Origin of the sequence: Leptolyngbya sp. UWPOB_LEPTO1, from assembly GCF_017302695.1 — a bacterium.
GTDB lineage: Bacteria > Cyanobacteriota > Cyanobacteriia > Leptolyngbyales > Leptolyngbyaceae > Leptolyngbya > Leptolyngbya boryana.
The window spans coordinates 173014-288356 of record NZ_JAFLCJ010000003.1 but is presented as its reverse complement, the minus strand read 5'-3'; the positions used below and the strand labels follow the sequence as shown (position 1 = coordinate 288356).

Here is a 115343-nt window from a genome sequence, read left to right as displayed (position 1 = left end):
GGTCTCGATGTTCCAAAAGGCTCTCTCTTCCCTCTGGGATTAATCACCCATATTGACAATACCAAACTCAGAGTGGGCGTAACCTGCGCTCTCTGCCATACGGCTGTTAGCGAGAAAACTGGGCGCATTATGGAGGGCGCAACCAATACAGACATCAATCTTGGGGCACTGTTGGCGATGGCTTCCAACACAGCCGCGCTATTTCGTCAAACCGATGTCAATCCAACAAACATTACCCTTGGTCAACATCCATACATCAATGGCAGTGGAGAACAAGCTTATTTGCCAGATGCAAAAACGCTAGAAGATGAAGTGGATGCCTCTATCCTGGCTTGGCCCCCTGGCAACTTCGTTTCTAACGGCGACCTCAAAAACAATTCGGCAAAAATTCCCTCCTCCTATACCCATGATGCTTATCCTTATGCTTGGAGTGGGGTCGCCTCAATTGGTTGGTTTCACGGCTTGACTACTTTGAACAATGCTGTCTTTGGTCTCAATGCCGACCCGACAACCACAGCAGATGCGGCTGAACGGGTCTTGGGTATTGATAAAGAAACGTACCTGGGAGCCATGTTCCAAAAGGCAGCTAACCCTAAATATCACCTGCCAGCAGGAGTTCGCCCTTCAGAATTTATTGATCAAGTCGATCCCACACCGGGCGCACCCGGAATTAATCAAACCATTCAGATGCCAGAATATCCAAAGGGGTCGCTGTTCATGCAGAACGGCTTGATGGCATCCACACCGGGTTTACCAGTTGCGGCTCAACTGAATGGCATGTCTGCTTGGCAAAATACGCTGGCACCCCCTCCGTACTCATCAGCTGACCCAGAAACGCTAAGACGAGGGGCAGCAATCTTTACGAAAGCTAATTGTGCGACCTGCCACAGCGGTCGCTATTTCACCAACCATAAGGTAATTCCTGTCAAAGAAGTTGGGACACAACCGCTACGAGCGCCTGCTTCCAAAGGATTTGCCGAACTGTTTGTCTCCCCGCCGCAAACCTATCCACCGAATGTTTCAGTACCGCTGCCGCCCCACCCTCCTGTACTATCAATCCCAACAGATATCACTCCCCAAGAAGACATCGATCTTGCCTATGCACAAAGCGATCCGACTGGAGGTTACAAAGTGACCAAGCTAATTGGACTTTATCTGCTCGCTCCCTATCTGCACGACGGCGGTGTGGCAGCAGGAGCTGATGCCCTAAAGCAAGACGCAAATGGACGCTTTAGCATTGCGAATCCAAATCAAATCGGCATGGTTGGCACGTTGATGCGAAACATCAAACCCGATCCCGAAGCAAGCCTACGGATGTTGCTTGACCGAAATCTGCGAGAGCCGATGGTAGCTGCAAACCGAGCAAATTCTGACTTGCAGCGAGCAAATGTGGATGGCAGTGGGCACGCCTACTGGGTGGATGAAAAAGCCGGATTTACGCCACAAGAGCAAACGGATTTGATTCAGTTTTTGCTCTCGATCGATGATGACCCGCAAGTGCTTCCCGCTTCACTAACAGAAAGGAACGAAAAAACCGCAGGGGCAACCGAGCGTGTTTTAGTTATTGCCCATCAATAAAGTTATTTAACTATGAAGTTAGGTCAATGGATTGGTCTTCTCGGTCTGGTTTCTATCCTCTATGTTCTCTGGCAGATTCGTCAGATGCTTTTACTGCTCTTTGCGGCAATTGTATTAGCCAACAGCTTAAATCTGCTAGTACAATGGCTGCAACAGAGAAAAATTAAACGCTCTGTCGCGGTTTCACTCTCAATTGGCTGCTTTTTTACAATAATGGCGGGTTTCTTTTGGCTGATTGTTCCGCCGCTTGAAACTCAAGTCGAGGAATTAATCGTTTTGTTTCCCATCGGAGTTAACCGGGTTGATGGTTGGCTTGAACAAAACATCAACTTAGTTCCTGAACAGTTTCGCTCTTATGCACCTACGCTTGAAAGAATCGGACAGCAACTTCAGCCTTTTCTGAATCAAATCTTGGGGCGTTCTATTCCGGTTTTTTCTGCTTTAGTCGGTATTGCAATCAATACGTTGCTGGTATTCGTTTTAGCTTTGATGCTCATCATCGATCCATCTCCTTATCGGCGACTTGCCATTCGCCTTTTTCCTAGTTTCTATCGTCGTCGAGCAGATGCAACTTTAAATGAGTGTGGAGAGGCGTTAGGTCGATGGATGGAAGCAGCTTTGATTAGCATGAGTGTAATCGCGGTATTAAGCAGTCTCGGTTTATTTGTCTTAGGGATACGCGCTGCTTTAGCCCAAGGTGTTTTGGCAGGGTTACTGAATTTTATTCCAAATATTGGACCCACGATGAGCGTTGTCTTTCCTACCGCGATCGCGCTCTTGGATGCTCCTTGGAAATCTGTTGCGGTTTTGATTTTTTATATTCTTGTTCAATTGTTTGAGAGTAATCTACTCACTCCATATATCATGGCTCAGCACGCTGCCCTTCTTCCTGCTGTCACGCTATTGGCTCAAATCTTCTTTGCTGTGATGTTTGGACCATTGGGATTAGCACTCGCAATTCCGCTAACAGTTGTGGGTCAGATTTGGATTCGGAACATATTATTTGAAGATCTTTTAGACCAATGGAAGCATTCTGAATAGCTCATTTCTGCCTTTACTCGTTTCTGTTGCAGCTTCTGATGACGTAGCTGCAACTAGCAAAATTGAGAGAAGTTAAGCGGTAAAAATTAATTATGCTCAATTCAGCTTACTCACTCGTAAAGGGCTTCTCGATCAAGACCCAAAAATGCCTTTCGCGCTACCGATTCGATGGCGCAAGTTGCTGTTCCAAATGTTGTTCTAGGCAGGTCTGAACCAAGTGAGAATAAGACATAAAAACAAAGGCTTTTGGTTTGCAGGGGTTCTTAGTTTCGCGATCGATCAAGTCACCAAATTTCTAGTTGTTCAGTTTTTCTCGTTGGGTCAAAGTATCCCGCTTCTTCCAGGAGTGTTTCATCTAACCTATGTCACCAACAAAGGTGCTGCATTCAGCTTGTTCTCCAACAGTGGTGGATGGCTGAAATGGATTTCTTTAGGAGTCAGTCTGGGTCTCGTTGTGCTGGCGCTCCGTGCTAACCTCAGCCGTTGGGAGCGTGTCGGTTATGGTTGCATTTTAGGAGGAGCTTTAGGAAACGGGGTCGATCGCTTTGTCAAAGGGGAAGTCGTGGATCTTCTAGACTTCCGCCTCATTCATTTTCCAGTTTTTAATTTGGCGGACGTGGCAATCAACATTGGGATTGGTTGCTTACTCATTGCAGCGTTTCGAGAAGGGCGGCGCAATGGTTGATCGCGAAGGACCAAAACGTTAGAGATTTAGTTGAGCCTTCCTTGAATGCATAAACATCAAAAATTGTCCCGTTCTTTTGTGACTGCGTTAGCTCATTTTGATGCAGCAGTCAGTGCTTTAGTCCAAATGGATCGTCAATCCCAAGCGTTCTGTTTCTACTATCAACGGTTTGCAAAACCTCAAGACCGTGACTGCATTCTGGGTTCAATGATGTGGAACACCAGTGGGATTCTACCGGACGATCGCTTTCCTGGCATCATTCTAAATGCTTTATTCGGCTACACCCAACGGTTATGTGTGGTTCAGGCAGTAAGTTATGTTTTCTGCTTAATTACAGTTGGTGGACTTTATTTTCAAAGTCTATCTGGTCGTGTGTTTTCCTTGTCCAGAAAGCGTAAGTCAGCACGAAGTTCTTGAGGAGTCTCAAAGTCTTTCGCATCATTCTATCCAAAATTTCGCGATCGTTAATAATGAGCAACTTAACCTGCAACGCAAGAGAAGGCAGTAACTTTTGCGAACCCTATTTAAGAAAAGGTATTGAGCATTGATTTAAGTCTTTGGAAGAGGTTGGGTTCTACTGTTGTCAGTTGTTTAATACCTCTTTTCGATACTAGCTCTAAGTGTTAAAGCCTATCCTAGGGCGTGTTTTAAAACCTAGATCCAAAGCAGAATTGCAGCGATTGTAAGCATAGCAAGATAGTTTTGTGCTCGTTTCTCGTAGCGTGTTGCAATCCGTCGAAACTGCTTCAAGCGATTGATCGTTCGCTCAATCCGATTGCGCTCTCGGTAAGCTTGACGGTCAAAGCGCGTTCCTTGTCGAGATTCATTTGAGCGTCGGGGAATCACTGCCCCAATCCCGCGTCGATGCAAGTAGACACGAATCGGTCGTCCGGTGTAAGCTTTATCGCCTGCTACCCGATGCGGACGCACTCGCGGTTGTCCCCGTCCAACCCGTTTGACCGCACCCTGCTCCATCAAGGCTTCAAACATCACCGACTCGTTGCGCTCTCCCACGGTGAGCACGAAGGTGACGGGCTTACCCTTGCCTTCACATCGCAGATGAATCTTCGTACTAAAGCCACCTTTGCTATAGCCGAGTGCTTCTGCCGCTGCATCACTTCCCGCTGCTCCCGCTGCGTGTTGATGCGCTCGAATCACACTGCCATCCACAAAATGCAGCTTTCAGTCAAACTCGCCTGCTGCATCTGTTCTAAAATCTGCTGCCATAGTCCTCGCTTGCGCCAAGCATAGAAGCGACCAGAAACAGTTTCCCAAGCCCCGTAACGATTTGGTAAATCGCGCCAGGGAGCACCTGTGCGAAGAATCCACAAAATGCCATTGATTGTAGTGCGATGATCATTGGCGGGTCGTCCGCCTTTTGGACTCGGTTTAGGTAAGAGTGGCTGCAATCGCTGCCATTGTCGCTGGCTCAAGTCCCTACGTGAAATTGGATTGCCTGAAACCAAAGTTTGTTCGTTGTCTTTGAAATACGTCTACTCCTATTCTAGCTTGGGTTTTAAAACACGCCCTAGCTTCCAGGCAAAGCATTCTGGAAATTTTTTGCTCCCGAATAGCCTGACATTGCCGCTAATTGCTCTAGCGACTGCGTACCCGATTCCGTTTGACCATTAACCACCCAGGTTGGATAACCTTTCACGCCTGCTGCCTGACATTGATCCGGCTGTGGGTTTTTCCCGGATGGATCACATTCCACATACGTGATTCGACTAAACGCTTCTTTGCCAAACAGTTGTTTTTGATCGTGACAATGGGGACACCAGAATGCTCCGTACATCTTACCTCCGACCTTTGTGAGATGATCGGCGAGGGCAAGTTCAGCCGCTCCAGAAGTTGTTGTAATCGGTAAACCAGATTGTCCGGGGGTTGATCGTTCTGCAATTTCGGGATTTTTTACACCTGCGTAAATGCCGAGCGTCCCGACTAACACAATCAAGCTGATCACAAAGCCTGTAAAGAATAGTTGCCCGACATCTTGCCAGTTGCGACCGACGATCGACAAGATAAACAAACTTACAGACAAAATTGCAGAGCCAACGCAGTAAACACAAACCGCCTTGATTTCAAACACAATCAAGTACATTAAGTAGCCGCTAAAGACTGCCATCGCAGTCGCGCCCATAAACAGCAGCAGCCCTGTCTGCTCCTCAAGTTTGGAGCGCAATGATTTATTTTTTTCGGGATTAACCAGCAACGGCGCGATCGCAAATCCGATCATGCTGACATAAGCCAGAAAACCAAACAACGCTAACGGTAAGCCAAACACGGTGGCATAAGGACTTGCCAACACAATGTCACAGCCATTCGTTGGGCAAGCCGTTGAACTTTGAGAGAATTTGACGATCGTTAAGTAGCCAGTCGCGACGGCTCCGATCGTTGCCAATCCTGCCATGATCAGACGCGACCAGCGATAAACCCAGGGAATCGATCGTTGTTTTGGCATAGAAGACCACTCTTTCACTAAATACAGATAGGGACAAAATGTTCGCTCTTAAGTTCAATCTGATCAAAATCGAGAATCGCTCATTCAGCAAACTTTATTTCGTGGCTTTAGGAGAATTGTGAACAGTGCTGATCATTTTCATAAAATCAGACTTTTTGCCGCCCTGTTCAGTCAAAACACAGCTTGCATCATATTCAAAATCTCGCCATTGTTAATGCAATACGTGCCGATAGCCCGGTGAACGACAGAAAAGACGATAACTTCTGCGAACCATATCCAAGAGAAAGTAGGAAACTTGAAGTCTAAATGGTGCAAGGATAGGACGGTACAACCAATAGTAAGCTCGCTTTAGATGAGTCCACTTCAAACAAGTGCCCTGATGCAAAAAATCTGATACGTCCACTACGAATCCTCTGCCCTTCCACATCATCACATTGCGTCCATGCACATCATACGGATTTAGCCCCTGACTTCGAGCATAGTTCAGAGCTTGATCGATATCTTGAATAACCTGCTTTGGAATAGTTAATCCTTTGTGCAAGCAATCATAGAGCGTCGTTCCATGCAGCCGCCTAAGTACCAAAAAGTTCTTCCCAACGTACAAACAGGTAGAAAAGGTAGGGTGAACGCCAAGGCGACGATAAACTTCTACCTCCTCATCAAATCCTGGACGACTAGGAGCATAAATCTTGATAACCTGATCTGGAAACTCAGGGTGACAAAATACGGCAGCATAATTTCCTGCACCAAGCAGTTGCCAAGGAGCAGAAACAGAATGAACTTCAACTGGATTATGGGGAGTTATGCTATTGATTTGAATCGTAGGCAGTAACTCTTGGTCAACCCGCTGAACCAGCAACCGAAGAATTTGGGCTGACTCAATCATATTCTCAACCCTCTGTAATCCTTGCTACCAAAATGACTGCTCTTGCTGACTTGTTTCGGCTTCCATTGTGGAGCCACAGATAGTTGCATAACCTGCCGACACTCCTAGACCAAGCACAACACCAAAACTAATTAACCCCACCTTTAATGATTGCTGCCATCTGCGAGTTTTGCTTTGCTTGACTTGAGCCGCTTGAATTTGTTGTACCGCCTGTTGAATAAACTCTGGCTGAATGTTTGCCTCCGCACCGATTTGGGTTAGCTCTGACAAAGAATAATGCTCTTGCGCCTGTAACCGGGCTGCCAAAGCAAACACTTCTGGAAGCTGTTCGGGGGAGATTTGAGGTTCAGAGTTGTTCATGAGAGGATTCCAATAAGACAGTTTTCCATTACATTATTACCAATTTTTTAACGTTTACTCTCCGATTTTCAGCTATGTGAGCCAATGGTGATGCTCTTCAATTCTGTGCTAATACTCATAAGGATCTTTAGGTTCAGGAATAGATTTAAGGGAATTTGCTTGAATCACGAGTTGCCGCTCATTTGCCACTGTTTCTACAATCATTTGCCCTTCAACCTCCCACCAGGTATCAACTGGGTAGGCTTGCCGACTTTGAGTGAGTTTCACTGGAATTCCAACTGGATAGGCATCTAGTGCACAGTGGGCAATCACAAAACGACTGATGACAAAGTACTGATCCGATAAGTTGGGCGAGTGGAAGGCAAAACCTTGAAGCTTGACTTTTTGTCCTAAGTAGCTATCAGGTTCAGGATAAACGGCTAGTGTTCTTGCCCAATCCACTAGCGATTTATCTTGTGAACGCACAGAAGCCCGGAATGCTTGAGGTTTCATGCGAGTTGAGGTGATAAGAGAGTCCGGCAACCCTTGCTGCATTGCCGCTTGGCTTCCAAGCGTTTGAGGTTGTATCAGCATTCCTAAAAGTGCCGCAACTAAAAGCACTCTGCTCGTCCATTCTGGAGGCAAAGTTGATAGATGTTGAGTCTTTATAGTAGGCGGATTGTATAGAATCCTCCAAGCTTTGAATGCTGCAAGTAGCAGTAAAACAATGGCTGCGACTAGACAAACAACAACATATCTAGGATGAACAAGCAAGCTAAGTTTGCCAGTGAACCACAGCTTTAGCACCAAAATACCCCAAGCCGCAATGCCTGAAGCCTCTATCCAATCAGTAATGTATGAAGACTGAATTGGTCTTTTAACGGATGGTTGTCCCCTATTGCTTATTCGATTAGGGTTCATTGCGATCGCACTCCTGAAATGCAGTAAGTTGCAAGGTTAGCTCATAAATGCCAAATTCTTGATTTAAATAAGTTTGTAGTTGATTCAGCAACTGGTCACGCTCCTCGACAGTCATCAATTTCACCCTTAGATGAGCATTGAGCGCAATTTGATCGGACGTAATTGTCCAAACATTGAGCTTCTCAGCTTGACACACTTCAGGAAAGGAATGCAAAGCAGCTTCGATCGCAGCGACATCAATTGAGCGAGGGGCAAATTCCAGCAAAATTCTGAGACTATCTATCACCAAAGGAACCGCACTGATACACAAAAATGTAGCAACTAGCAAACTTGCCACAGCGTCTGCCCATAGCCAGTTAAAGTAGTAAATGACTAAAGCTGCCAAAATAACACCTATAGAACCAGTAGCATCAGCAAGGATACGGAGAAAAGCACCCTTCAAGTTGAGGTCATTGCTGCTCTCATTATGCAGAAGACGAATAATAATACTGTTAAAAACCAGGCTCACACCTGCTGTAACTAGCATGGGTAGCCCTCGAATAGGATCTGGTTCTTGAAATTGACCGATTGCTTCCCATGTTGTTAGGGCAGCGATCGCAAGAATTCCCAACCCATTGAGCAATGCCACCAAAATTTCAATTCGTCGATACCCAAATGTTGCTATCTTCGTAGCGGGACGCTGTGCTAGCGCCGTTGCACCTAGCGTCAGACTTATGGCAACCATATCGGAAAACATATCGCCGCAGCTAGCTAACAACGATAGGCTATGAGACCACAACCCGATCATCAAGACAAATAGAAATAGGCTACTCCGCAGCCCCAAAACGATCCAAAGGAGCCGCATCTTCAGGTGACTTGATACGACCCTTGAATCGTTTGAAGCGGAATTGGCGAGGTTTACTTCGGCAATTGAGTGATAGCTTTCAGTAGCCTTACTAGAAGAAATCATAATATTCACGTTTAGCAAAGAATAAATTATTAGCCCTATTTGGTGGATGAGAAGTCTATTGAAATAATGTTGGTTGTGTCAGGAGAGGCAATTCTGCCACACCGCTCATTAGCTGGAACCGCTTCCATGATCTTCGTGGGCATCGGTAAGCCTAGATTCGCCATGAACTCAATGAACTGATCGCGATCTCGTTCGGCAAATCGGGAATTCCACCGTTTCTCTTCGCCAATAGTGGATACTGTGTGACCTCGATAGTCATGTGCCGGATAAACGAGCGTGTTGTCTGGTAACGTGAACAGCCGCTGCGTGACTGAATCAAATAACGTTCCCGCATCACCGCTCTGAAAATCGGTTCTTCCACAACCTCGAATGAGTAAAGCATCTCCAGTCAAGATTCGGTCATTATTGACCCGATAAGCCATGTGACTATCGGTATGACCCGGTGTGGCGATCGCTTCAATCGCAATGCCATCTAACTGCAACGTCTCACCATCCTTAATGTGGCGATCGGCACAATTGGCTTGAGCGTGGTCTGGAACAACGCCGAGACAACCCTTCACTTCACGCAACTTGGCAGTCCCTGTGATGTGGTCAGCATGAATATGGGTTTCTAAACAGTAGCGAAGATTTAATCCTAACTCTTCAAGCAGCTTGAGGTCTCGCTCCACCTGGTTCAGAACTGGATCGACCAGGATGGCGGTCTTAGTCGCGGGGTCTGCAATTAAGTACGTATAGGTACTGGATTCTTGATCAAACAGTTGTCGAAAAATCATATTTCGCTTTTCTTGAACGTCAGTTAGACAAGCAACCCCAAACAGAGTTGATCTGGGCGGAATCAGCACCGCATATTAACCGCGTTGCTAATTTCGCCCAGAGACCTGGAATCAGACTACTTATTCGGTTGAGGAGTCATTCGCAGGTAGGGCTTCACCGCTTCGTAGCCCTTAGGGAATTTCTGCTTCAGTTCTTCCGGGTCTTGAATCGAAGGAACAATCACACAGTCTTCACCATCCTTCCAGTTAGCGGGAGTCGCTACACTATGATCGTCTGTTAGCTGCAATGAATCGATTACCCGCAGTAACTCATCAAAATTACGCCCCGTGCTAGCTGGATAGGTCAAGGTCAGACGCAGTTTCTTGCTAGGGTCAATAATAAATACCGAACGAACGGTTAAAGTATTGTTGGCGTTGGGGTGGATCATGTCGTAAAGGTCGGAAACCTTCCTATCTGAATCTGCCAAAATCGGGTAGTTGAGGTTTGTATGCTGGGTTTCTTCAATATCTCCCACCCATGCTTGGTGAGATTCGACATTATCAACGCTAAGCGCTAATGCCTTCACACCGCGCTTGTCAAATTCCGGCTTAAGCTTGGCAACTTCCCCTAACTCTGTGGTACAAACCGGAGTAAAGTCAGCGGGGTGGGAAAACAACACAACCCAGCTATCTCCTGCCCACTCGTAGAAATCAATTTCACCAGCAGTCGAAGCTTGAGTAAAGTTTGGCACGGTATCACCTAATCGAAGAGACATAGAAAAGTTCCTGTGATGTTGAGAACAAATGCAAACTTAGATCAAATTTTCTAGTCATGCTTGCCAATACGTGGAACCCTAGCAGTTTGGCTGCTTTTCAGGTATCCAAGGCTTCAGAGTTGTATTTCATTTCTCACCTTGTAAGTCAATGAAATACATACGAGTCATTATATCATCATATGATGATATTGATAGACTTACAAGGTGTTATTCGTCGAAAATCTTCAAGGAACATGGAGAATTATCATTGAAACGCGGTCTCAACGTGGTGAGACCTAAGACTTGAGAATATAGATCAGCCAGATTGCGACTACTTCTGACGCAATAGGCGGGCTGAGTTTGCAAGAATGCCAATATCTGGAATGGACTGCGCTGCGGCTGCAAAGATCGGTGGCAGGAAACCAAAGGCAGCTAGCGATAGCCCTGCCAAGTTGAACACAGCAGTAAACGCAATGTTCAACTTCACTACATTCATTGTGCGACGGGCAATCTGCAACACCTCTGGTACAAGCTGCCAGTCATCGCGCATCAAAGCAATGTGAGCCGCTTCGAGCGCCACACTGGTTCCCGCTGCTCCCATTGCAATGCCAATGTCTGCTTGTGCCAAAGCCGGAGCATCATTCACACCATCCCCAACCATAACCACCGTGTGTCCCTTCGCCTGGTACTCTCGCACGATCGCAATCTTGTCTTCAGGGAGAAGATTTGCCCGATAGTGAATTCCCAGATTTCCAGCAAGAGCAGCGGCTGTCCGCTCGTTATCTCCTGTCAATAGCTCAATTTGTTTCAGTTGCAGTTTACGGACCTGAGCAATGGCAGTGGGAACCTCGATACGTACTGCATCTGTTGCAGCTAGAACTCCAACCAACTCACTATCACGGGCAACAAACAGCATGGTTTTGCCCTGCTCCTCAAATCGCTTCACAACAGTCAGGGAAGCTCCGCCTGGAATCATACGATGATTGCCAACAGCAATGACATGCCCATCAACCAGTGCTTGCACTCCCATGCCTGGAAATGCTTCAAATTGTTCTGGCTTATGCAGTGATATGTTGCGTTCCTCTGCGATCGTTAGTACAGCTTGAGCCAGTGGATGTTCGGAGTATCGTTCTGCACAAGCTGCCCACGCTAGAACATCAGTCTCAGATACTCCTGATAGCGGCACAATGTCGGTAATTTGAGGACGACCTAGTGTCAGGGTTCCAGTCTTGTCAATCAATAGCACATCAGCGCGAGCGAGAGACTCTAAATATTTCCCACCTTTAATCAGTAGACCTCGTTTTGCTCCTGCCCCAACCGAAGCCAGCATGGCAATCGGGGTTGCTAACGCAAATGAGCAGGAACATGCCACAATCATCACTGCTGCGGTTGCTAACGGATCACGGCGAACGGTAAAAGTGAGTGCTGCTACCCCTAACACGACTGGAAGGTAATAAGCCGAGAATTTGTCTGCGATCCGTTGCACATCGGCTCGACGAGCTTCGGCTTCTTCTACCAGCTTGATCACGCGCCCAAATGTTGTATCGGCTCCAATGGCTGTGGCTCGAATCCGTAAACTGCCCAATGATGCCAAAGTTGCTGCAAAAACGTTTGTTCCAGATCTGGCTTCGATCGGCATTGACTCGCCTGTAATTGTCGCTTGATTGACCGTTGCCTGACCACTGATGACTTCTCCATCTACGGGAATTTGTTCACCGGGACGCACAACCACAATCTCACCGACCGCAACCTGAGAGATTGGCACCTCAACCTCTTGTTCACCACGCTCGACCCGTGCCATGCGAGGGGCAATGGATTCTAGATCGGTGAGTGCACGCCGCGCCCGTTCTGTTGTAAAGCGTTCAACGTACTCCCCTAGATACATGAAGAACACAACTACCGCAGCCGTTGCCCATTGCCCGACGACAAGGGCAGCAATCAGCCCTGCTGTCATCAAGGTGTGCGAAGTAATCTTATTTTTGAGTGCCGCCCGTACCACATTAATCAGTAGCGGATAGCCTCCCGCTAAAACCAGAATCGTTCCAACAAACCAGGGGATATGGGTTGTCAAGGATTCAAACAATCCTAGCCGCTCACCCACCAGCACAATAAAAAGGACAGCCCCGATCACAATGCCAAATAGCGTGAGAACGGGTCGGGTGATATCCTCGATTGACGCTTGATTGCGTGGTTCTTTGGGTTGGTCAGCAACGGAGTAGCCTGCACCTTCAATGGCTTGGTAAATCTCTTGACGAGAAAGTTTTACCGGATTCAGTTTCACGACCACCTTTTTAGAGGTCACAAACGGCTCGACTGATTCCACACCATCAAGCTTTTCAAGTGTCTGTTGCACATGACGAGCGCAATCCGAGCAATCCATTCCATTGACAGAAACCTCAAGGGTCGTGGTTGGCTCGGCGATCGAGTAGCCTGCGGCTTGGACAGCCTGAACGATCTGTTGCCGATTGACTTGCGTTGGGTCTAGCTCTACGACCGCTTTTTGGGATGCCAAAAACACCTCAACCGACTCAACACCATTCATTTTCTCGATCGCCTGTCGAACATGACGAGCGCAATCCGAGCAGTCCATCCCGTGAACCGTCAGTTCCAGCGTTGTGGTTGGCTTGACAATCTTGTAGCCTGCACCTTCTACGGCTTTGTAAACCGTTCGTCGTTCAATTCTCTCTGGGTCGAATTGAACGATCGCTTTTTGAGAAGACAAAAGGACATCCACCGATTGCACACCCTCTAAGTTCTCGATCGCTTGCTGGACATGCCGCACGCAGTCAGAACAATCCATTCCCTGCACCGTCATCTCGATCGTTGTTTGCTGTGGCTTCACGGCTATTCTTCCTCCGATACGTTATAGCGAGTACACTCGTAGATTCCTTTCATCACATCGGCTAGAAACTCATCAGCCAGGTACAGTAGTCGTGTCACTCGCTCATCGCTCAAGCCATAGTAAACATAGGAGCCTTTCTGCTCCCGGTAAACGAGGTTACAATCGCGTAGACAACCAAGATGATTGGAAACGTTTGACTGGCTAAGCCCTGTGGCTTCCACAATCTCAGTCACGGTCAAAGATCCGTTGCTGAGAGCTTCCAAAATAGAGAGACGCGAGGGATCGGAAAACCCTCGAAACAGTTTGGCTTTCAGGTTTAGTCCAGTAGTACGGGCGTTCGGAGTCATTGATTTTGGAAAGAGTTTCTCATATCAGAATATCACTCAATACTGATATGTCAAACTTGCCGACTATTCCTAGAATTCTCTAACTCTCGACAATTCCCCTGACTGATACCTTTTATTTCGCCTAAACAGTAAGAATCGCGTCGATTTTATGAGATCAGTCGATTCTATGAGATCAACTGATTGGTTGGCTGCCTAATTCTTTCACTGATTAAAGAGTATTCACCCGTTCGGGTTCTTGCTAAAGTTACCACCCGGTAGGAAACCATTTTTGTAGTTTGAATTGAACGATTTACCCCACGTCTTTACATCAGAAGCGATTGCGCTGATTGTAAGGCAGCTTAGCCAGCACTCTACCTAACATACAGCTATCAGTAATTCCAGAGAAAATTAGTCCAACTCCCATCAAACTACTCAACAGCAAAAACCAAGGCGAAAAAAGCGCCCCTAAGAGTGTACCGATGACCACACCAGATCCAGCACCAATTTGCACTTGGCGCATCAAACTAATTGGTGCATCGCGATTGACGTATGTCGGGTATCCTGCTTCCTTCCAAGCACTAATTCCACGGACTAAATGAGATATGTCCTTGAACCCTGCATCAAATAGTTTTTGTGCTGCGATGATAGACCGATTCCCCGATCGACAATAAAGCACGATTTTCTTGTTTTGTGTTGATGAAATCTTTGCCGGATCAAAGCTAGATAGAGAAACCAGCGTTGCTCCCGGAATATGTTCTCCTGCGTACTCTACAGCTTCTCGCACGTCAATCAACATCACACTTTCCTGCTCAATTTCTTGCTTCAATCTGTAAGCCTCGATTGCCTTCAGTTCTCTCGGTTGCAACATCGTCATTTTGTCTACTCCGTGAATAAATTCTGCATCCTTCACTAAATTCTGATTAAGTTACCACAGCGTTCATTCGCAGGTACAGCTTCCATCATCTTTTTCGGACTTGGAAGATTGAGATTTTTCATCAGTTCAATGAAATCGTTCCGGTTGCACTTCGTAAACCGAGGATTAGACTGTTTCTCTTCACCAATGGTCGAAACGGTATGTCCGTGATAATCATGTCCTGGGTAAACGAGCGTCTTATCGGGAAGCATGAACAATCGTTGCGTGACTGAATCATATAAAGCTCCAGCATCACCACCTTGGAAATCTGTGCGTCCACTTCCTCGAATCAGCAGAGCATCTCCAGTCAGTAAGTGAGTACAGTTCACTCGATATGCCATATGACTATCCGTGTGACCTGGGGTGCTGATCGCTTCAATACTGACACTGCCAATTTCAAGCACTTCACCATCTCGGATCACGCGATCGGCACAAGTAGCATAAGCGTTTTCGGGCACAACTCCGAGACAGCTTGTCGCTTCACGAAGCTTTGCGGTCCCCGTAACATGATCAGCGTGAATGTGAGTTTCGAGACAGAATTTCAGGGACAATCCTAATTCATTCAGCAGTTTACGATCGCGTTCAACTTGTTCCAGCACTGGATCAACAAGAACCGCCTCCTTCGTAATTAGATCAGCAATGAGATAAGTGTAAGTACTGGATTCTGCATCAAAAAGCTGTCGAAATAGTATCATAGTGAACTCCAAACGGGCAACGCCTAATACCTTTTAATTCATTATACTACGATATGGTAATATAGTAAGAAAATTAATATTTAGTGTGGTACTGGATCATCTGTGAAGCAGTATTTTTAAAGGAGTGTACGACTTCAAAGCTGTGGCGGTTCTGCACGAAAATAAAAGCTGCTACGGCTAACAGAAAGTAGCCAAAGGTTTGCTGTAATCGTTGCGCTGGAATGAACTGTGCCAAATATGCACCTGGAATTGTCCCTGCGCTTGCTGCCAAAATAAATGAACCTGTGAGTTCCCAGTTCAGCGGCACTTGTCCAAGGTAGCCCAAAAATCCTGCAACCGAGTTCAAAGCGATGATCAACAACGAACTGCCGATCGCTTGTTTCATGGGTACACGACCCAGGAGAACTAATGTAGGCACGATCGCAAATCCACCTCCGATGCCGACCAATCCCGTCAGCACTCCGACTCCAATACCTTCGGTTAAGAGCAAGAACCAGCAGTACTTACAGACAGGATTCGGATAAGATTTCAATTCAATTTGTCGAGGACGTTTAGAACTCCGTCGAATCATCAATCCAGCCGCAAGTAGGATCATCACGGCAAACAGAATCATTTGGAAGGCTCCAGAAACGAACGGCAAAGTGGCAATCTTCGCTCCAGCAAACGCACCAATCATCGTTGCGCCTCCAAACAACAAAGCGATTTTGAGGCGGACATTTCCGGCTCGCCAATGAGGAATGACACCCAACAGACTCACGGCTCCGACGATCACCAACGTCATGGCGATCGCAGGCTTAGGTGGAATGCCCATCACATAGACCAGAATGGGAAGCGCTAGCACCGAGCCACCACCACCAATCAAGCCTAAGCTTAATCCAATACAAGCTGCCATCAAATGCCCAATAATCCAAGTCGTCATGATACGTCTCCGTTGCTAATTTTGAGGAAACATCCGACTCAACTTTAGAGACCAATTTCTATTTCTCCAGCAACTGCCCGTTAAAAGCTAGTTTTCAGAAACTTTCGGATAAATTGGCTAAATCTATCAATAGAACTGAGAATACTTCTTTCGGCTGAGGTCTGTCTCAAATATCAATTAATAATATAACAATATAGTAGTATATTGAACAAGACCTCGCAACTGTTGACGTTAGGCGTGACAGACAAGGATGGTGGTTGCTGTAGTAAGCCGAATCATTTCCAATGAGTGCATTGCTCATACGACCTCTACTGCATTCCAAACTATAGAACGCTGAGAAACCTAAATTGAGGATGAAGAATTATGGCACTTGTGTTTGAGCAAATTAATGTTGAGGGATTGGCTCACCTGTCCTACCTGATTGGCGATGACAAAGCAGGCGTAGCGGCAGTAATTGATCCCCGTCGCGATGTCAACATCTACCTTCAACGATCACGCGAATTAGGCGTAAAAATCACACACATTCTTGAAACCCACATTCATGCTGATTTCGTCTCCGGTTCTCATGAATTGAAAGCTCGAACTAGCGCACCAATCTATGGCGGCAAGAGTGAAGCTTATCAATTTGACCTACATCAACTCGCTGAAGGCGATGAACTCCACTTGGGCAATGTCACCTTACGGACGGTGCATACACCCGGACATACTCCAGAACATCTTTCCTTTCTGGTATTCGATGCAAAACAAGGAGCAGAACCCTTCAGCATTTTTACAGGCGATACGTTGTTTAATCTTGATGTGGGGCGACCAGACCTGCTAGGCGGCGGCAGTGAAAAACAACTCGCGGCGCAACTCTATCATTCGTTGTTTGACAAATTGCTACCACTGGGCGATCGCATCGAACTGTATCCGTCACACGGAGCTGGCTCTTCTTGTGGAAAATCGATTGGAGATCGCCGACAAAGCACGATTGGCAACGAGCGCATTTTCAATCCTGCCTTTCAAGAGCGCTCTGAATCGGAATTTGTCGAGTGGATTTTGAGTGGAATGCCCGAACCACCCCGATTCTATGCTCGACTCAAGAAAGTCAATGCCAAAGGCGCACCGATTAAAGGAGATGTTCCCGTACTTCCTCCCCTATCTCCCAAGGAATTTCAGGAACGAATGAAAGATGAGAATACGATCGTAATTGATGCACGATCGATCCTCGCATTTGGCGGTGGACACATTCCGGGAGCGATCAACATTGCATTACGCCCAGAGTTTCCCATCTGGATGGGCTGGATGGTAGAACCCGATCAGCAAATTCTGCTTGTGCTAGAAAGTGAGCGGGGCGTGCAATTAGCGTCTGAGCAGCTATTCCGCCTTGGTTATGACAAGGTGATTGGCTATTTGCACGATGGGATGACTTCCTGGCAAAATGTAGGACTACCGCTGCAACGAGTGCAAGAATGGACGGTTCACGAGTTGAATGAGCATCAACACGACGCTGATTTAATCGTGTTAGATGTTAGAGGCAATGATGAATACAAGAACGGAAGAGTTCCAGGAGCGCAACACATCTACGTTCCGCATTTGGAGGAACAGCTCGATGAGCTAGACAGAACTAAGAGAATTGCAATGTATTGTGGGAGTGGATACCGTGCTTCGATCGCAGCTAGTATGCTGCAAAAAAACGGATTTGAGAACGTGGTGAATGTCCCTGGATCTTGGTTAGCATGGAAAGCTGCCGAACTTCCTGTGGAGCAACCGTAGCTGGAAGAAACCAAGTTCACAATTCCTGTCTAGCAATTTTCCCAATCAAGGGATGAGGGTATATCCTTCAGGACTCATCCCTCATCTCAATTTACGAGTTGCAGGAACGAAACTCGTATCCCTAACTTTGAAGCTTTTTATACTATAATATTACCATACTGTTATACAAAAACATAGACATGGCTAGGCGACAAATTTTGCAAGCTTCTCCGACAGTATTAGCTCCCGTTGCAGATTACTTCAAAGTTTTATCTGAAGTCAGTCGGCTTCAGGTGCTGTGTAGCCTTAAATCGGGAGCCAAGAATGTTACTGAGATCATTGAAGAAACGGGACTCGGACAAGCTAATGTGTCTAAGCATCTAAAGATCCTGGCTCAATCAGGTCTAGTCTCTCGTCAACCTCATGGTGTGAGTGTTTACTATAAGATCACAGACCCCCTGATTTTCGAGCTATGTGAATTAGTATGCGATCGACTGGCAGTTCGATTGAAAGAACAATCGCAACAGATCAAGCAATTAGATACCTTACGTCAGAAGTAAGATGTAGCTAGTTTCGCCTTTGTACTCGATTGATGTGAGTTCAATAAAATCATTTGCTACGTATCATCATACTCGTGATTTTCAGTTGCGGAATCTTAAAGCAAAGGTTTGCCTTTATTACGGCAGCTTTCGCTTGAATTCACTACCCGCCGACTCCACATCCCTCATTTCCTCACCTCCTCATCTTGCCCGTTCTGTGGTTGCCATGATTGAGAATCGCTGTAAATTCATCCACTGGGAATTGGTTTGATACCAAATTTGATACCATTGCCGCATCCGACTAATTTCAGACGTTTGAGTATCAGTCATTGCCTGAGCCAGTTTTTGGATTTCAGGACGCTGACTGTTACTTAGCACCATCTGAGCCATCATCACCCCCATCTGATGATGAGGAATCATTTGTTGAATAAACCCTTGATCGAAGTCAGGTGCATTTTGTAGAGCAGATATATTCGTTCCTCTCCAGCCTCTATGCACACAGCAGCCCATCCTTGATTCCCACTGCTGATCCCAGCCATCCCAGTCTCGGTACACCCCCAATCCACAACCCCAAACAGGCTGCTGATTGTTACCTTGAGTCCGTTGATTCCAGTGCCACCCCCTACCAGGTCCCCAAGCAGGAACATCTGTGTCGTACCACTGCTTGTATAAGTCCGACATTTGCTGAATTTCACGAGTTTGAGTCGTTAGCCAGTTGTTTGACCTCCGAGCGTTCTGATCGACTTGCAGCTAAGTCTGCCATTGCGATCGCCCCTTCATGGTGCAGGGCTAGTTTATTGACAGAAGGAAAAGAGGCAGTCGATGTTATGAGCGACTGCGCGAATGCCTTTGGTCAGGGATGCGAAGCCGTTGAGTCGCAGGAGATTAACCGCGATCGTCCGGAGGATTGCCATGTTTTCAGGCGCATGACCGGAACACATCGGGGCAGTATCTTCTTTGAGGACGACATCTTTGCCCCAGTGCAGTCGATTTTCGATCTGCCAATGGGCGCGAATCCATTCGCCGAGTTGTCGAGCCTCGACCGAGCGGGAGCTAATGTAAAACATGGTTTCGTGCATCGGTTCCGTGCCGCGCATGCCCGTGCGTTCGACGCGAATCAAGCGCTTTACCCCGGTCCAAACTGCCCCCAGGTCTGAAGGTGCAGATAGCACACTGACGGTGCGCTGCGTGATGCGGTCTCGAACCTGTTCGGTTTGGTCATCGACACTATCAGGGGTACGAGCCGCAAACTGAGCTTGCAGATAGTCATACAGCTTCGGTTGGTTGCCCTTGACGGCGATGAGGTAGTCATTCCCGCTCTCGATGATTTGCTCCACTGTTTTTTTGGGTGTGCAAGGCATCCAAACTCAAGCAAACGCCTTTGACATGCAGGACTTCCAGCAATTGCAGCACCGTGGCGATCTCACTCTGCTCAGCATTGTGCATCGGCATCAAACCGACCACCACCCCAGAACGCACCGCAAAGGCAGACACGACATTGACGAAATCTTGCAAATGCGTGTCATATGCCACGACACTCGCTTTAATCCCTTTACCATCCACAGCGAGTTGCTCGCCCGCTTGCAGGTCCACCGTTGTGATTGCCCAAGCATTGAAAGCTTCGGTCAACGACTCAAACGGAACGCGCTCAATCACTTTGCGGAGCGTCGAATACGAGGGCAAGCGGTTGTAAGGTAGCTCTAGTAATTCGAGTAATGCGGCTTGATGTCGTCCCACAAACTCTTCGAGCGCCCGATAGCTCGTACAGCCACTCAACACCCCCATGAGGATGAGCAGCAGAATCACCCATAGCTCATAGCGCGGTTGGGTGCGGAAGTCCCGCACTTGCTTGAGATGCTCAATCAGGCTCATGGTCGGATGGGGAGAGAAACAACACTGCAATTATGCTTTTTCTCCCCTCAATAAACTAGCCCTGCCTTCATGGTGGGGAATCATCATGACAATGAAGTGCTGCTCTGGACAGCTCATCATGCCTAACATAATAGAAGGCGCGTTGCCAGAAGGCGAAGATTGTGAAGAGGTAGGTTGAGGCTGAGCAGATGCTCCTGTTGTGAGAGTTGCCTGGGGAGCAGTTTTGAACAAAGCTAACGTGACAAACGCGGTAGCAACCCTACCCGTGAAGAGACCAGCAAGGCTATAGACCAGTAGTTTTCTGTCCATATTTATTTGCCTCTGCGTTTCCTAATCGTTTCTGATATTGATCATGTCAAGATCTGATGATATGATGATGTTGACAAATAAAAACTTAACATTGAACCCAATGCTTCTTACCCCTCAAACTTAATCAACTAGCCTAAGAGTAAAACTCTTCCGGGGGGTTCCGCTCCTTCACGCCTAGCCATCTTGGAGGTGCTGCGAACAGGTTCGCGGACAGTTGGCAAAATCGTTGAGGCTACGGGATTAACCCAATCGAATGCATCGAATCATCTAGGTTGTTTGGGGGAAGTATGTCAATTATCAGCTTAGTGATCCACGAGTGGTTGAGATGTTAGAACTTGCGGATGACTATTGGCAGATGTCGTAAAAGGTGTTTATGAATGCACCCGCTACAACTGCTCTAAGAAAGATTAACAATTTCTACACTTTAGATAAGTCATCTATCGACAAGGAGGCTCAATGTCAGATTGTGGTTGCGAGTTTGAGGCAAAAAACAAAGCACAGCGTCAAGTTCTAAAGATACTTTTCGCTGCCAATGCAGCCATGTTTATCATTGGCATTACTGCTGGAACTTTAGCCCGTTCGACTGCTCTTGTTGCTGATTCCCTCGATATGCTTGCCGACGCAGCAGTTTTTGGAATTTCGCTTTATGTCATTGGTAAATCACAAGCGAAAAAAATCCGTGCAGCTTTTCTCAGTGGTATCTTTCAAACTACCTTAGCAAGCCTCGTTTTAGTTGATGTCTTTAAACGAGCAATCTTTGGCAGTGAGCCAGAATCCAATCTAATGATAGGAATTGCTCTCTTATCCTTGATGATCAATTCGTATTGTATGTTTCTAATGTCTAAACATCGCCATGAAGAAGTTCATATGCGGTCAAGTTGGATTTTTCTGAGCAACGATGTGATTGCAAATTTTGGTGTCATTGTTGCTGGTTTGCTTGTGTCTCTGTTTAATTCACGATTTCCTGATTTAGTCATTGGCTTCATCATTGCAATCGTCGTAATCCGAGGCGGAACCAATATCATTCGAGAGGCACAACGCGAAAAAGTAAAACAGTAGTACAGATTTCCAGGTTCAATTGCCTTAAAGTTAAACCCTCCAGCAATATGAGAATTCTGCTTGTTGAAGATGATGATTTAATTGCTAAACCGCTTGCTAAAGATATCCGATATCAAAACCATATCATTGAAGTGGTAAGTGATGGTATTACAGGCTGGGAGTACGCGCAATCTAACTCTTACGATTTGATTCTTTTAGATTTGATGCTACCTCGACTTGACGGCATTACTTTATGCAAGCGGTTGCGTGCGGCTGGCTGTACTGCCTTTATCTTGATGTTAACCGCAAGAGATACGACCACTGATAAAGTAATTGGGCTTGATGCAGGTGCGGATGACTACCTAGTTAAACCCTTCGACTTAGAGGAGTTAGCTGCACGAATCCGGGCTTTGTCACGGAGAAGTTTAGAAGTTCAAACGCCAATTCTCAACCGAGGAAATTTGCGCCTCAATCCTAGTTGTCGAACGGTTTTTTACAAGGAGACTCTTTTGTCGCTCACTCCAAAAGAATACATGATTCTAGAGTGTTTGATGAAAAATTCAGCACAAGTGTTTACACGCTCTGTTCTACTAGACAAGCTTTGGGAATTTGATCGATCGTCGGGCGAGGAGACGATTAAAACTCATATTACGAATCTGCGCCGTAAGTTAAAGGACGCAGGATGTTCAGAAACTGTAATTGCGACAGTTCACGGTATTGGATACCGTTTTGCGATCGAAGGGCAGTAGAAAAGTAAGGAGATCGTACTCAACGAAGCGTTCAATATTTCTCTAGAAATTTGATTGCAAATCTTTCCAAAATCTTGACTTCTGCTTCCTATAGTAAAGTCACAAACCCAGATTAAGGAGAGATTACACCATGAAAACGCTAAGTAAGATTGCTCTAGTTGGATTGGTCAGTGTTGCTGGTTTCGTTGGACTCGGAAAGCTGGCATCAGCACAGCAGGCATCTCAAACGGTGACAACTGCTCCTCAAGTCCCAATTCAGCAAGCGGTTCAAACCGCAGAAGCCACTCTAAAAGGCAAAGCCACTCGCGCTGAATTGATCAAGGAGGGGAATGCGTTTGTGTATGAAGTAGAGGTTGATAGGCAGCAAGCGGCGATCGATGCAACCAGCGGTCAAGTGATCGAGACTTACGCATCCTGCATTTTGTAGTCACACTCGAACAGAACAGACAAGAGGTATTCTATGAGAAAGATTTTCATTGATTGTGGAAGCAATGTTGGCAAAGTGTTAGAACGAGCTATCAGGAGACGTTCTGAATTTGAGTTCTTTGCTTTTGAACCCAACGCTGATTTGATTCCTACAATTTCTACCCGGATTGAAAAGCATCCTGATACAAAGGTTGAGGTGTACAACAAAGCGGTTTGGACTCACAACAATGGGCTGAGTTTTTTTGTTGGTCATCCTGAAACCTCTAGTGTCATGCCTGATAAGCGTGTTCCACTTATCTATGGTAGACAGCTTGATTACGCAAATCCTCGGCACGTAGAGAGCATGGATTTCAGTCAATGGATTTTGAACAATTTTGATCTATCCGATCACATTGTTGTCAAAATGGATATTGAAGGTGCTGAATATCCTGTTCTTGAGAAGATGATTGAGGATGGCTCGATTTACTACATCAACAAGCTGTATGTTGAGTGGCACTGGTACAAGATCGGCGGTGTTTCTCAAGCTCGACACAAGGAGTTGATGGCGCGATTAGAGTGGATCACTCGATTGAAGCGCCATTATGCTTGGAATGCATTGAACTATTTTGCTGCATAACGCTTTCTTGATAGCTGATTCTATGTCTAGAAGAGGCGAATAGTGATTAGGTCAGCAAAGTAATCAGTCGTCATTACCTCACACTCAATCTATGCTCTCCAACTTCCAATCTGATGAAAGTTGGAGAGCTTTCTCAAACGATGTTTCAGAAGCCATCAACCTGGTATATTTCACATGCCAATGATGACCCTCAAACATAGAAAGCTTAACCCTCAAAGATCTGTTGTTTCTATCACCTTAAGCTTCACTTAACTCTTAGTTTCTATAACTAAACTCAAATGCACATCGCTTGGCTTGGCAAGAAAACGCCATTTTGCGGCAACGTTACCTACAGTCGAGAAGTTACAAACGCTCTGTTAGATCGCGAACATCAAGTCAGTTTCTTCCATTTTGCACAGGAAGAAGCAATCCCCTATAACTTTCTCGATCTTAGAGAAAATCAGATTCCGTTCTTATATAGATCGCAGATTTATACGATTCCCACCTCAAAATCTGCCAAAATTCTGGAACAAGCGCTTAAAAATCTCGCGTCAAAACCAGATATTGTCCATGCTTCGCTAACATTATCGCCGCTTGATTTCATGCTGCCTGAGATTTGTCAGGCGTTGAATTTGCCTTTGGTGGCGACGTTTCATCCCGCATTCGATCGCAAACTTCGTAACATTACATCAGGGACTCAATACCTGATGTATCGGCTTTATGCACCCTCTTTGGCGAAATACGATCGAGTCATTATCTTCTCCGGAGTTCAACGTGATTTATTAATCAAGCTAGGTGTTCCAGCAGAAAGAATTGCGGTGATTCCAAACGGCGTTGATAACGAGAGATACTCGCCCGGAGCTTCATCGTTCAAAGCTCAATTAGGCGTAAAACGATTGTTTTTGTATCAAGGTCGAATTGCACCTGAAAAGAACGTTGAATCGCTGCTGAAGGCTTGGAAACAGGCAAATATGGGCGATGATTGTAAGCTTGTGATTGTTGGAAATCATGGCAAACTCGCGGATTTGTTGATTCCGTTTTATGGGGAAGAACAGGGGATCAAATGGCTCGGATTTTTAGCGGATGAACGCGATCGCGTTAACGTTCTTCGCAGCACTGATGTCTTTATTTTGCCTTCGTTAGTTGAGGGATTATCGCTTTCGCTCTTAGAAGCAATGGCATGTGGGGTTGCGTGTGTTGCGACAGATGCGGGGGCAGATGGGGAAGTTCTCGAAGATGAGGCGGGAATTGTGTTGGAAACTCAGCGGGTGACTTCACAGCTTAGAGTGTTATTCCCACAGCTTCGGGATCATGAGAGTTGGACGAGACTACTTGGAGAGAACGCTAGACAGCGTGTAGAAGAGCGGTATACCTTGAGCAATAACATTTCTCAGGTCGAAGCACTCTATGAAGATCTGCTAAGAGAACATCGTCATCATCAGCGAGTTCCAGTGTTGAATCGGCTTCCTTCGATTTGGCGATCAACTGCTTTCGATCTGCTGCGTAGACGATATCCGATCTCAATCGAATTGTCGATCGATCGACAATTCTCAATATTCTGAATTCCCGCCTGCTTCGCTGCTTCTCAAACCAAAGCCTATCGTCCAGATTTAACGATCGCCAGTTCACAACCATACCAGCGAGGGCAACTTCATAATGATGATAATGATGTTTCAGAAGCGATGGCAATGTTTAGTGCGCCCACGCTGCTGCTGTAAATCGTACCTATCACTGGCGACATCATTTCGATCAACCGAATGCTTATTTCTATGGTCACTTTACAATCATAGGCAAAATGCTAGGAGCCAGTTTGTCTCTAAAAAATAAGGTTGTGGCGATCACGGGTGCATCTGGGACACTCGGACAGGCATTGGTCACAGAGTTAACGAAACATGGGGCACGAGTGGTAGCGCTGACCACGAACGATACGGCTCAATTTGATTCTAAAGTCGAAGTCTTGCAGTGGCGGATTGGAGCCGAAGAAGAACTGCGATCGCGCCTCCAGAAAGTCGATATTTTCATTCTCAATCATGGCGTAAATGTGCATGGCGATCGCTCACCAGAGGCGATCCAGAAGTCTTATGAAGTGAACACCTTCTCAACTTGGAAGCTGGCGGAGTTGTTCTTAGACACCGTAACCGAATCCTCGCACAAAGCTCTCAAAGAGCTTTGGATTAACACTTCAGAGGCGGAGGTCAACCCGGCATTTAGTCCTTTATACGAACTCTCGAAGCGGACGTTGGGCAATTTGATCACGATGCGACGACTCGATGCGCCCTGTATTATTCGCAAGCTGATTCTGGGTCCGTTTAAGAGTCAATTGAACCCTTATGGAGTGATGTCGGCATCGAATGTCGCTTGGGCGATCGTGGCTCTGGCAAAACGCAATTTTCAGGACATCATCGTGACGATCAATCCGATTACCTATGTGCTGTTCCCGATTAAAGAGACAATGCAATCGTTATATTTTCGGATGTTTACGCGATCGAACCGCTAAGAGAATGTTTGAAACGTATAGGTTGTCTCTTCGCTGCAATGATAGTAAAGCCTACTGAAGTAAATTCAGCGCGAGTTTTAAATTCGGACTTTCGTTGATTAGCCCGATCTGCTATTTCAGGGCTGGATTTTGCCACAAACGACACTGTTCAAACAGCCTTTCAGATCAAGGCAACTATCTGAGCGGCTCTGTTTATTGTGTTTCAGGAACTGCATTGGGTAAGCGTACAGTAAAACAGCTGCCATCTCCAAGCTGACTTGCGACTGCAATAGAGCCATTGTGCTGTTCAGCAATTATTTTAGAGATTGCTAAGCCCAAGCCTGATTTTCCGTCTTTGTGAGAACGCGACTGATCAGCACGCCAAAACCGTTCAAAAATATGTTCAAGATGTTCTGGTGCAATTCCTACACCCGTATCTTGAATGCTCACACAGATTTGAGAAGCAATTCGACTCGCCCTGATTTCCACAGATCCGGACGAAGAGGTGTAGTACAGCGCGTTATCTAGCAAATTCCGAAACAATCGGGTCAACTCGCTGCTGTTACCAACTACGTGTAAAGGGTGAGTAATTTGAGTTCTCAAGTGAATGCTTCGAGCGATCGCTTGAGAGTGGTACTGTTTTGCCAAACTTTCTAAAAGTGCTGCTAAATCGACTGTGTTCCAACTTTGGCAAGGGATAGTATCACGAGCCAATAGTAACAAGTCCTCCGTAAGGCGAGTCATTTGATCAGCCGCTAGTAGAATTGTCTGAAATTCCTCAGCATCATCAGAGCGCATCGCTTCTGGATGGCGCATCGCAACTTGTGCACTCGCTTTAATCGCCATCAGAGGACTACGAAGTTCATGTGACGCATCTGCCGTGAATTGCTTTAAGCGCTGATAGCTCTTTTCAACGGGCTGCATCGCCTGACGAGTCAGAATAAATCCACCTATGCCACTAAGCACTAAAGCGATTACCATTCCACTTGCCAATCCCCAATCCAACTCACCGAGGACGCTATCGCGCTCCTCTAGAGTCTGACTTGCTCTCACATACCCAATCACCTGATTATTACTGCCGTTGATAATCGGTAATGTTACGACTTGAATATAAGTGTCATTATTCTCTTGAATTTGTACAGGCGCATTGTCCAAGAGAGGCGATGCGATTGTAGCTTTGCCTTGTTGAGTGATTAATTCTCTTCGCAAATTGAACCACTGTAAAGCTTGATCTTGCCTCATTAAATTTTGTACAGACTGTAAATTCTCAAGTTTGAGACGATTTCCCTCAAGCCTTGCATTCACAGCAGCACTTCTTCCTAGTAATGTAAGTTTGTCTGTAATTTGCTGCTTCATGTTGTAGATAAAAGCAACTCGAATTGTGATCGCAAATGTTCCCAGAGTGAGGGTAAGAACTCCCACGTAGGAAAAAAGCAATCGGTAGTAAATTCTTTGAAACATATTTAGCAGCTAAGTACAGGACAAAAAACTGAGGGCTTGTGACCATCGCTGTGATGGGATTTCAGGCATCAGCAATAGGCGGCTAATGTAATCTAACTCATACCGGAACAGACTCACTAGTTTGCGACCATAATTCTTGATGAGAATCGGTTTTTGTTGGTCTAACCATTCTCCTGTCCGGAGCGCCTAGCACAATGCCAGCGCTAACAGTGCAATCAACTTGCTGACGATGATCTCGCGCCGATAGCGGATTTCGGTGTCGCCATTGCGGGCATGTACGAGTGAAGGTTTCCCAAGGCTCTGCCGTTACGTCTTGGTCTTCGGGCAGCCAAAACGCCGTGATTCGAGCGAATTGCCACAATGCAAGGCAACTTCAGCGACACGAGCGTCAAAATAAAGTTGGAGTGCTGATTTGCATACAGTCGCTCTCACCGTACAAGCTATCTGCTAGCACCAAGTCAAACTGAAATCCCATTGCTGTCAGTTCGCGCATCATCGCGGCAGCAATTTGCGGTTTTGTCTGGTAGACTTCTCCAGCTTTGAGCCGTTCTCTGGGCTTAAACGCCTCAAAGCACAACGGTAAAATCATGCCCTTGAACAGTCCATAAGCAGTCACCGCAACAATGCCATTTTCTCGCTTGCCCACATTCCCGATGTACTGCCGTTTCACATAATCCGTACTGTTGCCCTTCTTGCAGTCTCCCGTTTCATCAATCAACAGAATCAACGACTGTCCTTGGATCAGTTCTAAAATCAGTTCTAATCGGCGTTGTCGTAGGTGTTTCACTGACCAAGGTGTTTGGGCTGCGTGACACGCTGTTTCTAGTTGAACTAGGAGAACCGGACTTTGGAGCCATAGTCTTTCGCTGTTAGCAGGGTCAGGGCATCTATTCTCAGATTTGATTACGCTCGGAGTCACGCTACTAGCGACTTGGTTCACACAACGCCGCACTGCAAGCCAAACTGCAATCAGTCAAAATAGACGACTTGAAGCTGGGATTGCTTTGCTTAATGGAGTCAGCTTAGCGATCGTTGCGATCCTTCTCAGATCAGAGGCGATCAAACATTTACAAAGCCCCAAACCTCTATTGGGCTTACCATTACTCGGTACAGCAGGACTCAATTTAATCACCAATGGTGTGAGGTTTATTGATTACACAATGACCATCATCACGATCTGAACCTGCGCGATGTGTTTTTGTATGAAGTTGCGGACGCAGCGAGTTCGACCGGGGTAATGGTCGCAGCTTTAGCAGTTTACTTCTTGAATTGGGTTTGGGTGGATGCTGAGATCGGCTTACTCGTTGCCTTACTGATTTGCCCTAGCACGATTTCTCTAGTAGCAGATAGTTTACGAGTTTCGAGGTATTGCTCTTGATGGAAGTCGCCGCTTATGCTGAATACTAAACCCAATCAGTAGTCCCACAACAATCAGACTCGTGAAATAAACTAATCCTGTCAACCGAACTTGAAGCGGAGGTACGACTCCTTCAACGTCGATCGTTTGCTCAACTTGAAAGGGCTGAAACTTCCGAACTGCATTGGAACTCGGAGAAGCCTCCACGTCGATTTTATGCGGCGCACCATCAAAAAATTGCTGCTGCCAGCTCAGTTGTCCAGTGGCATCACTGAGTCCCTCATAAGTAAAAGCAATCCAGTTGTTCTCAAGCTGAGACGTTGTTACTTTTAGCTGGACTTCTGAGACGGGCTGCTTAGTTTGAGCATCAATGACATTCACTTGCAATCGAGCAGGCTGACCGACGATCGCACTTTTATCTCCAGATAGTCGCATTTCAAGTCCTTGAACTTGCTTGACGGCTGGAGCATCTGATTCCGGGGCAGATTCAGTCCTGTGTGACATTGGCATCGACATCTCGGACTGTGCCATTTCTGCACTGACATTGACATAAAGAAGCGCCGCGATCGCAATAATCACCACCCCACTCAGCAACAATCGAACTCGTTGCGGCGCAATTTCTCCAGGCTGAATCGATTGCTGTCCACCGATAATCCAGCCGCCGAGTAAACCAACTGCAAGTAAGACAGCAGCTAAAATCGCGAAATTCCGGTACTTAATCCAGTTCTCAGGAATCGAGAGCGTTAGAGTTTGCTTCAAAGGGGTGAAAGCATTGGCGCTCTGTGGAGTCACATCGACCAATAGTTGGTAAGTTCCACGAATTGGAAAAGTTTGCTGAAGCTGCAATTTGCCTTGAGGCGCGATCGCATCAATGTCTAGTAGCTTTGTGCCTTCCACGATCGGGAAATCTGTAGTGAACCAGAAATTTTTAGGCGGTGTAAGAATCTGTACCCGAATTTTGGCATTGGGCAAAGGTTGCCCCGTTGCATCAACCGCTTCAAGTGTCAGACGTGCAGGCGGGTCATTGACCTCTGCCTCCGCCTCGAATGGAACGAGTTGATTGAGTGGCGGATCAGTCGTGAGGCGAATTGTCGATCGTGGAGTTTGAGAGAATCCCATCAGTCCATAGAACATCAAGCTCATTAGGCAAATCGCGCTAATGAACACAGAAAGCTTTAATTTTGGCATTACGACCTCGCAAGTGTTGTTAGTGACAAGAAACCATCAGCGTGTGATGCCGAAGCGAATGTACCTTGTCATGAGCCGCTGGATAAGTCGTAAAGTAGATCGTCCAGAGAATTAAAGCACAGAGCGAAACGTAAAGCGTTGCTTGCACGGGCGTAGAGAGCGTGAAGCGAATGGCTTGCTGAGAAAAAGACGAATGCGATCGAGTAATCATTCTGTACCTCGCAGATGAATTGGAGCCTTGAGAAATCGGCGGGCATCCTGGCTGGTCAATCTTGAATTCATGATTGATTTACAGTTGCGGGACAGCGTTGGATTTGCACCAAACTTTCCCCTTTACTTCTGACGGCTGCTCCCCATCAGAACCGATCGTGCTTGTCACTCTACCGCGTTTTTGACGATCGCTTCGCTTTGTTAACCATTTTTATAGGGGATGAGTGCGATCGCTCTTATCTCTCTCGAAGGGCAAGTCGTCACCTCCATCATTCAACCCTTTAGAAGCATGAAACTCGATCGCGCTGTCCTTATATTTTCAAGCAGTGCCATTAAAAAATGAAAGAAAAATGAAAGGCTTTGACTTGAGATGGTACTGTTAAAAAATGAAAGAAAAATGAAAGGCTCAATTTATGTCACTTTCTGAACATCGCCCTAGTTTGCCAGAGGTGCATCGCAGCATTCCAATTCCAAACGCTAAAGGTTTTTGGCGTAAACTATTAGCCTTTGCTGGACCGGGGTATCTCGTTTCTGTTGGATACATGGACCCTGGTAACTGGGCGACTGACATTGCAGGCGGTTCAAAATTTGGCTACACGCTGTTGAGCGTTGTTTTACTCTCAAACTTGATGGCGATTTTGCTGCAATCCCTCTGTGTGCGGTTAGGAGTCGCAACGGGAAAGGATTTAGCTCAGGCGTGTCGAGACTACTTTTCTCCTCGAATTAGCTTTATTTTGTGGGTGCTGTGTGAGATTGCGATCGCGGCTTGCGATCTAGCCGAATTGCTTGGAAGTGCGATCGCACTTCAACTTCTATTTGGATTGCCTTTGATCTGGGGCGTATGTATCACGGCATTCGATGTTTTGGCGCTGCTCTTCCTACAAGGCAAAGGCTTTCGATACGTGGAAGGGTTAATTATTCTATTAGTTGCAACCGTTGGGATTTGCTTCGGTGCAGAAATTCTATTTTCTCGTCCTGATGTCGGTGGAATCCTACAAGGCTATGTGCCAAATCGTGAAATCCTGCGAAATCCTCAGATGCTTTATTTGGCGATCGGCATTCTTGGTGCTACAGTGATGCCACACAATTTGTATCTTCATTCCTCGATCGTCCAAACCCGCAATTGGCAACCCACTCCAAAGAAGCGATGGGAAGCGATTAAATTTGGAACCATTGATTCAACCGTTGCCCTTTCGTTTGCATTGTTCATCAATAGCGCGATTCTGATTGTTGCTGCTGCAACCTTTCACAGTTCTGGAAATCAGGATGTTGCTGAGATTCAAGATGCCTATCAACTTCTTTCACCGTTACTAGGAGTCAGTGCTGCGAGTGCTATTTTTGGGATTGCGTTACTCGCTTCTGGACAAAGTTCGACCTTGACTGCAACGCTAGCAGGTCAGATCGTGATGGAAGGCTTTCTACAAATCAAATTACTGCCGTGGATTCGTCGGTTAGCGACTCGATTGATTGCGATCGTACCTGCGTTGATTGCGATCGTCTTTTTTGGCGAACAAAGTACTGGCGGATTATTAGTTTTTAGCCAAGTCATTCTCAGCTTACAGCTATCGTTTGCGGTGATCCCGCTGGTGATGTTTACGAGCGATCGTCGATTGATGGGCGAGTTTGTCAATCCGCGTTGGCTCAAAGTCACAGCTTGGGCAGTTGCAATTTTGATTGCCGGATTAAATGCTTGGTTATTGATTCAAACCGTGGTGAACTGGATGTAGTAATCTTTATCGGGATTGCTATCCCATCGAAATTTCATGTGAATCATCTAAGTTTTAACTAACTGGCATCAATATTTCATCCTGATTTCATCTCCGAGTGAAATCATAGAAGTAAGCTTCTTGATTGAACTGAACGATCTGTATTGTGGTCTTAGTTTATAGGGCATGAGTGCAGGTTACATCGATCTCATTCAAATAGAATTTTACTTCAATGAAATATGAAAATTGCCTGTGTATCTATCTATGATCCCAAGCGAGAGAAAGATTTTGGCGTTTACACCCACCATTGGATTCCAACGCTCGAATCGCGATTTGAATCGGTTGACTACATCTATGATTTCAGGCATCCGCTGACCTATCCGACGATCGTTGCGAGAGCCGCTTACTACAAAAAATTGTTAAAGAAGTACTACAGCCCTCGTACTGATGCGATCTTGGTTCGGGATCAAGGACGACAACTGAGCCGCAAACTCTCGAAACTCAACATTGATGCAGTTCTGAGTTTAGAAAGTCCATCGGCACAGCCGATCGCCTACGTTGACACAGACAAGCCGATCGTCTTTTGGGAATCTGGTACATTTGCAGCATTAGTTGATTTCTACCCGTACTATCGCAGAAGTACCATGTGCGATCGCACCTTCGAGGATGGTCTAGCAAACGAGAGATCTGCCCTCGAACGCTGTCGGTTGGCGGTGTATCATTCCGAATGGGCAGCACAGAGCGCAATTCAAACGTACGGCATTGATTCCCGGAAAATCAGAATCGTTGCACCTGGCGGTAATTTTGAATCGAATTTCTCGATCGACGACGTAGATGCGGTCATTAATGCAAGACCCAGCGATCGCTGTAAGCTCCTCTTCTTAGGTGTAGATTGGGAGCGCAAAGGCGGAGACGTGGCGTTGAAGGTCGCAAAACAATTAAATGAAGCTGGACTGCCAGCAGAACTCTCGATCGTCGGTTGTGATCCGCCTTCTGATGAGCCGCTCCCAGACTTCGTGAAGCCTCTGGGGTTTATCTACAAGTGGAGTCCTGAAGGGCGCGAGAAAATGGCGAAGCTGCTTTCCGAATCGCACTTTCTAATTTTACCGACGATCGCAGATTGTTTCCCGTTAGTCTTTGGCGAAGTTAGCGCATTCGGACTGCCCTCACTCAGCACGAAAGTTGGAGGCGTTCCCGATGCCATCAAAGACGATTGGAACGGGAAAACCTTTGCGTTAGAAGCCAGCACGGATGAGTACTGCGCTTATATCATGAACTTGTTTACGAACTATCAAGCCTACAAGGAGTTAGCACGATCGACCTTTCAGGAACATGAAACCCGTTTGAATTGGCGAGTTGCAACAAAGACAGTGCAGCAACTCATGACAGAGATTCTTTAGCCGATCAATTTCATCGGAATCAGCCAGTTTTGATGCTTGAAAAACAAAATTAAGGCAATACTTAAGACCCAGCCAAGTAGGGTCAGTTGGAGGGGGCGATCGCTGAGTAAAATCTCTTCGGGTCGCTCTGCCTGTTCTTCTGAGTGAGCCTCACTGAGGTATTGATAGCGGAACACGCCATACAGCACAAATGGAACAGTTAAGAGCATCCAAGCAGTCGTTGCCCCACGCACTTGCTGTCCTGAACTCCAGAGTGTGTAAGCCATCACAGTACCAGTAGTCACTAAATTCTCCATGCGTTTGAGTAACGCGATCGAATAAAATTGCAGCACTGATCGCGTCTGTCGGGTTGATTTTCGCAGTTCTGCTTTGCGTTTTTCAATTGCCAGAAATAGCGCCAACATTCCGGTGCAAATCAAGAACCAAGGAGAAAGAACGACGAAAGTACTCGCGGCTCCAGCAAATGCGCGAAGAATGAAGCCACCTGCGATCGCGAAAATATCGAGAATCACGACATGCTTGAGCTTGAGATTGTAAGCAATTTGAAGCAAAGCATAAACTACAATTGCACCTCCCAAACCACGGCTATGCCACCAACCAATGAGCAGCGGAATTGAGAGCAACGCGATCGCGCTCAAAACCGCCAATGGAACCGAAACGAGTCCTGATGCGATTGGGCGATGGCGTTTAATCGGATGCAGTCGATCCGCTTTAATGTCAATCACATCATTGATTAAGTAGAAGCTACTAGAAACACAGCAGAAGAGAATAAAAGCGAGAGTGCTTCCTGCGATCGCATCAATTTGCACTCGAAATGCAAACAGCGGAGCCGCGAATACAATCAGATTCTTTGTCCATTGACGAGGGCGTAAAGCTGTGAGAAAAGCAGTTCCCCAAGCAAGCGAATAGACTTTCATAGGTTAATTTGAAATGTGACGATAAAGGTAGCGGGGATAGTCAAGTGTGTAATGTTTAGGTAGCGTTTTCAGATCTCGAAAGCGAGTTCCAAGATCTGCTTCTAGCTTGTAGTTCTGCTGCAAAAAACTCAGCCGCCCGTCTTGCTCCAAAGGGAGATTATGGAGTAAATAAGCCTTTCCTTTTGGCTGCACGACAGATTGAAGCAACTTTTCTAGAGGTGGATGTTTTGTTGAATCTGGATTTTTTCCACGCACCAGGTCATCCAATGGAACCCAATGTAATGAAGGTGAGAATACTTTCTGATCCTGAAGCTGCCCAATCCACGGTGCATACACTGTTCCGGGTAGCCCCTCAAGATAGCTCACGAAGTCTTGATAGACCATTTGGCTTTGCCCGGACACGATAACAGACATTGGATTGTAAGCAAACAAAGCGAATGAGAGTGCGATCGCAAAAGAGTGCAGTCCGAATTGTTTTAATCGCGGCATCATGCGATCAAATGCTATTACCCCGACCACAATGAACCAAGTCCCCATTGGGATGAACACATTATTGTTAGAACCTGGTGTCATCGTGGCTACAATACCGCTCAGAACTGCAATTGGGAACATGAAGTACCAAATGTTCTGGCGGAGTTTCTGAACTTGTGAAAGAACAACGATCGTACTCACTGCCGCCAGAATTGGGTAAGAGAACAGAATTAGCTTGAAAAAGCGCACGACTTCCCAGTACTGAATTTCAACCCACTGGCGCGGAACTGTCCAAGTAAAGTAATGAAAGTGACTGCCTAAAGCCCAGTCAGGCATTGCAACATAAAGCCCTGCTCCCAATCCGCCTGCGATCAACCCATATGCCCAAGCTTTTTTGAATCCACTACGCCAGGTGAGAAAGACTAAAGCTGCGATCGCAAAAATTGCCCCCTGTTGCTTAAACCAAAAGGCTGCGACAAACATCAACATTGCAAGGCACTCAGTCATCCAATTTCTGGATCGATCAATCAGATAGCAGCCCAGTAAAATCGAGAACAACAGCAAGGATTCTGCATGAGCATTATCGAGATAGGTATCCATCACGCGATACGCTGCCGCAAATAGTCCCACTGCAACAATTCCCCACCAGTTTGATTGAGTTTGCCGACGAACCGCTAAGAAAATAACAATGCCTGCACCTGCCATTCCTAAAATTGCAACGAGCCGCATTGTGAACAGATTTGCACCAAAGACGATCGCAAACGGAACTGTCAACACATAAGAGAGCGGATTGTAAGCTAATGCGACAAAATCGGGTGAAGGTTCTGGATAGAGGGGAAGTCCTTGCATCAATCGCTGGAGATGCTGAACTCGTAGCAGTTCCATTGCTTCAAGATTCAACGGAAAATTGATGTGATTGAACCACAAAAAGATGATGAATAGAGTTTGTGCGATCGCATATCCAGCTAGAACTATCCGAATCGATTTCGCGGAAGTCGTAGCTTTCCGAATGCAAAGATAAATGAGCGATGCGATCGCAACCAGAATCAATAAACTGAAACGGATAGCACCATCTGATATCGATGTGCTACTCGAAAAAAGATTAGTAATCATCGGTTTCTCAACTTGACCAACAAGTAATACAGCAAAATGCTGATCTATGATTGAAACCGAACGTTACTCAGATACAAGAGAATCCAGAGAGCTTTGAGCCGAGCGCATCATTTAAGAGCCGTTTTGCGCCTACACTTCAGCATATGAGATCAAGATGAAATCAAAATGAAATTGTCTTGACTCTACAATCTTTTATCATTCTTCCATTCACTATTGCTTTTGATGAATGCAAGACGAAGAATCATGACGCTCCTAGCGATCTAGCATCTGTGATTGAAGCCAAGAGCTTTAGGGCACATCGGGATGAAACCAGGATGAAATAGATGCCTTATAGGGCAGAACCTACAACTTTTTAGCCGCAAGATGCAGTCTTGATTAGGAGTCTGTAGATTGGCTAGGTTTTTAGAATTTTCCCAGCTACAACATTAAAAGCCTCAGTATTTCTGCTGGGATGACTAATTTATTTCCATCTTGTTATGGCGAATTAGCTTTCAGATTCAAATCAGTAAACTCTCTATGATGACAATGAACAATTCTCCAGGTGTTGTAATTGGTCTCCCTGTTTACAATGGACAAAACTATTTGAAAGAAGCGATCGAGTCTGTGCTAGCTCAGACCTTTACAGACTTTCAACTTGTCATCAGCGACAATGCTTCAACAGACGCAACTGAAGCAATCTGCCGAGAATACGCAAACCAAGACGCTCGCATCATTTATCATCGTCAGCCCGTGAATATTGGCTGCGCTCCAAACTTTAATTTTGTCTTTGAACAGTATGGCAAAAGTGCGCCTTACTTCAAGTGGCACGCTCATGATGATTTGATTGCGCCTGAATTCTTAGAGCGATGTATTGCTCTGCTCGATACACATCCAGAAATTGCGATCGCGAATTGTCGAGCAGTCGCAATCAATGAGCAAGGCGCACAGATTGGCACATTTGATCATGAAATTCGCCTCAGTGGAAGGACACCTTCCGAGCGATTTTGGCGTTGTCTCTGGGCAGGTTACTTTACCGAGCATTTTGGGCTACAGCGTTCTGGCGTATTAGCACAAACTCGCTTGTATGCTAGCTTTACTGGTTCTGATCGAAACTTTGCAGTAGAGCTAGTTTTACAAGGGGAGGTTGGCTATGTCGAAGAGTATCTTTACTTTCGGCGTGATCATCCTGATTGCTACTGTCGGATCAAGGATGAAGCTGAAAAGTTAGCATTCTTCGATCCCAACATTCGACGCGAACTTTGGCGACTGACAGGACTGATCAAAATGCAAGCTTATCTCGATGCGATCATGCGATTTCCTTTACCGCTTAGTGAACGCATTCGCTGTCTCCGAATGCTGGCAGAATGGACTTTGAGACGTGGCATTGAGAGTGCAACAGGTGCAGGTGAGAAGTTCGGCGACCAATTCAGACGTGAGTTTGCAGCGAATCGAGATTGGTCAGACAATGCTCAAAGCTTATAGCCATTCAACTTAGAATGAGCGATAAATCAAAGCAGCAATTTTGCGAAGCGCCCACAGTTTCACTGTATCGAAATTGTGGGCAGTATCGAGGCTACCTACCACTGACTCAACTCACTGCGGGAGTTCTTTAGTGGCAATTGAATCGTAAATCGACTTCCTTTTCCTAATTCGCTTTGGACATGAATTTTGCCGTGATGGGCTTCGACAATGGCTTGAGCGATTGCTAAACCTAATCCCGCGCCGCCTGTATGACGAGAGCGATCCGAACTAACCCGATAAAAGCGATCAAACACTCGCGGTTGATCGGCTGCGGTAATTCCAATTCCTGTGTCTTGCACTTGAATGACTGCATTTTGATCTTCGATCAACAATCGGACGATTACTGTTCCATCTGAAGGGGTGTACTGAATCGCATTCGTAATCAGATTCGTGACTAATCGGTAAAGCTGCTCCTCATCACCAACGACGTTCACAGTATGATTAACGTTGAGTTCTTCCCTCAATGTGATATCAGCAGAAAGCGCAAACGCAGCTAACTCTTCGACTAAATCTTGCACAACATCATTGAGACAGACGCTCTGATGCTTGATTGGAAAAACTTTGAGATCCATGCGCGACAGCATGAGCAAATCTTGCACCAGTTGAGATAGCCTTGCGTTTTGCCGCTCGATCGTCTGCAATGTTCCTTGTGCTTCGGATAAACTCGTTGTTCCTATTGTTGCTTCAACTGTTGCTTGAATGGCTGCCAGTGGCGTTCTCAGTTCGTGAGCCGCGTCAGCCGTAAATTGCTGAATTTGCTGATATGAGTCATACACTGGACGCATTGCAATTCCCGCAAGTGCCCAGCTTGCTGCACCGATGATCAGAATCGCGATCGGCATTCCAAACAGAAAGAAAATCTTGAGCGACTGGAGGTGGTCATCATAGCCTTCGAGCGTCCGCCCGATCTGTAAATATCCCCAAGGTTGCCCCGTTGAAGTCTTTAACTGCAATGAAACCTGATGATAGCGCTGTCCTCGATCGTCAGTGATTGTTCGCCAAAGCTGCGTTTGAATTTGTGGTGTTGCTTGTGGTGGAGTATTCACTGTTCCCAAACGCTGCAATGATAGATTGAGGAACTGAATGTAGTACAAGTCTTGAGTACTGACTCCCAGGACGTGAATATGTGACGATGGAGGTGGCGTTTTACATACGGTCTGACTCCGACAAAGACCAGGTAAGACTTGCTCAACGCGATCGCTTAATTTTCCTGGTTTGTCCAGGACTGGCTCTAAACTGTCATGCAATGTTCCTGCAAGAGTTTCGATTTCACCATCGATCGCTGCCCAATGCACTTGTGCTAAATGAATGTAAACGGCAATCCCGCAACCGCTCAAGATCACTCCCATTACACCTGCGTACCAAGCTGCAAGCTTCAAACGAGTTCGATTAAACAGTTGACTCTGGTGCATAGAATTGAACGAATGCTGGTCAAATGATAGCCTGATTTTCAGAGGAACGGGAGTACAATTTTGATGAAAACGGCGATCGAAATCAAAGGTCACTCTCGAACTTCTACGCTTTGGAAGAAAAGCGTGAATCTCTGGAACAAGAGCCTTCACGCTGATTATGGTACATTGCTAGAACTGCCCAAGCACCTCAAACAGACTAGCTGTTCCTAATCCTGATGCTATCAACGGAAAATGAAACCACGATGAAATGCAGTACATCTAAAAGAAGCCATAAAGACATAATTTATCTTTTACAGCACTCGCTCTTGCTGTAGTAATGAGAATACCACTCGACTGTTTTTATAAGTCCCTGTTCTAGAGAAACGTTTGGCTGCCATCCTAGCTTTGTGTTTGAAGCTTCAAGGTGTGCAACACGAACTTGTTCCATTGGTCGATCGTTCAACGCGCCAAACACAGGCTGAATCCTCGGATCAATTAACTGTGTGAGGTGCTGTACTACGCTAGAAATTGAAGTTAACGTTCCAGAGCCAAGATCAAACATTTCACCTTCGATTCCTGGCATTTGGGCTGCTGCAATCAGTCCATCAACCACATCCTCCACGTAAATCCAATCGACTTGACGCTGACCACTACTCAGCTTTGGTACTTCTCCCCTGAGCAAAGATAGTGTGACATAGGGAATTAGCTTGTCAAAATTCATCTGTGCCGGACCGTAGACCAGAAATAGGCGTGTTCTGACGATCGGCAATTGATATAACTGCTGAAACATTTGAGCATAAGCGCTGCTTGACCATTTTGCTGCCGCATATGGGGAAGACGGAACTAAAGTTTCTCCTGCATCCGGTTCTTCTAACGATCCGGCTAACACAATTCTCCGCCCACCCAACTCCGCCATCAGTGTCAATAAGTTCACCGTGCTGACCAAGTTGCCTTGTAATGTTGAGAGAACTGCATCGATCCCGCGTGCGCCTGTGACATGACCTGCTAGATGAAAAATCACATCTGGCTTCACCTGAGTGACGACTCGCCGCATCTCCTCGAAGTTCGCTACATCTCCCTGCAACCATCGAATGGCAGCACTAGACTCCCGATAAACACGGGAAACACCGTAAACTTCTGCTTGGGACTGCTGAAGTTTCTGACAGAGATGATGACCGATAAAACCACTTGCTCCAGTTACTAAAATCTTTGCACCTGAAAGAGAGATTGATGAAGCAGACATAAAAGTGCTTAAAATTTTGCTATCAGTGAGTAACGAATGAAACGAAATTGCAGTGACTGTTAAAGACTGGAAGCGCGTCAGATCAAGCTCAGTCTGAACTATCCTCCTCATTCCTAGCTTAGAGAGTCAGAATGAAAACAAGATGAAATGTTCAAAAGTAAAATGCCTCAGCGATCGTGCTTTTGCCCCTATGTTTCTTAATACCAACAACTTACAGTCAGAATTACTGTTGTGGCATCAGTCCAAATTAGTAAAAGCTATGAGGGCTTGATTATCAGCACTGATTATCGCTGTTCCCACTCCTCATACAGTCAGATTCAAACGATACCCCAGCCCATATACCGTCTCAATCGCATCAGTAATGCCTTGATCTGCCAACTTACGCCGCAGTAACCGCATTTGGGCAGCGACCACATTGCTAGCAGATTCAGAATTTACCGTCCACAGATAATTCCGAATCTGCTCAGTGCTGACAATCTGATTCGCGTGTTTCATCAGATATTCTAGCAATTGAAATTCTTTAGCCGTCAGAATTACCCTTGCAGCGTTTTCTTGGGGATGGAGAACGAGCGCCGATGAACCATAATCCAGCATGAAAGAACCAACCTGAAAGTTTTGCGGTTGAAACTGGGGCGATCGGCGTTGCAAGGCGCGTAATCGAGCAAGCAGTTCGACCATGCCGAAAGGTTTGACGAGGTAATCATCGGCTCCCGCATCCAGCCCAGTGACGCGATCGTTTAAACTGTCTTTCGCGGTTAGTATTAACACAGGAAGCGAACTGCCTTGAGCGCGAAGCCGTTTACACAGTTCGATACCAGATAGCCCAGGTAGCATCCAGTCGATGACAGCTACCGTATATTGGGTTTGATGCTGTGTAAGATAACTCCAGGCTTCAGCACCATCTTGCGTCCAATCGACGATGTAGCGATTACGAGTGAGTGTTTTCTCGATCGCACTGCCTAAGTCGGGTTCATCTTCTACCAGCAAAATCCGCATAGCCCTGATTATTGATACGTTTGAATTCGCGCTGTCCCAAGCGGAATTTCTTGAGCAGACCCGACCGTTTTAGCATAGATTGGAAATTGCCAGGTGCGTCCAATTAAATCTGAAGTTTTTACGTTGTTGAGGTCAATTTCGAGCGTTTCTCCAACGGCGACCGGAGAAGTAAATGCGATCGTCACTCCTTTTTTGTTCGTCGCGGTACTCGCATTCATCGGTTTTCCAGCCGCATCGGTGACTGCTACTTGCCCAAATCGAATTTGTGCAGGTGCATTCTCAGGAACCTCAATGCGAATCTCAGACAGAGGAAAGCTGCTGACTTGAATTCCAATGTGATAGGTAGCACGAGTAACTTTGACACGATTTGGATATGCAGCGCTGTGAATGATGATCTTTTCCTTTGAGATGGGCATTTGTGCAAGTGCAGAGGAAATGGTCGCTGTAAGCAATACAGCAACGGCTCCGGTAAGCATAAATCGTTGCATCTGTGTTCTCCAAGCAAGCGAAACGCGATGGTTTCTGTTTTCTAGAATGGCACTCGAAAATGAAATGAAGATGAAAAATACTAATTGAAAACAGTCTGAAGTCCACACCTCCAGAAATGACTTCAGGCTGTCTCAGAGATGCGATCGACTACCGCATTCTCCTTTCACAAATTTGCTGCGCTGTCAATGCTCTTTGCGCCATTGCTCCAGCCGTGACGGGCTTTAGTAAACAGGTTCGGCTCGTGGATTCTGCTGATCTCTGTTCAAACAGAACTTGTGGACTCGCAGCAGTTAGCGGTTGCGGTGCAGGTTGTTCTCCATCTCGACTATGTTGTTGAATGACTTCCAAACGCCGCGTTGCTGCCTCGCCTGTTGTTCCATTTGCTGGAACAGGTTCTTTTGCATATACCGCAGAACCAATTGAAGCGATCGCAAATGTGAAGATCGTCCCTAAAATTGCTCTTTGCATCACCAAAAAACTCCTAAATCATAGTGTCTTACAGTCAAGAGATAGCTTTAAGTTCCATACGTTATGGCTAATCATTTTTAGATTCAATCTATCCCTATTTCTAGGTTGACATGGGACTATGAAACTACAATGAAAGTAGAGTAATAGTTACTGGATAGTTGCGTTTGTACTCAATTAAAACTGCTTCCAACTTCGACTGATCGAGCTTTGCATCCTAGCAGATGAAGATGAAATCAGCATGAAATTGCGTGTTTGAAGAACTGCAATGTTATCGAACTGCAAAACGTAAGCATTGCTCAATTTGATCTCATCCGAAATGTAGATTCATTCCTAAAGCAGTATTGAATAGTTTAGGGGCGAAGGGCATCGTCACGCTAGGAGTACTCCACAATGCGGCAGAACCATCAGCATCACCAGCACTCTTCTCAAACTGAATACCACGGGCATGATGAACACCAGCAGCAGCTTGCAGAAGCTCATCAAGATTTGCACGAAGCTCGACACCAACACGCACAGCACGATAAGCACGCAGGGCATCGCCCGGAAATCTTCAGACGGCGATTCTTTATTTGTCTCGTGCTAACTTTGCCTGTTCTGTACTATGCTCCCATGCTTCAGATGTGGTTCGGGTATGAAGCGATCGCATTTCCAGGCTCAGATTGGGTTAGCCCGATCTTGAGTACTATCATTTACTTCTACGGGGGCTGGGTATTCCTTCGCGGTGCGTGGCGGGAGTTTCAAAGCAAAATTGGCATGATGACGCTGATTGCACTTGCGATCACAGTCGCATTTGTTTACAGTATTGCTGTTTCATTGGGACTCAGAGGCGAATCCTTCTACTGGGAGCTTGCAACATTAGTCGATATTATGCTGTTGGGGCACTGGATTGAGATGGCATCGGTTCAAGGTGCAAGTCGAGCATTGGAGAACCTTGCAGAATTAGTGCCAACGGTTGCTCATCGTTTAAGCGGCGGGCGCATTGAAGATGTTCAGGTAGAGAGCTTACAGCAAGATGAACAGATTCTGGTTCGCCCCGGTGAGCAGATTCCGATCGATGGAGAAGTTATCGAAGGGACTTCTAGTGTCAATGAGGCTTTTCTTACTGGAGAATCACGTCCTGTCACCAAGCAAGTCAAAGATGAGGTAGTTGCTGGAGCCGTTAACGGAGATGGGGCGCTAACGATTCGAGTGACTCGAACTGGGGAGCAGACGACTCTCAGCCAGATTATGCGCCTCGTTCAAGAAGCACAGACCTCGAAAAGTCGCTACCAAACTTTGGCGGATCAGCTTGCTTACTGGTTGACGATTACTGCGATCGCAGTTGCAACCCTCACCTTTGTACTTTGGCTGGCGTTTGGTCCTGATCTGACTTTCGCCATTAACCGCGCTGTTACTGTTTTGGTGATTGCCTGCCCACACGCTTTAGGGTTAGCAATTCCGCTCGTGATTGTGAATGCAACTGCAATGTCCGCCAAGCATGGAATCTTAGTTCGCAGTCGAGAAGCATTTGAACGAGCGAGAAATATCCAAACGATCGCATTTGATAAGACTGGAACTCTGACAGAAGGGCGATTTGGGGTTCAACGAGCTTACACCGACGGAATTGATGAACTCAAAGCGCTAGGAATTGCGGCAACGCTGGAATCGCGCTCTGAACATCCGCTTGCCCAAGCGATCGTACAAGAAGCAGAACGTCGTCAGATCCGATTGTTGAACAGCGAAGAGTTTCGAGCAATTCCAGGCAGCGGGGTCGAAGGCAGAGTCAACCATCAACACTATCGAGTCGGTAGACCAGAATGGGTCAGTGAATTAAAGCTGACATTTCCAACCGCCTTACAAGCAGGATTAGAGCAAAGTGAATCACGCGGAGAAAGTGCGATTGTCTTGATGGATGACCAGCAAGTTCTTGCAGTGTTTGGATTAGCGGATCAAGTTCGAGAATCTGCACGAGAAGCGATTGCTCGGTTGCAGGAGATGAATGTTCAGGTTGTCATGATTACAGGCGATGCAGAAGCTGTTGCGAAAGCCGTTGCTGAGGATCTGAACATTGATCGCTATTATGCTCGTGTGCTGCCTCAAGACAAGGCTGCGCTGATTCGACGATTGAAAGCTGAAAAACCTACTGCATTTGTGGGCGATGGAATTAATGATGCACCTGCTTTATCTGAGGCAGATTTAGGAATTGCGATCGGAGCCGGAACTAATGTCGCGATCGAGTCGGCGGATTTGGTATTAGTTAAAAGCGATCCTCTGGATGCGACTTACGCACTGAAGTTGGCGAAAGCGACCTACAGCAAGATGATTCAGAATCTGTTTTGGGCAACCGGGTACAACGTCATTGGCATTCCTTTGGCGGCAGGAATCGCGGCTCCGTTCGGAATTTTACTTTCACCTGCAATCGGTGCAATTTTCATGAGTGTTTCAACCGTTGTTGTCTCAATTAATGCAATTCTGTTACGCCGCCTCCGGCTCAACCGCTAAATTAGGATGAATTTCAACATAGTTCAGGGTGCTGCATCATCAAAGTTCTGACTTTGTTCTGGGTTCGCCAATAGACATCCTCCATCAGCGCATGAGAAAACTCACCATTCCGCCCGATTGAATACAATCCAGCAATTCCGGTTGAACGTTCTAGCTGTAGGCGTACCGTTTCATAAGCATTGAGATACACCGGATAAGCGATCGGCGTTCGTAGCACTCGACAACCCAAATAGCGACGACGAACATCAGGAATAATTTCGCTCATTTCTTGAATGCAGCGATCGCCCAATTCATCATCATCCATGTTCCAAATCTCATCACTCTTTTCGCAGCCAATATCAGCCGTAATCAGGGTTTTTCCTTCTGGAGCTAACCAGGGCATCGACAGCGGTGTTTCGGTCAAGCGGAAGAAAGTGAAATGCTGCTCTGGTGTCCAGACAACTGTATCTTTTAACAATCCTCGTCCTTCTAATCGTAAGTTGACGAACACCATCGGTCGATAGCGCAACTGAGCGAATGGTTTGACCGCATCGGTTCCTTGCACCATTCTGGCAAGGATGTGACAAGGGGCTGTACTAAGCACGGCGGACACAGCTTGCTCTTTACCGTGCGATCGTACCGCAACGGCTCGATTGTTCTCAACTAAAATCCCGTCCACAGGTGACTCTAACCGAATTGAATCCTCAATCCCTTCTGCTAACTTTTGACAGAGCAAACCAATACCACCCTCTGGATAAACGTGCCAAACATGGGGATTTTCGGGGAAGGTATGACTGTACCCACACCCGACCGCACGACCTGTAAAAGAACTTGCTGCTTTGAGAAAAAGTGTTTTTGCGATCGTGTTTTGTAGTTTATTGCCGACCGAGGCTGCTAAATCCTCGGCTGCGGCACCTGACCACGCTTCTAACAGTGGAATGGCGACTTCATCCGCTAAAGTTCGCCCATAGCTGGCTCGAAACCAAGCCCCAGCAGAATGATTGGCACGTTCTCTGCTTTGTGGCATGATCCGGCTAGCAATGCCGCCAAGTAGATAGCGAGGTTCTCGGAGCAACCCAAATGGATAACCATAGGTTTTGCCTCTGACTAGAACGCTTTCGCCATAATACAAAACGTCTCGGCAACGAGAACCAATTCCAACCGCAGCCGCAAGCCGATTATTAATAAAATGTGCGCCAAAGTCGTAGCTAAAGCCATCTGTATCATGAAAACTGGCAGCAAGTCCCGCCATTTTCGATCCCGCTTCATAGAGGATAAACGGAACCCGGTGACGGCGTAAAAAAGCAGCCGCAGTCAGACCTGCGGGACCTCCGCCAATGATGGCAACAGGCTTTGTTGCTGTAATATTCATCGTTTGATTTCACAATTAGTAAACAGCCCGAACTCAGGCGAATGACTTAGACTACTGCGCCCACTCATTGACTTGAGAGGCAATGTCATTCAGTAGCTTATCGAAAGTCCATAGGACTGAATCAGATGCAGCCTGGAAGTGAGCCATAGAGCCGTAAGTTGCAGAACTTGTGTGAAACCGATTAATTCGATCGTAAACACCAAAAATGAAATCAAGATGAAATTGAGCAATCAAGCACCGATAAGGGCTTCAATTTGTTCAAAATGAATCGTTGGGATTTTTTGGTGATCGATCGCAGTTTCGCCAATGCTTCAGATTATTGCCTAATGTCAAAAAACCATCTGTAAAGTTAGCTCATTCAGTCGGAGCTAACTTTACAGATGGCTAAAACGCAGCGAAATTGCGTTCGTTACAGCTTGAACGTATACCGAGCGTTCACTTTCTCGCTACCAATTTCAGACTGAACAGCGACTTTGTATTCTCCTGCCGCAGTACTGGATAATTTAGCAGTGTAGTGCTTTCCATCTGCATCGTAATTCATTGGGACAGTTTGCTGACTTCCATCAGGTAGTTGCACTTGCGCGGTTACTTTTGCAGTTGGAATGGTTTCGTGATTGTCGCCTTTCTGTACGAACAAGTCTAGATGGGTTTCACCACCTTCTTTTTCGGGTTTGAGTTCCAAATGGTAAGCACCGGACTCAACTACAATTCCGCCTCCCGCTTTGTGATCAGCATCATGGTTAGCTGAAGGAGAAGAACTTGTAGCAGGGCTACTACTTGCAGCAGGACTATTGGCTGGCGCACTTGCTTGATTGCTACCGCTGCTACACGCACCGAGAAACAGTAGGCTTGTACTACCAGCAGCAATTAAAAGGAATTTCAGCGTTTTCATGGTGATCTCCTGAATTTAAGATTCTGCAACATTGAGATGAGAAACACGATCGTTACTCGCCGCGATCACGTCGGTTTGCTTTGGCATCATGAACTTTCCAAAGAGTGAATACAAAGCGGGAAGCACTAGCAGCGTCAACGCAGTAGACGTAAATAGTCCCCCTAGAACAACAACAGCAAGCGGCTGCAAAATTTCTTTGCCTGCACCCGATCCAATCACGAGTGGAACCATGCCTAATGCCGATGCAAGTGCAGTTAATAAAATCGCAACTAACCGCTCCATTGAGCCTTCTACAATCACTTGCTTGAGTGGAATGCCCTGAGCTAACTGCTGGTTATAGTTATCGACTAATAGTAAGCCATTTCGAGTGGCGACTCCAAACAGTGTGATAAATCCGACCATTGATGCAACCGAAATGATCCCACCACTGATTGCGACTGAGATCACCCCTCCAATCAATGCTAACGGCAAGTTGATCATAATCATCAAAGTTGCTGGAATGGATTTTACAGCAAAGTAGAGCAGAACTGAAATTACTGCAAATGCTGCCAGTCCAGAAATGATTAGAGTTTGGGTAGCTTGCTCTTGTGCTTGAAACTGTCCTCCAAACTCAATGTAGTAGCCGCTAGGGAGTTTGACTTGCTTCACGCGATCGCGAACATCCTTGATCACTGATCCTAAATCTCGCCCTGACACATTGGCAGAAACGACAATTAAGCGTGAGACGTTTTCTCGATTGATTGTACTAGGTCCTTCGCCGTAAACGACTTTTGCTACTTGAGAAAGCGGAATCTTTTGATTATTTGGAGTATCAACCAGTAAGTTGCTAATGACATCCAAGTTATTCCGATATTGCTCTTGTAACCAAACCACTAAGTTGAAAGTTTGCTGTTTTTCCAGCACTTGCGAAACAGTACGCCCGTTGAGTCCAGTTTCGATCGTTTCTGCAAGCTCCCCAATACTCAGCCCATATCGAGCGGCAGCATCGCGATCGAACTGAATTTGTACCTGTTTAACAGGCACTTGCGGCTCAAGCTGCAAATCAACTAAGCCTGGAATCCCATTCATCGCAGTCTGAACCTGTTGCCCAGCCGTCCGAAGCTGATCGAGTTCAGCCCCGTAGATTTTAACGGCGATCGCACTCCTCACCCCCGACAAAATCTCGTCCATGCGGTGAGAAATAAAGCCGCCAATGTTGATTACCACACCAGGGATCTTCTCGCCTTCTTTTCGCAATGCTTCAATTACTTTTTCGCGCTCTTTCGCGCCTTCTTCACTGATCTCGACATCTAATTCGCCAAAGTTCACGCCCGCTACGTCGGGATCACCTTGAGCGAAGCCAGACCGGAACTGGATTGATTCGATGCGCTTGTCGTTTTTGAATGCCTCTTGAAAGTCAAGTGCGACTTGATTGGTTGCTTCTAGTGATTCTCCGGGAAACAAAATCACAGCGTTAACTAACTGCCGATCCTGGAATTCCGGCAGAAAAACACTTCCCAATGCGGGCAGAATCATCAGCGAAGCAATGAATCCTGCGATCGCAGTCGTTAAAACAACTTTGGGACGACGAATCGAGAATCTTAAAGCAGGACGATAAACTTGATGTGCTTTGCGCTCTAGCCAAGTTTCAGTGCTCGGTAGACGGCGATTCGCAAGTAATAGCGCACATAAAGCAGGCGTGAGCGTTAATGCGACGATCGTGGATGCCAGGATCGATAAAAGGTAGGCAAGCCCCATCGGTGCGAAAATTCGACCTTCAACGCCGGAGAGAGCAAAAATTGGCGCAAAGATTACCACAATGATGATCGTCGCGAATAAAACGCTGGTTCTGACTTCAATCGAGCCATCAAACACAACCTGCAAAGGTGGCTTCGGATGTTCTGCAACCTGATTTTCTCGCAAGCGGCGGTAGACATTCTCCATATCAACGATCGCATCATCGACCACTGAACCGATCGCGACAACTAAGCCACCAAGCGTCATTGTATTGATGCCTTGTCCTGTCCAATTGAGAATAATCATTCCGACCAGCAACGAGAGCGGTAATGCACTGAGACTGATCACTACCGTGCGCCAGTTCATCAAAAACGCAATCAGCACCACCGAAACAATGATGATGCCATCGCGTAGTGCATCTCTGACGTTCTCGATCGACAAGCCAATAAACAGATTTTGATCAAACGTTTTGAAAAATTTCACATCTGGCGGCAGCCCCCCTTTGAGATCTTCCATTGCTGCGTCTACTGCTTTTACAACAGTGGGTGTGTCTGCATTCGGTTGCTTCGTTACGGTGAGAATTACCGATCGCTTACCGCGAAACAATCCATCGCCCCGTCTAAGTGCGGCTCCAATTTTTACCTCTGCGACTTGTTCGAGCAGAATCGGCGTGCCGTTAACAGATTTGATCACCGATCGCTTGAGAGGTTCGATCGACTCAATTCGCCCAATGCCTCGAACTAAGAGTTCTTGATCGGGTGTAACAACAAACCCACCTGGAACATTCACATTTGCATTCTGAGCCGCTTTCACGACATCGTTGATTGACACATTAAATGCTTTGAGTTTGTTGGGATCGATGAGCACTTGATACTGTCGATCGTCCCCGCCATAGAGAAACACATTACTCACACCTGGAACTGCTAACAATCGATTTTTGATGTCCCATCCGACTAGCCTGGATACCTCCATCAACGGTGTTGAGTCCGAGGTGAAGGCATATTTCACCGTCCAGCCGAGCGGTGAACTCACAGGCAAGATTTCTGGCTGCTCCACACCTTGCGGCAAAATGCTCTGAGTTCGTCCTAATCGCTCAGTCACGAGCTGACGAGCGCGGTAGACATCGGTATCCCAACTGAAAACCGCTTTGACTGAAGAGATCCCGACTGCGGATGCGGATCGTAAAGAAACCAGTCCAGGCGTTCCATTAATCGCGCTTTCGATCGGGCGAGTAACAAGTGATTCAACTTCTTCGGGTGCGAGTCCGGCAGCTTCGGTTTGAATTTCGACTTGAGGTGGAGCAAACGCTGGAAATACATCTAAGGGCATCTGCGTCATCACTCGCAGTCCCCAGAGGGAGAGAAGAATTGCGGCAAGGACAACCAACCACCGTTGCGCGATCGACCCTCTAACAATCGAATTGAGCATCGGCGAACTACTCCCTAGAAAAATCGTGCTTGTATTCACCCATAACTCATGATCTCAGGAGAATATGAAACAGAGATGAAACTTCCAAACCTGCAAAAATTCCTTTCATCGTGCTATTTGGGTTTGGAAAAAAGCAGCTTGGCAAATCGGCTATAAAGCGCAGGAATGATTAACAGCGTTAAAGCGGTTGAGGTGAACAATCCACCCAGAACTACGATCGATAAGGGCTGTAAAATTTCCTTTCCAGGTCCACCCGCAATCACGAGCGGTGCTAATCCTAATGCTGAAGTCAAGGCAGTCATTAGAATCGCGTTTAATCGCTCCATCGAACCTTTTACCAGCAGTTCTTTGACTGGCATTCCTTCCGCAAATTTTGCATTATAGTTATCGACGAGCAAGAGTCCATTTCGAGTGGCAACCCCAAATAGAGTGACGAAGCCGACCAGCGAAGCGACAGAAATGACTCCTCCAGTCAGGGCAACCGCGATCACACCACCGACTAGCCCGATCGGTAAGTTGATCATGATCATGGCAGTCGAAGGAATCGATTTCACCGTCAAATACATCAGCACCGAGATCACGACAAAGGCAATCAAGCTATAAATCAGAATGTTCTGCGAGGCGCGTTCTTCAGCTTCAAACTGTCCGCCATATTGGATAAAGTAACCTGCTGGCACTTGTACTGATTGCTTTACTTTGGATTGAATTTCGGTCATCACCGATCGCAAGTCTCGCCCGCTCACGTTCGCCGAGACAACGATTCGGCGCGAGACATTCTCACGGTTAATCGTGTTCGGTCCTTGACCATTGCGAATCGTTGCAACCTGCGCCAGTGGAATCTTTTGACCATTCCCAGCATCAATAAGTAAGTTCTCGATCGCACTTAAATTACTCCGCGCTTCAGGCTTCAACCACACTATCAAATCAAAGGTTTGCTGTTGTTCCAGAACTTGTGAAACCGTTCGACCATTTAAGGCAGTTTCGATCACTTCCGCCAGTTGTCCAACGCTCAAGCCGTATCGTGCGGCGGCTTGTCGATTGAAGGCGATTTGAACTTGATCGATCGGCACTTGCGGCTCAAGCTGCAAATCGACCACGCCTGAAACCGTTTTTATCTGTGCTTCAACCTGTTCACCGACCGATCGTAGTTCACCCAGATCAGCCCCGAAGATTTTCACAGCAATTTGACTTCTCACACCTGAGAGTACTTCATCCATACGGTGAGAAATAAAGCCCCCAATCCCTGTTGCTACTCCGGGTAGCTTGCTCATTTCCTCTCGGAGCTTTTTCAGACTTGCTTCTCGATCTTCCAGTCCTTTCTCGCTCAAATCTACATCGAGGTGAGCAAAATTCACGCCGCCTGCATCACCATCACCCGGAGCGCGTCCGGCGCGGGTTTGAATGAACTTGAAGCGATCGTCTCCCTTGAGTGCATCTTCTAAAGCAAATCCCGCCCGGTTCGTTGCTTCCAAAGCAGTGCCCGGATAAAGCGTCAAAGTGTTCACTAACATTTGCTCTTGAAACTCTGGCAAGAACTCACGTCCGAGACTTGGCAGAATCATCAATGCCACGATCATTAGTGCTGACGCACCGGATAGAACAATCAGCGATCGACGCATTGCGAACTGTAAAAGCGGCGAGTATAAGCGCTTGAAGAACCGGGCAACCACAGGTTCCTGCTCTGACATCCGACCGTGTGGAAGTAGAATCGCACACAAAGCGGGAGAAACAATCAGCGATTCTAAACTTGAAACAACTACGACTACTAGATAAGAAATGCCCATTGGTGTAAAAATTCGCCCTTCTACCCCCGATAGCGTAAAGATGGGAGAAAAAACGACAATCCCAATTAAAGTCGCGCCAATCAGCGATTCTCGAACTTCCTGGCTACCTTCAAAAATGATCTCTAAAGTTGATCGCGGTTCCGGCGAAAAGCGATTCTCTCGTAAGGCACGGTAGGTATTCTCACCATAGACGATCGCATCATCAACCGCAGTCCCGATCGCCACTGCTAATCCACCTAATGTCATCGTATTTAGTCCAAGCCCCAAATAGTGAGAGACAAGCAACGCAAACAGTAAGGTGAGAAAGAAATCAAGCAAGCATACCGTCAAGGTTCGCCAGTTCATCAGGAATGGAATCAAAATAGCAGCCACAATCAGACTGCCTTCGATCAATGCTGATCGTACATTTTCGACCGAAGCTTCGATATAGTCTGCTTGTCGGAAAGTAACATCGACTTTGACATCTTTGGGCAATCCCGCTTTGATCTCATTCATTGCTGCAATCACCGCATTCGTGACCGTTGGCGTATCGGCTTGTGGTTGCTTATTCACCATAACGATCGCCGCAGGTTTGCCATTCACACTGCCATCGCCGCGCTTTAGTGCTGCTCCAATTTGAACCTCAGCGACATCAATTAATCTGATTGGTATGCCGTTTCGTGAATCGATGACGGACTGCTTGAGATCGTCGATCGATTCAATCCGCCCAATCCCGCGAATCAGTCTTTCTCGATCTGCTCCAATTAAATAGCCACCTGGAACATTCACGTTTGCATTCCGAACCGCTTCTGTCACTTGTTCTAGGGATACATTAAAGGCTTTCAGTTTTGCAGGATCAGCTAAAACTTGATACTGCCGCTCATTGCCGCCGTACACGCTGACTTGGCTCACGCCTGGAACTGCTAACAATCGATTCGTGACCTGCCAATCAACGAGCCGTCTTAGTTCCATCATTGAGGTGGTGTCTGCGGTCAAGGCAAATTTTAGAATCGTTCCAATTGGCGAACTAATCGGAGAGATGCGGGGAATTTCAACCCCCTCCGGTAGCTTGCTTTGTGCCTGCTGCAATCGTTCAGTAACGAGCTGCCGCGCTTGATAGATATCAGTTCCCCATTGAAAAATAACTCTGACCACTGAGATTCCAGGGGCAGAAGTTGATCGCACATTGGTCACGCCTGGAGTTCCGTTAATCGCACTCTCGATCGGTAAAGTCACCAATGATTCAACTTCTTCGGGTGCAAGTCCAGTCGATTCGGTTTCGATTTCGACTTGGGGAGGCGCAAAAGATGGAAAGACATCCAATGGCATCTGTGGAATGATTTTGACTGTCCAGAGCGTTGCGATCAGGGCAATCAACACCACAATCCATCGACGGGCAATCACAGATCGAACAATATTTCCTAGCATGACAGAATCAATGTCGAAGGGATTACACAGAAATTAATTCTGATGAGGATTACGATCAGTTTCTAAAATCTCTGCTGGAGGCTGAATCGTGCTTGGCTTCGAGCCGTTACCGTTGGAATGAAAGTAAATTTCAGTCTCATGAGGAGTCGCATTTTCTACAGCAGGTTGAAGCCGACGCTGACGACGTGACGACCAGACTGTACCTGCCCAGAAGGTTCCTGCCACGATCGCACCCCCCACAGGTAAGACTAGCCACCAAGGTAGAGAATTTGAGGAGGCTTGAGCGGTTGTAGAAGGCGTTTCGCTGTGTCCTGCATCCGCTTTAGTGTCTCCTCGTAAGGATTGCGTGTACAGTTGCGGGGCGCGTTGTGTTACCACCTTATCACCGTCAAATAAGCCGTTTGTGACTTCAATAAAATCGCCGGATTCTCGTCCCAATGCGATCTCTGTAGCTTGAAACGCATTGCCGTTTTGTACAAAGACAATTTTCTTTTTATCGTTGGTTTCGACGATCGCAGATTTTGGAACCGCTAACACAGAAACCGGAGTGCGATCGGTTAGGACTTCAATCTCCGCGAACATTCCTGGCTTCAAGGCTCCGTCTGCATTGTCTAGCTCCACCTTCACAGGCACAACACGAGTTTCACCTTGCACGGCTGATCCAACGACGCTGATCCGTCCGTTGAAAGTACGATCGGCTAATCCATTCACCTTCACGCGAACAGGCTGACCGACTCGAACTTGATTGAGATCTTTTTCGTAAATGTTGCCCGATGCTTGCACACTGCTGCCATTGACGATCGTTAAAATTTTCTTCCCTGCATCTTGTCCCGATTCTCCAGGGGTCGCTTCTCGATCGGCAACTGTCCCTGAAATTGGAGCCGTAATTGTAATCGTGCCATCTTCGTTGGCATTGGCTCCGAGTTGTCGCAAGCGAGTCTCATAAGTTTGTCCACTCAGTTGCACCCGCGATCGCGCAACCTCTAACGCGGATTGTGCCCGCTTTAATTGAGCCTGAGCTTCCGAAACGGCTAATCGACTTTCTGCTTTCGATAGGTTCGCTCTCGCTTCTGCCAGTTTCGTCCCGGATTCAAGTGCTGCCCGTCGAGGTAACGCTCCCGTTTGAGCTAACTGTTGATCTTTGGTGTAACTTTCTTGAGCAAAATCAAACGACGATCGTGCTTGCTGAATTTCTCGATCTACGATCGTTTTCTGACGGTCTAGATTTTCCTGAGCAAGCTGTAAATCTGCTTCTGCCTGTTGGACTGTGCCTGTCGCCTCACTGCGTCGATCGAGTGCTTCAGTTCTTAACTGTGCTAGGTCAGGACTGGTCATCATTGCCAACGGTTGCCCTGCTTCTACTGCATCACCAGGTTTCACGAGCAATCGGAGCAAGGTTCCCCCAACTGGTGTTGTGACCTCGACTTGGCGATTCGGCAGCGATTCAATTTGCCCGGTCGTCTTGATGCCAAAGGCTAAACGTTGTCGGGTGACAGGCTCAACCTTAAAGCCGAGTCGTTGAGCGGTTGCTGCATCGACTTGAACACTTCCCGATGACTGTGTTGCTCCGCCTTTGAATTCGTCACCATGCCCGCCATGAGCTAGCACGATCGCAGGGCTTCCTGCCAACAATCCTAACGTTAGCAATGTGGCTGAAAGACGGCAAATCGAGGTGGAAACAGAAACAGCAAGACTTGGCATGGTGAAGTTTCCTGATAGTGCAGCAATGTTTTACATTGTGACAGTCAAATGTGAAACAGGGATGAAATCGTTCACTGGTTACATGGGGCTTTGTGCCATTGCTTCATCGGGTCAGTTTTGGCTTGCTGTAAAGCAACAATGCCTGTCGCGAACTTCTGAATCTTCAGGCTTTTTGAATTTTCCAAAGCATCATTTGCTATTACGAATAAGCTGAAGGGATACATAGTAAATCAATCCCTTCAGCAAATTTGCTCCGAGCGTTATTCGGTAACTAGCTTTCAGTGTTCCATATAAAAATGAAATCAGGATGAAATGTCACTCACGATCGCAGGATGACTCTCGTAATTTATTGGTTATACCAAGCTTTGCGCCATTGTTTCATCTGATCGATCTCGGCTTGTTGAGAAGAGACGATCGCGGCTGCTAGCTTCTGAATCTCAGGACGCTTCGACTTTTGTTTGGCATCGTTTGCCATGACGATCGCGCTTTCATGGTGCGGAATCATGGCATTGATGAAGCGTAAGTCAAACTGATCATCGGCTGCTCCCAAATCCATGTTCATCATCATGCCATTCATTTGATCTTGAGTCATTGGCATCATGCTTTTCGTCTTACTATCCCATGCCATCGGGGTACTCGCGGCACTCGCGTACCAAGTTTTCCGCCACTGCTGCATTTGAGCAATCTCTTTGTCCTGATCCGCAATGATCGATTGAGCTAACTTCTTGATTTCAGGACGCTTCGATTTTTGTAATGCTTCTTGCGCCATTTTTACGGCTCCTTGGTGATGAGGAACCATTGCATCAATGAAGCGCAAATCAAAGTTCTCATCGGCTGCCCCTAAATCCATATTCATCATATTGCCATGCTGCATATTGCCATGCTGCATATTGCTGTGATCCATCCCTGGCATTCCTGCCATTGGTGAACCTGTAGCAGTCGGATTTTGGTTGGAGGTTGAATTCTGAGCAGAATTCGAGCAAGCAGCAAGTCCACCGAGGGCGACAATTGCACCGATCGAGAGTCCCAATAAGCTGTGTTTGAAAATTAAGCGTCGCATGATTTACTAAACCTACAAGTTGCTTTGATTAAATTGTCAACCATCCAGTAAGCTGGACAGTCAAGCCAAAACCGACGAAGTTTTGTGCGGATATTTCTACATCAGTTTTGGGAACCGCCCACCTACTTACGATGGCATAAGAAGATGAAATCAGGATGAAGTCGAACTATGCCAATCGTTAGAATCTGATCATTCACTCAATCCTTCAGCGGAGAGAAGTCGTCACCTCGACTAATTTCTAAGCTAATGAACGTCGACCTCCGCTTCTGGAGGACTGTCATGAATTGAGGCAAGGAGGCAGTATGGTAAGCATTGGACTGTTTTATGGAACTCAAACCGGAAACACTCAAACCGCAGCAGAAACGCTCCAAGCTGAATTTGGGGGAGACTCGATCATAGAATTGATCGAAATTTCTCAAGCAGAGCTAAGTGAATTTGAGAAATATCCAGCGATTATCATCGGCTGTCCGACCTGGAATGTTGGGCAACTTCAAGATGATTGGGACAGCTTTTTCGAGCAGCTAGATGAAATCGATTTCAGCGGAAAGAAAGTTGCCTACTTTGGTGAAGGCGATCAGGTTGATTATGCAGATTCGTTCCAAGACGCAATGGGGATACTCGAAGAAAAGATTACCGAGCAAGGCGGCGAAACGGTTGGGTACTGGTCAACGGAAGGGTATGACTTTACCGAATCGAAAGCGATTCGAGATGGCAAGTTTGTGGGGCTGGCATTAGACGAGGATAATCAGCCAGAGTTGAGTGACAATCGCATTAAAGCTTGGGTTGCTCAACTCAAACAAGAGCTTAAGGTTTGAACGAACTATTAAGACGGCTCGATCGACTCCCGGCTGCGGCGTGGTATTCCCATGAGTTTGAATTGAATCGACTTCACCACAATGTACAAGATAGGAACCACAAATAAGCTCAAAAACGTCGCAACGAACATTCCACCAAACACAGCCGTACCGAGGGATTGGCGGCTGGCAGCTCCAGCTCCAGTCGCTACTAATAATGGGTAGCTTCCAAGCAGTGTAGCGATGGCGGTCATTAAAATCGGGCGCAAGCGTTCTTGAGCCGCTTCCACGACTGCTTGAACTAAAGAGCGTCCTTGCGATCGCAGTTGATTGGCAAATTCCACAATCAGAATTGAGTTCTTACTCGCAAGTCCGACAATAACTTTGATTTCCTGAAATCTCTTTGTTAACGTCTCTTGAACAAGACAACGAAACTCATCGTGCCTGATTCGGGTTACTTTCTTGCATTTGCACAACGGCGGGCGGCGATGCTTCTAAGGCTCTCATCGGTTGAATGTTTGCCTCTGACAATGAAGAGAAGGTCAACATTCCGCCCATTACCGCCATGATTGTATTCTCAGCAAAGCTCACAACACCCAACGGTGCTTTAGAATTGCCACCCACACAAGCACAATTCAATGCCAGCTTATCAATGTAAACTGCTTTGAACACTGAAACTGCTCCGCTAACTCCGACAACTAATGAGCTAATGCCAGTCGCCAACGGTGCAATACCAGACAGAAATCCAAGCCCGATCAACAACTCAGCAAACGGGTAGATCTTTCCGTAAGGCTTAAAGCGCTTGGTGACGAGATCATACTTCTCGAAACTCTCAGCAAACGAATTCAGATCCATCAGCTTAAGAGAAGCCAGCAACGAGAGCGAAAAACCCATAAATCCAGGAATTCCAAGTGATGTTGCTAGTGCCATTAATCCAGCCGTTGAGAAGACTGCGGCGACGGGTGTGTAAGAATATTCAGCTTTTTCAGCTTCGACTTTCAGCCGTTCTGCGAGATCGGTGTAGCCTCCGATTCGGTCTGAACCAAAGAAAATCTGAGGTGTCGTTGCAACCCCATGTTTTGCTTTAAATTGATCAACTTCTTCGCGCGATCGCAGTTTCACATCCTCGAATTCGATGCCTTGTTCTTGAAGGAGCTTGATCGCCCGAAGTCCCCAAGGACATTCATGCTCAGGCATCGACATTCGATAAACCGTAACCTTTTTCGTGTTAGTTTCTGTCGTTTTATTGTTTAGCATCGTCATGATGAACCTCTCAAAAGGAGTTAGGGAATAGTCTTGAAAGCTTTGGAGAATGATCGTGGTTTCCGATCTGCTAGTTCAAACGGCGCTTTGAAGCAACGTACACTTGCAGAACCAAGATTCTTTTCTCAACTGATTATTACTGTAAAGTGTCTGGTCAACTGGAGAGTCAAGTGGTGTTTCAAAGAATTTTGAAAAAGTAGCGATCGCCTTTTTCTGCAATCTTTTCAGCACTTAAAAAAGGTTGCCTTTCCCAAACAGAAAGGCAACCTTTTCAGTAAAATGGAATGCGTGTTAGGTGACATTGATTAGCATCGTTAGTCCCCCTGCACCTTGCATCTCAACATTATCGTTAGTGGCATGGTGAGCAATATGGCAATGCAGTAACCATTTTCCCTTCTCTCGTCCCGTCCAAATTACGTCATACCGCTCACCTGGTGCAACATTGATCGTGTCTTTCTCGATCTGGGCAGCAACTGGAACCGGATTCCCATCGGTTGCTACAATTCTGAAAGGTCCACCGTGGATGTGCATCGGATGAATGAAGGCATTGTTTGACCCAATGAAGCGGAAGCGGATTTTCTCGCCGACTTTAGCATTGACCGTTTCAGTAGAAGGATAGGCTTTGCCGTTGATAGTGAAGAAGTTGGGTAATAAACCTTCCATTGGCATTGAGGGAAAAGTGTATCCTTGTTTCACCGTCCATTCTTGCAGTTGAACCGTTACATCTTGATCAAAGGCGGGAGTATTCGCTTTTTTCGGTTCAATAATCAACGCGCCGTACATTCCTAGCGTTTGTTGTCGATCGACATCTTTGTGCGAGTGGTAGAAGTAAGTGCCCGACTGCTTAACCGTGAATTCGTAGGTGTAGCTTTCACCAGGCGCGATCGATTTCTGAGTGACATCAGCAGGTCCATCCATATCATTTGGCACAATCATGCCGTGCCAGTGAACCGTTGTTGGCTCAGGCAGATTGTTTTTGACGATCATGCGAATACGATCTCCTTCTGTCACTTGAATGCGAGGACCAGGAACTTGGCGATTAAAGGCATAGGCAGCGACTTGTGTTCCAGGTAGAATATTCCACTTGATTAAAGAAACATCTAGATTAAAAACCTTAACGCCATTTTCTAGCTTAGGTTCTAGCACCTGGTCGCCTCGTGCATCCGCAGGAGCAGTGTAGGCAATCTTGGTTAAATCGACGGCTGCCATGTCTGCCATTGCTTCCATGCTTGTATTAGTAGTCATGATCATTCCGGGTGGCATCACCAAGCCATTCATTTGAGAAACGCTGCTCATCGGTGCGGCAGGCAACGACACAACTGGAGCAGGAGCAGATGCGCCATTCATGTCCATTCCTGGCATCGATCCATTACTTCGGTTCATTCCTGGCATTGCAGTCTGCGGCATATTCTTGCTGCTCATGCTGAAGTTGCCGTAGAAAGCAGCAATCAGAACACCGATCGCAAGCGCTAACAAAGTCAAAAGCATAACAGCAAAAATTTGCAGTAGCTTTGCTTTACGGAGTGTTCGCGTCACTTTTGGCTTCATACTCATTTCGGTGTGTGAATTTGTAGATGATCGAGTCGAGTGAGCTTTCATTTACTTTCCTTCCACATTAGGCATACCAAGCTCAGATGTAGGGTGAATCACTGGCACACTGGAATCTGTGGAAAATTGAGCAATGAAGCGATGAGGGCTAGGTAAGCTTTGACTTGATCCCAGTTCGGGAGTGAGAAAGACAATTGTGATCAGATTCAGCAGCAAAAATGATTCTTTGAAACTTGATTGCCGATCAAAAGACTTTTACAGATTTAAAGCTGCTAACTACTATCCTGATATACGAAGATGAAATGAGGGTGAAGTGTTTCGATTAAATCAGGAATATTTTAAGGGCATATCAGATGAACATGAAATCAGCATGAAATGACGTTCCATCAATAGTCTTGATCTTGCGTAGAAAATTTTACTTCAGATGCTAGAGGCGACCGTATCAGCAACTTCCTACCGTGGAAGCCAAGAACGCAACTACAGTTCTTTGGACTTTACACTCTAGGAGTTTCATCATGACTGCAACCCAATCTCATCAATCCCAACTCGATGCCTGTATCGAAGCGTGTCTTGATTGTTTGCGCGAGTGCGAAACCTGTGCAACTGCCTGCCTCGATAGTGACATGGTGCAAATGATGGCTCAGTGCATCAAGACCTGTCGCGACTGTGCGGATACCTGCGATATTTGCGCTCGGTTTATGGCTCGCAATTCTGATCTTCATGCTCAACTCTGTGGCGTTTGTGCTGAAGCTTGCGATCGCTGTGCGGCTGAGTGCAGCAAACACAATCACGACCACTGTAAGCGATGTGCTGAAGCTTGTCGCCGTTGCGCCGAGTCTTGCCGTCAAATGGCTGCGGCAATGGCTTAACCAAACTAGATTAGTTCGATCGAGGCTGTCTCTGAGGCGTAGAGATAGCCTCTTCTCATTCTGTAGGAATACTTTGAGGCAATTGCTTGACTCTCCAGCCCACTAGAGGGTTCAAGATAAAGACAGTTCACTTCTCGCCTCAAGGAAGATCAAACAATGTCTCTTCAGTTTACCGTTCCCAATATGGCTTGTTCGGCTTGCAGCGCCACGATCACGACTGCAATTAAAACGATCGACCCCACGGCACAAGTCAGTGCTGACCCAAAAACAAAGCAAGTCAGCGTCGAAACTCAAGCTTCAGAAGACACCGTTAAAGAAGCTGTTACGAATGCAGGCTACACCGTCGCATAGGTTTATCTATCATGGAAACAAACACGCTGAAATTGCAGGGGATGAGTTGCGCTTCGTGCGCCCGCAGCGTTGAAGATGCGATTCGTTCAGTTCCGGGTGTAGCAGAGGTTAGCGTCAACTTCGGAGCCGAACAAGCCTCGATACAATTCAATCCTAGTCGCACGAATTTAGAGCAGATTCAAAGCGCGATCGTCGATGCGGGCTATGGTTCTTACTCGCTGCAAGACCAGGAATTCATCACCGATGAAACGGATGCCGAAAAAACTGCCCGATTGCGAGAGTTTCGGCATCTCAGAACGAAAGTCATCGTTGCGGGTGTGATCAGCACGATTCTAGTGGTTGGCTCATTGCCAATGATGCTAGGAATTCCGATTCCATTCATTCCGACATGGCTGCACAATTCTTGGCTACAACTGATTCTCTCCACTCCGATCTTGTTCTGGGCAGGTCGAGAATTCTTTATCAATGCTTGGAAAGCCTTAAAGCGACATACCGCAACAATGGATACTCTAGTGGCATTGGGAACTGGAGCCGCTTATCTGTACTCACTCGTCGCGACGCTGATTCCTAACTTTTTTCTATCTCAGGGACTCAACCCCGATGTTTACTACGAAGCGGCAAATGTAATCATCACGCTGATTTTGCTCGGTCGATTGCTCGAAATGCGGGCGCGGGGGCAAACCTCTGAAGCGATTCGGAAGCTGATTGGATTGCAGGCGCGAGATGCTCGAATCATTCGCAATGGGCGGGAACTTGAAGTTCCAATTCAGGATGTTCGGATCGGAGATATTGTGATCGTGCGTCCAGGTGAGAAAATTCCTGTCGATGGTGAAATTGTTGAAGGCAGTTCGCAGATTGACGAATCGATGGTAACAGGTGAAAGCGTCCCAACGAAAAAGCAACCCGGTGATGAAGTGATTGGCGCGACGATCAACAAAACTGGAAGCTTCAGATTTCGAGCAACTCGCGTTGGAAAGGATACGGTTCTGGCGCAGATTGTTCAACTTGTCCAACAAGCTCAAGGCTCGAAAGCACCGATTCAGCGATTAGCGGATCAAGTCACAGGCTGGTTTGTTCCGGTGGTGATTGCGATCGCAATTCTCACCTTTCTAGTTTGGTTCAACTTCATGGGCAACGTGACTTTAGCCCTCATCACAACGGTCGGCGTTCTGATTATTGCTTGTCCTTGTGCGCTCGGACTTGCCACCCCGACTTCTGTAATGGTTGGCACTGGCAAAGGAGCCGAAAACGGCATTTTGATCAAAGGAGCCGAAAGCTTAGAACTGGCGCACCAAATTGAAACGATCGTGCTAGATAAAACTGGAACGATTACTGAGGGCAAACCCACCGTCACTGACTTTATCAGCACAGTTGGAACTGCGAATGAACTCAATCTGTTGAAGTTAGCAGCCTCGATCGAGCAAAATTCAGAGCATCCCTTAGCTGAAGCAGTTGTGCGATATGCCCAATCTCAAGAAGTCACTTTAGAGACGGTTCAGAACTTTGAAGCCATTGCTGGAAGTGGCGTTGAGGGAACCGTAAAGAACTATCTGGTTCAAATTGGAACCCAACGTTGGTTGAATGAATTAGAAATTGATACCACTTCAGTTCAAGCGGAAAAAGCTCGATTAGAGGCACTGGGGAAAACGGTGATTCTGATTGCGATCGATCGACAACTTCAAGGTTTAATGGGCATTTCTGACGCGCTGAAACCTTCTTCGGTTCAAGCGATCCGATCGCTGCAAAGATTGGGACTTGAAGTGGTGATGCTCACCGGAGACAACCAGCAAACCGCAGATGCGATCGCACAGGAAGTTGGGATTCAAACTGTGATTGCTGAAGTCCGACCCGACCAAAAAGCGGCGACAATCGCAGCCATTCAGAGCGGTCAGATAGGCAAGACCTCCACGACTCGAACAAAGTCACGCCGACACGCAAAATCGAAAATTGTGGCAATGGTTGGAGATGGCATTAATGATGCGCCTGCATTGGCTCAGGCAGATGTGGGAATTGCGATCGGAACCGGAACCGATGTGGCGATCGCGGCAAGTGACATCACTTTAATCTCTGGAGATCTGCAAAGCATTGTGACGGCAATTCAACTGAGCCGCGCCACCATTCGCAACATTCGGCAGAATCTATTCTTTGCCTTTATCTACAACACGGTAGGAATTCCGATCGCCGCAGGCATTCTATTCCCCGTCTTTGGTTGGCTCCTCAATCCCATCATTGCAGGAGGCGCAATGGCACTGAGTTCGGTCTCTGTACTCACCAATGCGCTGCGACTGCGAAACTTCAAACCGAAAGCAACGGCATAAGGAGGCATCATGATCCGAAAATCTTGGATGATTGGCAGTTTAGCGGGATTTGGATTGATGCTGGGTGCTTCCAGCGCCTCAATCGCACAAATGTCTCACGATCAAAAGCAACCCTCTGAACCGACAACTAGTTTTCGCCGCATTGATCAACCGTTGTGGTTGAAGGGTGCTGTTACTGCTGGAGGCATTGGAGTAATCGGGGTAGAGCTTTGGTGGTTTTTGTTCAGCAAATCTAAGTCTCGTAAAGCAGACACTAATCAGGGAATTCAACAGGCAACGATTACGGTTGATGGCGGCTACGAGCCAAATCGAGTCGTGGTGACGGTCGGGCAACCTGTACGATTAAGCTTCGATCGACGCGATCCCTCTAGCTGTCTCGACGCAGTGCGAATTCCTGATTTTCACATTGCCAAAGATTTACCACTCAATCAAGTGACGGCGATCGAGTTCACGCCAATGGAACCTGGCGAATATGAGTTCACCTGCGGAATGAATATGTTTCGTGGCACGATCAAAGTCCAGGGGGACTCCCAACCTGTCAAATCGACTCAAACTTTAGTTTCTCAACGGAGTTAATCATGGTTGTTCAAGATGAGCCGAAACTGATTGGCGCGATTTCAAAAGACAGTGGGCTTCCGGTAAAAACGATTCGATACTACGAGGAACTTGGACTCCTCAAGACGATCGGACGAACTGAAGGAGGCTATCGATTGTTTCGCTCGGATACGCTCTCTCGATTACATTTCATCAAACGCGCTCAAAGTCTTGGGTTAAGTTTGTCCGAGATCAAAGCCTTTTTAGAGGTTCGGGAGACAGGCGATCTGCCCTGTGTTCATGTCAGACAAACCCTTCAGGACAAGCTGAGTGATCTCGATCGACAAATTCTAGAACTACAACGATTGAAGCTTGAACTCACAGAGCTATTAAGCGATCCGGCGGCTCAACCAATTGTGACTGAAACCATGATTTGTCCAATCCTCGAATCGATCTAATTCTGGCTTTACAACGAGGATAAGTAGCAATGACAGTCCGGCTTTTCAATCAGCGATTCGACCAGGGCATTCAGCGAGACTGCGGCGAGTAATCCACCGCCCAAGGTTCCTTCGATCGTCAGGTAAGGAATATCTGTTTTCATCAATCGTCGTTTAGCAGCAGGCGCATGACTGAACCCGATCGGCATTCCAATCACCAGCGCAGGCTGAATCTGTTCCTGTTCAATCAATTCGCAAATCGACATCAACACCGAAGGCGCGTAGCCAATCACCAAAATACAGCCTTTGGGAAGCTGATGTAGGCGCTCCTTCCAGTGTTCGTTATTCCAAAATGCTTGCTCTGCTTCTACTGCACTATTGATGTGTAAATCAGCGATCAACGTCTCAACCTGACAGTTCAAGTGCACGAGACGAGTTTGATCCAGCGCAGAAACAACGGGCAGAATATCTCCAACGATCGTACAGTTCGCTTTGAGGGCATCACGAGCCGCCGCGATCGCATCTCGACTCCGGCGCACAAACTGAATCAAGCTCACATCCCCACATGCCAGCACGAGCTTAGATAGCAGATCAACCTCAATTTCTGAGCGATCGGACAGATCCGGCAACAATCGCTGTAGCGATTCTTGGAAGGCTTCGGGATGAGACGTTGTTTCTACGTCGAGGTGATGCCAAAGCTTTTCCAGTTCTCCGAATCCGCCTTCAGCTTCTAATCGTCTTAATTGAGCCAGCGCTTCTGCTTGAATCATCTGACAGTCTTGATCTCGCCCCAACACGCCTTCTAATGCCGCAGCCGTTTGGCGCAATCGAGCTAACTGCTGAACGATCGTTTGATACTGCTGCTGTAATTGCAGGATCAAGGTTGGTTCAGCCTCTGTTGCGGATTCGTTCTGAATCAGGTGCTGAATGTGAGCAAGCTGGAACCCCTGCTGTTTGAGTGCCACAATTTGTTTGAGTTGCTGAACGTCTCGCTGATTGTAGAGACGGTAGTTGCTGGCGGAGCGTGAAGGCTGAGGGAGTAGTCCGACGGTATGGTAGTGGCGCACCATCCGAGGAGTAATCCCGCCCCCGACTGCCTCGGTTAATTCCTTGATGGTCAGATTTTGTATCTTCATGCCTTTGATTTTAGGCGAAAACCTTGACATTGACACTAATGTTAAGGTTTAGAGTGAGAATGTGGTTTGTCTCTCCTAACACCGATGTTTTCTATCACTTCTCCTCGCGTTCCAACCTTACTTAAACAGCATCCTGATGCTGTTGCAGCTTTACTCTGTGGCGTTTTAGTTCTACTCGGCTGGCTTACTCTACAGTCGGGATGGCTCGGTCTTGCACTGCTGATTTTGCCTGCGGCTTATGTGATTGGCGGTTATGAAAGCGCTCGTGAAGGTCTCACAACTCTATTTGAAGAAAAAGAACTGGATGTTGATCTGCTGATGATTGTGGCAGCGTTGGGAGCAGCAGCATTGGGATTGTGGCGCAGAGAATATTCTTTTATTGTCGATGGTGCAGTTCTGATTCTGATCTTCTCGATCAGTGGGGCGTTAGAAGGTTATGCAATGCAGCGTACTGAACGAAGCATCCGAGGGTTAATGAATTTAACGACGGATACGGCACGAGTTTGGCGCAATGGACGAGAAGAAGAAATGGCGATCGCGACGCTCCAAATCGGCAATGAGATCATTGTGAAACCGGGCGAACTCGTTCCCACCGATGGCGTGATCGTAGAAGGATTCAGCGCTCTGAACCAAGCTCCGATTACTGGGGAATCGATGCCTGTGGAGAAGACGATCGGGGATGAAGTCTTTGCTGGAACCATTAATGGTAGCGGTGCATTACGGCTCAAGCTTCACCAACCGCCAGAGAGTAGCTTGATTCAGCGAGTGATCCGTTTGGTTGAACAAGCACAAACCGAAACGCCGCCATCCCAGCAATTCATTGAACGATTTGAGCGCGGATACGCCAAAGCGATCGTCATTCTAGGAATCCTGTTCGCATTGCTTCCACCATTTCTCTGGGGTTGGAGTTGGGAAACCACGATCTATCGAGCGTTGATTTTTCTGGTGGTTGCTTCGCCTTGTGCATTAATGGCAGCAACGATGCCAGCTTTACTCTCTGGAATCGCAAATGGGGCACGGCAGGGAATTTTATTCAAAAACGGCGCTCAACTAGAACTGATTGGACGAGTCAGGGCGATCGCGTTTGACAAAACCGGAACGCTCACCACTGGAAAGCTCCAAGTCGTTCAAATCATGACGGTTGATCAAGATAAAACGCAAATGCTCAAAGTCGCATCCGCTTTAGAAAGTCTATCCGAACACCCGATTGGGGAAGCCGTCGTTCGATTTGCCCAGAAACAGCAGATTGACTGGGAGCGAGCGACGAATGTTCAGGCTCATCCGGGATGGGGAATTACCGGAGAAATTGATCAACAATTGGCAATCGTGGGCAAGGCAGCTTTTGTCAGGGAATACGCCATCAGTTGGTCAGACGCTTTGACCGCGTTTGTGCAGCAGTTAGAAGCATCCGGAAACACGGTGATATGGGTTGCTTATGCAGGAAAACCGATGGGCGTGATTGCGATCGCGGATCAAATTCGTTCTGAAGCTCAAAGTACGATCGCTCGACTCAGACAGCTTGGAATTCGAGAAATTGTGATGCTGACCGGAGACAACGATCTCACTGCCCGCAGTATTGCCGATGAACTCGGAATTGATCAGGTCTATTCCGAACTGCTGCCTGAGCATAAAGTCGATGTGATTCGATTATTGCAACGACAGTATGGCACGGTGGCAATGGTTGGAGATGGCATTAATGATGCGCCTGCTCTCGCTCAAGCCTCGATCGGCATTGCGATGGGAGCAGCGGGCAGTGATGTCGCACTCGAAACCGCAGATATTGTCTTGATGGCAGATCGGCTAGAACGCTTGATCGGGGCAATTCGTCTCGGTCGTCGCGCTCAACGAGTCGTCAAACAAAACATTGTGTTCGCGCTGAGTTTTGTGGTGCTGCTGTTAGTCACGAACTTTCTCGGTGATATCACTTTACCGTTAGGAGTTGTGGGACATGAAGGATCAACGGTGTTAGTCACGCTGAGTGGATTAAGATTGCTGAGAAATTAACGATTGCAATCTCGCCATGTTTTTACGGAGTCATCTAGACCTAGCTGGTTACTCATCGCAGCCACATTAAGCGCGATTGCTCTGAGTTAAATCAGGAGGCACTTTACCAGAGGATAATTTTTTGAGCGGAGCATCCTGCTCATAGGGCATACCCGACGTGAGGGATAGCTCTGCTTTGACCAGTTCCCGTCCTAGATATGCAGCATGGTCAAGCAGAGTCACGAAACCCCTCTCTATAGCAGTTGAGATGATGGGTGCTGCCTCTCGTCCTTCAATCACATGAGCCAGTTGCCCATCATTTTTGTAGTGTTCGCAAACAATCAGACCCGTGCCTGGTTGAGGCAGCACGATGAAGAATCCAGCCGGATCTAAATTGAGGCGCTTGGCAGTCTGGGCTTTAATGTGTTCAACCGAAGGCAGTGCAGAGGCATTTTCAAAACTTGCCAGTGGCGAAACAGGACGGGCGGCATAATCATGGACAGATTGAACGATTGTATTTACATCCGTCACACCAATCAGGTTGATCACCTCAACCTGTTCCCGAAAGCGAGCTACATCTATCAGCGTTAGGTTTTTCAGCACAGGTCGCCAGGAGGCAGACTCCAACACCCGCATTTTGGCATCCACTCCATGCTCCTCAAGGCGAAGAAAAGCATCGCCTGTTTGATGTCCCTGAGCTTCGATACCGCAGAGAATCAGCCAGCGAATACTGGAATTGGCAATCAGGTTTTGCACGACTTTCTCGACACCAATATTTTCGGTATCACAGCGACCTACGATCGCAACGCTATCACCAGCCTGTTTTGCAACAGCAGCAGCAAGATTACGACTTGAAAGTGTGCAAACGGCAACAGTTGCATTTGGATTACCAACCACGTAATCTCCGGGCTGGAGCGTCCAAAGAGATTCTGATGTTTTTTCGATAGAAATGACTGATGCGTCAGTTGAGTTCGGACTGCATCCACTGCTACAACTGTCGGCTACTTCGTCCTCAAAACGATTGGCAAGTTGGATCGTGGCATCTGCACCCCAACACTTCTTACAACCAATGCAGTCATAAGCGATTGGTTCCATGCGAACTTTATAAGTCTGAATGACTGGCTTTAAGGCTCGAAGATCCGAATCTTCAGAGCGGCTAAAGACACGGTCAGCACCATCAAGTGCTTCTTGCATACAGCCACACTTGCGGCATTTCTCTAGTTTCATCCCGCCTGCAATTTCTTGCATCGCTGCCTCGGCTGCTTCAGGGATTGGAATAGCGGGCAGCCGTACCTCTAAATCTGTCGTCTTTTGTTTCATAATTGAGCAATCATCGAAATGGAAATGAAAAATTAAATCAATTGGCTCAAGGCTTGTTCAATACAGGGCAAGAGTGCGGTGTCTTTTGGCAGAGAGTAATATGCCATACGTCCGTCGCTCCGGTGGTCAACAACGTTCAGATTCCGGAGTACTCGCAGTTGATGAGAAGTCGCAGAAACCGAAAGTCCAATGACATGAGAAATGTCACACACGCACAACTCACCTTGCGACAGTGCAAGGATAATCTTGAGCCGCGTTGGGTCCGCCAGCGCATTATGAAGCGCGGCAACAGAACGTACTTTGCGGTCATCAGGGAGCCGAGTTCTAATCCTGACGACAAGTTCAGGATTGAAGCAAGGAACTGAGCAAGATTCTGCCTCATAGACGGTTGCAGGGAGCGGGGATGTGTTCATTTTTATATATGCTCAAATGTAGCAACAAGTTTACTGCTCATACTCCCAAAAGTCAACAGATGACCTACTGGTAGGCAAGCACTGATGATTAGCTCTCAAACTCCTTTAGTCTTGTTGAGTTTCATGAAGGTTTGACAGTGCTGGTGATGCTGAGTGAATTAAGACTGCTGAGAGATTAACGATTGCAATCTCGCCTCGATTGAACTGCAATAAATCAAATACAGGCAACGGGAACTGATTGGGAATGAAGATAGGATTAAGTCAGAGAATCGTGTCAATTTATTCGATGTCTAGTCCGCTTCTCGCCACAAAATTCTATGTCCCGCCAACACGATCGCGCCTTGTGAAGCGGGAGCATTTGATTGAGCAATTAAATCAAGGCATTGATCATCCGCTCATTCTGATTTCGGCTCCGGCAGGCTTTGGTAAAACCACTCTACTCAGCGAGTGGCAACCGCGAACCCATCTGAAAACCAGTTGGCTATCGCTCGATCCGCGTGATAATGACTCGACTCGATTTTGGACTTATACGATCGCGGCGCTCCAAAAAACGCAGCCTAATCTCGGAGCCAGTACACTCGCAATGCTGCACTCGATGGATCACGCTTCGGCTGAAACGTTTCTCATTCCACTGATCAACGAAATCACTGATCTCACGGATGAGTTGATTCTTATTCTGGATGATTATCACGCGATCGTGGATCGCTCAATTCATGATGGAATTGCTTTTTTGCTGGATCATCTTCCACCCCGACTTCATCTTGTGATCGCAAGTCGGATTGATCCACCGTTTCCACTCGCGCGGCTTCGTGCCTGCAATCAACTGTTTGAACCGCGATCGACAGATCTACGCTTTACCCAAACCGAAGCCGCTTCACTTCTCACGGATATCACAAAGCTATCTCTCTCTGAAGCTCAGGTTACAACAATTCAAGCCCAGTAACAGAATGTCACAAATTAAAGAATTATGTGATCGCAAAGTTGAACTTTGCGATCACATAAAATCAGAGAAGTTGAAGAAGTGACGAATAGAGCTGCATCAGAATCAAAGGTAAGCGTGCATAAGCGAACCGGCTGTCAGACGAAGAACTGAAACAGTTGATCAATCGATAGTCGGGGCTTGTGCTGCCAACTCTGATGCGGTAGCTGAACTCAGAACAAATGGCAATTCGTGACAAAGAGCCTCGGCAAGCGATCTTTAACGAGTATTACGGCAATAAGTCTTGAATACCCTGAATAAATTTCGCAACTCGTTATGCTTCCTCAAATTCTACCTTGCAACCCAATCACATCCTGAAACTTGATTCCAGTCAGTAAGATTAGCTGCATTGCGAGGTTTCCAATCAGTTTTATAAACTTCACGATCGCCCTGAGCCAGTGCCACAACTCTGACATGCATAGTTGTAAGAATCCCACTGCCGACTCGACTAACACTTTTTCCCGTTACTTTAACTACATCTCCTTCCCCAAAAATAGAGAAATTGGGATCAGTACGGTTCACTCCCAGATCAGCACGAATCTTGTTCCATTCAACTTGAGGGAAATCGACAGCAGCGTACTGACGACAAATCCATCTACCTACCAAATCTTTTCCAACAGCTTGAATTACATAGGAGTAATCACCTTTTGGAACAAATTTCACATCATATCCATCACCAAACGCACGCTCCTGAAGGTTCCCTGGAGGAGCTGCGAAAACATCCGTTGAGGATTCTGCTCTAACTGGCGAAGCGTTCAATGAAAGCAACCCTAGAATGCTCAAAATCGCAACTCCATTTTTAGAGGTGCGCCGAAATTGGGACTGCATTAGCTGACACATTGCGCGTATCATCTGTTACTCCTTAATGGACTGATCAGCATCTGACGAGTGACTAGCTCATCAGATTTCTACAATCCCACGGGTTTTCATATTCCACGGATCAAATTAAGATCAGAAAACTGAAAGAAACTGATCTTGACATTTTTCATTCAAGGGGGTTCGCAGTGGAAAAATTAATCGCCTCTCTTGACGGAAGCAAGAAGCTCAGACAAGCCAGAAAAAAGCTTGGAAAAAATGTAGACAGTCTTTGGTGGCTAGAAGAAGCGAGCAAAATTTTGAATCCAGATCGGAGTCCAAATGCTGAATATTTTGAAAGTGGTGTAAATGAAGGAAGTTGGCGACGTTTTTTGTATCGTCTAGGTTCTATTTCGGCTCATCTATTTTGTGTCTACTGTGAAGTGCTAGGTATTTCTGTGGAAGAAGTAGTTGAAATGCCCTCAAGTGAAACAACCTACTTCAACTTAGAGAAAAGAGAAAAGAGCAATCTTTCCATAACTGAATATTTAGAGTTGTACTGTGAAGAATTAATAGAAAAGTTTGAGAGTAGATGGTCAGGAAGACTGTATATCTATGAAAAAGGTATAAGTCGAAAAGATATTCCTATTTACGCTTCACTCTACAGTGAGTATAGTAATTGTTCTGAAAAAGTCGATTTACTGAGAGCCTTGAAGCAAGAAAGCAAAACTGTTTTGCTTGGAGAGCCAGGCGCTGGTAAAACAACCAGCTTAGAGAAGCTCTGTCTGGAGTATAGCCAGAGATATGCCGAAGAAAAGGTATTACCAATCCTTGTTAAATTATCCAAATACACTGGCAGTTTAATTCAACTCATTAAAGCAAGCCTTAACGATATTCGAGAAACACACTTAGGACAAGATGCCTTAGTCATAGAACAACTGCTCGAAAGACAATCTTGCTTCATTCTATTTGATGGGCTTAACGAAGTTAGCAGTTCATTGAGAGAAACAATAATCCCAGACATGCTTCAATTTATGAGTCTATACTCTAGACACAAGTATGTTATTGCTAGCCGCCCTCAAGACGACCTCTGGCGTATGATATCTGCTGATGAAATTGAATGCAAATTGATTATTCAACCGATTGACTTCGAGGATATAGCTAAATACTTAACGTTTCATCTTGGAGAAAAGCTTGGACGTTTAGCTTATGGAGAAGTAGTAGGAAGGCTAAGAGATCTGCTTAGACTACCCCTCATTCTATCAATGTTCAAAGGAGAAATTCTTCAGACAAAGTTAGAGTTTGAAGATGATGATATTGAGCTAGACGAAGTAAACCTCAAACATTCAAGGATTATTCCTCAAAATAGAGGAGAAATGTATAAGAAATTTATGTCTAAGTTTCTTACGTCAGAAAGAAGCAAGGTTATTAGCAAGCTAAACGCCAAAGAGCGTGTTAAAGAGTTTGTGTTAAGTGAGCTTGCGATCACAATGCAATTTCAAGAAACTTTGGTCTTTAAACTTCAAACTGTCATTACTAGCTTTAGTCATAGTTTAGATAAAATTCAAGCCAGTATATCATCAGGTTCATTGTTAGAAGAAATTCAACAAAGTGGATTACTAATTGGGGAAGATGATATAAGTTTTGCTCACCAAACATTTCAAGAGTTCTTCGCTGCAACAGCGCTCCCTAGATTATCGACAGATGATGTTTATGCTCGTATTAATAACGATTGGTGGTCGGAGACTTTTATTTTCTTTTTCGGCATAGTTGGCGTGAATGATGTAACTCAAGCTAATGATTTGCTTAGAGCAATGGCTGCAACTCATCCCATGCTTGCTGTTAAGTGTTTACTTGAAGGGCGTAATTCTATAGAAGGGCGTGCAATTCTACAAGAGTCACTTCGTCCCATGCTGAACAGTAAAAATTGGATCGAACGAAGAAATGCTACTGAAATTTTAGGAGTGATCGGAAACGACTCAGTTGTTCCCCTACTCTCTGAACGGTTAAGTGATAAAAATGGTGATGTCAGATGGCAAGCTGCTGACTCACTTAGACGTGTATCTGGTAGCGAAGCTGAAATTGCCCTAATTAATGCTCTAAGGGACACTGGATGGGCAACGCGCGCAAGAGCTGCTGAAGCCCTTGGTCGAATGAAGTCAACGCAAGCAATTCCTCATCTGCGTCCTCTCTTCACTTCTGATATGCCAAGAGAGCGGGGAGATGCTGTGTGGGCAATATTTCTCATGGGAGTGGATGAGAAGACAATGGGAATAGCAGAGTTATTAAGTGATGATTGTCATGTTGTTTCTGCATGTGTAGACCTCGCAGTAAAAGCTTCAAAAAAGGATGCCCTTGTTGAGTTTCTTTCTCAGCAAATAGCAAGTGATAAATTTTACATTCGAGCAAGCGCGATTCATATGTTAACAAGGCTCCACGCAGTTCAGGTAATTCCGCTCATAAAACGATGTTTGGATGATTCACATCCTGACGTTACTATCATTGCCATGCAATCACTCGCTATGCTCAATGCGATCGAATATCTGGAAGATATTCTTAAACTCCTGGGACATAGCAAGCCATTTGCCAGAGAGATAGCAGCACATTGCTGCCAATTATTTGGTTCAAAAGCTGCTGTTCCTGCTTTACTTCCTTTGCTGCAAGATCCTGATGAAGGTGTCAGATTTGCTGCGGTAAAAGCACTGGGTACATTGGGAGTTGAAAGTACTGTAGATAATTGCTTACCTTTGCTTAAAGATTCATCCACTAAAGTAAGAGTTAATGCAGCCATCACACTTGGAGCATTGGGAAATACTAGTATGGACATTGTTGTCCACTTGAAAGAAGCTTCCAAGGATAATAGTTTTGAAGTGCAGGAAGCTGCTGCCACATCAATTGACTTAATAAAGAAGCGGCAACGATTTAAAGGCTTTTTCCAAGCTTGATTATTGCAGTATCATTAATAGTACTTGTGAGGTAGTAATGCCCAAATTGAGGTTTTCTGTGCTCATTAGCGTGAATCCGTGTTCTGTATTGCTCGAACGGCTCTCGATAGAGATGGTACTTTGAGGACAGTAACGCCATCACATCTTGTACCATTTGTTTGACCTCTGCCTCAGTGGGTGAAATTGCTCCTTTGACATGCCATTGTTTTTACCTCGCGTTGTGTCAGAAATAAGTCGATGATGACCCTGAGAAACTCATGCGGGGACTGAATTTACGTCGTGAGTTTCACTGCACCACTTGTTTACGTGGCGCTTTGCGCCCAAGCGTTCGCAATCTTGATCCTCATGCGATGAGCTAGGACCCTGTCCGATAGCGTTGTGCTACTTGAGGAAAGCGCTCAACGACCTCTTTGCTCGTCCACGGTTCGCCCACTGGATGTCTCGGATAAGCGAGATCGATCAACGGCATGATTTCCCCTGTAATTGCTTCATACGCTTCCCCACCCGCGTAAAACAATTCCTCACATTCAATCTCTCGATCATTCCCCTCCAGACAATGCAGAATACTTTGCGGATCAACCAGTGCTTGGCAGTAGACGGCTTTGCCTTGACCGATCAGCCAGCGGCAGAAATATTCAAAGCCGTCATCCGAGCAACCGTTTCCGATCAACCAAGCAACTCCCCACAAATCCCAGCGATAGCTCTCCACGATCTTGTCAGCAAAAACCTGTTGGAATTCAACAATTTCGGCGGGAGGTAATGTCGAGAGGATCTGCTGTAAGTGCTCGGTTTGTGCCTTGCAGTTCCTTGATCCTTGTCGGCTCTGGTCAATCAACTCCCAAAACTGTACTTCAGTCATGACGTTCTCCCATCGTGATTGATGTCGGGGCAGAGATCGTCGGAGTGAAAATGGATTGGATGCGCTGCACCTGCTGGTGGACTTGTTCGACCGTCTGCCCATTCATCCGACTTTCCAGCACGATCGGAATGTCGATCGGAAAGTGAGCAATATGGGGCACCCACCAGGTGGCTTCGCTGATTTGAGTATGATTGTCCCGAATGCCGTCGTTATCGGAAATGTGAAGCTCAAGCAAGCGGACAGCTTCCGCTGAGCCGAAGGCAGTGTTTGCGCTTTGCAAGACTTGTAACTTTTCTGGAATCGAGCAATTGTGCCACAGGTGAAGATGAGCTAGGTCAATCACTAAATCAACGTTGGGCATCACTGTGAAAAATTGCTCGATTTCTGCGAGGTTCTGCATGAAGTAGCGCTGAGCGTGGTCATGCAACGTTGGGTACATCGTTTCGACCCCTAGACGAATCGAGCGATCTCGGCACAATTGAGCTAACTGGGTCAGATGCTTAAAAAAGCGCTCAACATGGGCATCTGAATTGTTTGTATCAATGCGCCCTGCATGAACGGAATACGCGGTGATTTGCATTGCGGCTAGCCAATCGGTTAGGCGCTCGAAATACGTGGCATCGAATGAGTCGGCAAGATTAAACGATCGATGTTCTTGCCAGACGATCGCATGATGCGCGCGATACTGTATTCCTAGTTGCTGATAGTATTGCAGCACCGCAGTCGTGTCCGGGGTCGGTTTAACTCCGATCGCTAATTCCACTTGCCGAATGCCTGCTGCCCACAACACATCAAGCGCGGTGCGTGTGGTGACTCCTCCATAGGTCGATAAACTAATCCACAGGTGATTCATGTGCTTGCCTTCGTCGTGATGTTGCAATGGGTGAATCAAGCGATCGACCGCCGCATCGGATAGCGGAATGTCGCAACTAAGGGGTGCAAGGTTAGTAGGTCGCCGACAAATGCCAACACACAACTCAGTTCTTGCCGTAATTGCTCTTGTTGCTCGATCGACCAATCCAACCCCGTAAACTGGGGAACGGGTGGCTCATTCCAACGCTGCGTCGGCTTCAATTGATACGCCAATTCATACTGTTGCTGCTCGAATTCACACCGGCGATAATCTATCGGATTGCCTGGACTGAGTTGAGCGATCGCGGCTCCGATCGATTTTGTCCAACTGCCAATCTGGACAACCAATTCATAGCGATACTCCGTGTAGTGATTTTCATCGTTGTATGCCCAGTCATCCACATCGGCTTGGTGTTCCATCAGCACAACGGGAAATGGTAGATCATGCAAGACCCAGGTATCCAAATCTGTACTAAGTTCCGGTTTGTCGCTTGCTAAGCGCGAGCCAGTGGAGAACCCATTTGTCATCTGAGCGCGAAAGGCGACTTCATCCAACACACAGCGAACATCAGGAGCGATCCTAGACTGCAATTGTGCGATCGCAGCGGCAGACGGCTCAATGAAGCCGTGTTCTTCCGCCTCTAACGTCTGAATTTGCTGAGTGATGGTCTGACTGAGTTGAGCGAGACGAGGTTCGATTTGCGCTTGATGGGAGCGGCGCAAGGCTTGATAGTCCTCAAGGTCAAGAGAAAGCGTCATAACCACAGCCGGATAAAGGAACAATCGTACATTTGTATTATATCTTCGATGCTAGGTCAACCGTAACGGAGCAAGAGGCTGAGTGACTAATCCCACCACGCCCAGACAATCGGAGCGGGACGACCCGTTCCCATCAAGTGTTCGGCTTGCGCTAACGTGTAGTGCCCCACTTCGCACCCCCAGTCCTCTGCCATCCCAAGCAGTGGGTCAACACTCACTTCGGATTGTGCCAGGATGTACAGCGTGTCCAAGTTCCAGTGTTGTTCTAAGTCCCGTAGTGGCAGTAAGCCGCAGGTGGGCAGTCCGTCTCGATCTCCTCGTAAAAATGGTCGTCCCATCAGGAACGATCTCCATAAGGCGCGATGCGTTTCGAGGTCGCGCAAGACTTGGGCTGCATCAAACCGCCCCGGACTAGCATCGATGAGTTGAGCGGGCACGTATCCGTGAGCCGAAGGCAACGCGAGTTCTTGAGCAGTGCATTCACCAATCAGTTTCGTTGGGTCTAACATTTCTGCAAATATTAGGTGAGTAGGTTGTCCAGCAATCTGACAGTCATTCAATCGATTCGTCCACATCCAGCTTGCTAGAGCTATTCGGAATTAAGGGTTTGCACTCCCCATGTCCAAGTTGCTCGTAACTGACCTGAGGAAAGCTCGATCTTTCCAGCAGGGACAAATCGATCATAAAACGCTTGGCGTAACCCACGGGAAATGATGCCTTCAACCCGAATGCCACAGATCGCGACAGCTTGCTCCCACACTGGAGAAGCCACATAGCCCTCGAAGTAGCATCTCAATGTCCTTAACGCGGGAGATCGTGCAAACGCAACTAGATTTTGCGGGGCGACCCACAAAACTTTTGGGTCGTTTTCAATAAATGCCTCAGCAATCAACTGCTCTAATTGCTGGACTTGGAGTTGGTCAAAGGTGGCTCGACGCTTGACTCCTTCCTGTCCTGACCAATCGAGCGGTTCGCCAAAAATTAACGTGTCGCGGGTCTTGCTATCTAAATTCAACCTCGGTTCTCTCATCGCTTTAGACTCCTCATTTTGTCGTGCAGGGTGTCATGGTTTACTTTCGGCTACTCCTTGTCCAGGCTGATTCCAGCATTGTGGTTTTGCTCAGAATCTGGTCTGCTCTCCAGTTGATAAAGTTGAATTAACAGCGTGTCAAATCGACCTTCGTGATAGAGCGATCGCAAATCGTAAAAGTACTCCAGCGCTTCCGGTGTCGCAGCGAGTTCTCCAATCAAAAAGCTCGTTTCCAGCACTTGTAGATGTGCCTCACACGCCAGCTTATGTTCGTGGGCAACGAGATCGAGCAACCTGCTTTGAATCTTCAGGGCTAAATCAAAGCTGAACCAACTTTGTTCTAGACACCAGCGATTGAGAGCAAGCCCGCGACCCCAGAAGCGGCACATCCATTGGCAACGTTGGTTGGGTAAGGTTAAGCGCCGCATCCTGATGACCTCCTTAAAGTTCAAAGCCTTCATTGATTGCGGTGATTCGATCGAGGCTGAAGAGCCGAGCCACAAACAGCACCACACACGCCAGTTCTTGAGCCACGACCTGGTAGAGGCGAGCAATTCCAGGGTCGTCAGGCTCAGTCCGTGGAAATTGGGACTGGATCTGGTCAAGGATTGCGGTAATCTGGCACTGCTGCCGCAGTGGTTCGGTAGAAACGTGAATAAGCTGCTGCCAATCGTTGATCGCAACTTGCAACTGGACGACTGCACCCCCATCGGTTCCATCTGGGTTGTCGCGTTGCAGATTCTCAATGTCGCGCAGATGTAGTGCGATCGAGGTCGAGGGCAGTAGCCAGAAGGTTGGACTGGGTGCCACAAGTAGCGGGTCGGAACTGCTGAGATCGCTTGCCCCGGATTCTACTAGAAAGTCGATAAATGCGGCAAACTGCGGGGTTTTAAGCACCGCTCTAGCATCAGCCTCGAAGTGAGGACGCATCTGATCGAGACAGTGCTGTTGCGCCTGAAGTAACTCGATCTCTGTCCGCTCGATACTCAGGCGTTTGGTTTCGATCTCTTGACGCAATCGTGCCAGTTGCTCAGTCACGCCGCTCGTTCTCTGTTGGGCGTAGGCATCGTAAGTGGAAAGTAAATCGCTGAGAGTCAACATGAGTGGGCAATCCATCCTTAAGCACTTTCTCGGTTCGACGGGAAATGAGCGAGTTCACCATTCAGTTCTGTAGGAGGTGAGTGAGTAATCAAGATAAAGCCGTGAAGTTAAACAGTTTTGGGCAATGGTTGCTAAATACAAAATCGGCGTTACTAAAAGTGCGATCGAGAACTCTCACTGAATTCAGTGCAGTTTTGATCTCTAAAACCTGTGTACTATCGTTATGCTGTAGCTTAAAGAGTGGATTAAACAAATTCAAGGCTTTTTGCGACGACTTACTCAGACATCATGATTTTTTATTCATGCAAGGAGTCGTATGGGACAGTGATCACACCCGTCTGATGAAGGCGTTGAAACTGATTAAGCAAATCAACTTGCCGGAGTAGATACAGAACTGCTTTGGGGCGACGCTGAAAATTCGGTCCCCAATTCTCGATCGTGCCCGGACTCAGTTTGGTTGCCTGAGCCAGCGCTCGAACACAGGCTTTTCGGTAACTTTGTGCTGGGTCGATCGTGACCCATCGTTCACAGTACTGCGAGGGTTCCAGCGGGCATTGACGCAACACTGAGATCGTCGTTAGCACTGATAAATTTTGTTTCACCATGCCATTGCCATCACACCACACTTCAGTTGAATGCAACAACAAGACCGAAATCGCAGCAGGTTCCGCAGTCTTCGCTGATCAGACTGCGCCCGTTCTACGATAGTCTAGTCGTCTCAAGTGATTCAACCAACACCAGAGGTCAAGCTAGTACCGGGGACCAATCCATTCCTAGCTTGACGGATTTTGAGACTATATAGCCTCTAAAAGCAATTTTAAGCCATTGAGTCGCTATATAGCCTCTAACTTGTCATATAGTGTGAGTAAGAGGTTCATGCCTAAAAAAGGGCAGAAAAAATTGCGCGGACAGCCAGAACTGTACGATGAGGTGAAAGGGCAGGTGAATTTATCGCTGACCAGCACCAGTGTGCAAGGACTTGATGAGCAGGCGGCAGCGATTGGGCTGTCGCGCTCGGAGTTTGTGGAGCAGATTGGGCGACGGCTCTTATCTGTGATTTCTGATGCGGATAAGCAAGTACTCTGTGAAGCACTTCAGCATTTGATTGAGAAGGCTGAGGCAGAATTATCAGATCGATCGCAGGAGTCCTTAACGACAAATTCTGGAGCGGAAACAGTTCAACAGCAAATTGAGCAGTGGAGACAGATGTTAGCCAAACTTTTGTAGGGAAGGCATCTACAAGGGGATATCGCAATGTTGAGAAGCTGATATTTCAGTGCTTAGTGCGCTTATTTTAAGATTTCCTGACAAGATTATCCGCTGCTCAAATTCGATGCGCGATCGCAATGAGTACAGAATTATACTCGTCTAGCTTCGATCGCTAGCTTCAAGTAAAAAGGGAAAAAGAGATTATTTAAGACTAAGGGAAAAAGCACTATTCAGTAGTAAAAATTTGGGTGTATCCAAGTTCCAGACTTCGTGCCGTCTTCTTTAAACCAACGCTATCAATCTAAGTCGAATTTATGGCTTCTTAAATCCTATATATCTTCTGAACTCCTGTAGGATAGGCATTAAAGCTAAGACTAACCACTCGACTTTCGCATCTTTACTACCCTAACCTGTGGAGAGACAGACAAGTGGAGAAGAAACTACTGCGAACGATTCACGCATCGCTGAAAGCCCCTGAAAGCGTTCTCGAAATCCTTTGGAAGTACAGCGTAGCCTACACGCTATTAATCAACAAATTGTTTCAACAGATTCCCCAAGAGCCTGATTTTCCAGAGTGGCAAGCGAAGGGTGCAGTAGAGCAAGCTGCCGTTGATCGCCTGATTGCACCCTGGAAAAAGCAGGAGCCGTTTGCAGGTATGCCTCAGCGCTGGTACGCCTCAGCAGGACATCTGGTTACAGACTGCTACAAAGCTTGGTTTGCTCAGCACAGCAAGACCATCTGGTCGCTCAAAGGAAATCAAAGATGGCTTGCTGCTTTGCTGCTTTATTCAGAGTATATGCAGCTTCATAAGTTTAGCGAATCCCAACTCTTGAACACTGCACAGCAAGTCTTGAACGCAGTGCGTCAAGAGGTTTTGGCGGCAGTTGAATCCCGACCTGGAACAGACCCAAAACGTTACCTGTTCAACATCCTCTTGAAACACCATGAAAAAGCATCTAATGCGCTGACACAGTGCGCGATCGTCTACTTGGTTCAGCGCCAATATGTAGTAGGCGAACCGATGTTAGAGCCAGACGAACTTCAAACAGCGATCGCAATTAAGCAAAAAGAAATTGAGAACTTAGAACAGCAGCTAAAAGCCCGGTATCCAAGAGGGCGCGACCCATTGGGAGATCGGTTTGAAGCAGAAATTGATGCTGCGATCTCAGGTCCAGTTCTGAGCGGAGGTCCAGAGGCACATCAAGCAGATCTAGAACGCTGGTGGATTCGACGGCAAATTGATCCGAGGCTCAAAACACCTGATTTGCAGTTTGAAGGCGATGCAGAAGTCGATCAAAGAGAGTTGGAAAAATGGAGTAAGCAGCAGCAAATTCGGTTGTTTGAGGAAACGCCGTATCCCCTGATGTTTCGCACAGGAACCGATTTGCATTGGTCAAAGGAACCCATCGTTCGGCAAGCACAATCCGTCGGAACTTCACAAAGCGAATCGAGACCGGAACCTGTTCCTTCCACTCGATCGAAAAAGCGTCGTAGCAAACGCCAGAAGCGTCGCAGAGTGCCTCAAGAGCGTATTTGTGTCTCATTTCACTCAATGCTGAAATATCAATTTCAACTGTTTTGCGGACATCGGCAATTGGGTGACTTCAAGCAGATCGCGGACGACTACTGTACAAGAGCAACGTTGGAAGATCAGAAGTTTGATGCTGCATGTCTACTCCTGCGATCAGCTACGCTCGTTTGGGAAAAAGATGAATCGCTAGAGCGTCAGCATAAAAAGAGAGTCAAACGGCAATCAAACGGCGACGGCTCTGATGAGTTAATTCCACCGTGGTTGACTCATCGTTTGTCGTTGCACTGCGTGATCGATGATGAATTGAAGACAGTCGAAGGGGTTGAAAACGTTCTACAAAAAAAGATTAAACCAACCATCAAAACGTTGAAAACCCTGAAGAAAAAACGAAGAGAACTGCTGACTGTGACAGAAAGCGAGGCACACTCAAAATCAGCAGAAGACGACGTTCAATCGCGATCGTCAAAAGCGCCGAAGACCGCTCAAAAGAAGGGACAGAGAGCGCCATCAAAGACAGAAGAAAAGACCATCGAGCAGCAGATCAAAGATCAGCAGTCAAGAATCGCGGCGACAAAAACAACGTTGCGATACCTTCATCAACTTCCTCCCAATCGCCCGCATAAACTGACGCATCAGAGACAAGATCATCTCTCGATGGGAATTAGCTTCGGACGCAAAGATCCGATCGCACTCGTGGTCATTGATAGTCAGAACGATTCAGTCGTGCTGGAGTGTTCGACCGAGACTCTCCTCAATATTGCAAATAAAGACAGTACGTATCGACAAGTAATCCAGCTGCACAAGCAGCATCAAGCGATCGTCAAAAAGCGTTCTCAACGTCAGAAACGACAGCGCTACGAAGAGCATTCTTCAGAAGCAAATGCTAGAGAGTACACAGCACGGGTGATTGCTTCCGCAATCGTTGAAGTCGCGATCGAACTTCAGGTTGGTCTGATCGTTTTGCCTAACTTAGAAGGGATTCGTGAACGGGTGGAAGCAATGATTCGTGTGGAGGCTGAAATGGCTCACCCTCACCATGTTGAAGCACAGAATCAGTACTGTAAAGATATCCGAGAGAGTTACCATCGCTGGAACTACGGTCAGCTTGCTACCGCGATCCAGCGTCGAGCAGCAAAATCCGAGTTTCCAATTCGCTTTGTGTTTCAGCCTGTTGCTGAATCGTTGCTGGCGATCGCAGCTTTAATGGCAAGATCAACCAAGCAGAACGAGGAACAGTCTGCCTGATTTGTAGAGGATACACATCCCTAAACAGAACCAAGAAAACTACATACAGCTTGCCAAACTTGGTGTTTTCGTGGTAGACAAAAATTGGGTTGTTTTTGTGCTTTCCGTCCCTGTACGTCGCTTGTCATTCATCCGAGGTTCATTTGATCACAAATGGATTAGATGCCCATCTCACGTCGGAAGAATCCTGCCAAGGAGCTTTGACTACCTTGGTACGGGGGTATACTGACCTGCGGCTCAAAACGCGCCATATGGCTTGAGCCTATCTCTACATCATATCTGACAAACCGAAGCGGGAGCAAAATTCCTGAGAGGTTTGCCAAAGCGATTGAACTGCTGATGAAGCGTTCGATCTCTCTGATTCTACCGATTGAAAATCTTTGTGATTCTGGGCAATTTCAGCCGAAGTTTAATGAATCGATCAAGGTTTGGCAAAACGCAAGCGGAATCGCAAGTGATGTCAGGGATTGAGCATGCCAGGGGTTCTGTGGAAATCCTAGTTATGCACAGGCTGAAAGACTGCTGCTGCGATTGGATTGAGTTCTGGGTTGACGTTTCCGTGGAAATCCTAGTTATGCACAGGCTGAAAGACGGAGAGCTAAACCACTTACCGATCTCGGCATTGTTTCCGTGGAAATCTTAGTTATGCACAGGCTGAAAGGCACTGATACTATATGGGCAACTTGGGCAATGTTGGTTTCCGTGAAAATCTTGATTATGCACAGGCTGAAAGATCGGCTTGATGGAAGTAGAATGTTGCAAGTTTCCGGCGCAATCTTAGTTGTGATCATGCTGAGGAATGGTTTTTGAGATAGGTTGAAAGGACTGCCTGACCCTGGGAACTACGAGTTTGGCATTTACCAAGGTAACGGTTAAGTAGACCGTTTTAGTTCACGAGGTTTTGAGCAAGTAGATGGTTAAAAATTTGCAAGTCGTTTGCAAACCTGCTTGAAAAAGACGCAGAAAAGCGTGAAATCTTCTTGAGTTATTACTTTTGACAAATAATATGGTGAATTGCAAGGCGATTCAATTTTCGGAAAAAATCGCTTTAAAACTGTTCCGAAAATCTAAGTAGCTAACCTTGAGTCTGAAATGTACCAAATTCGTCATTTTGGAAAAAATTGCTTTAAAGCTGGAAAAAATCGCTTTAATGGACAAATTTAAACAAAAAATTGCCTGACTCTTAAAAGCCCCCAGAGTCAGGCAGTCTACCTGTAAGGCACGCCTTTAACCGGATACACCAAACAAACTTAGTTGCCCCCTAGTTGCTTAGCTTTTCCGAGTGCGTTCCTCAGATTTGAATCTATTCTCAGTGACAAGCAGGTCGAATCCCCTCGCAAAAAGTACCGATTTTTATCTCAGACTAAAGTCGAATATCCAGACGGTTCCGTAAATTTTCCCTGCACACTTCACTTAAAATCAATTCAACCAAAGTCTAAGTCGGCGAAGTCCAGATAGACCGGATAAAATTGAAAATATTTCGATTTTTGTGTCCACTATGCTAGTCCCTCTAAGTCGCAAAAAGTTTGAAGACCTGATTCCATTAGTCGGAACTGGCGCACAGTACAAATATTATTGGGGAAAGCTTTCTGACGTTCTGAGACGGGTTCTGATCTCGATTTCTGCGGTAGCAGGAGCCTTGCTGATTCGCGCCTTCTTTGCAACCGGGGAATTGCAGGATGTAGTGCAGGCAGTCACGTTTTTTCTGATTATCCTGGCGCTGGTTTATTGGTTGTGGAGTCCTGCTATTCAGGCGGCAGTTCGGAATGCAGGTTATCGCCGATATAAATATGCAGGGTTCTTGCGCGGCGAAGTTCTGGATGTGTTCGTGACCGATGAACTCGTCGGGACAGAAGAAAGCGTGAATAACCGAGGAGAATTAGTTGTCACTGAGAATCGGGAACGGCGAATCAATGTCGTCGTAGGAGATGAAACAGGGTTTGAGACTCGGATTCAAGTCCCTCTGAAACGAGAACATCAGGCAATCCGGGTTGGAGATACGGCTGAAATGTTGGCACTTTCGGATCGTCCTGATTTAGGGCGGATTGCTAAAGTGAGTGATATTTTCGTGAGCCGAGTCGGAGTTTGGGTGAGCGATTATCCTTATCTACGACGGGACGAATTTGAGGCGGTCAGTCGGCAAATTAATACGATCGAGCCTGAAGATGATTACCGTGAACCGCCGCGATCGAAACGGAATGAGCGGCGTTGGGACGAAGAATATGACGAGCCTCGTCCTAGAAAACGCATTCCTAAATCCAATCGGCGATCGTCCGATTGGGATTAAACTGCATTGTCCCCACCGTAAGCTTGCCATGCCAGATCTACTAGACTGTTGACGATCGCGGCTGCAACCACTGCATTGCCTTTTCTTCCTTGGGTACAAATGTTTGGAACTAAGGCATTACTCAATCTGGCTTTCGCGGCTTCAATATCGAGAAACCCAGAAGGCGTGGCAATCACAAGGGTAGGTTTGATTTCTTCTTTCTGAATTAACGCAGCCAGTGTAATCAGAGCCGTCTGAGATTGCCCAACGACAAAAATACCTTCTGGGTAACGTCTAGCAAGCGTTTCGATCCCCCAAGCAGCGCGGGTTTTCTCTTTTTGGGGACGGGTGATCGCTTCCATACTGCAGTAGATGGGATTAGCGAACGTATTTTGGATATTCGTATTAATGCCAACCTGCACCATTGGCACATCAACAATAATAGTCGTGCGCGCAGCAAGGGCAGCCGCACCAGACTGCAAGGCAAGATCAGAGAAGTGAATCAGGGATTTGTAGTCGAAATCAGCCGTTGCATAGATAACCCGTCGGACAATTTCGTATTCAGCAGGAGAAAGCATGTGATCGCCAACTTCTCGATCGATCAGGGCTAAACTCTGCGCGTCTGTGGGATGCCACTCCATAAGTATGTCGCTTTTAATACATTAACTTTCGAGCTTTTTCAGTGTACTCGGATTTCGATAATTTGCATGGCAGAATCATCTATAGCGAAATTCCCCAAACTTATGATTTTTGATGCGCATCACTACTGGATCAGAAATGCTCATGTGCCCGCTTCCCTGGTGGTGAATGGGAATAAATGGGCAACCCGTAAGCCACCCACCGATCATTTGCTGCATGTCGATCTAGAAATTGTTGAGGGTGTAATTAGCGCGATTTTGGCAGCAGGAACTTATCAGAATTATGTCTATCCGTCGATCGATTTACAGGGGGGAATGATTTGGGCGTGTTTTGCAGATTTACATACGCATTTAGATAAAGGTCACATCTGGAATCGCGCTCCAAATCCGGATGGAACCTTTGAAAGTGCGCTGAATACAGTTAGAGTAGATGCTCAGAAAAATTGGAATCCAGATGATATTTATCGTCGAATGGAGTTTGGTCTGAAATGTAGTTATGCTCATGGAACAAAAGCGATTCGGACGCATTTAGATTCAGCCGGAAAACTCGGTGAGATGAGCTTTGAGATATTTCGAGCATTGAGAGATCAATGGGCGGATCGAATTATTTTACAGGCGGTTTGTCTTGTCTCTTTGGATTATTTTCTAACACCTGAAGGAGAGAAATTAGCTGATCTAGTTGCAGAGTCAGATGGAATTTTAGGTGGCGTTTCATTTATTAATCCTGACATTGATCAACAGATCGATCGCATTTTTTCAATGGCGAAAGATCGCAAACTCAATCTGGATTTCCATGTAGATGAAAATAATGATCCCGACTCGAATACTTTGCGACGAATCGCTGAAGCCGCGATTCGACATCGATACCGCAATAAAACAGTCTGTGGACATTGTTGTAGTCTGGCAGTCCAAGATGCAGCAGAAGCAGAAACCACGATCGCTTTAGTCAAAAAAGCTGGAATCGGTGTCGTGAGCCTGCCCATGTGCAATCTATACTTGCAAGACCGCACCCCTAATCGAACTCCCCGCTGGCGCGGTGTGACGCTTCTGCACGAATTGAAACAAGCAAAGGTTCCAGTGGCGATCGCATCAGACAATTGCCGGGATCCCTTCCATGCCTATGGCGATCATGATGCATTAGAAGTGTTCAGCCAATCGGTAAAGATTGCTCAACTCGATCGTCCCTTTGGGGATTGGGCAAATGCCATTACCTCTACCCCGGCGGATTTAATGGGATTGCCGAATGTCGGGCGGATTGGGGTTGGACTCCCCGCAGATTTGGTGCTATTCAAAGCTCGAAATTATGGAGAACTGTTATCGCGATCGCAGCACGATCGCATTGTTTTGCGGAATGGAAAAGCGATCGACACCACCTTGCCTAGCTATGCAGAATTAGACGATTTGGCTAAACCGTAAGAAGCCGCAACCAAAGCAAGACTAAATTCTCTAACTCGCGAGTCAACAGCAGAATCCGTCAGATTAGAACTCTTGCCTATCTCTTTATAAATCGGGATGATAGGATTTGAACCTACGACCCCCTCGTCCCGAACGAGGTGCGCTACCAAGCTGCGCTACATCCCGCGATGCGTTTCTTACTATAAAGCAAAACTTTGTTAAAGTCGAGCCAATTCCTTAAAAAATTTCCCGATCTAACCGCAGAAATGCCGAAAATTAATTAAATGATCTACACTCAAATAGGGTAAAATTTGACCCCGACTATCTTTTGGAGGAAAGCACCGCTTGTCTAAACAAGACTTGATTGAAATGGAAGGGACTGTCGTCGATTCACTACCGAACGCAATGTTTCGCGTAGACCTCGACAATGGATTCAACGTACTCGCACATATTTCGGGCAAAATCCGCCGCAACTACATCAAAATTCTTCCCGGCGATCGCGTCAAAGTCGAACTCACTCCGTACGACCTGACCAAAGGCAGAATTACCTATCGACTCAAAAATAAAGGGCGTTAGGATTGCGCTATAAAGATCACTTTGACAATTGTTATAAGAAATTGTTAGGATATTGTGTTTGTAATGTTGCCGAGACTTGGGCATGAAAGTACGTGCGTCAGTGAAACGAATTTGCGAAAAATGCCGCGTCATTCGTCGGAAAGGGCGCGTCATGGTGATCTGTGAAAACCCGAAGCACAAACAACGCCAGGGTTAACAAGATGCTCGTGTACGAGTCTGCCGCAGTTAGACAGTTTCTAGCTCGCTGGCAGACTTTTCGACTGTTTATCAATAACGTTCAGGAGAACTCAACGTGGCGCGGATTGCGGGCGTAGACCTCCCTCGTGACAAGCGAGTGGAAATCGGTCTTCGATATATTTACGGAATTGGACCCACCCGGTCTAAAGAGATCATCGCGAAAACAGGAGTCAATCCTGACACTCGCGTCAAAGATCTCAGCGAAGCAGATGTCGCAGCACTGCGGGAAGCAGTGGAAGGCGGCTATCAGATTGAAGGGGATTTGCGGCGATTTGAATCGATGTCAATCAAACGATTGATGGATATCGGTTGCTATCGGGGTCGGAGACATCGGATGGGCTTGCCCGTTCGCGGTCAACGCACTCGAACCAATGCACGCACCCGTCGAGGCGGTCGTCGAACTGTCGCTGGGAAGAAAAAAGCTCCCGGTAAGAAATAGCGTGATTTGCCTCCAGGTAAATTACTTGTGGGCAATGGCTTGTAGGAACGTAGCAGCTTAACTGATTGAGAATTTGACATGGCAAGACAACCGCAGCGGAAAACGGGTCCGCGCAAGGCGAAAAAGAATATTCCGAGCGGAGTCGCTCACATTCAATCGACCTTCAACAACACGATCGTGACGATCTCCGATACTCAAGGTGAAGTTATCTCCTGGGCATCGGCTGGATCGAGTGGTTTCAAAGGTGCAAAGAAGGGAACTCCCTTTGCGGCACAAACCGCTGCCGAAGCAGCCGCTCGTCGTGCGATCGACCAAGGAATGCGTCAGCTTGAAGTGATGGTCAGTGGACCGGGTGCTGGACGGGAAACCGCGATCCGTGCACTTCAAGGAACAGGGCTAGAAATTACCCTGATCCGGGATGTCACTCCCATTCCTCACAACGGTTGCCGTCCGCCGAAACGCCGTCGCGTTTAATAAAACGACGATCGCGCAGATTGCTGCTTATAATGGGCAGCACAAAACGGTATGGATGTCATCAGCAAGGAAGAAGGAGGGCTACTCCGTGGCACAGTTTCAGGTTGAATGTATTGATACGAGTACTGAGGAAGACCAAAGTCAGTACAGCAAGTTCGTATTAGAACCGCTAGAGCGAGGACAAGGAACCACCGTTGGCAACGCATTGCGGCGGGTGTTACTGTCGAACTTAGAAGGCGCTGCCGTGACTGCTGTGAGAATTGCAGGCGTGACCCATGAATTCGCAACGATTCCAGGCGTTCGAGAAGACGTTTTGGACATCTTGCTGAACATGAAAAAGCTCGTCTTTAGAACTTACTCGTCTCAGCCTCAGATTGGTCGGCTCTTAGTTCAAGGTCAGTCCACCGTGACGGCTGAAAACTTTGACCTGCCTTCAGAAGTTGAGCTGGTTGACCCGACTCAGTACATTGCAACCCTATCTCCTAACGCAACGTTAGAGATGGAATTCAAAATTGAGAAAGGCAAAGGCTATCGCGGCGCTGGCAAATTCACCGATGATACTGCACTCGACTTTTTACAGATTGACTCTGTATTCATGCCGGTGCGTAAGGTGCAATACAGCGTCGAAGATGCTCGCCAAGGTGGAACGGCTGAAAAAGACCGTTTGATCATGGAAATCTGGACAAATGGCAGTTTGACTCCGCAAGAAGCGCTGAGCCAAGCCGCAAATATCCTCGTTGATCTGTTTAATCCGCTGAAAGACATCACATTCGAGCCTTCGGATGATGATGGCATGAGCGATGAGCGGATCGAAAATCAAATCCCGATCGAAGAATTGCAGCTATCAGTTCGGGCATACAACTGTCTGAAACGCGCGCAAATCAACTCGGTCGCGGACTTGCTCGACTACAGCCAAGAAGACCTGCTCGAAATCAAAAATTTTGGAGCCAAGTCTGCCGAGGAAGTCGTCGAAGCCTTACAACAACGGTTGGGGATCACCCTGCCGCAAGAAAAATCTAAATCCTAAGAGTAGCTATGCGTCACGGTTGTAAAGTCCCCTTGTTGGGAAAACCTGCGGATCAGCGTAAAGCACTCCTCCGAGCGCTGACCACTGAACTCATCCGCAACGGTCGAATCAAAACGACCAAGATTCGCGCTCAAGCAGTGCGATCGGAAGCTGAAAAGATGATCACTTTGGCAAAAGACGGTTCGCTTGCGGCACGTCGTCAGGCAATGGGATACATCTACGACAAGCAGCTCGTTCATGCCTTGTTCGAGAATGCTCCTGAGCGTTATGCCGATCGCCAAGGCGGATATACCCGCATCTTGAGAACGGTACGTCGTCGCGGTGACAACGCTGAAATGGCAATTATCGAATTGACCTAAGATGGCACCTGCTCAGCCGTCCTTGCAGCGAATTGCCCTCCTGATTCAGTACTTGGGCACTCGATTTTATGGGTGGCAGCGGCAGCCGAATCATCGTAGCGTTCAAGAAGAGATCGAAACCGCGATCGCGTCTGTAGTCGGATATCCGGTGGTGATTCATGCCGCAGGGCGAACGGATACAGGCGTTCATGCAGCGGCTCAGGTGGCACATTTCGATGTGATGACGCTGATCCCAGCACACCGATGGGCAGATGTGATCAATGCTCGGCTTCCCGATGATGTTCTGATTCGGGCTTCGGCTCAGGTTCCAGCCGACTGGCACGCCCGATTCTCAGCTTCTTGGAGACGCTACCGATACACGATCTACACTGAGGCACGCCCGAACTTATTTGCTCGATCGTTGTCTTGGCACTACTACCACGCTCCGCTGGATGAGTCCAAAATGCAGCAGGCTTTAGCTCCCATGATCGGGCACCATCATATGGCAGCTTTTCAGAGAGCGAACTCTAGCCGTCCCCATGCCTGGGTAGACCTTCAATTTGCGGAATGTATTCGACAAGATTCATTTCTCTATATTGAAGTGCAGGCAAGCGGATTTCTGTATGGGATGATGCGACTGCTCGTCGGATTATTGGTAGAAGTGGGACGCGGTGATCGTTCGGTTGAGAGCTTCACTCAGTTGTGGCAAAACGAGCGACGTCATGAAGTGCGGTATGCGGCTCCCCCGCAAGGGTTGTGCCTCTTAAGAGTGGGCTATCCCGACATGCCATTTCCCCCAGAACTCTGGTTTGATGCACAGCCGAAACTGAATTTATCTCGGATGACGCTCGAACCTTCTTTGTAAACAAACTCACGGTCATGGAAAACAAAACCTACCTTCCTGCTATCGCTGAGATTCAACGCGACTGGTACGTTGTGGATGCAGCGGGTCAACGCTTGGGTCGATTAGCGACTGAAATCGCGATGGTACTTCGCGGCAAAAATAAACCGACTTACACGCCTCACTTAGACACAGGCGATTTTGTTATCGTGATCAACGCTGACAAAATTGACGTGACTGGTAAGAAACGCAGCCAAAAGCTGTATCGTCGTCACTCCGGTCGTCCGGGTGGAATGAAGACCGAATCTTTTGAAAAGCTGCAAGCTCGTTTGCCAGAGCGCATCATTGAGCAAGCGGTGAAAGGAATGCTACCGAAGAATTCCTTGGGTCGCCAGCTGTTCACCAAAATGAAAGTGTATGCAGGTGCAGAGCATCCCCATGCTGCACAGCAACCCAAAGTTTTAGACATCAAAACGATTCCGGGAGAAAAGTAATCCATGCAAGCAACTGAAGGAAGAGTGATGTATCAAGGAACGGGTCGTCGCAAATCTGCGATCGCTCGTGTCCGTCTCGTTCCCGGCGAAGGCAACATCGTCGTCAACGGCAAGCCTGGAGATCTCTATCTCCAATTCAACCAAGAGTACATCTCGGGTGCAAAAGCTCCCCTGGAAACCTTGGGCTTGGAAGCGGAATACGATATTCTCGTCAACGCTCATGGCGGTGGTTTGACTGGACAAGCAGATGCGATCCGCATGGGTGTTGCCCGGGCACTGTGCCAACTCGACCCTGAAAACCGGAAGCCGTTGAAAGTCGAAGGCTATTTGACTCGCGATCCGAGAGCGAAAGAGCGGAGAAAGTACGGCTTGCGCAAAGCTCGGAAAGCTCCTCAATACTCGAAACGCTAATTGTTACACTGTATTTGAAGCGGATTTGGAGATAAGGCAATGGCAAAACCAGGTATTCATCCGACGTGGTATCCCGAAGCAAAGGTTTACTGCAATGGTGAAGTTGTAGCGGTTGTGGGTTCGACCAAGCCTGAACTACACGTGGATGTGTGGTCTGGCAATCACCCGTTCTTCACGGGCACTCAGAAGATTATTGACACTGAGGGTCGTGTGGAGCGCTTCTTGCGGAAGTATGGCATGAGCGACGAACAGAAGTAGCGAGATTTAGGTTGATTGATGTGACGATCGCGTTTTGAGTTGCCGCGATTGTCTTTTCGCCTAAATTTTTTCTACTTTTTTCCGAGGCTACTATGGCTGAAGCATATTTGATTGACAAATTAAATTCCGTTGAGCAGACCTTTAACGAATTGACGCGGAAACTTGCTGACCCGGATATCGCCCGAGATCCGGGCGAGTTTCAGCGGGTCGCAAAATCGCGATCGGCGTTAGAGGAAACGGTCAACACCTATGAGCTTTGGCGCAAGACTGAGCAAGATTTAGCAGGCGCACGTCAGATCGTCAAAGAATCAGGCGGCGATATTGAACTGCAACAAATGGCGGCAATGGAGGCGGAAGAACTCCAAGAAAAGCTGCAAGAGTTAGAAAATCGATTGAAAATTCTGCTGCTTCCCAGTGATCCGAATGATGACAAGAACATCATGTTGGAAATTCGGGCGGGCACCGGTGGAGATGAAGCCAGCATTTGGGCTGGGGATTTGGTGAGAATGTACTCGCGGTATGCGGAGCGTCAAGGCTGGCGCATCAAAATGGCGAGTGAATCCCTAGCTGAAGGTTTGGGCGGATTCAAAGAAGCGATTATGGAAATTCAAGGCGATCGCGTCTATAGCAAATTGAAGTTTGAGGCAGGTGTTCACCGGGTGCAGCGCGTTCCGGTCACTGAAGCTTCTGGACGAGTTCATACTTCAACTGCAACCGTCGCAATTATGCCGGAAGTGGATGATGTGGAAATTCACATCGACCCGAAAGACATTGAAATGAAGACGGCACGATCCGGTGGTGCGGGTGGTCAGAACGTCAACAAAGTTGAAACTGCGGTCGATTTGATTCACAAGCCGACGGGAATTCGGGTGTTTTGTACCGAGGAGCGATCGCAGCTTCAGAACCGGGAACGCGCGATGCAAATTCTGCGAGCGAAGTTGTATGAGATCAAGTTGCGAGAGCAGCAAGATGCGATTACTTCGATGCGGCGATCGCAGGTTGGGACAGGAGAGCGATCGGAGAAGATCCGGACTTACAATTACAAAGATAACCGTGTAACTGATCATCGATTAGGGCAAAACTTCGCGTTGAACCCTGTGTTAGAAGGCGATCTCGAAGATGTGATCGAGACTTGCATCTCTCAAGATCAGCAAGAGCGATTAGAGCAATTGGCGGCTGAGAGCGGCAACGAAGCCGCTGTGAAGTAAGAGAATTGTGGACGATCGCAATAATTCCAATCGAGAAATCGAATCGTGAATAGTACACAGCAACTCTTAGCATCCTTTGAACAATTATCGGAAACAGAAAAGCAACAAGTTGCGGCAGAAATTTTGCGGCGAACAATGAATCTAGATCTGCCTCCACTCTTGGATGAAGAATTAAATTTATGTGCAGAGGCAGTATTCTTAAGCCTGGACGAATTTGAGGCTGAGAATGAGCAGCAGTACACCGAATCGCGGTGAAGTTTGGTTAGTAGATTTGGGCTATGTCGCGAAAGTGCGCCTCTGTCTTGTGATGAATATTCCGATTGAAGATATCGATTGAGCTTTAGTCAGTTTAGTCCCTCATACCACTCGCCCAAGAGGATCAAGGTTTGAAGTTGCTATTCAGGCAAAATTTTTGCGTCCGGGTGTTTTTGATGGTCAGAATCTCGTCACTGCTTCAGAAGCAAAGTTGATTAGGAAGTTGGGGGCACTTTCAAACGAGCAATTAGCGCAAGTTGAAGAAGCAGTAAAATTCTGGCTTGGTCTAGATTCTCGATACATTTTGAATTTTGAAGAGGTGATCGCTCACAAAGGAATCAGCTATGGAATGGCTATGGGGTCAGAAAAAGTGTTGTACGATCGCATTAATTCCCAATCGAGAGATCGAATCGTGAAAAGATGATCAATTGAGGTAACGATGGTTTCTGTAACGATAGCAACCGACTTTACATTTGATGATTTCATCGAGTGGTATCCGGAAAACTCGACCACTCGATATGAATTGCATGATGGTGAGATTGTTGAGATGCCAAATCCAACAGGCAAGCATTCAAAAGTTGCAGGATTTGTCTTAAGTAAGCTGATTCTAGAAATTGCTCGCTTGGGTCTACCTTACTTTATTCCTACAGAATGCGTTGTGCGATCCTCCGATGCGCGATCGGGTTACAAACCAGATGTGATTGTTTTGGATGAGAATGCGATCGCAGATGATCCTCGATGGGATAAAGAATCTGTCATTACACAGGGAAGCTCTGTTCGTCTGATCGTTGAAGTTGTCAGCACAAACTGGGCTGATGATTATGCCAGGAAACTGGAAGAATATGAGAGCCTTGGAATTGCTGAGTACTGGATTGTAGATTATCTGGGCTTAGGCGGAAAACGCTTTATCGGATCTCCGAAAATGCCAACGGTTTCGGTTTATCAATTGATTGATGGCGAGTATCAAGTCAAACAGTTTCGGGGAAGTGAGAGAATCGAGTCACCCACTTTTTCAGAATTAACTCTCACAGTTGAACAGCTTGTTCAGGCTGGAGCTTAGTATTTGACTGTATCAGGAAGTGAGTTTGAATTTTGACGATCGCGATCGCCTCGTTGAAATCGAAATTCTAAGCATCATCAATCGCATTGCTTTGACAGATTTCAACAAGATTCAGGGTAATGTATCGGCATAAAATGTTTTTTCAGGATGCCCAGGAGAGACAGCATGAATCAGAAATTAGTCGAATCACTGGCACAGATCATCCTCTCTCTGTCTGCTGAAGAGAGACAACTTCTAGAGGAATCCATTCAATCTCCAATTGCAAAAGAAGTAAAAGAAATTGGTGAACGATTGAAGAGGTTTGAGGAAACCTATCAGATGTCTTCAGAGCGGTTCTATCAAAAGTTTCAGGCTGGTGAACTTGGGGACTCGATCGACTTTTTTGAGTGGAATACTTACTACGAAATGTATCGCTCAGCGCAATTGCAAGCTTCTTAAAGATGGACTTACATCAGTACATTGCGAGTATTAAAGCAAAGTTGAATGCAAGTTCAATCATTTCGTCGATCGAAATTGTGGATGAGCGCGTGTTATTCGATCGAGGTTACTTTCGTGCAAGATTAACGCTGAGTAACGAAGATTTTCTGGAGATTGCAGAATCCTTCACGGCTCAGAGTGATCAAGTCACAACGTTAGACTATCGCTATCAGTGGATGGATAGCACAAAACAAACTCTTAGAAAGCGTTGGGATAGTGTCAAACATTTTCCAGATTTGCCTAATTTTCCGCATCATGTTCACATTGGTTCGGAATCCAACGTTGAGCCAGGACAATCTCGTAGCATCCTAGAATTGATTGAGCATGTAGAGAATGAGTTCAGCCGAGATGAGTAGATTTCATCGGGAAGAATTTATCTAATACTAAAAGTTATACGTAATCCGATTGTTTACTTCAGCGACTTTACCGTGTAGAAACATATCATTGATCACTGAATCGAGATCTTGTTGATTCACCTTATGAGGACGCATGATTGATTTAACGTATTGAGACAGAGCGTTGCGACTTCGAGGACGACACTTATCTTCAATTTTTAAGAGCTTTGTCATCACTTGCATCATTAATTTTTCCCGCTGAGAAGAACCGTTATTCTGCTGAGATAGGGCTTTGACACATTCAATTCTTCGACAGGAAATTTTGCGATTGCAGAGATATCGAATTAGCGGATCGTAACCTTTATCTTTAGAAAGTACTGTAAACGAGAGCTTAGGATTCACTTGGCTTAATTGCCCCAGATAAAAAGCGATATGAAAATCTAGAGAATTGTTGCCCTTGCCTTCGATTTTGATCCACTCGATCGCATTACCAAATGGCTGCGCTGCTTGAACAAGTTCTAGGGGCAGTTTGCTTTGAGACTGTCCGACAAAAATTTTGATCTGAAGCTCCTGTTCCTGAATGATGGATAGATCAAGGGTCTGGACGTTCTCATAATCAACTAGCAAAACTGATGTGCCCATTGTCTCAATGCTTAAAATAGTTAAAAAATAAGCTTTGTCTTATTTCTCCCCTGAATTCGTCAAAATTATCAGAGCGAATCGCGATCGCATATCACGCTCAAGTTGCAAGCCGTTTGGATTTGTGCGATCGACAATTTCGCGATCGACGTTAGAATCTATTCCATTGCCATTTTTAGATCAGAACATCTGATCTGCCGTAGAATCAAAACTATGGAAATTCTCTCGGTTAGCCTCAAAAACTTCAAGTTTCACAGAGATCGCTCGTTCTCGTTTCAACCGGGAACGAATGCAATTTGTGGCGAAAATGGTGCGGGCAAAACCAGCATTCTCGAAGCGATCGCTTGGGTGCTATTCGACTATTCGGGTGCGTATACCAAAGATGATTTGATCCGCAATGGCTCTAATAGTGCCCAAGTTGCAGTCAATTTTGTTTCCAGTCGAGATCAGAGAACCTATACCGTTACACGCTGTACTCGATCGAGCTATACGATTTACGATCCAGAACTAAATGAGCGGCTGGATTACACCAAGAAAGAAGACGTTTTACCTTGGTTAAGAGAACATCTAGGAGTCCCAGCCGGGACGAATTTAGGGCAATTGTTTCGCAATACGATCGGGGTTCCGCAAGGGACATTTACAATCGACTTTCTTGGCACTGCTGAGGAGCGCAAAAAAGTCTTTGATCCGATTCTCAAAGTCGAAGAATACAAGAAAGTATTCAAAGAGTTAGGCGACTTAGAGAAGTTCGCAAAAGCACAGTCTGAAAGCTTAGAGCGCGATATTCAGCAGTATGACGAATCCTTGCAAGAATGGGATGAACTTACCGCGACTCAACAGGGACTGACGCAAACCATTTTGCAGATTCAGACGGATTTGAACCACTGGCAGCAACGCCATGAAGAGTTAAAAGATGAGCAAGCAAAATGGAGCGAAGTTGAATCGCAAGTTCAGCAAGTTACTTTACAGCTCGAGACGGTTTCGGGGCAGATTCGAGCCGAGCAGTTGAATGTCGATCGCTTAAAAACAGAACTAGACCGTGCTGAGAAATCTGTGGCTCTCTGCACAGAGCGGCGGGATAGCTATCAAGCTTACACACAAGCTGATCAAGCATTACAAGAATTTGATCGAAGTCGATCGCAGCAAGAAAAGCTACTCAAAGAACGGCAAAAGCTAGCTGAGTCTTTGGGAGCCTATCAGACGAAGCTTGCTGTTCTAGCGCAGAAGGGAGAGCGGCGATCTCAGATTGAAACTGAACTCAAACAACTCGAACCTTTAATTGAGCAACAATCTCAGCTTGAGCAAGAGCAAAGCCAACTCAATGAAAAGCTGCAATCCTGTCAAAGCTGGAAGCAAACCATTCAACGCGATGAGAAACGACTCGCACAACTTCAGCAGCGCCAAAAGCAGTTAGGAGAAGAGATTGAGCGACTAGAAGGCTTAGGTGCGATCGTCAAACAAATTCCTCAACTTGAAGAACAACAAAGCCGCTATCAGCAGCAACTGAGTCGGATCGAAGCTGCGACTCAATTTGATTCTGATCTGCGTCAAATTCTGGCGCAGGCTCAACATCGCGAAGGAATTCAAGCGAATCATATTCAGACAGCAACTTTAACCTTACAAGAGCTACAGCAGGCAGCCCCATCCTGGCAGCCTCGAATTGAAAGTGTTCTCGCTACGATCGCAAATAGCTCAAAACTCAACAATCATTTAATGCGTGACCTGCAAGGCATTTTAGATGATCTATCTGAGCAACTACTTGCCGATCGCTTAAAACAACGCTTAGCTGAAGTTCAGACTCAACTTAAAACGATTCGAGAACAGGAATCGCAATATCGTAAGCTTGAAGCAAAATTTGATGAGGAAGAAAAGCTAGATAGTGAAATTGCAGAACTGCGATCGCTGATCACCGAACATCAATCTCAACTAGCAGCAGAGCCAGAACTCAGAGAACAACTTGCTCATCTCGCGGGACAGCTTCAAACATTAGAAAATCCTCGCGGACGAAGCAGTATTTTACAAAAAGAACTCAAAACGCTGACTCAGCTTGATTCAGAACTCCTGAAAGCTCAAGCTGATTTGAAGCAAGCAGAAGACGAAATCAAAACGATCGACGATTCTCTAAAAGCCTTTGAGAACCTAGCTGATCAGATTCGAGAACAGCAGCTTCGACGCGATCAGTACAAAGAAGACTATCAAATCTATCTCGAACATCAGCAATCGGCAAATAGCTTCAAAGGGCGTAAAGTACAGCACGAAGACGCGATCGCGCAACTCAAACAGCTAGAAGAAAAGCAAGCAGAATTCACAAATCAGAAAGCTCAACTGGCTGAAACTTACGATCCTGAGCAAGTTAAAGCAATCAAAACCGGATATGAAGAAGCAAACAATCAGCGGATTTCGCTCAGTACTCGATTACCAATAGAATCTCAGCGCTTAGAAGAATGTGAAACCCGGCTTTCTAAACTCAAAGCCATTCAGCAAAAGCGCACAGAAACCCAGGCTCAACTCAAACAAAAGCAAAAAACCGAACGCTTCATCAAAGCCGCTCGAAAATTCTACAAAGAAGCGGCTCCACGGATTACAGAGCGCTATGTTCAGAGCATTTCCTATGAAGCCGATCGCTTATTCCGTGAATTGCTCAATCGTCCTAATGTCGCTCTCGAATGGACACGCGACTACGAAATTATGGTTCAAGAAGGCGCACATTCTCGGAGATTTATCAATCTCTCAGGGGGTGAGCAGATGTGTGCTGCTTTAGCAGTTCGTTTAGCTTTACTCAAAGTCCTTGCAGACATCGATATCGCATTCTTCGATGAGCCGACGACCAATATGGATCGCCCAAGGAGAGAGAGCCTAGCAGAAGCGATCGCGAATATCAAATCCTTCCGACAGCTTTTTGTGATTAGCCACGACGATACATTCGAGAAAGTCACCGAAAATGTCATCCTCGTTGAGCGCGAAGCCTAACCAGAATTCTACTTCAATCACTGGTGTAATAGTGGCGAGTTCCTTTTGCATCGATCGCTTCTCCCAATCGTCGCAAAGCATGAACATAAGCGGCAGTACGGATTGAAATCGAAAGCTCTTTGGCAATTTCCCAAATCTGCTGCGCCTCTGCTACCATTTTTTGCTGAAGTGACTGATTCACCTCACCTAATGTCCAGTACAGTCCATTCCGGTTCTGCACCCACTCAAAGTAGCTCACCGTCACACCCCCCGCATTGACCAGAATATCAGGGAATACATAAATCCCTTTCTGCTCCAAAATAGCATCCGCAGCAGAGTTAATCGGACCATTTGCTAGCTCAAAAATGAGCTTTGCTTTGATATTGTGTGCATTCACCTCTGTAATCTGATTTTCTAAGGCAGCAGGTAATAGAATATCGACCTCTAGCTCTAGTAATTCTTCATTCGTAATACGCTCGTGTTCTGCAATGTTGCACACACTGCCCTGACAGTAAACCGCTTGAATTTCACGGGTCGAATTCTTATGTTGGCGAATGCTCGGAATATCAAGTCCGTCTTTCGAGTAAATTGCTCCCTTAGAATCACTCACCGCGACGACCTTACAGCCTGCACGGTACGCTAATTCAGCGATCGTTGCTCCCGCATTGCCAAATCCTTGCACTGCTACCGTTGTTTCGGTTGGGCGCATATCGAACTTCGGTAACATTGCCTCGATCGTAAACCAGGCTCCCAATGCAGTTGCCGCATCTCGTCCCAAACTCCCCCCCATTGTGATCGGTTTTCCAGTCACCACTCCAGGCACATTCTGCCGCCGAATGATGCTGTACTGATCCATCATCCAGCCCATCACCATCGCATTCGTGTAGACATCAGGAGCCAGAATATCCACATCAGGTCCAATAAAATCTGCGATCGCATCAATATATCCACGGCTCAATCGCTCTAATTCCAACCGCGACATCTCTTTGGGATTCACAGCAATCCCGCCCTTTGCTCCTCCGAACGGCAAATTTAACACCGCACACTTAAACGTCATCCAAAATGCTAAAGACTGTACTTCATCGAGCGTTACATTCGGATGGTATCGCACCCCACCTTTTCCGGCTCCACGTGAGTCGTCATACCGAACTCGATGCCCCTGAAACACTCGCAATGAGCCATTGTCCATTCGCACAGGAATCGACACAGAAAGAGAAGCTTTCGGATATTTCAAAGACTCGATCGCGTCTTCTGACAATGTTGTATGCTTCAAAGCTTGCTGTAATCGTTGTGAAGCGTCAGCAAATAGGGAGGACATAACCAACTCCGCAGACTATAATTTTTAGCCTACCAAGTCATGAGAACCTAAAGAGATTAAGAATTAATTGCGATCGTAAAATTCCGAAATTCTTCGTGTCATCGCATCTGAACAATCCTTTGTCAATGAGAGTTCAAGATTGTTAGACTGTGCGAGAAATTTCCAGGAGATAAAGACTCATGAAAGTTCAAGGTGCGATCGCGCTGGTCACTGGAGCAAATGGTGGAATTGGACGGCATTTTGTCGAGACATTGAGAACCGCTGATGCGGCAAAAATTTATGTTTGCGCTCGCAGCATTGCAAAATTAGAGTCACTGGTCGCGCTCGATCCTGATCGCATTGTTCCAATCGAACTGGAAGTGACGAACCCCAAATCTGTACAGGCGGCTGCCGCACAATGCTCTGATGTCACTCTATTGATTAACAATGCTGGCACTTCTTTAAATCAAGGCATCATTGCCGCTGATAATCTAGACAGCGCGCGTGCAGAACTCGAAGTAAACTACTTCGGACTGTGCCATATGTGTCGAGCCTTTGCTCCCGTTTTGAAAGCAAATGGCGGAGGGACGATCGTGAATGTTCTTTCTTTACTTGCAAAAGTCAATCTTCCCTTCAGTGGCTCATACAGTGCTTCAAAAGCCGCAGCACTCTCAGCAACTCACTGTATTCGGGCAGAGCTAGGCAGTCAAGGAACTTTAGTGGTAGCAGTAATGCCAGGAACAGTCGATACAGATTTAGCAAAAGACTGGCCCGATCCGAAAGTTTCTCCCGCAGAGGTTGCCCAGGCTGCGATTCGAGCAGTTGAAGAACAACTCGAAGATGTTTACCCAGGTGAGCAAGCGACTCAAGTTTCAGGACAACTTTTACAAGACCCAAAAGGGGTTGAAAAGTATCTTGCCACTTTCTTACCCGGCATGGAACTAGCTGGAACCCAAGCTTAGCTCGATCGCAGCAGAAGTCAGAGCCTTCAAAAAACTCTGACTTCTCAGCCTAAGCCGGATCTAGTCGCGTATTGGATCGTAAACAAACAGACCTGCTATGCTCAAGACACGCTGAATTCGTGAGCATCTATGCGGCTTCCTCTTCCTCAATTTTCTGCTCAAAATCGCCCTGCAAACCATATTGCAGAAGTGATCGAGACAGCAACCACTGAATTTCTCGCTCAGTGTCTTGAACCAGACAATCTTGCTTTTCCGGTGATGCCTCCGTTTGGAAGTTGGGTAAAAGCGATCGATGAAGAATCGAATAATCTCATTTATGCGGTGGTCTATCATGCCACCACTAGCCCGATCGACACCGTTCACCGCGCGCGCGCATTAGGGATGTCCATGCAAGAACTGCGCGAACAACAGCCGCAGATTTTTGCCATGCTCAGAACGGAATTTCGATCCGCGATCGTCGGTTATCAAGCAGGCGGAAATAAAAAGAACGGCTCAAAAGGCGGAACGCTTTATCAACATCTTCCCCCTCGTCCCCCTCAGATTCATCAAGCCGTTTATGCTTGCGATTCAGATGAGATTATTGAATTTAGTAACGAACTTGATTTTCTCAGAACCTTGCTACAAGTTGGAAGCGCTCCGGTCGATGCTTTAACAGCGGCAGCAATTCGCGAAATTTATCAGTTGCGAAAAGCCGATCGTGCTTGGCTGGTACAGGCCGGGCGAATGCTCAGCTTATTGTTAAAAGATGATTACGATCGCCTCAGAGTCATTCTCAGCCAAATTCACCTCTAGATAGAGTTTGGCAGGCATCTGGATCGATACACATTAAGTTTATGCACATGAATCTATGTTATTGCTAACCGCTGGCTTGTTTCAAGAACCGATTGTTGCCTTCGTGATTCTGCTGGCGGTTATTCTCGTCGTTCCTTTGATATTTGAGCGATTACGCCTGCCAGGATTAGTCGGCTTACTTGCCGCAGGAGTCGCATTAGGACCCAATGGTCTGAATATTTTTCAGACCGAGTCTGAAACGATGAATCTACTCTCGGACATCGGACTGATTTATTTGATGTTTGTGGCAGGACTAGAAATTGATATTGACCAATTTACACGCACTCGAAACCGCTCGATTGGATTTGGGACTTTTACTTTTTTAGTTCCATTAATCGTCGGAACGATCGTGGGTCGATTGTTTGGATTTGATTGGAACCCTGCTATTTTGATAGGTTCTTTGTTTGCGTCTCACACCTTACTTGCTTATCCGATCGTCAGTCGGCTAGGTATCGTCAATAATGAAGCCGTGACCGTCACGATTGGCGCAACGATTTTTACTGATATTGGCGCGTTGCTGGTTTTAGCAATCTGTATCGGAATTCATGCAGGAGATTTCACAGTCTTCAAGCTGTTCACACTCTTGGGATCGTTAGGGATTTATACGATCGTGATTCTTGTCGGGTTTGACAAAGCAGGACGTGAATTCTTTAAACGCTCTGGCGATGAAGAAGGCAATCAATTTCTTTTTGTGCTACTCGCCGTATTTCTCGCATCAGTTGGAGCACAACTGATTGGCGTTGAAAAGATTGTCGGTGCGTTTCTGTCGGGGCTTGCCGTCAATCGGGTGGTCGGCGATAGCCCGGTCAAAGAGAAAGTTGTCTTTGTCGGCAGTGTTTTGTTTATTCCGATTTTCTTTGTGGACATGGGATTGCTGATTCGGGTTCCGGTGTTTATTCAAAGTTTGAGCGATCCGAAATTACTAGGACTGACGATCGCGATCGTGGTCGGTCTAATTTTCAGCAAAATGGCGGCGGCAGTTCTGGCAAAACTGGCATATCGCTACAGTTGGACAGAGATGATGGTGATGGGATCGCTGTCTCTGCCTCAAGTTGCTGCCACACTTGCTGCTACCTTAGTTGGCTATCGGGCTGGATTGCTGACAGAAGGCGTTCTCAACAGTGTGATTGTGCTGATGTTAGTCACTTCGACACTCGGTCCGATTCTGACTGCCCGATTCGCCACCGAACTTCAAGCCGAAACCGTCGAAGATTTACCCCCCACGCTTGCTGATCCAGTTTGGATCAGTCAAATGACCGTCTTAGTCCCGGTGTACAACCCGAATACCGAAGCGAACTTGCTAGAATTAGCCGCGTTAATTGCCCGATCGCATTCGGGGCGATTAATTCCATTTGCCGTCGCATTTTCTCAATCGCATCTTAACTCCTCACAGATGCAAGAACGCCTCGATCGCAGTGAATTACTGCTCGAACGGGCAACTCAATTCGCGCAATCGTTTGATGTTGAAGTCTCACCGATTCTTCGCATTGATGATCGCATCGCTCAAGGCATCACTCGTGCGAGCCGAGAACATCACGCGAATCTAATCATCATGGGCTGGGGACGACAAAGCCGATTTGGAGAACGATTATTTAGAACGATCGTCAGCGATGTCTTGTATGCTGCTCCTTGTCCTGTTGCCGTGGCGCGTTTGCTCAAATCGCCAAGTCAATTTCAGAAAATTCTGATCCCGATAGAAAATCTGACATTGCGATCGATTTCTGCTCTCCAATTTGCGCTGAACATTGCAACTGCGACAAACGGGCAAATGACACTGATGCATGTTTGCGGTCGAGCCACTTCTGCAAGCAAAATTGCCTGGATCAGATCCCAACTCGACCTCCTCGTTGAAAAGCTAGCTCCCCAAGTCGAGCAGATCGCCACCGAAATTGTGATTATCCCCGAGGACGATATCGGACGAGCGATCGTTGCTGCCTCAAAATCTTTTGACCTACTGATTTTACGGTCGTCTCAGACTCCCAATACAGCCGGAGGATTGATTTTGGGTAATCTCGTCTCCCAAATTTCAGTACAAATCCAATGCTCGATGATTTTATTCGATGAGCCTGAAGTTGTCGATCGCCCGCTCTTGCTCCCCAACGCCTAAGTTCATACGGATCTTAAATTAATCTCTAATTTTTCTAAAGTTTGCCGATTAGACTTGATTTGCTGAGACAGCCATGTGAAATTTGATACATAAAGGACTGTTTCGGGTAATTTATTCCCCAGATTTAAGCCTATGAATTGGCGAATTACTCTCGCTATTTCTCCACGTTGACCGAAAATAGAGTCAACAAGGGTGCATACGAGATGACAACTGATCAAGAAACAGGAGCGATCGATTCGATCCGAATTCTACTCATTGAGGACAATGAGCCAAACCGACGATTACTCGAAGATTATCTGGTCTACCAGGGCTTTGAAGTGCAATCGTTGGCAACAGGAACAGGCTTTGAACGCGCATTGACGGACTTCAAACCTCAAATTGTCCTGCTAGATTTGAAGCTACCAGACATGGATGGATGTGACATTTTAGAGCGCATGCAGGAGTCTCCAGACTGGCGGGAGATTCCCGTGATTGTGGTCTCGGCTCGTGCATTTATCGCAGATCAGCGCCGAGCGCTAGGTCTAGGAGCACAACGATATTTAGTCAAACCGATTCGACTCTTAGAATTGCTTGAGGTGATTCGATCCGTGCTTGGATAAGCAAAAATCGGGGGCGACATGAATTTCTCGCTCCCGATCGCTGCAATCAAAAACCTTTAGACGATCGTCGTTTCGCTGTCCTGCTGCGTATTGATAAATTGTTCGATCGTCAAACTTAAATTCTTCACGGTATCGCCGGATTCTAAAATCTGAATTTCGAGAGCAGACAGTAAGAGAGTTGCGGTCTGCAATTGGGTGAGCGCTCGTTCAATGTTGTTGCGAGTTTGGCTCTCAAACTCTTGTAGATTCATAGGGGTTGTGGCAAGTCAAGACTGATATCTCGCACTATAGTCACTTGGGTTCGGTGATCGTCACCCTTATCCTTGAGGATTGATTTAAAATTTAAACAATCCCCTCTTAGATAAAGTTTTAAGTGACTGATCACCCTGAAACTCCGTTACTAATCGATGATCTCGAACGTTTAGAGACTCGGCTAAAAGAAATTCCGCAAGAGCCAGGTGTGTATTACATGCGCGATCGTACGGATCAAATTCTCTACATTGGTAAATCAAAACGGCTGAGATCGCGGCTCCGGTCTTATTTCAATGGTCATGATACTCGACCCCGAATCGCGCTGATGATGCGCCAAGTGGTCGAAATCGAAGTGATTGTGACCGATACTGAAGCAGAAGCTTTAGCATTAGAGGCAAACCTGATTCGTCAACATCAGCCGCACTTTAATGTGTTGTTGAAAGATGACAAGAAATATCCCTACCTTTGTATCACCTGGTCAGAGCCGTATCCTCGGATTTTCATTACGCGCAAGCGGCGCATGGCGAAAGAACGCGATCGCTATTATGGACCTTATGTGGATAGCCGCACGCTGCGAACCACGTTGCATTTGGTGAAACGCATCTTTCCGCTGCGCCAACGTCCCCAACCTTTATTCAAAGATCGTCCTTGTCTCAATTACGATATTGGGCGCTGTCCGGGCGTTTGTCAGGCTTTAATCTCGTCTGAGGATTACCGGAAAACAGTTCAGAAAGTCGCCATGATTTTCCAGGGCCGAACTCGCGAACTGGAAGAATCTCTGATGGCTCAAATGGAAGTTGCCGCAGAGAATTTGAACTTTGAACATGCGGCACGACTGCGAGATCAGATTGCAGGCTTGAAAAGCTTGAGTGCAGAGCAAAAAGTTGCGTTACCCGATGACACGATTTCACGAGATGCGATCGCGCTTGCGGCTGACGATCAGCACGCCTGCATCCAACTTTTCCAAATCCGGGCAGGTCGCTTGGTTGGGCGATTAGGATTCTTTGCGGATGCTCATGCTGAACCGGGTGCAATCTTGCAGCGCGTGTTAGAAGAACATTACCAAACGGTCGATCCGGTTGAGATTCCAGCGGAAATTCTCGTTCAACATGAATTACCCGATGGTGAAATGTTGGCGGAGTTTTTGAGCCAAGCGAAAGGGCGAAAAATCTCGATCGTGGCTCCTCAACGTCAAACCAAAGCAGAACTGATCGAAATGGTTGAGCGCAATGCGGGGTTTGAGTTGGCACGAACGCAAAAATTTGCCGATCGTAATACTCAATCGATGCAAGATCTGGCTGAAATCCTGGATCTCCCAGAGTTGCCGCGCCGAATCGAAGGCTATGACATTTCGCATATTCAAGGGTCAGATGCAGTAGCATCCCAGGTTGTCTTCATCGACGGGCAACCTGCAAAACAGCATTATCGACATTACAAAATCAAGAATCCAGAAGTGCGATCAGGTCGTTCCGATGACTTTGCCAGTATGGCGGAAGTGATTTCTCGTCGATTTAAGAAGTACGCGACGGCAAAAGCGAGAGGTGAAGAGATCGTGGCTGCGTCTCAAACCTCTGCATTGAAATCTCAAACCTCTGCACTGGCTGATTTTCCTGATGTTGTGATGATTGATGGCGGAAAAGGTCAACTTTCAGCGGTCGTCAAAGTGCTGCGCGAGATGAACCTGCTCGAAGACATCAAAGTGATTAGCTTGGCGAAACAGCGAGAAGAGATTTTCTTGCCGGGTGAATCTCTCCCACTTGAAACCGAAGCAGAACAGCCTGGAGTGCAGTTACTTCGACGATTACGAGATGAAGCACACCGATTTGCAGTCAGCTTCCATCGTCAGCAACGCACAACTCGAATGCGACGATCGAGCTTAGATGAAATTCCCGGCTTAGGTCATCATCGGCAAAAGCTACTTTTAGCGGAATTTCGATCAATTGATTACATTCGCGAAGCAAGCCCTGAGCAATTAGCCACGGTTCCAGGAATTGGAATGGCGATCGCAAAGCAAATCTATCAATATTTCCATCCCAGTGATGAAGGAATCGACAACATTCCAGAAGCTGAACATTCTACAAACTCTGAAGTAGCTTCCTAAAGCAGCGATTTCTGACATGAAACATCGCTGAAATCCCACTGAAATCCCTGTGTCCTGATTGCTCGGTTACCAATCAAAGTGGCAATGAAAAGTCAATGAAAAACTGAGTTACAACTGAACCTTACATAAAGATTCATATCGAATTGGTAACTTAGATTACTTTTTAATTGCGACCATAGCGATCCTGATACTGTTAAAGAACTCGTTAAGACACAGGAAAACAAATATGCAGACTTCTAAGAAGCACTTGGGTCAATCTGTGGGAATGGCTGTGTTGTTTGCTATGGCTTGTATGATGCTGGTTACGTTTATGTCTCGCATGGGCTAAGTTCTTGCAAACCTGAAGCGCTGCATTTCAACATCACAAGTCTTGATCTTCATTAATTTTCTAGAATTTTCTAGCAATATTTCTCATAATTTAACGGGCAGAAGCATTTTCAAGTTGCTTTTGCCCTTCGCAGTCTTTAAGCCTACAATCTCTGCAATAAGCTCATGCCATGTGTATCTGTCCCACAGGTACTGAGCAACTGATACTGAGATTGCAGCTTTGCGACTCGGTAAGTTTCCTTCGGGCTAGGAGTCCAAGGCTTTGGATTGTTGTAGGCGTAGAACGTTTCCACGCCATCGATGCCAATCATTGCCGCCGCCGGAATTAATTCATCTGCCGATCGACGATATCGAGCTGGATGCGCCAAAACTGCGATGCCGCCTGCTTGTTGGATTGCCCCAACCACATTCACTGCATGAGCACGATCGCCTTGGGGAGCAACCCCCGTAAAATAAGATGCGATCGCAGAATGCCCTGGATTAAACGCAAACCCTAAAATATGAACTTCCGTATCGAGCAATCTAGCCGTAATTTCCGTTCCCGTCCATAACTGGGGAACCGCAAATCCCAAAGCCTGCTGCGCCTTCAAATAACGCTGAGCCGCTTGATTTCCAGAGATCTGATGGTGATCCGTAATTGCAAACCCTTGGAGAGACAAATCGATCGCCTGTTGCGCCAACGCTTCAGGAACTAACTGCCCATCTGAATGCTTGGTATGCATATGGAAGTTATAAGTACGCGGACAGCTTTCCGCTGTCAACGAAGCAAACACCTTTCTGAGAGCCACCGCATCTTGCGCGGCTGGAACGTCTACAATCGAACCGGGAGCAAGATAAGCAGCCATAAATCGCCTCAAACATTACTGGCAGGTTACGGGACTATATCTAATGTAATGTACAGCTTAAAAAAACGTTTCAGTAATCGATACCTAAGTCATTGAGTATAACTGATGTCATTGATTACTCTCATCAAAAAACTGTCACAGAAGGGATTTCAGCCCATGTACATTCAATGGTAGATTGCATACACAATCCCCCTAGTTGCATTTATTGATGTGTAAGTTCCTGTCCGCGAGAGTACTTCGGTAAGCAAGTTGCGAACATTTCGCACCCTATCCGAAGTCTCTGCGTCGGCTAATTGATCCGCCCCCTCAATCCGCCCTCGCAACGGCAAATCGGCTGATTTTGGTTGAGTTCCCTGAAAACGTGAATGATTTCTAGTCCGAGTAATAATGGGTTTTCCCAGCAGTTAGATGCCATTCGGCAACGTATTGCTGTCATTCGAGATCGAGTGTTGTCGCAGTCTAATTTAAGTCTGTCCAGTGAGATTCACGAAGAGTTCCAGTCTGCGCTCAACGTGCTCGAAAGTGCTCAGACGGTGATTCAGCAAGCAGAAACGAGTCTAGACGTTGCTCAACTTCGAGCGTCTGTGCGAGAAAAAGAGATTTTACTGCGTGAGATTCACCATCGGGTGAAAAACAATTTGCAAGTCGTTTCGAGTTTGCTCGATCTGCAAGCAATGCGAACACAAGATCCGACTGTGCAAACGATCTTGCGAAATAATCAGAGCCGGATTCGATCGATCGCGCTCGTTCACGAACGGCTTTCTCAGTCGAGTCAGATAACTCGAATCAATTTAGGCGAATACATTCAGAGCTTGACGGCAATTCTAGTGCGAATCTATGCGATCGAACCAAATCGCATTACCTTCCGGACTGAAATTCAAGGAGAGATTGAACTCTCCTCAAATCGAGCCGTTCCGGTCGGGTTAATTTTGAATGAGCTTGTTTCCAACGCTCTGAAACATGGCTTAGCGGGGGAATTTGGAGAAATTACCGTTTCATTGCGAATTACAGATGCTCAGATCACACTGATCGTCAGCGATAGCGGGGAGCGGTTTCCAACAGACTTAGATTTGATGTCGCCGCGATCACTGGGTTTTCAGTTGATTAATTCACTTGTACAGCAAGTCGACGGCATTCTCACCGTCAGCCGCATTCCGAATACGATGATTGCCGTTCGATTTAGTGCTAATGACTTGCAGGAGTCGTAAGCCCGTGTTCTAATGCGAATCTGACTAATTCGGTGCGGCTATTTGTTCCCGTTTTGCTAAAAAGACGGCTGACGTATTTCTCGACATTACGAACGCTGGTGTCGAGCCGACGGGCGATTTCTTTGTTCATCAAACCATCGACGACGAGATCCAAAACGCTCTGCTCTCTCGGAGTAAAGTCAAGTTTCATCGGCGCGGGCGTTTGCGCGATCGCGCCCCGCTGCATCAAAATTGCTCGAATTTCTGCAATCTGGCGCGAGAGTTCTGCAATATCTGCATCACTATCGCCACTGGAGACTTTCGCGGCTGCGCGTTGTTTGAGAATTCGAGTGACGATCGCAACTAGCTCATCTGGATCAAACGGTTTGGGTAAATACGCATCACAGCCTGCGTCATAGCCTTGAATGCGATCGTTGGTCATCCCCCGCGCCGTCAGAAAGATCACAGGTAAGGTTTCAAATCTGGGATCGTCGCGGAGTTGCTTCAGGAATTCCAAGCCACTGACCTGCGGCATCATAATGTCAGTGATTACGAGATCGGGCATCACACGCTGAACAGTGTCCCAGCCCTCACGGGCATTACTGGCAGTATGCACGGTGTAGCCACTGTCTTCGAGATAGGCTTGCACTGCTTCTCTGAGTCCAGGCTCATCATCGACTAATACGAGTTGCTCCGGCATTGTTGATCCCTCTGACACGTTCGCTTTTTAATTTAACGAATTTTGGGGCTGTTGTATCAATGGCTCGATTGTGTGTGCTTGTGGTGAGAGGGTTGCTTGTCGCTGCCCTTGGGCACGGGCATGAAGACAGAACAATCCGATCGGAGTGTTGATCAAATCGACAAACGTCGCTTTGCCTTTGATTAAATTCAGCGTTGCGATCGGAAATTCTTTCAAAATCCAACGCAGCAATCGATATCGATATTCTCCAAACTGGGGTTCGCGCATTAAATCGATGCCATGTAAATCATGCAGATAGCGATTTGAACGTCCATATCTGCGCCATTGGCTTTGCAGTTCGGAGAACGTCGTACGATGACGGTGACGAACGATCGCAGTTTCAGCAAAGCGCAGTTGCCAAGCCGTCTCGCGCAGAATGCGCCAACAGATATCGGCATCGCCACCCGTTGTCAGGTAGGGGCGGAATAATCCAACTTCTTTGAATGCTGCGGCGCGAATGGCAAGATTTGCAGTTTGTCCGTAAGCGCAGAAAGGATGATTGAGCGTGTGTTTTTGAGACAGGGTTTCTTGTCGATCGGCGTATTGTTCTAATAATGTATTGCCGGGTAATGCTTTGATTTCGCCTGCAACGAGTCCGACAGCGGGATCGCAAAATGGCTGAATCAAATCTTCTAGCCAATTGGGTTCGGGACGGCAATCTGCATCCGTAAAGGCAAGAATTTCACCTTTGGCGTTTTGAATTCCGAGGTTTCTTGCGGCGTAGGAGCTTTGAATTTCGGATTGCTTGAGCGATCGTAGTCTTGGATCTTCAATCTCATTTAATAATTCTGCCGTACGATCGTTGCTATTGTTATCCACCAATAAGCACTCAAAATTCGCATAAGTCTGCGCTTGTAGACAGGCGAGGAGCGGCGGTAAATCTGCTTCACCGTTATAAATTGGCACAATCACAGAAACAAAGGGTAAAAAGCTCATGCCGAGTTCTCAGAATTCGATTCTGATGTCAACATGCCCAAAACAATCATTGGGGTAATGGGAGCGGGCGAACATGCAACTCCGCTCGATCTGCAAAATGCTTATGAACTGGGTCAGCGCATTGCTGAAGCAGGTTGGATCGTGCTGAGTGGGGGACGCAATGTAGGGGTGATGGATGCAGTCAGCCGTGGGGCAAAAAGTCGTGATGGATTGACGATCGGGATTTTGCCCCGAATCAATTCTGCGATGTCAGACGCGATCGACATTCCGATCATCACGGATATGGGCAACGCGCGAAACAATATCAATGTGTTATCAAGTCATGCGATCGTTGCTTGCGGAATGGGAGCGGGGACAGCTTCAGAGGTTGCTTTGGCGATTAAAGCGCGTAAGCGTGTGATTTTAATCACAGAAGATTTGCAGGCGCGGGAATTTTTTCGATCGCTCAATCCAAATTTAGTCAGCATTGCAGAAACAGCCGCGATCGCGCTGGAACAACTGAAAGTGATTCTCTCTACACAAAAATAATCGTGTCCTACTTTTCGCCTACTAGGGTAGACATTAGGATAGGGGTGCACCTCTATCGTGTAGGGCTGAATCGTGACGAACAATCCAGACCAAAGAAAAGAAGAGTTCTTTTATCCAACCGCACACTATCGAGGAGAGTTCACACCTGAACGCCTCGCATTTAACGCAAACTTACAGGAATTTGCTCAGCGCGTATCGTTACTCTGTGGTTTGGAAACTTCAGGCAAGATTCCTCCAGGAGACGCTTATAAGCAGATCAAAGAATTATGGCATCAGCTAAAGGAGTCTAAGAAAAACTTGCTGGATCAAACTAGCGGATCAGAAGAGAGTTAGAACCTTCAAAAACTAAGATGGCGATGACTTCTGAAGCATCGAACTCGGTTCGTCCTCAGCATAAGAAGTCATCGTCCACCAAGCTTATTTAAGACAGACACTAGCGCGAGACGCAGGACTACCCAACATCTCAGACGGCAGAATTCGGGGGCAAGCATTTGGGAAGTCCGATGATAAAGGTCGTGCCCTGCCCAAGCGTTGAGTCACACGCTAACGTTCCGTCATGCTGTTCGACAATAATTTGATAACTCAAAGATAGACCTAACCCAGTTCCTCGCCCTACAGGTTTCGTGGTAAAAAACGGATCGAAGATTCGACTTCGGACTGCTTCGGACAAGCCCACACCCGTGTCTCTAATAGCAATCTCGATCTTGTCATTGTTTTGGCAACGGGTGCGGATCGTAATCGTGCCAGCGGGATTATGAGTTTTCAATGATGAAGCCTCATTCGATTGAGCGGCGATCGCTTGTCTAGCGCCGCTTGCCTCCTCAATGGCATCGATCGCATTCGCCAGAATGTTCATAAAGGCTTGATTCAACTGCCCAGCGTAACATTCAACCAAGGGCAGTTGCCCGTAATCCTTCACAATTTGAATCGATGAATTGCTCCCCTTCACGGTCAATCGGCTCTGTAAGAGCAACAAAATACTATCAATACTGGTATGGATATCAACTACTTTGACTGTCGCTTCATCTAGCCGTGAGAACGTTCTGAGTGATGTCACAATCTCCTGAATTCGCTCGGCTCCGGTTTTCATCGAGGTGAAGGCTTTGGGCAAGTCGGTGATCACGAATTCTAGATCGAGCGATTCGATCGCAGATTGCAAAGATGGGGGAGGAGTGGAATACTCCTGTTGATATAAGCGCAATATCTGCAAGAGGTCGTCAACGTAGTTTTTGGTATGCTCGAGGTTGCCGTAGATGAAACTAACGGGATTGTTAATTTCATGGGCAATGCCAGCGACGAGCTGCCCCAAGCTGGACATTTTTTCACTCTGCACTAACTGCATCTGCATCTGCTGCAACTCCGATAGCATTTGCTCTAAAGAGTGCGTCTGGTGTCTCAATTGCTCTTCGGATTGTCGCAGTGCGTCCTCGACTCGCTGTCGCTCCCAGATCTCGCCCTGCAACTGTTCCACGACCGTTTGTAGTTCCCCATTGGTCTGTGTGACTTGATCGAGTGCTGATTTTGTTTCTCCTTGGGCTTGCTCCAGCGTTTCCAGCAGTTCATTGATGTTATGGGTCAGACTCGAGATTTCATCCTGTCCTGCTCCGGTCAGTCGGTGAGCCAAGTTCTGACTGATGCGAATACTATTGACACCGCTACTTAAACGAAGTAGACGAGACAAGACCAACTGTTCCGAGAGAAAGATGGTAATGCCCCCGAACGTAATCCCAAGAAGAACGATCGCGATCATTAGTTGCTGTTGGCTTTTTGCTGCTTCCTGATAGAGCTTGCGAGGAATCTTAACCTGAAGGAGAAGCGCAGGTTGGTTACGCAAATCCGTTACTCGCCCGTAGCCGACAAGCGTTGTTTCAGTCAACGGATGAATAAGAATGGGATTCTGTGCGGAGAGCGCGGAACGAGCCGCCGCCGCATCGGCTGGGAGATTTGAACTCTGAAGGGAGTAGATCTGGAGGGGAAAGCGAGTGATTTTAGATAAATTGGTAATGGCTTCTGCATCAATGTAGCGACCGAAGATAAGCGCGCCTCGTACAGGACCTTTCCTCTCGGAAGTTAGAATCGGCTGACATGTGATTAGCATCGGACCTTCTGGCAGCACAAGAATCCCGGTCATAGCTCCTTTTGTCTGAGCCTGCTCGAGAAGTAACTGATTCGTAAACAGTTTGGGCAGTCCTGCGGGGATGGGTTGGAAGTGCTTGGTCTTCAGATCGAACCCTGTCCCGTAGACAGTTCGACCTCGCGTGTTTATAAATAGCACCAAGTTAACCTTCAAGTTCGCCAATTGCTCAGGAATTAGGTTGGATTTGAGGTAAGCGTCATTGTGGTCTTGAATAAACTGGTAGGTATCATCCCAAGCCGACCAATCACTGTAGCGCACTGTGAAGGCTTCTTGGTCTTTGGCGAAGACATTGAGAACGCCTTGGAGCGATTCCCGAGCACTTTGTTCTTCAGCAATCTTGAGGCTACCCAACAGGATGGTAGATGAGGCGAAGTAGACGACTCCGGTTAAGCTCGCAAGTGTGAAGCTCAAAACCAGTAGGGTTTTCTCACGCAGCTTCAACTTATTGAGGAACCGGATCGGAGGAGACTTCATCATACCGCTGGGTTTTAATGCTTCCTTAGCGATTGGCTTGATTGACAACGAACGAGCGCCCTAATCAGAGCAGGAACATCTCAATTAGACTCAGTTCTACTCAAGCAGAGAGAGCAACTCTATCTCTACAAGATGAGCTTTGTCAGACCAAGCCCCAGTTTTTGATCAGGTTGACGCTTCGCTGTAGCCTAAATGGACGAAATGGAGTTGCAATGACCGCGACAGCGGTTTCCTTCCCAGCCAAGAATTCCACTCCTGCATCCCGTTCTAACATTTGTAAAAATTTTGCTATGTTGGGATAAAAACGGGATGAGTAGCGCGATCGCTCAGAAATCAAAGTTTCTTCCACACCGATTTAGAAGCGCTGCCCCATACAAAACTAAACCTATACGAAATTAAAAAAGCGCCAGCAAATCAATTCTCTGAGTCTTGCTGACGCTTTTCTAAATTAAGTATCCAAAAACCAGACCGAAAAGCTTTATCCTCTTTTCATGCAGGCTTTAAGGATTATGGGTCGCCCGGGATTCGAACCCGAGACCAGTCGGTTAAAAGCCGAATGCTCTACCGCTGAGCTAGCGACCCGCTTGTTGCTCAACCTTAGCTAGAATAGCACATTGTTTTAAGATTTCAATCAAAAAGATCGACTTTTTTGAAATGCAAAATTTTACGGGCAGCGAGAAGTCGGAGTTTGGTCAAACTCCGACTTTGATGCGATCGCTAATTCACTTGGGGAACGCCATTACCGGAACGGGCATGTTCTCGCTCTAGCGATGCGATGCCGACCTCTGGGGCGCGGAGTTCCTCTTCACGAATAGTCGGCTCTTTGGTGTAGACCGAACTCAGCAGAATGTTAATCACTCCACTGTCTTCGGCTTGCCGAATCGCCTTGTGAGTAATAATTTCACCCACATTCAAAATCACATTGTCTTGCGCATCTAAAATCACGCGATTGACAGGACGACCTAAAGCCTGTTCAACTCGATTGCGATGAATCGCTTTCTGACTGCGCCCTTGATACTCTGCAAATTTTTCTTTGGTGTTATTCCAAAGCGTTCTGAGATTTTCACCTGCGATCGCAGCTTCTTGCTGAAATTGACTGGTCGCCAACGATGCCTCTCGCTGAAATTGGTGTTTTGCTAAGGTCAAAGATTGGTTCGTATTGCCGCGTAGAGCTTCTGTTGGCTGCAATCCTACCGCATCGAGAAGCGTGACTTCTTGCCCTGCGGCGGTCGCTCTTTGAATCACAATGTCTGTGACGATTTGCCCCGGAGCGACGATGATTGCACCCGTGTCGGAGCGAATCATGCGATCGGCACGTCGCCCTTTCGCTTGCTCAAGTCCCAATCGCGCTGTGAAACTTGAGAGGCTTTCATTCGCTCTCTGACTAAGGCTCTGAAACCCGGTGTTGACACGATCGCTAATCTCTTGAAATCCGGTACCGACGCGCTCATTCACATCCTGAAATCGACGATTGAAATCAGGGGTCAAACTGCCACCCGTCGCCCGATAAAGGTCGTCTAAGGCATCCGCGAGACGAGCATGTTCTGCAATGTCGATCGTAATCACCTGATCTTTCGCAACGAGCAATTGTCCTTGATCTGTAAAAACGTCTCGATCGACGGTTTTGCCAATGATGTAGGCGAATTGTTCATCTGGATCAATGAAGCGATCGCGCAATTCTTGCGTTGCAGATTGCAGTCTCAACTGGGCTGCTTCTGAACCTTGTTGAATTTGTTGATTTGCGGCTTGTGCTGCTGCTTGAATTCTTTGTCCTGCAAGTTCAGACGATTCTTGCACGCGAGTCGATGCGGTTTGCATTGCGCCTCGAATTCCACCGACTTGCTCTTCCATTAATGCCGCCGTTTCAGGCGGAACAAACGTCACATCTTCGCCGATCCGCAG

General features: G+C 46.8%; 109 protein-coding genes, 2 tRNA genes, 5 pseudogenes and 1 riboswitch (2 of these 117 only partly in view). Of the genes and pseudogenes, 56 read left to right on the top strand and 60 right to left on the bottom strand.

The window, feature by feature from the left end; all coding sequences use genetic code 11:
• The 4 genes from J0L70_RS06660 to J0L70_RS06645 all read left to right on the top strand — a co-directional run.
• On the top strand, positions 1 to 1578 hold the 3' portion of the coding sequence (locus J0L70_RS06660; RefSeq protein ID WP_287453678.1) for a di-heme oxidoredictase family protein. It extends 489 nt beyond the left edge of the window; the window shows 1578 of its 2067 coding nt (coding positions 490-2067); its start codon lies off the left edge, out of view; it ends in the stop codon at positions 1576 to 1578.
• 12 nt (positions 1579 to 1590) lie between these two features.
• Positions 1591 to 2619, top strand: coding sequence for an AI-2E family transporter (locus tag J0L70_RS06655; protein WP_287453677.1), 1029 nt, complete (start codon positions 1591 to 1593; stop codon positions 2617 to 2619).
• A gap of 217 nt (positions 2620 to 2836) precedes the next feature.
• Complete coding sequence (lspA, locus tag J0L70_RS06650) at positions 2837 to 3304, top strand: signal peptidase II (protein ID WP_353736619.1); 468 nt, start codon at positions 2837 to 2839, stop codon at positions 3302 to 3304.
• A 45-nt stretch (positions 3305 to 3349) separates the two neighbouring features.
• Positions 3350 to 3721 carry an FTR1 family protein gene (locus tag J0L70_RS06645; protein WP_287453676.1) on the top strand — a complete coding sequence of 124 codons (372 nt, stop codon included), beginning with the start codon at positions 3350 to 3352 and terminating at the stop codon, positions 3719 to 3721.
• 237 nt (positions 3722 to 3958) lie between these two features.
• On the opposite strand, the gene J0L70_RS06640 is transcribed toward J0L70_RS06645, so the two are convergent.
• From J0L70_RS06640 to J0L70_RS06580, 13 genes are all read right to left on the bottom strand, one after another.
• Positions 3959 to 4752 (bottom strand): IS5 family transposase gene (locus J0L70_RS06640; RefSeq protein ID WP_502711024.1). Its coding sequence is split into 2 segments (ribosomal slippage): positions 3959 to 4488 and positions 4488 to 4752, totalling 795 coding nucleotides; the frame shifts between segments, so codons are not numbered across the junction.
• A gap of 80 nt (positions 4753 to 4832) precedes the next feature.
• The gene (locus J0L70_RS06635) at positions 4833 to 5765 is read right to left on the bottom strand and encodes a vitamin K epoxide reductase family protein (RefSeq protein WP_287453675.1); all 933 of its coding nucleotides are present in this window, start codon (positions 5763 to 5765) and stop codon (positions 4833 to 4835) included.
• A gap of 211 nt (positions 5766 to 5976) precedes the next feature.
• Positions 5977 to 6651, bottom strand: coding sequence for a serine/threonine-protein kinase (locus tag J0L70_RS06630; protein ID WP_287453674.1), 675 nt, complete (start codon positions 6649 to 6651; stop codon positions 5977 to 5979).
• A 24-nt stretch (positions 6652 to 6675) separates the two neighbouring features.
• Entirely contained in the window at positions 6676 to 7011 is a 336-nt protein-coding gene (locus J0L70_RS06625; protein WP_287453673.1) for a hypothetical protein, read from the bottom strand.
• Between the two features lie 108 nt (positions 7012 to 7119).
• Complete coding sequence (locus J0L70_RS06620; RefSeq protein ID WP_287453672.1) at positions 7120 to 7911, bottom strand: TIGR03943 family putative permease subunit; 792 nt, start codon at positions 7909 to 7911, stop codon at positions 7120 to 7122.
• On the bottom strand, positions 7901 to 8755 hold the full coding sequence (locus J0L70_RS06615; RefSeq protein ID WP_287453671.1) for a cation diffusion facilitator family transporter: 855 nt from the start codon (positions 8753 to 8755) through the stop codon (positions 7901 to 7903). Before J0L70_RS06615 ends, J0L70_RS06620 begins: the two co-directional genes overlap by 11 nt.
• 140 nt (positions 8756 to 8895) lie before the next feature.
• Positions 8896 to 9633: an MBL fold metallo-hydrolase gene (locus J0L70_RS06610; RefSeq protein ID WP_287453670.1), complete on the bottom strand. Its 738-nt coding sequence runs from the start codon at positions 9631 to 9633 to the stop codon at positions 8896 to 8898.
• Positions 9634 to 9749: 116 nt separating this feature from the next.
• A complete protein-coding gene (locus J0L70_RS06605) occupies positions 9750 to 10388 on the bottom strand; it encodes a peroxiredoxin (RefSeq protein ID WP_287453669.1) in 639 nt (212 codons plus the stop codon).
• Positions 10389 to 10698: 310 nt separating this feature from the next.
• Positions 10699 to 13209 carry a heavy metal translocating P-type ATPase gene (locus tag J0L70_RS06600; protein WP_287453668.1) on the bottom strand — a complete coding sequence of 837 codons (2511 nt, stop codon included), beginning with the start codon at positions 13207 to 13209 and terminating at the stop codon, positions 10699 to 10701.
• Positions 13210 to 13211: 2 nt separating this feature from the next.
• Positions 13212 to 13556: an ArsR/SmtB family transcription factor gene (locus J0L70_RS06595; protein WP_287453667.1), complete on the bottom strand. Its 345-nt coding sequence runs from the start codon at positions 13554 to 13556 to the stop codon at positions 13212 to 13214.
• A 307-nt stretch (positions 13557 to 13863) separates the two neighbouring features.
• Positions 13864 to 14409 carry a rhodanese-like domain-containing protein gene (locus J0L70_RS06590; protein WP_287453665.1) on the bottom strand — a complete coding sequence of 182 codons (546 nt, stop codon included), beginning with the start codon at positions 14407 to 14409 and terminating at the stop codon, positions 13864 to 13866.
• A 35-nt stretch (positions 14410 to 14444) separates the two neighbouring features.
• Positions 14445 to 15143, bottom strand: coding sequence for an MBL fold metallo-hydrolase (locus J0L70_RS06585; protein WP_502711022.1), 699 nt, complete (start codon positions 15141 to 15143; stop codon positions 14445 to 14447).
• A gap of 73 nt (positions 15144 to 15216) precedes the next feature.
• On the bottom strand, positions 15217 to 16062 hold the full coding sequence (locus tag J0L70_RS06580; protein ID WP_287453664.1) for a sulfite exporter TauE/SafE family protein: 846 nt from the start codon (positions 16060 to 16062) through the stop codon (positions 15217 to 15219).
• 363 nt (positions 16063 to 16425) lie between these two features.
• On the opposite strand from J0L70_RS06580, the gene J0L70_RS06575 reads away from it, so the two are divergent.
• Together J0L70_RS06575 and J0L70_RS06570 are read left to right on the top strand one after the other, a co-directional pair.
• Positions 16426 to 17817 carry an MBL fold metallo-hydrolase gene (locus J0L70_RS06575; RefSeq protein WP_287453662.1) on the top strand — a complete coding sequence of 464 codons (1392 nt, stop codon included), beginning with the start codon at positions 16426 to 16428 and terminating at the stop codon, positions 17815 to 17817.
• Between the two features lie 179 nt (positions 17818 to 17996).
• Entirely contained in the window at positions 17997 to 18356 is a 360-nt protein-coding gene (locus J0L70_RS06570; protein WP_287453660.1) for an ArsR/SmtB family transcription factor, read from the top strand.
• Positions 18357 to 18536: 180 nt separating this feature from the next.
• On the opposite strand, the pseudogene J0L70_RS06565 reads toward J0L70_RS06570, so the two are convergent.
• The 3 genes and pseudogenes from J0L70_RS06565 to J0L70_RS06550 all read right to left on the bottom strand — a co-directional run bounded on the left by J0L70_RS06565 (position 18537) and on the right by J0L70_RS06550 (position 20516).
• Positions 18537 to 19098: pseudogene (locus J0L70_RS06565) on the bottom strand (DUF305 domain-containing protein).
• A 31-nt stretch (positions 19099 to 19129) separates the two neighbouring features.
• Positions 19130 to 20207: pseudogene (locus J0L70_RS31970) on the bottom strand (ISAs1 family transposase).
• Between the two features lie 30 nt (positions 20208 to 20237).
• Positions 20238 to 20516 carry a hypothetical protein gene (locus tag J0L70_RS06550; RefSeq protein ID WP_287453656.1) on the bottom strand — a complete coding sequence of 93 codons (279 nt, stop codon included), beginning with the start codon at positions 20514 to 20516 and terminating at the stop codon, positions 20238 to 20240.
• Between the two features lie 174 nt (positions 20517 to 20690).
• Here J0L70_RS06550 and J0L70_RS31965 point away from each other — a divergent pair.
• The 7 genes and pseudogenes from J0L70_RS31965 to J0L70_RS06520 all read left to right on the top strand — a co-directional run.
• Positions 20691 to 20822, top strand: a pseudogene (locus J0L70_RS31965) (ArsR/SmtB family transcription factor); the annotation flags it as partial.
• Between the two features lie 150 nt (positions 20823 to 20972).
• Positions 20973 to 21575, top strand: a complete 603-nt coding sequence (locus J0L70_RS06545; RefSeq protein WP_287453654.1) for a cation efflux transmembrane domain-containing protein — start codon at positions 20973 to 20975, stop codon at positions 21573 to 21575.
• A 47-nt stretch (positions 21576 to 21622) separates the two neighbouring features.
• Complete coding sequence (locus J0L70_RS06540) at positions 21623 to 22303, top strand: response regulator transcription factor (RefSeq protein WP_287453652.1); 681 nt, start codon at positions 21623 to 21625, stop codon at positions 22301 to 22303.
• A 130-nt stretch (positions 22304 to 22433) separates the two neighbouring features.
• On the top strand, positions 22434 to 22730 hold the full coding sequence (locus J0L70_RS06535) for a PepSY domain-containing protein (RefSeq protein ID WP_287453650.1): 297 nt from the start codon (positions 22434 to 22436) through the stop codon (positions 22728 to 22730).
• Between the two features lie 33 nt (positions 22731 to 22763).
• Positions 22764 to 23345, top strand: a complete 582-nt coding sequence (locus J0L70_RS06530; RefSeq protein WP_287453648.1) for an FkbM family methyltransferase — start codon at positions 22764 to 22766, stop codon at positions 23343 to 23345.
• Between the two features lie 278 nt (positions 23346 to 23623).
• Positions 23624 to 24886, top strand: a complete 1263-nt coding sequence (locus J0L70_RS06525; RefSeq protein WP_287453647.1) for a glycosyltransferase family 4 protein — start codon at positions 23624 to 23626, stop codon at positions 24884 to 24886.
• 209 nt (positions 24887 to 25095) lie between these two features.
• A pseudogene (locus J0L70_RS06520) lies at positions 25096 to 25821 on the top strand (bifunctional sterol desaturase/short chain dehydrogenase); the annotation flags it as partial.
• Between the two features lie 192 nt (positions 25822 to 26013).
• On the opposite strand, the gene J0L70_RS06515 reads toward J0L70_RS06520, so the two are convergent.
• Together J0L70_RS06515 and J0L70_RS06510 are read right to left on the bottom strand one after the other, a co-directional pair.
• Complete coding sequence (locus tag J0L70_RS06515; protein WP_287453646.1) at positions 26014 to 27261, bottom strand: sensor histidine kinase; 1248 nt, start codon at positions 27259 to 27261, stop codon at positions 26014 to 26016.
• 228 nt (positions 27262 to 27489) lie between these two features.
• Positions 27490 to 28066: pseudogene (locus J0L70_RS06510) on the bottom strand (transposase); the annotation flags it as partial.
• Positions 28067 to 28160: 94 nt separating this feature from the next.
• Between J0L70_RS06510 and J0L70_RS06505 the strand changes: the two are divergent.
• Positions 28161 to 28442: a hypothetical protein gene (locus J0L70_RS06505; RefSeq protein ID WP_287453644.1), complete on the top strand. Its 282-nt coding sequence runs from the start codon at positions 28161 to 28163 to the stop codon at positions 28440 to 28442.
• An 11-nt stretch (positions 28443 to 28453) separates the two neighbouring features.
• Positions 28454 to 28639 carry a hypothetical protein gene (locus tag J0L70_RS31960; RefSeq protein WP_353736616.1) on the top strand — a complete coding sequence of 62 codons (186 nt, stop codon included), beginning with the start codon at positions 28454 to 28456 and terminating at the stop codon, positions 28637 to 28639.
• On the opposite strand, the gene J0L70_RS06500 is transcribed toward J0L70_RS31960, so the two are convergent.
• A complete protein-coding gene (locus tag J0L70_RS06500) occupies positions 28613 to 29806 on the bottom strand; it encodes a hypothetical protein (RefSeq protein WP_287453643.1) in 1194 nt (397 codons plus the stop codon). The two genes, J0L70_RS31960 and J0L70_RS06500, sit on opposite strands and share 27 nt — an antisense overlap.
• A 19-nt stretch (positions 29807 to 29825) precedes the next feature.
• Positions 29826 to 30017 (bottom strand): CbtB-domain containing protein, encoded by a 192-nt coding sequence (locus J0L70_RS06495; protein ID WP_287453641.1) that lies wholly within the window; start codon positions 30015 to 30017, stop codon positions 29826 to 29828.
• A 20-nt stretch (positions 30018 to 30037) separates the two neighbouring features.
• Positions 30038 to 30188, bottom strand: a riboswitch (cobalamin riboswitch).
• Between the two features lie 241 nt (positions 30189 to 30429).
• Here J0L70_RS06495 and J0L70_RS06490 point away from each other — a divergent pair.
• Positions 30430 to 31743 carry an Nramp family divalent metal transporter gene (locus J0L70_RS06490; protein ID WP_287453639.1) on the top strand — a complete coding sequence of 438 codons (1314 nt, stop codon included), beginning with the start codon at positions 30430 to 30432 and terminating at the stop codon, positions 31741 to 31743.
• Positions 31744 to 31961: 218 nt separating this feature from the next.
• Positions 31962 to 33122, top strand: coding sequence for a glycosyltransferase family 4 protein (locus J0L70_RS06485; protein WP_287453638.1), 1161 nt, complete (start codon positions 31962 to 31964; stop codon positions 33120 to 33122).
• On the opposite strand, the gene J0L70_RS06480 is transcribed toward J0L70_RS06485, so the two are convergent.
• Both J0L70_RS06480 and J0L70_RS06475 read right to left on the bottom strand, forming a co-directional pair.
• Positions 33119 to 34039 carry a decaprenyl-phosphate phosphoribosyltransferase gene (locus J0L70_RS06480; RefSeq protein ID WP_287453636.1) on the bottom strand — a complete coding sequence of 307 codons (921 nt, stop codon included), beginning with the start codon at positions 34037 to 34039 and terminating at the stop codon, positions 33119 to 33121. The genes J0L70_RS06485 and J0L70_RS06480 overlap by 4 nt on opposite strands.
• Before the next feature lie 3 nt (positions 34040 to 34042).
• Positions 34043 to 35623 carry a glycosyltransferase family protein gene (locus tag J0L70_RS06475; RefSeq protein ID WP_287453635.1) on the bottom strand — a complete coding sequence of 527 codons (1581 nt, stop codon included), beginning with the start codon at positions 35621 to 35623 and terminating at the stop codon, positions 34043 to 34045.
• Between the two features lie 525 nt (positions 35624 to 36148).
• Between J0L70_RS06475 and J0L70_RS06470 the strand changes: the two genes are divergently transcribed.
• Positions 36149 to 37084 (top strand): glycosyltransferase family 2 protein, encoded by a 936-nt coding sequence (locus J0L70_RS06470; RefSeq protein WP_287453633.1) that lies wholly within the window; start codon positions 36149 to 36151, stop codon positions 37082 to 37084.
• Between the two features lie 95 nt (positions 37085 to 37179).
• On the opposite strand, the gene rppB is transcribed toward J0L70_RS06470, so the two are convergent.
• The 5 genes from rppB to J0L70_RS06445 all read right to left on the bottom strand — a co-directional run bounded on the left by rppB (position 37180) and on the right by J0L70_RS06445 (position 41710).
• Positions 37180 to 38535 (bottom strand): two-component system sensor histidine kinase RppB, encoded by a 1356-nt coding sequence (gene rppB / locus J0L70_RS06465; protein WP_287453632.1) that lies wholly within the window; start codon positions 38533 to 38535, stop codon positions 37180 to 37182.
• Between the two features lie 283 nt (positions 38536 to 38818).
• Positions 38819 to 39757 carry an NAD-dependent epimerase/dehydratase family protein gene (locus tag J0L70_RS06460; RefSeq protein WP_287453630.1) on the bottom strand — a complete coding sequence of 313 codons (939 nt, stop codon included), beginning with the start codon at positions 39755 to 39757 and terminating at the stop codon, positions 38819 to 38821.
• A gap of 303 nt (positions 39758 to 40060) precedes the next feature.
• Positions 40061 to 40753, bottom strand: a complete 693-nt coding sequence (gene rppA, locus J0L70_RS06455) for a two-component system response regulator RppA (RefSeq protein ID WP_287453628.1) — start codon at positions 40751 to 40753, stop codon at positions 40061 to 40063.
• Positions 40754 to 40761: 8 nt separating this feature from the next.
• Positions 40762 to 41241: a DUF2808 domain-containing protein gene (locus J0L70_RS06450; RefSeq protein WP_287453626.1), complete on the bottom strand. Its 480-nt coding sequence runs from the start codon at positions 41239 to 41241 to the stop codon at positions 40762 to 40764.
• A 148-nt stretch (positions 41242 to 41389) separates the two neighbouring features.
• Positions 41390 to 41710, bottom strand: a complete 321-nt coding sequence (locus tag J0L70_RS06445; protein ID WP_287453625.1) for a hypothetical protein — start codon at positions 41708 to 41710, stop codon at positions 41390 to 41392.
• Positions 41711 to 42100: 390 nt separating this feature from the next.
• Here J0L70_RS06445 and J0L70_RS06440 point away from each other — a divergent pair, with 390 nt between their 5' ends.
• Positions 42101 to 44191 (top strand): heavy metal translocating P-type ATPase, encoded by a 2091-nt coding sequence (locus J0L70_RS06440; protein WP_287453623.1) that lies wholly within the window; start codon positions 42101 to 42103, stop codon positions 44189 to 44191.
• A gap of 13 nt (positions 44192 to 44204) precedes the next feature.
• On the opposite strand, the gene J0L70_RS06435 is transcribed toward J0L70_RS06440, so the two are convergent.
• From J0L70_RS06435 to J0L70_RS06410, 6 genes are all read right to left on the bottom strand, one after another.
• Positions 44205 to 45542 (bottom strand): protoporphyrinogen/coproporphyrinogen oxidase, encoded by a 1338-nt coding sequence (locus J0L70_RS06435; RefSeq protein WP_287453621.1) that lies wholly within the window; start codon positions 45540 to 45542, stop codon positions 44205 to 44207.
• Positions 45543 to 45951: 409 nt separating this feature from the next.
• Positions 45952 to 46434 (bottom strand): hypothetical protein, encoded by a 483-nt coding sequence (locus J0L70_RS06430; RefSeq protein WP_287453620.1) that lies wholly within the window; start codon positions 46432 to 46434, stop codon positions 45952 to 45954.
• A 15-nt stretch (positions 46435 to 46449) separates the two neighbouring features.
• Complete coding sequence (locus tag J0L70_RS06425; protein WP_287453619.1) at positions 46450 to 49578, bottom strand: efflux RND transporter permease subunit; 3129 nt, start codon at positions 49576 to 49578, stop codon at positions 46450 to 46452.
• Between the two features lie 113 nt (positions 49579 to 49691).
• Positions 49692 to 52769: an efflux RND transporter permease subunit gene (locus tag J0L70_RS06420; protein ID WP_287453617.1), complete on the bottom strand. Its 3078-nt coding sequence runs from the start codon at positions 52767 to 52769 to the stop codon at positions 49692 to 49694.
• Positions 52770 to 52802: 33 nt separating this feature from the next.
• The gene (locus J0L70_RS06415) at positions 52803 to 54470 is read right to left on the bottom strand and encodes an efflux RND transporter periplasmic adaptor subunit (RefSeq protein WP_287453616.1); all 1668 of its coding nucleotides are present in this window, start codon (positions 54468 to 54470) and stop codon (positions 52803 to 52805) included.
• 346 nt (positions 54471 to 54816) lie between these two features.
• Complete coding sequence (locus J0L70_RS06410; RefSeq protein WP_287453615.1) at positions 54817 to 55530, bottom strand: DUF305 domain-containing protein; 714 nt, start codon at positions 55528 to 55530, stop codon at positions 54817 to 54819.
• Positions 55531 to 55832: 302 nt separating this feature from the next.
• On the opposite strand from J0L70_RS06410, the gene fldA reads away from it, so the two are divergent.
• A complete protein-coding gene (gene fldA, locus J0L70_RS06405) occupies positions 55833 to 56345 on the top strand; it encodes a flavodoxin FldA (RefSeq protein ID WP_287453614.1) in 513 nt (170 codons plus the stop codon).
• 8 nt (positions 56346 to 56353) lie between these two features.
• Here fldA and J0L70_RS06400 read toward each other — a convergent pair whose 3' ends face one another.
• From J0L70_RS06400 to J0L70_RS06390, 3 genes are all read right to left on the bottom strand, one after another.
• Entirely contained in the window at positions 56354 to 56800 is a 447-nt protein-coding gene (locus J0L70_RS06400; RefSeq protein ID WP_353736615.1) for an efflux RND transporter permease subunit, read from the bottom strand.
• Positions 56760 to 57587, bottom strand: coding sequence for a glutaredoxin family protein (locus tag J0L70_RS06395; protein WP_287453613.1), 828 nt, complete (start codon positions 57585 to 57587; stop codon positions 56760 to 56762). Before J0L70_RS06395 ends, J0L70_RS06400 begins: the two co-directional genes overlap by 41 nt.
• Positions 57588 to 57878: 291 nt before the next feature.
• Positions 57879 to 59141 carry a multicopper oxidase family protein gene (locus tag J0L70_RS06390; RefSeq protein WP_287453612.1) on the bottom strand — a complete coding sequence of 421 codons (1263 nt, stop codon included), beginning with the start codon at positions 59139 to 59141 and terminating at the stop codon, positions 57879 to 57881.
• Positions 59142 to 59650: 509 nt separating this feature from the next.
• On the opposite strand from J0L70_RS06390, the gene J0L70_RS06385 reads away from it, so the two are divergent.
• The 5 genes from J0L70_RS06385 to J0L70_RS06365 all read left to right on the top strand — a co-directional run bounded on the left by J0L70_RS06385 (position 59651) and on the right by J0L70_RS06365 (position 63665).
• Positions 59651 to 60004, top strand: coding sequence for a four-helix bundle copper-binding protein (locus J0L70_RS06385; protein WP_287453611.1), 354 nt, complete (start codon positions 59651 to 59653; stop codon positions 60002 to 60004).
• 156 nt (positions 60005 to 60160) lie between these two features.
• Positions 60161 to 60355 (top strand): heavy-metal-associated domain-containing protein, encoded by a 195-nt coding sequence (locus tag J0L70_RS06380; protein ID WP_287453609.1) that lies wholly within the window; start codon positions 60161 to 60163, stop codon positions 60353 to 60355.
• An 11-nt stretch (positions 60356 to 60366) separates the two neighbouring features.
• On the top strand, positions 60367 to 62673 hold the full coding sequence (locus J0L70_RS06375) for a heavy metal translocating P-type ATPase (RefSeq protein ID WP_287453607.1): 2307 nt from the start codon (positions 60367 to 60369) through the stop codon (positions 62671 to 62673).
• 9 nt (positions 62674 to 62682) lie between these two features.
• Positions 62683 to 63249, top strand: a complete 567-nt coding sequence (locus tag J0L70_RS06370) for a cupredoxin domain-containing protein (RefSeq protein ID WP_287453605.1) — start codon at positions 62683 to 62685, stop codon at positions 63247 to 63249.
• A gap of 2 nt (positions 63250 to 63251) precedes the next feature.
• On the top strand, positions 63252 to 63665 hold the full coding sequence (locus tag J0L70_RS06365; RefSeq protein ID WP_287453603.1) for a heavy metal-responsive transcriptional regulator: 414 nt from the start codon (positions 63252 to 63254) through the stop codon (positions 63663 to 63665).
• Positions 63666 to 63673: 8 nt separating this feature from the next.
• Here J0L70_RS06365 and J0L70_RS06360 read toward each other — a convergent pair whose 3' ends face one another.
• On the bottom strand, positions 63674 to 64780 hold the full coding sequence (locus tag J0L70_RS06360; RefSeq protein ID WP_287453602.1) for a precorrin-8X methylmutase: 1107 nt from the start codon (positions 64778 to 64780) through the stop codon (positions 63674 to 63676).
• 84 nt (positions 64781 to 64864) lie between these two features.
• Between J0L70_RS06360 and J0L70_RS06355 the strand changes: the two genes are divergently transcribed.
• Entirely contained in the window at positions 64865 to 66784 is a 1920-nt protein-coding gene (locus J0L70_RS06355) for a heavy metal translocating P-type ATPase (protein ID WP_287453601.1), read from the top strand.
• 66 nt (positions 66785 to 66850) lie between these two features.
• Here J0L70_RS06355 and J0L70_RS06350 read toward each other — a convergent pair whose 3' ends face one another.
• Positions 66851 to 68083, bottom strand: coding sequence for a DUF4346 domain-containing protein (locus J0L70_RS06350; protein ID WP_287453600.1), 1233 nt, complete (start codon positions 68081 to 68083; stop codon positions 66851 to 66853).
• Positions 68084 to 68115: 32 nt separating this feature from the next.
• Positions 68116 to 68496: an ArsR/SmtB family transcription factor gene (locus tag J0L70_RS06345; protein ID WP_287453599.1), complete on the bottom strand. Its 381-nt coding sequence runs from the start codon at positions 68494 to 68496 to the stop codon at positions 68116 to 68118.
• A 286-nt stretch (positions 68497 to 68782) separates the two neighbouring features.
• Between J0L70_RS06345 and J0L70_RS06340 the strand changes: the two genes are divergently transcribed.
• Positions 68783 to 69439: a MalT transcriptional regulator family protein gene (locus J0L70_RS06340; RefSeq protein WP_287453598.1), complete on the top strand. Its 657-nt coding sequence runs from the start codon at positions 68783 to 68785 to the stop codon at positions 69437 to 69439.
• 327 nt (positions 69440 to 69766) lie between these two features.
• On the opposite strand, the gene J0L70_RS06335 is transcribed toward J0L70_RS06340, so the two are convergent.
• A complete protein-coding gene (locus J0L70_RS06335; protein ID WP_287453596.1) occupies positions 69767 to 70303 on the bottom strand; it encodes a hypothetical protein in 537 nt (178 codons plus the stop codon).
• A gap of 176 nt (positions 70304 to 70479) precedes the next feature.
• On the opposite strand from J0L70_RS06335, the gene J0L70_RS06330 reads away from it, so the two are divergent.
• Complete coding sequence (locus J0L70_RS06330) at positions 70480 to 73215, top strand: HEAT repeat domain-containing protein (protein ID WP_287453595.1); 2736 nt, start codon at positions 70480 to 70482, stop codon at positions 73213 to 73215.
• A 355-nt stretch (positions 73216 to 73570) separates the two neighbouring features.
• Here the strand turns inward: J0L70_RS06330 and J0L70_RS06325 are convergent, their stop codons facing one another.
• The 8 genes from J0L70_RS06325 to J0L70_RS06290 all read right to left on the bottom strand — a co-directional run bounded on the left by J0L70_RS06325 (position 73571) and on the right by J0L70_RS06290 (position 78463).
• A complete protein-coding gene (locus J0L70_RS06325) occupies positions 73571 to 74074 on the bottom strand; it encodes a DUF4240 domain-containing protein (RefSeq protein WP_287453594.1) in 504 nt (167 codons plus the stop codon).
• A complete protein-coding gene (locus tag J0L70_RS06320) occupies positions 74067 to 74927 on the bottom strand; it encodes a sugar phosphate isomerase/epimerase family protein (protein ID WP_287453592.1) in 861 nt (286 codons plus the stop codon). The genes J0L70_RS06325 and J0L70_RS06320 overlap by 8 nt, the downstream gene beginning before the upstream one ends.
• 35 nt (positions 74928 to 74962) lie before the next feature.
• Positions 74963 to 75685: a hypothetical protein gene (locus J0L70_RS06315; protein ID WP_287453590.1), complete on the bottom strand. Its 723-nt coding sequence runs from the start codon at positions 75683 to 75685 to the stop codon at positions 74963 to 74965.
• Between the two features lie 86 nt (positions 75686 to 75771).
• Complete coding sequence (locus tag J0L70_RS06310) at positions 75772 to 76260, bottom strand: hypothetical protein (protein ID WP_287453589.1); 489 nt, start codon at positions 76258 to 76260, stop codon at positions 75772 to 75774.
• A gap of 14 nt (positions 76261 to 76274) precedes the next feature.
• Complete coding sequence (locus J0L70_RS06305; RefSeq protein ID WP_287453588.1) at positions 76275 to 76715, bottom strand: hypothetical protein; 441 nt, start codon at positions 76713 to 76715, stop codon at positions 76275 to 76277.
• Between the two features lie 50 nt (positions 76716 to 76765).
• Complete coding sequence (locus tag J0L70_RS06300; RefSeq protein WP_287453587.1) at positions 76766 to 77143, bottom strand: hypothetical protein; 378 nt, start codon at positions 77141 to 77143, stop codon at positions 76766 to 76768.
• A 13-nt stretch (positions 77144 to 77156) separates the two neighbouring features.
• Complete coding sequence (locus tag J0L70_RS06295; protein ID WP_287453585.1) at positions 77157 to 77816, bottom strand: hypothetical protein; 660 nt, start codon at positions 77814 to 77816, stop codon at positions 77157 to 77159.
• Between the two features lie 296 nt (positions 77817 to 78112).
• Positions 78113 to 78463, bottom strand: a complete 351-nt coding sequence (locus J0L70_RS06290; RefSeq protein WP_287453584.1) for a hypothetical protein — start codon at positions 78461 to 78463, stop codon at positions 78113 to 78115.
• Positions 78464 to 78692: 229 nt separating this feature from the next.
• Between J0L70_RS06290 and J0L70_RS06285 the strand changes: the two genes are divergently transcribed.
• The 3 genes from J0L70_RS06285 (at position 78693) to J0L70_RS06275 (ending at position 84089) form a co-directional block, all read left to right on the top strand.
• Positions 78693 to 79043, top strand: a complete 351-nt coding sequence (locus tag J0L70_RS06285) for a hypothetical protein (RefSeq protein WP_287453583.1) — start codon at positions 78693 to 78695, stop codon at positions 79041 to 79043.
• A gap of 410 nt (positions 79044 to 79453) precedes the next feature.
• Entirely contained in the window at positions 79454 to 81802 is a 2349-nt protein-coding gene (gene cas12k / locus J0L70_RS06280) for a type V CRISPR-associated protein Cas12k (RefSeq protein WP_287453581.1), read from the top strand.
• A 1498-nt stretch (positions 81803 to 83300) separates the two neighbouring features.
• Complete coding sequence (locus J0L70_RS06275; protein ID WP_287453580.1) at positions 83301 to 84089, top strand: DUF8619 family protein; 789 nt, start codon at positions 83301 to 83303, stop codon at positions 84087 to 84089.
• Here the strand turns inward: J0L70_RS06275 and J0L70_RS06270 are convergent.
• Positions 84086 to 84709: a precorrin-8X methylmutase gene (locus J0L70_RS06270; RefSeq protein ID WP_017289531.1), complete on the bottom strand. Its 624-nt coding sequence runs from the start codon at positions 84707 to 84709 to the stop codon at positions 84086 to 84088. The genes J0L70_RS06275 and J0L70_RS06270 overlap by 4 nt on opposite strands.
• A 66-nt stretch (positions 84710 to 84775) precedes the next feature.
• Between J0L70_RS06270 and J0L70_RS06265 the strand changes: the two genes are divergently transcribed.
• On the top strand, positions 84776 to 86122 hold the full coding sequence (locus J0L70_RS06265; RefSeq protein ID WP_353736614.1) for a cytosine deaminase: 1347 nt from the start codon (positions 84776 to 84778) through the stop codon (positions 86120 to 86122).
• 91 nt (positions 86123 to 86213) lie between these two features.
• Here the strand turns inward: J0L70_RS06265 and J0L70_RS06260 are convergent.
• A tRNA-Pro gene (locus J0L70_RS06260) sits at positions 86214 to 86287 on the bottom strand.
• 159 nt (positions 86288 to 86446) lie between these two features.
• On the opposite strand from J0L70_RS06260, the gene infA reads away from it, so the two are divergent.
• The 15 genes from infA (at position 86447) to J0L70_RS06185 (ending at position 94552) form a co-directional block, all read left to right on the top strand.
• A complete protein-coding gene (gene infA, locus J0L70_RS06255) occupies positions 86447 to 86677 on the top strand; it encodes a translation initiation factor IF-1 (protein ID WP_026148794.1) in 231 nt (76 codons plus the stop codon).
• Between the two features lie 82 nt (positions 86678 to 86759).
• Positions 86760 to 86873, top strand: coding sequence for a 50S ribosomal protein L36 (rpmJ, locus tag J0L70_RS06250; RefSeq protein WP_071596180.1), 114 nt, complete (start codon positions 86760 to 86762; stop codon positions 86871 to 86873).
• Between the two features lie 96 nt (positions 86874 to 86969).
• A complete protein-coding gene (gene rpsM, locus J0L70_RS06245) occupies positions 86970 to 87353 on the top strand; it encodes a 30S ribosomal protein S13 (protein WP_017289528.1) in 384 nt (127 codons plus the stop codon).
• A 78-nt stretch (positions 87354 to 87431) separates the two neighbouring features.
• Positions 87432 to 87827: a 30S ribosomal protein S11 gene (gene rpsK, locus J0L70_RS06240; protein ID WP_017289527.1), complete on the top strand. Its 396-nt coding sequence runs from the start codon at positions 87432 to 87434 to the stop codon at positions 87825 to 87827.
• Positions 87772 to 88854 carry a DNA-directed RNA polymerase subunit alpha gene (locus J0L70_RS06235; protein ID WP_316428064.1) on the top strand — a complete coding sequence of 361 codons (1083 nt, stop codon included), beginning with the start codon at positions 87772 to 87774 and terminating at the stop codon, positions 88852 to 88854. Before rpsK ends, J0L70_RS06235 begins: the two co-directional genes overlap by 56 nt.
• Before the next feature lie 8 nt (positions 88855 to 88862).
• Entirely contained in the window at positions 88863 to 89213 is a 351-nt protein-coding gene (gene rplQ, locus J0L70_RS06230; protein ID WP_017289525.1) for a 50S ribosomal protein L17, read from the top strand.
• A gap of 1 nt (position 89214) precedes the next feature.
• Positions 89215 to 90057, top strand: a complete 843-nt coding sequence (gene truA / locus J0L70_RS06225; protein WP_287453579.1) for a tRNA pseudouridine(38-40) synthase TruA — start codon at positions 89215 to 89217, stop codon at positions 90055 to 90057.
• Between the two features lie 14 nt (positions 90058 to 90071).
• Positions 90072 to 90527, top strand: coding sequence for a 50S ribosomal protein L13 (gene rplM, locus J0L70_RS06220; RefSeq protein ID WP_017289523.1), 456 nt, complete (start codon positions 90072 to 90074; stop codon positions 90525 to 90527).
• 3 nt (positions 90528 to 90530) lie between these two features.
• Positions 90531 to 90938 (top strand): 30S ribosomal protein S9, encoded by a 408-nt coding sequence (rpsI, locus tag J0L70_RS06215; RefSeq protein ID WP_017289522.1) that lies wholly within the window; start codon positions 90531 to 90533, stop codon positions 90936 to 90938.
• Positions 90939 to 90977: 39 nt separating this feature from the next.
• Positions 90978 to 91196 (top strand): 50S ribosomal protein L31, encoded by a 219-nt coding sequence (gene rpmE, locus J0L70_RS06210; protein WP_017289521.1) that lies wholly within the window; start codon positions 90978 to 90980, stop codon positions 91194 to 91196.
• A gap of 92 nt (positions 91197 to 91288) precedes the next feature.
• On the top strand, positions 91289 to 92404 hold the full coding sequence (gene prfA / locus J0L70_RS06205; RefSeq protein ID WP_287453577.1) for a peptide chain release factor 1: 1116 nt from the start codon (positions 91289 to 91291) through the stop codon (positions 92402 to 92404).
• Between the two features lie 45 nt (positions 92405 to 92449).
• Complete coding sequence (locus J0L70_RS06200) at positions 92450 to 92659, top strand: hypothetical protein (protein ID WP_268181675.1); 210 nt, start codon at positions 92450 to 92452, stop codon at positions 92657 to 92659.
• Between the two features lie 439 nt (positions 92660 to 93098).
• Complete coding sequence (locus J0L70_RS06195; protein ID WP_268181677.1) at positions 93099 to 93719, top strand: Uma2 family endonuclease; 621 nt, start codon at positions 93099 to 93101, stop codon at positions 93717 to 93719.
• Positions 93720 to 93884: 165 nt separating this feature from the next.
• Positions 93885 to 94157: a hypothetical protein gene (locus J0L70_RS06190; protein ID WP_017289516.1), complete on the top strand. Its 273-nt coding sequence runs from the start codon at positions 93885 to 93887 to the stop codon at positions 94155 to 94157.
• A gap of 2 nt (positions 94158 to 94159) precedes the next feature.
• The gene (locus J0L70_RS06185) at positions 94160 to 94552 is read left to right on the top strand and encodes a toxin-antitoxin system TumE family protein (protein WP_190647609.1); all 393 of its coding nucleotides are present in this window, start codon (positions 94160 to 94162) and stop codon (positions 94550 to 94552) included.
• Positions 94553 to 94579: 27 nt separating this feature from the next.
• Here J0L70_RS06185 and J0L70_RS06180 read toward each other — a convergent pair whose 3' ends face one another.
• A complete protein-coding gene (locus tag J0L70_RS06180) occupies positions 94580 to 95173 on the bottom strand; it encodes a PIN domain-containing protein (protein WP_268181681.1) in 594 nt (197 codons plus the stop codon).
• A 210-nt stretch (positions 95174 to 95383) separates the two neighbouring features.
• On the opposite strand from J0L70_RS06180, the gene J0L70_RS06175 reads away from it, so the two are divergent.
• The gene (locus tag J0L70_RS06175; protein ID WP_287453574.1) at positions 95384 to 98140 is read left to right on the top strand and encodes an AAA family ATPase; all 2757 of its coding nucleotides are present in this window, start codon (positions 95384 to 95386) and stop codon (positions 98138 to 98140) included.
• Between the two features lie 13 nt (positions 98141 to 98153).
• Here the strand turns inward: J0L70_RS06175 and J0L70_RS06170 are convergent, their stop codons facing one another.
• Positions 98154 to 99437 carry a Glu/Leu/Phe/Val family dehydrogenase gene (locus J0L70_RS06170; RefSeq protein ID WP_017289512.1) on the bottom strand — a complete coding sequence of 428 codons (1284 nt, stop codon included), beginning with the start codon at positions 99435 to 99437 and terminating at the stop codon, positions 98154 to 98156.
• A gap of 179 nt (positions 99438 to 99616) precedes the next feature.
• Between J0L70_RS06170 and J0L70_RS06165 the strand changes: the two genes are divergently transcribed.
• The 4 genes from J0L70_RS06165 to J0L70_RS06150 all read left to right on the top strand — a co-directional run bounded on the left by J0L70_RS06165 (position 99617) and on the right by J0L70_RS06150 (position 103915).
• Positions 99617 to 100378 (top strand): SDR family oxidoreductase, encoded by a 762-nt coding sequence (locus J0L70_RS06165; protein ID WP_287453572.1) that lies wholly within the window; start codon positions 99617 to 99619, stop codon positions 100376 to 100378.
• Between the two features lie 129 nt (positions 100379 to 100507).
• The gene (locus J0L70_RS06160; RefSeq protein ID WP_287453571.1) at positions 100508 to 101170 is read left to right on the top strand and encodes an HAS-barrel domain-containing protein; all 663 of its coding nucleotides are present in this window, start codon (positions 100508 to 100510) and stop codon (positions 101168 to 101170) included.
• A gap of 55 nt (positions 101171 to 101225) precedes the next feature.
• Positions 101226 to 103316, top strand: a complete 2091-nt coding sequence (locus tag J0L70_RS06155) for a cation:proton antiporter domain-containing protein (protein WP_190647617.1) — start codon at positions 101226 to 101228, stop codon at positions 103314 to 103316.
• A 203-nt stretch (positions 103317 to 103519) separates the two neighbouring features.
• Complete coding sequence (locus tag J0L70_RS06150) at positions 103520 to 103915, top strand: response regulator (RefSeq protein WP_017289508.1); 396 nt, start codon at positions 103520 to 103522, stop codon at positions 103913 to 103915.
• 56 nt (positions 103916 to 103971) lie between these two features.
• On the opposite strand, the gene J0L70_RS06145 is transcribed toward J0L70_RS06150, so the two are convergent.
• Positions 103972 to 104166: a hypothetical protein gene (locus J0L70_RS06145; RefSeq protein ID WP_017289507.1), complete on the bottom strand. Its 195-nt coding sequence runs from the start codon at positions 104164 to 104166 to the stop codon at positions 103972 to 103974.
• A gap of 122 nt (positions 104167 to 104288) precedes the next feature.
• Here J0L70_RS06145 and uvrC point away from each other — a divergent pair, with 122 nt between their 5' ends.
• Positions 104289 to 106268 carry an excinuclease ABC subunit UvrC gene (uvrC, locus tag J0L70_RS06140; RefSeq protein ID WP_017289506.1) on the top strand — a complete coding sequence of 660 codons (1980 nt, stop codon included), beginning with the start codon at positions 104289 to 104291 and terminating at the stop codon, positions 106266 to 106268.
• Positions 106269 to 106738: 470 nt separating this feature from the next.
• Here the strand turns inward: uvrC and J0L70_RS06135 are convergent, their stop codons facing one another.
• Positions 106739 to 107440 (bottom strand): PHP domain-containing protein, encoded by a 702-nt coding sequence (locus J0L70_RS06135; RefSeq protein WP_017289505.1) that lies wholly within the window; start codon positions 107438 to 107440, stop codon positions 106739 to 106741.
• A 365-nt stretch (positions 107441 to 107805) separates the two neighbouring features.
• Here J0L70_RS06135 and J0L70_RS06130 point away from each other — a divergent pair, with 365 nt between their 5' ends.
• Positions 107806 to 108648 carry a sensor histidine kinase gene (locus J0L70_RS06130; protein WP_287453569.1) on the top strand — a complete coding sequence of 281 codons (843 nt, stop codon included), beginning with the start codon at positions 107806 to 107808 and terminating at the stop codon, positions 108646 to 108648.
• On the opposite strand, the gene J0L70_RS06125 is transcribed toward J0L70_RS06130, so the two are convergent.
• Together J0L70_RS06125 and J0L70_RS06120 are read right to left on the bottom strand one after the other, a co-directional pair.
• Positions 108626 to 109327: a response regulator transcription factor gene (locus tag J0L70_RS06125; protein WP_017289503.1), complete on the bottom strand. Its 702-nt coding sequence runs from the start codon at positions 109325 to 109327 to the stop codon at positions 108626 to 108628. The two genes, J0L70_RS06130 and J0L70_RS06125, sit on opposite strands and share 23 nt — an antisense overlap.
• A gap of 27 nt (positions 109328 to 109354) precedes the next feature.
• A complete protein-coding gene (locus tag J0L70_RS06120; protein WP_287453568.1) occupies positions 109355 to 110302 on the bottom strand; it encodes a glycosyltransferase family 2 protein in 948 nt (315 codons plus the stop codon).
• Positions 110303 to 110335: 33 nt separating this feature from the next.
• Here J0L70_RS06120 and J0L70_RS06115 point away from each other — a divergent pair, with 33 nt between their 5' ends.
• Both J0L70_RS06115 and J0L70_RS06110 read left to right on the top strand, forming a co-directional pair.
• A complete protein-coding gene (locus tag J0L70_RS06115; protein ID WP_017289501.1) occupies positions 110336 to 110830 on the top strand; it encodes an SLOG cluster 4 domain-containing protein in 495 nt (164 codons plus the stop codon).
• Positions 110831 to 110902: 72 nt separating this feature from the next.
• Positions 110903 to 111163 carry a DUF7219 family protein gene (locus J0L70_RS06110; RefSeq protein ID WP_017289500.1) on the top strand — a complete coding sequence of 87 codons (261 nt, stop codon included), beginning with the start codon at positions 110903 to 110905 and terminating at the stop codon, positions 111161 to 111163.
• Between the two features lie 130 nt (positions 111164 to 111293).
• Here the strand turns inward: J0L70_RS06110 and J0L70_RS06105 are convergent, their stop codons facing one another.
• The 4 genes from J0L70_RS06105 to J0L70_RS06090 form a co-directional block, all read right to left on the bottom strand.
• Positions 111294 to 113444, bottom strand: coding sequence for a CHASE4 domain-containing protein (locus J0L70_RS06105; protein WP_287453567.1), 2151 nt, complete (start codon positions 113442 to 113444; stop codon positions 111294 to 111296).
• A 139-nt stretch (positions 113445 to 113583) separates the two neighbouring features.
• A complete protein-coding gene (locus tag J0L70_RS06100; protein ID WP_017289498.1) occupies positions 113584 to 113790 on the bottom strand; it encodes a hypothetical protein in 207 nt (68 codons plus the stop codon).
• Between the two features lie 161 nt (positions 113791 to 113951).
• Positions 113952 to 114023: transfer RNA gene (locus J0L70_RS06095), tRNA-Lys, on the bottom strand.
• Positions 114024 to 114158: 135 nt separating this feature from the next.
• On the bottom strand, positions 114159 to 115343 hold the 3' portion of the coding sequence (locus J0L70_RS06090) for a PRC-barrel domain-containing protein (RefSeq protein ID WP_287453566.1). The gene runs 438 nt beyond the window's last position; only the last 1185 of its 1623 coding nucleotides appear in the window; the start codon falls outside the window, past its right edge; it ends in the stop codon at positions 114159 to 114161.

Coding starts and splice junctions, on each gene's coding strand:
- J0L70_RS06585 (WP_502711022.1), bottom strand. CDS start 15,143: ATGATACTATTTCGACAGCTTTTTGATGCAGAATCCAGTACTTACACT.
- J0L70_RS06540 (WP_287453652.1), top strand. CDS start 21,623: ATGAGAATTCTGCTTGTTGAAGATGATGATTTAATTGCTAAACCGCTT.
- J0L70_RS06635 (WP_287453675.1), bottom strand. CDS start 5,765: ATGCCAAAACAACGATCGATTCCCTGGGTTTATCGCTGGTCGCGTCTG.
- truA (WP_287453579.1), top strand. CDS start 89,215: ATGGCACCTGCTCAGCCGTCCTTGCAGCGAATTGCCCTCCTGATTCAG.
- J0L70_RS06550 (WP_287453656.1), bottom strand. CDS start 20,516: ATGGACAGAAAACTACTGGTCTATAGCCTTGCTGGTCTCTTCACGGGT.
- J0L70_RS06390 (WP_287453612.1), bottom strand. CDS start 59,141: ATGAGTATGAAGCCAAAAGTGACGCGAACACTCCGTAAAGCAAAGCTA.
- J0L70_RS06340 (WP_287453598.1), top strand. CDS start 68,783: ATGTCTAGTCCGCTTCTCGCCACAAAATTCTATGTCCCGCCAACACGA.
- rpsK (WP_017289527.1), top strand. CDS start 87,432: ATGGCAAGACAACCGCAGCGGAAAACGGGTCCGCGCAAGGCGAAAAAG.
- J0L70_RS06295 (WP_287453585.1), bottom strand. CDS start 77,816: ATGTTGACTCTCAGCGATTTACTTTCCACTTACGATGCCTACGCCCAA.
- J0L70_RS06575 (WP_287453662.1), top strand. CDS start 16,426: ATGGCACTTGTGTTTGAGCAAATTAATGTTGAGGGATTGGCTCACCTG.
- J0L70_RS06145 (WP_017289507.1), bottom strand. CDS start 104,166: ATGAATCTACAAGAGTTTGAGAGCCAAACTCGCAACAACATTGAACGA.
- J0L70_RS06155 (WP_190647617.1), top strand. CDS start 101,226: ATGTTATTGCTAACCGCTGGCTTGTTTCAAGAACCGATTGTTGCCTTC.
- J0L70_RS06190 (WP_017289516.1), top strand. CDS start 93,885: ATGAATCAGAAATTAGTCGAATCACTGGCACAGATCATCCTCTCTCTG.
- J0L70_RS06425 (WP_287453619.1), bottom strand. CDS start 49,578: ATGCTCAATTCGATTGTTAGAGGGTCGATCGCGCAACGGTGGTTGGTT.
- J0L70_RS06535 (WP_287453650.1), top strand. CDS start 22,434: ATGAAAACGCTAAGTAAGATTGCTCTAGTTGGATTGGTCAGTGTTGCT.
- J0L70_RS06305 (WP_287453588.1), bottom strand. CDS start 76,715: ATGAGAGAACCGAGGTTGAATTTAGATAGCAAGACCCGCGACACGTTA.
- J0L70_RS06490 (WP_287453639.1), top strand. CDS start 30,430: ATGTCACTTTCTGAACATCGCCCTAGTTTGCCAGAGGTGCATCGCAGC.
- J0L70_RS06175 (WP_287453574.1), top strand. CDS start 95,384: ATGGAAATTCTCTCGGTTAGCCTCAAAAACTTCAAGTTTCACAGAGAT.
- rplM (WP_017289523.1), top strand. CDS start 90,072: ATGGAAAACAAAACCTACCTTCCTGCTATCGCTGAGATTCAACGCGAC.
- J0L70_RS06385 (WP_287453611.1), top strand. CDS start 59,651: ATGACTGCAACCCAATCTCATCAATCCCAACTCGATGCCTGTATCGAA.
- J0L70_RS06580 (WP_287453664.1), bottom strand. CDS start 16,062: ATGACGACTTGGATTATTGGGCATTTGATGGCAGCTTGTATTGGATTA.
- J0L70_RS06355 (WP_287453601.1), top strand. CDS start 64,865: ATGTTTTCTATCACTTCTCCTCGCGTTCCAACCTTACTTAAACAGCAT.
- J0L70_RS06195 (WP_268181677.1), top strand. CDS start 93,099: ATGGTTTCTGTAACGATAGCAACCGACTTTACATTTGATGATTTCATC.
- J0L70_RS06360 (WP_287453602.1), bottom strand. CDS start 64,780: ATGAAGATACAAAATCTGACCATCAAGGAATTAACCGAGGCAGTCGGG.
- J0L70_RS06530 (WP_287453648.1), top strand. CDS start 22,764: ATGAGAAAGATTTTCATTGATTGTGGAAGCAATGTTGGCAAAGTGTTA.
- J0L70_RS06325 (WP_287453594.1), bottom strand. CDS start 74,074: ATGACTGAAGTACAGTTTTGGGAGTTGATTGACCAGAGCCGACAAGGA.
- J0L70_RS06570 (WP_287453660.1), top strand. CDS start 17,997: ATGGCTAGGCGACAAATTTTGCAAGCTTCTCCGACAGTATTAGCTCCC.
- J0L70_RS06395 (WP_287453613.1), bottom strand. CDS start 57,587: ATGACGATGCTAAACAATAAAACGACAGAAACTAACACGAAAAAGGTT.
- rppA (WP_287453628.1), bottom strand. CDS start 40,753: ATGCGGATTTTGCTGGTAGAAGATGAACCCGACTTAGGCAGTGCGATC.
- J0L70_RS06445 (WP_287453625.1), bottom strand. CDS start 41,710: ATGCAAAGAGCAATTTTAGGGACGATCTTCACATTTGCGATCGCTTCA.
- J0L70_RS06440 (WP_287453623.1), top strand. CDS start 42,101: ATGCGGCAGAACCATCAGCATCACCAGCACTCTTCTCAAACTGAATAC.
- J0L70_RS06460 (WP_287453630.1), bottom strand. CDS start 39,757: ATGTCTGCTTCATCAATCTCTCTTTCAGGTGCAAAGATTTTAGTAACT.
- rpmJ (WP_071596180.1), top strand. CDS start 86,760: ATGAAAGTACGTGCGTCAGTGAAACGAATTTGCGAAAAATGCCGCGTC.
- prfA (WP_287453577.1), top strand. CDS start 91,289: ATGGCTGAAGCATATTTGATTGACAAATTAAATTCCGTTGAGCAGACC.
- J0L70_RS06125 (WP_017289503.1), bottom strand. CDS start 109,327: ATGCCGGAGCAACTCGTATTAGTCGATGATGAGCCTGGACTCAGAGAA.
- J0L70_RS06615 (WP_287453671.1), bottom strand. CDS start 8,755: ATGCGGCTCCTTTGGATCGTTTTGGGGCTGCGGAGTAGCCTATTTCTA.
- J0L70_RS06420 (WP_287453617.1), bottom strand. CDS start 52,769: ATGCTAGGAAATATTGTTCGATCTGTGATTGCCCGTCGATGGATTGTG.
- J0L70_RS06435 (WP_287453621.1), bottom strand. CDS start 45,542: ATGAATATTACAGCAACAAAGCCTGTTGCCATCATTGGCGGAGGTCCC.
- rplQ (WP_017289525.1), top strand. CDS start 88,863: ATGCGTCACGGTTGTAAAGTCCCCTTGTTGGGAAAACCTGCGGATCAG.
- J0L70_RS06265 (WP_353736614.1), top strand. CDS start 84,776: ATGGCAGAATCATCTATAGCGAAATTCCCCAAACTTATGATTTTTGAT.
- J0L70_RS06310 (WP_287453589.1), bottom strand. CDS start 76,260: ATGTGGACGAATCGATTGAATGACTGTCAGATTGCTGGACAACCTACT.
- J0L70_RS06275 (WP_287453580.1), top strand. CDS start 83,301: ATGCTAGTCCCTCTAAGTCGCAAAAAGTTTGAAGACCTGATTCCATTA.
- J0L70_RS06350 (WP_287453600.1), bottom strand. CDS start 68,083: ATGAAACAAAAGACGACAGATTTAGAGGTACGGCTGCCCGCTATTCCA.
- J0L70_RS06595 (WP_287453667.1), bottom strand. CDS start 13,556: ATGACTCCGAACGCCCGTACTACTGGACTAAACCTGAAAGCCAAACTG.
- J0L70_RS06450 (WP_287453626.1), bottom strand. CDS start 41,241: ATGCAACGATTTATGCTTACCGGAGCCGTTGCTGTATTGCTTACAGCG.
- J0L70_RS06345 (WP_287453599.1), bottom strand. CDS start 68,496: ATGAACACATCCCCGCTCCCTGCAACCGTCTATGAGGCAGAATCTTGC.
- J0L70_RS06590 (WP_287453665.1), bottom strand. CDS start 14,409: ATGACGATGTTGCAACCGAGAGAACTGAAGGCAATCGAGGCTTACAGA.
- J0L70_RS06170 (WP_017289512.1), bottom strand. CDS start 99,437: ATGTCCTCCCTATTTGCTGACGCTTCACAACGATTACAGCAAGCTTTG.
- J0L70_RS06370 (WP_287453605.1), top strand. CDS start 62,683: ATGATCCGAAAATCTTGGATGATTGGCAGTTTAGCGGGATTTGGATTG.
- J0L70_RS06495 (WP_287453641.1), bottom strand. CDS start 30,017: ATGATTACTCGATCGCATTCGTCTTTTTCTCAGCAAGCCATTCGCTTC.
- J0L70_RS06300 (WP_287453587.1), bottom strand. CDS start 77,143: ATGCGGCGCTTAACCTTACCCAACCAACGTTGCCAATGGATGTGCCGC.
- J0L70_RS06185 (WP_190647609.1), top strand. CDS start 94,160: ATGGACTTACATCAGTACATTGCGAGTATTAAAGCAAAGTTGAATGCA.
- J0L70_RS06105 (WP_287453567.1), bottom strand. CDS start 113,444: ATGATGAAGTCTCCTCCGATCCGGTTCCTCAATAAGTTGAAGCTGCGT.
- J0L70_RS06645 (WP_287453676.1), top strand. CDS start 3,350: ATGCATAAACATCAAAAATTGTCCCGTTCTTTTGTGACTGCGTTAGCT.
- J0L70_RS06115 (WP_017289501.1), top strand. CDS start 110,336: ATGCCCAAAACAATCATTGGGGTAATGGGAGCGGGCGAACATGCAACT.
- rppB (WP_287453632.1), bottom strand. CDS start 38,535: ATGCACCAGAGTCAACTGTTTAATCGAACTCGTTTGAAGCTTGCAGCT.
- J0L70_RS06320 (WP_287453592.1), bottom strand. CDS start 74,927: ATGAATCACCTGTGGATTAGTTTATCGACCTATGGAGGAGTCACCACA.
- J0L70_RS06180 (WP_268181681.1), bottom strand. CDS start 95,173: ATGGGCACATCAGTTTTGCTAGTTGATTATGAGAACGTCCAGACCCTT.
- J0L70_RS06485 (WP_287453638.1), top strand. CDS start 31,962: ATGAAAATTGCCTGTGTATCTATCTATGATCCCAAGCGAGAGAAAGAT.
- J0L70_RS06160 (WP_287453571.1), top strand. CDS start 100,508: ATGCGGCTTCCTCTTCCTCAATTTTCTGCTCAAAATCGCCCTGCAAAC.
- J0L70_RS06365 (WP_287453603.1), top strand. CDS start 63,252: ATGGTTGTTCAAGATGAGCCGAAACTGATTGGCGCGATTTCAAAAGAC.
- J0L70_RS06135 (WP_017289505.1), bottom strand. CDS start 107,440: ATGGCTGCTTATCTTGCTCCCGGTTCGATTGTAGACGTTCCAGCCGCG.
- J0L70_RS06285 (WP_287453583.1), top strand. CDS start 78,693: ATGCCTAAAAAAGGGCAGAAAAAATTGCGCGGACAGCCAGAACTGTAC.
- rpsI (WP_017289522.1), top strand. CDS start 90,531: ATGCAAGCAACTGAAGGAAGAGTGATGTATCAAGGAACGGGTCGTCGC.
- J0L70_RS06150 (WP_017289508.1), top strand. CDS start 103,520: ATGACAACTGATCAAGAAACAGGAGCGATCGATTCGATCCGAATTCTA.
- J0L70_RS06525 (WP_287453647.1), top strand. CDS start 23,624: ATGCACATCGCTTGGCTTGGCAAGAAAACGCCATTTTGCGGCAACGTT.
- J0L70_RS06315 (WP_287453590.1), bottom strand. CDS start 75,685: ATGACGCTTTCTCTTGACCTTGAGGACTATCAAGCCTTGCGCCGCTCC.
- J0L70_RS06610 (WP_287453670.1), bottom strand. CDS start 9,633: ATGATTTTTCGACAACTGTTTGATCAAGAATCCAGTACCTATACGTAC.
- rpmE (WP_017289521.1), top strand. CDS start 90,978: ATGGCAAAACCAGGTATTCATCCGACGTGGTATCCCGAAGCAAAGGTT.
- J0L70_RS06480 (WP_287453636.1), bottom strand. CDS start 34,039: ATGAAAGTCTATTCGCTTGCTTGGGGAACTGCTTTTCTCACAGCTTTA.
- J0L70_RS06630 (WP_287453674.1), bottom strand. CDS start 6,651: ATGATTGAGTCAGCCCAAATTCTTCGGTTGCTGGTTCAGCGGGTTGAC.
- J0L70_RS06130 (WP_287453569.1), top strand. CDS start 107,806: ATGATTTCTAGTCCGAGTAATAATGGGTTTTCCCAGCAGTTAGATGCC.
- J0L70_RS06605 (WP_287453669.1), bottom strand. CDS start 10,388: ATGTCTCTTCGATTAGGTGATACCGTGCCAAACTTTACTCAAGCTTCG.
- J0L70_RS06335 (WP_287453596.1), bottom strand. CDS start 70,303: ATGCAGTCCCAATTTCGGCGCACCTCTAAAAATGGAGTTGCGATTTTG.
- J0L70_RS06500 (WP_287453643.1), bottom strand. CDS start 29,806: ATGCCAAAATTAAAGCTTTCTGTGTTCATTAGCGCGATTTGCCTAATG.
- J0L70_RS06120 (WP_287453568.1), bottom strand. CDS start 110,302: ATGAGCTTTTTACCCTTTGTTTCTGTGATTGTGCCAATTTATAACGGT.
- J0L70_RS06235 (WP_316428064.1), top strand. CDS start 87,772: ATGTCACTCCCATTCCTCACAACGGTTGCCGTCCGCCGAAACGCCGTC.
- J0L70_RS06410 (WP_287453615.1), bottom strand. CDS start 55,530: ATGCGACGCTTAATTTTCAAACACAGCTTATTGGGACTCTCGATCGGT.
- J0L70_RS06655 (WP_287453677.1), top strand. CDS start 1,591: ATGAAGTTAGGTCAATGGATTGGTCTTCTCGGTCTGGTTTCTATCCTC.
- J0L70_RS06165 (WP_287453572.1), top strand. CDS start 99,617: ATGAAAGTTCAAGGTGCGATCGCGCTGGTCACTGGAGCAAATGGTGGA.
- fldA (WP_287453614.1), top strand. CDS start 55,833: ATGGTAAGCATTGGACTGTTTTATGGAACTCAAACCGGAAACACTCAA.
- J0L70_RS06625 (WP_287453673.1), bottom strand. CDS start 7,011: ATGAACAACTCTGAACCTCAAATCTCCCCCGAACAGCTTCCAGAAGTG.
- J0L70_RS06430 (WP_287453620.1), bottom strand. CDS start 46,434: ATGAAAACGCTGAAATTCCTTTTAATTGCTGCTGGTAGTACAAGCCTA.
- J0L70_RS06515 (WP_287453646.1), bottom strand. CDS start 27,261: ATGTTTCAAAGAATTTACTACCGATTGCTTTTTTCCTACGTGGGAGTT.
- J0L70_RS06415 (WP_287453616.1), bottom strand. CDS start 54,470: ATGCCAAGTCTTGCTGTTTCTGTTTCCACCTCGATTTGCCGTCTTTCA.
- J0L70_RS06470 (WP_287453633.1), top strand. CDS start 36,149: ATGAACAATTCTCCAGGTGTTGTAATTGGTCTCCCTGTTTACAATGGA.
- J0L70_RS06545 (WP_287453654.1), top strand. CDS start 20,973: ATGTCAGATTGTGGTTGCGAGTTTGAGGCAAAAAACAAAGCACAGCGT.
- J0L70_RS06270 (WP_017289531.1), bottom strand. CDS start 84,709: ATGGAGTGGCATCCCACAGACGCGCAGAGTTTAGCCCTGATCGATCGA.
- J0L70_RS06375 (WP_287453607.1), top strand. CDS start 60,367: ATGGAAACAAACACGCTGAAATTGCAGGGGATGAGTTGCGCTTCGTGC.
- J0L70_RS06380 (WP_287453609.1), top strand. CDS start 60,161: ATGTCTCTTCAGTTTACCGTTCCCAATATGGCTTGTTCGGCTTGCAGC.
- J0L70_RS06475 (WP_287453635.1), bottom strand. CDS start 35,623: ATGATTACTAATCTTTTTTCGAGTAGCACATCGATATCAGATGGTGCT.
- J0L70_RS06620 (WP_287453672.1), bottom strand. CDS start 7,911: ATGAACCCTAATCGAATAAGCAATAGGGGACAACCATCCGTTAAAAGA.